At 37.8% G+C, this 115,343-nt stretch carries 110 protein-coding genes, 5 pseudogenes and 1 riboswitch (2 of these 116 only partly in view); of the genes and pseudogenes, 78 read left to right on the forward strand and 37 right to left on the reverse strand.

Features of this window, described 5'->3' with window-relative positions; translation table 11 throughout:
- The 6 genes from B6D67_RS02230 to B6D67_RS02255 all read left to right on the forward strand — a co-directional run.
- Positions 1-655, forward strand: the 3' portion of a protein-coding gene (locus B6D67_RS02230) for a multidrug efflux MFS transporter (RefSeq protein ID WP_011285425.1). It extends 539 nt beyond the left edge of the window; the window shows 655 of its 1,194 coding nt (coding positions 540-1,194); its start codon lies off the left edge, out of view; its stop codon occupies positions 653-655.
- A complete protein-coding gene (gene rpmG, locus B6D67_RS02235; RefSeq protein WP_002990729.1) occupies positions 652-798 on the forward strand; it encodes a 50S ribosomal protein L33 in 147 nt (48 codons plus the stop codon). Before B6D67_RS02230 ends, rpmG begins: the two co-directional genes overlap by 4 nt.
- A 45-nt stretch (positions 799-843) precedes the next feature.
- The gene (gene secG / locus B6D67_RS02240; RefSeq protein ID WP_002985700.1) at positions 844-1,080 is read left to right on the forward strand and encodes a preprotein translocase subunit SecG; all 237 of its coding nucleotides are present in this window, start codon (positions 844-846) and stop codon (positions 1,078-1,080) included.
- A 93-nt stretch (positions 1,081-1,173) separates the two neighbouring features.
- The gene (rnr, locus tag B6D67_RS02245; RefSeq protein WP_010921980.1) at positions 1,174-3,507 is read left to right on the forward strand and encodes a ribonuclease R; all 2,334 of its coding nucleotides are present in this window, start codon (positions 1,174-1,176) and stop codon (positions 3,505-3,507) included.
- A gap of 2 nt (positions 3,508-3,509) precedes the next feature.
- Positions 3,510-3,977, forward strand: a complete 468-nt coding sequence (gene smpB / locus B6D67_RS02250; RefSeq protein ID WP_002994152.1) for an SsrA-binding protein SmpB — start codon at positions 3,510-3,512, stop codon at positions 3,975-3,977.
- Positions 3,978-3,982: 5 nt separating this feature from the next.
- The gene (locus B6D67_RS02255) at positions 3,983-4,702 is read left to right on the forward strand and encodes a glutaminyl-peptide cyclotransferase (RefSeq protein ID WP_010921981.1); all 720 of its coding nucleotides are present in this window, start codon (positions 3,983-3,985) and stop codon (positions 4,700-4,702) included.
- A gap of 115 nt (positions 4,703-4,817) precedes the next feature.
- On the opposite strand, the gene pcp is transcribed toward B6D67_RS02255, so the two are convergent.
- The 7 genes from pcp to B6D67_RS02290 form a co-directional block, all read right to left on the reverse strand.
- Complete coding sequence (pcp, locus tag B6D67_RS02260; RefSeq protein WP_002994169.1) at positions 4,818-5,465, reverse strand: pyroglutamyl-peptidase I; 648 nt, start codon at positions 5,463-5,465, stop codon at positions 4,818-4,820.
- A 49-nt stretch (positions 5,466-5,514) separates the two neighbouring features.
- Positions 5,515-6,441, reverse strand: coding sequence for a DUF979 domain-containing protein (locus B6D67_RS02265; RefSeq protein WP_002985692.1), 927 nt, complete (start codon positions 6,439-6,441; stop codon positions 5,515-5,517).
- Positions 6,441-7,124, reverse strand: a complete 684-nt coding sequence (locus tag B6D67_RS02270) for a DUF969 domain-containing protein (protein WP_002990714.1) — start codon at positions 7,122-7,124, stop codon at positions 6,441-6,443. Before B6D67_RS02270 ends, B6D67_RS02265 begins: the two co-directional genes overlap by 1 nt.
- A 210-nt stretch (positions 7,125-7,334) precedes the next feature.
- Complete coding sequence (locus B6D67_RS02275) at positions 7,335-8,261, reverse strand: glycosyltransferase family 2 protein (protein WP_002994177.1); 927 nt, start codon at positions 8,259-8,261, stop codon at positions 7,335-7,337.
- A gap of 144 nt (positions 8,262-8,405) precedes the next feature.
- Entirely contained in the window at positions 8,406-8,783 is a 378-nt protein-coding gene (gloA, locus tag B6D67_RS02280) for a lactoylglutathione lyase (protein WP_002985686.1), read from the reverse strand.
- Positions 8,784-8,793: 10 nt separating this feature from the next.
- Positions 8,794-9,459, reverse strand: coding sequence for an NAD(P)H-dependent oxidoreductase (locus B6D67_RS02285; RefSeq protein WP_010921982.1), 666 nt, complete (start codon positions 9,457-9,459; stop codon positions 8,794-8,796).
- 48 nt (positions 9,460-9,507) lie between these two features.
- A complete protein-coding gene (locus tag B6D67_RS02290) occupies positions 9,508-10,593 on the reverse strand; it encodes an aminopeptidase P family protein (RefSeq protein ID WP_002985682.1) in 1,086 nt (361 codons plus the stop codon).
- Positions 10,594-10,766: 173 nt separating this feature from the next.
- On the opposite strand from B6D67_RS02290, the gene ccpA reads away from it, so the two are divergent.
- The 16 genes and pseudogenes from ccpA to smc all read left to right on the forward strand — a co-directional run bounded on the left by ccpA (position 10,767) and on the right by smc (position 30,801).
- On the forward strand, positions 10,767-11,768 hold the full coding sequence (gene ccpA, locus B6D67_RS02295; RefSeq protein WP_002985680.1) for a catabolite control protein A: 1,002 nt from the start codon (positions 10,767-10,769) through the stop codon (positions 11,766-11,768).
- A 130-nt stretch (positions 11,769-11,898) separates the two neighbouring features.
- On the forward strand, positions 11,899-12,897 hold the full coding sequence (locus B6D67_RS02300) for an LTA glycolipid anchor biosynthesis glycosyltransferase, IagA/BgsA family (RefSeq protein WP_002985678.1): 999 nt from the start codon (positions 11,899-11,901) through the stop codon (positions 12,895-12,897).
- 1 nt (position 12,898) lies between these two features.
- The gene (locus B6D67_RS02305) at positions 12,899-14,233 is read left to right on the forward strand and encodes a glycosyltransferase family 4 protein (RefSeq protein WP_002994187.1); all 1,335 of its coding nucleotides are present in this window, start codon (positions 12,899-12,901) and stop codon (positions 14,231-14,233) included.
- Between the two features lie 421 nt (positions 14,234-14,654).
- On the forward strand, positions 14,655-16,598 hold the full coding sequence (gene thrS / locus B6D67_RS02310) for a threonine--tRNA ligase (RefSeq protein ID WP_010921984.1): 1,944 nt from the start codon (positions 14,655-14,657) through the stop codon (positions 16,596-16,598).
- Positions 16,599-16,738: 140 nt separating this feature from the next.
- Positions 16,739-17,731 carry an ABC transporter ATP-binding protein gene (locus B6D67_RS02315; RefSeq protein WP_029714027.1) on the forward strand — a complete coding sequence of 331 codons (993 nt, stop codon included), beginning with the start codon at positions 16,739-16,741 and terminating at the stop codon, positions 17,729-17,731.
- Positions 17,732-17,834: 103 nt separating this feature from the next.
- A pseudogene (locus B6D67_RS10305) lies at positions 17,835-18,221 on the forward strand (ABC-2 family transporter protein); the annotation flags it as partial.
- Positions 18,222-18,305: 84 nt separating this feature from the next.
- Positions 18,306-18,908 (forward strand): annotated as a pseudogene (locus B6D67_RS10310) (ABC transporter permease); the annotation flags it as partial.
- A gap of 200 nt (positions 18,909-19,108) precedes the next feature.
- Positions 19,109-19,258, forward strand: a complete 150-nt coding sequence (locus tag B6D67_RS02325; protein ID WP_011285429.1) for a hypothetical protein — start codon at positions 19,109-19,111, stop codon at positions 19,256-19,258.
- 394 nt (positions 19,259-19,652) lie between these two features.
- Entirely contained in the window at positions 19,653-20,801 is a 1,149-nt protein-coding gene (locus B6D67_RS02330) for an acetyl-CoA C-acyltransferase (protein WP_010921988.1), read from the forward strand.
- Positions 20,758-22,005: an AMP-binding protein gene (locus tag B6D67_RS02335; RefSeq protein ID WP_010921989.1), complete on the forward strand. Its 1,248-nt coding sequence runs from the start codon at positions 20,758-20,760 to the stop codon at positions 22,003-22,005. Before B6D67_RS02330 ends, B6D67_RS02335 begins: the two co-directional genes overlap by 44 nt.
- A 55-nt stretch (positions 22,006-22,060) precedes the next feature.
- On the forward strand, positions 22,061-23,095 hold the full coding sequence (locus B6D67_RS02340; RefSeq protein WP_011285430.1) for a DUF3114 domain-containing protein: 1,035 nt from the start codon (positions 22,061-22,063) through the stop codon (positions 23,093-23,095).
- A gap of 161 nt (positions 23,096-23,256) precedes the next feature.
- Complete coding sequence (yycF, locus tag B6D67_RS02345) at positions 23,257-23,967, forward strand: response regulator YycF (RefSeq protein WP_002985645.1); 711 nt, start codon at positions 23,257-23,259, stop codon at positions 23,965-23,967.
- Positions 23,960-25,312, forward strand: coding sequence for a cell wall metabolism sensor histidine kinase VicK (gene vicK, locus B6D67_RS02350; RefSeq protein WP_002995609.1), 1,353 nt, complete (start codon positions 23,960-23,962; stop codon positions 25,310-25,312). Before yycF ends, vicK begins: the two co-directional genes overlap by 8 nt.
- Before the next feature lie 3 nt (positions 25,313-25,315).
- Entirely contained in the window at positions 25,316-26,125 is an 810-nt protein-coding gene (locus tag B6D67_RS02355; RefSeq protein WP_002985641.1) for an MBL fold metallo-hydrolase, read from the forward strand.
- Positions 26,126-26,568: 443 nt separating this feature from the next.
- The gene (rnc, locus tag B6D67_RS02360; protein ID WP_002990670.1) at positions 26,569-27,261 is read left to right on the forward strand and encodes a ribonuclease III; all 693 of its coding nucleotides are present in this window, start codon (positions 26,569-26,571) and stop codon (positions 27,259-27,261) included.
- The gene (gene smc, locus B6D67_RS02365) at positions 27,262-30,801 is read left to right on the forward strand and encodes a chromosome segregation protein SMC (protein WP_010921991.1); all 3,540 of its coding nucleotides are present in this window, start codon (positions 27,262-27,264) and stop codon (positions 30,799-30,801) included. It begins immediately after the preceding gene.
- Between the two features lie 252 nt (positions 30,802-31,053).
- Here smc and rgg3 read toward each other — a convergent pair whose 3' ends face one another.
- Entirely contained in the window at positions 31,054-31,905 is an 852-nt protein-coding gene (gene rgg3, locus B6D67_RS02370; RefSeq protein WP_002985634.1) for a quorum-sensing system transcriptional regulator Rgg3, read from the reverse strand.
- Positions 31,906-31,984: 79 nt separating this feature from the next.
- On the opposite strand from rgg3, the gene shp3 reads away from it, so the two are divergent.
- The 10 genes from shp3 to B6D67_RS02420 all read left to right on the forward strand — a co-directional run bounded on the left by shp3 (position 31,985) and on the right by B6D67_RS02420 (position 41,947).
- Positions 31,985-32,056: a peptide pheromone SHP3 gene (shp3, locus tag B6D67_RS10085; RefSeq protein WP_128650800.1), complete on the forward strand. Its 72-nt coding sequence runs from the start codon at positions 31,985-31,987 to the stop codon at positions 32,054-32,056.
- A 68-nt stretch (positions 32,057-32,124) separates the two neighbouring features.
- Positions 32,125-33,051, forward strand: coding sequence for a shikimate dehydrogenase (locus tag B6D67_RS02375; RefSeq protein WP_020750165.1), 927 nt, complete (start codon positions 32,125-32,127; stop codon positions 33,049-33,051).
- The gene (locus tag B6D67_RS02380; protein WP_002985631.1) at positions 33,048-33,884 is read left to right on the forward strand and encodes a sugar phosphate isomerase/epimerase family protein; all 837 of its coding nucleotides are present in this window, start codon (positions 33,048-33,050) and stop codon (positions 33,882-33,884) included. The genes B6D67_RS02375 and B6D67_RS02380 overlap by 4 nt, the downstream gene beginning before the upstream one ends.
- Before the next feature lies 1 nt (position 33,885).
- Complete coding sequence (gene cofE / locus B6D67_RS02385; RefSeq protein ID WP_010921993.1) at positions 33,886-34,620, forward strand: coenzyme F420-0:L-glutamate ligase; 735 nt, start codon at positions 33,886-33,888, stop codon at positions 34,618-34,620.
- A complete protein-coding gene (locus tag B6D67_RS02390) occupies positions 34,613-35,599 on the forward strand; it encodes a Gfo/Idh/MocA family oxidoreductase (protein WP_010921994.1) in 987 nt (328 codons plus the stop codon). The genes cofE and B6D67_RS02390 overlap by 8 nt, the downstream gene beginning before the upstream one ends.
- Before the next feature lie 9 nt (positions 35,600-35,608).
- Entirely contained in the window at positions 35,609-36,808 is a 1,200-nt protein-coding gene (locus B6D67_RS02395) for a methionine adenosyltransferase (RefSeq protein WP_002985626.1), read from the forward strand.
- Positions 36,792-37,760, forward strand: coding sequence for a phosphoenolpyruvate carboxykinase (ATP) (locus B6D67_RS02400; protein WP_010921995.1), 969 nt, complete (start codon positions 36,792-36,794; stop codon positions 37,758-37,760). The genes B6D67_RS02395 and B6D67_RS02400 overlap by 17 nt, the downstream gene beginning before the upstream one ends.
- 54 nt (positions 37,761-37,814) lie before the next feature.
- Positions 37,815-38,804 carry a glycosyltransferase family 2 protein gene (locus tag B6D67_RS02405; protein ID WP_010921996.1) on the forward strand — a complete coding sequence of 330 codons (990 nt, stop codon included), beginning with the start codon at positions 37,815-37,817 and terminating at the stop codon, positions 38,802-38,804.
- A gap of 692 nt (positions 38,805-39,496) precedes the next feature.
- Positions 39,497-40,654, forward strand: a complete 1,158-nt coding sequence (locus tag B6D67_RS02415) for a nucleotide sugar dehydrogenase (RefSeq protein WP_011285434.1) — start codon at positions 39,497-39,499, stop codon at positions 40,652-40,654.
- An 84-nt stretch (positions 40,655-40,738) separates the two neighbouring features.
- Positions 40,739-41,947 (forward strand): MFS transporter, encoded by a 1,209-nt coding sequence (locus tag B6D67_RS02420; RefSeq protein WP_010921998.1) that lies wholly within the window; start codon positions 40,739-40,741, stop codon positions 41,945-41,947.
- A 102-nt stretch (positions 41,948-42,049) separates the two neighbouring features.
- Here B6D67_RS02420 and B6D67_RS02425 read toward each other — a convergent pair whose 3' ends face one another.
- The 4 genes and pseudogenes from B6D67_RS02425 to B6D67_RS02445 form a co-directional block, all read right to left on the reverse strand.
- Positions 42,050-42,259, reverse strand: a complete 210-nt coding sequence (locus B6D67_RS02425) for a helix-turn-helix domain-containing protein (protein ID WP_002985621.1) — start codon at positions 42,257-42,259, stop codon at positions 42,050-42,052.
- Positions 42,249-43,907 (reverse strand): annotated as a pseudogene (locus B6D67_RS10360) (DUF2326 domain-containing protein). Before B6D67_RS10360 ends, B6D67_RS02425 begins: the two are co-directional and overlap by 11 nt.
- Positions 43,898-44,122, reverse strand: coding sequence for an ABC-three component system middle component 7 (locus tag B6D67_RS02440; RefSeq protein WP_010922001.1), 225 nt, complete (start codon positions 44,120-44,122; stop codon positions 43,898-43,900). The pseudogene B6D67_RS10360 and the gene B6D67_RS02440 overlap by 10 nt, the downstream one beginning before the upstream one ends.
- Entirely contained in the window at positions 44,122-45,015 is an 894-nt protein-coding gene (locus B6D67_RS02445) for an ABC-three component system protein (RefSeq protein ID WP_160338849.1), read from the reverse strand. Before B6D67_RS02445 ends, B6D67_RS02440 begins: the two co-directional genes overlap by 1 nt.
- Before the next feature lie 33 nt (positions 45,016-45,048).
- On the opposite strand from B6D67_RS02445, the gene B6D67_RS10185 reads away from it, so the two are divergent.
- From B6D67_RS10185 to B6D67_RS10370, 12 genes and pseudogenes are all read left to right on the forward strand, one after another.
- Positions 45,049-45,207, forward strand: coding sequence for a terminase (locus tag B6D67_RS10185; protein ID WP_227868691.1), 159 nt, complete (start codon positions 45,049-45,051; stop codon positions 45,205-45,207).
- Between the two features lie 54 nt (positions 45,208-45,261).
- Positions 45,262-45,564 carry a type II toxin-antitoxin system RelB/DinJ family antitoxin gene (locus B6D67_RS02450; protein ID WP_002991611.1) on the forward strand — a complete coding sequence of 101 codons (303 nt, stop codon included), beginning with the start codon at positions 45,262-45,264 and terminating at the stop codon, positions 45,562-45,564.
- Complete coding sequence (locus tag B6D67_RS02455; RefSeq protein WP_011285435.1) at positions 45,564-45,869, forward strand: type II toxin-antitoxin system RelE/ParE family toxin; 306 nt, start codon at positions 45,564-45,566, stop codon at positions 45,867-45,869. Before B6D67_RS02450 ends, B6D67_RS02455 begins: the two co-directional genes overlap by 1 nt.
- A gap of 18 nt (positions 45,870-45,887) precedes the next feature.
- Positions 45,888-46,160 carry a hypothetical protein gene (locus tag B6D67_RS02460; RefSeq protein WP_010922005.1) on the forward strand — a complete coding sequence of 91 codons (273 nt, stop codon included), beginning with the start codon at positions 45,888-45,890 and terminating at the stop codon, positions 46,158-46,160.
- Positions 46,161-46,264: 104 nt separating this feature from the next.
- A pseudogene (locus B6D67_RS02465) lies at positions 46,265-46,672 on the forward strand (phage portal protein); the annotation flags it as partial.
- A gap of 110 nt (positions 46,673-46,782) precedes the next feature.
- A complete protein-coding gene (locus B6D67_RS10540; protein ID WP_011285436.1) occupies positions 46,783-47,097 on the forward strand; it encodes a hypothetical protein in 315 nt (104 codons plus the stop codon).
- A gap of 416 nt (positions 47,098-47,513) precedes the next feature.
- Positions 47,514-47,852, forward strand: a complete 339-nt coding sequence (locus tag B6D67_RS02475) for a Fic family protein (RefSeq protein WP_011285437.1) — start codon at positions 47,514-47,516, stop codon at positions 47,850-47,852.
- A 23-nt stretch (positions 47,853-47,875) separates the two neighbouring features.
- Complete coding sequence (locus tag B6D67_RS02480; RefSeq protein ID WP_029714029.1) at positions 47,876-48,700, forward strand: asparagine synthetase A; 825 nt, start codon at positions 47,876-47,878, stop codon at positions 48,698-48,700.
- A gap of 13 nt (positions 48,701-48,713) precedes the next feature.
- Complete coding sequence (locus B6D67_RS02485) at positions 48,714-49,961, forward strand: ATP-grasp domain-containing protein (RefSeq protein WP_011285438.1); 1,248 nt, start codon at positions 48,714-48,716, stop codon at positions 49,959-49,961.
- A 29-nt stretch (positions 49,962-49,990) separates the two neighbouring features.
- Positions 49,991-50,905 (forward strand): S66 family peptidase, encoded by a 915-nt coding sequence (locus tag B6D67_RS02490; protein ID WP_227868530.1) that lies wholly within the window; start codon positions 49,991-49,993, stop codon positions 50,903-50,905.
- Between the two features lie 12 nt (positions 50,906-50,917).
- Positions 50,918-51,118, forward strand: coding sequence for a hypothetical protein (locus tag B6D67_RS02495; RefSeq protein ID WP_011017514.1), 201 nt, complete (start codon positions 50,918-50,920; stop codon positions 51,116-51,118).
- A gap of 119 nt (positions 51,119-51,237) precedes the next feature.
- Complete coding sequence (locus tag B6D67_RS10370; protein WP_011285440.1) at positions 51,238-52,137, forward strand: class-II aminoacyl-tRNA synthetase family protein; 900 nt, start codon at positions 51,238-51,240, stop codon at positions 52,135-52,137.
- 370 nt (positions 52,138-52,507) lie between these two features.
- On the opposite strand, the pseudogene B6D67_RS02505 reads toward B6D67_RS10370, so the two are convergent.
- Positions 52,508-53,626 (reverse strand): annotated as a pseudogene (locus tag B6D67_RS02505) (IS3 family transposase).
- A 304-nt stretch (positions 53,627-53,930) separates the two neighbouring features.
- Between B6D67_RS02505 and B6D67_RS02510 the strand changes: the two are divergent.
- Genes B6D67_RS02510 through ftsY form a run of 3 tightly spaced genes read left to right on the forward strand, consistent with a single transcriptional unit; the run spans position 53,931 to position 57,106 of the window.
- A complete protein-coding gene (locus B6D67_RS02510; RefSeq protein ID WP_010922011.1) occupies positions 53,931-54,728 on the forward strand; it encodes a Cof-type HAD-IIB family hydrolase in 798 nt (265 codons plus the stop codon).
- A 3-nt stretch (positions 54,729-54,731) separates the two neighbouring features.
- Positions 54,732-55,556, forward strand: coding sequence for a Cof-type HAD-IIB family hydrolase (locus tag B6D67_RS02515; RefSeq protein WP_010922012.1), 825 nt, complete (start codon positions 54,732-54,734; stop codon positions 55,554-55,556).
- Positions 55,556-57,106: a signal recognition particle-docking protein FtsY gene (gene ftsY / locus B6D67_RS02520; RefSeq protein WP_010922013.1), complete on the forward strand. Its 1,551-nt coding sequence runs from the start codon at positions 55,556-55,558 to the stop codon at positions 57,104-57,106. Before B6D67_RS02515 ends, ftsY begins: the two co-directional genes overlap by 1 nt.
- Positions 57,107-57,159: 53 nt before the next feature.
- Here the strand turns inward: ftsY and B6D67_RS02525 are convergent, their stop codons facing one another.
- Positions 57,160-58,527, reverse strand: coding sequence for an MFS transporter (locus B6D67_RS02525; protein ID WP_010922014.1), 1,368 nt, complete (start codon positions 58,525-58,527; stop codon positions 57,160-57,162).
- Between the two features lie 327 nt (positions 58,528-58,854).
- Here B6D67_RS02525 and licT point away from each other — a divergent pair, with 327 nt between their 5' ends.
- From licT to B6D67_RS02540, 3 genes are read left to right on the forward strand one after another with little or no spacing between them, the layout of a single operon-like run.
- Positions 58,855-59,697 carry a BglG family transcription antiterminator LicT gene (licT, locus tag B6D67_RS02530; protein WP_011285444.1) on the forward strand — a complete coding sequence of 281 codons (843 nt, stop codon included), beginning with the start codon at positions 58,855-58,857 and terminating at the stop codon, positions 59,695-59,697.
- Between the two features lies 1 nt (position 59,698).
- Positions 59,699-61,561, forward strand: coding sequence for a PTS beta-glucoside transporter subunit IIBCA (locus B6D67_RS02535; protein ID WP_010922016.1), 1,863 nt, complete (start codon positions 59,699-59,701; stop codon positions 61,559-61,561).
- 18 nt (positions 61,562-61,579) lie between these two features.
- Positions 61,580-63,004: a glycoside hydrolase family 1 protein gene (locus B6D67_RS02540; RefSeq protein WP_010922017.1), complete on the forward strand. Its 1,425-nt coding sequence runs from the start codon at positions 61,580-61,582 to the stop codon at positions 63,002-63,004.
- A gap of 98 nt (positions 63,005-63,102) precedes the next feature.
- Here B6D67_RS02540 and B6D67_RS02545 read toward each other — a convergent pair whose 3' ends face one another.
- The 3 genes from B6D67_RS02545 to B6D67_RS02555 form a co-directional block, all read right to left on the reverse strand.
- On the reverse strand, positions 63,103-63,918 hold the full coding sequence (locus B6D67_RS02545; RefSeq protein WP_010922018.1) for a TIGR03943 family putative permease subunit: 816 nt from the start codon (positions 63,916-63,918) through the stop codon (positions 63,103-63,105).
- Positions 63,918-64,820, reverse strand: a complete 903-nt coding sequence (locus B6D67_RS02550) for a permease (RefSeq protein WP_002990594.1) — start codon at positions 64,818-64,820, stop codon at positions 63,918-63,920. The genes B6D67_RS02545 and B6D67_RS02550 overlap by 1 nt, the downstream gene beginning before the upstream one ends.
- Before the next feature lie 147 nt (positions 64,821-64,967).
- Positions 64,968-65,123: an SPJ_0845 family protein gene (locus tag B6D67_RS02555; protein ID WP_002985576.1), complete on the reverse strand. Its 156-nt coding sequence runs from the start codon at positions 65,121-65,123 to the stop codon at positions 64,968-64,970.
- A 233-nt stretch (positions 65,124-65,356) separates the two neighbouring features.
- Between B6D67_RS02555 and B6D67_RS02560 the strand changes: the two genes are divergently transcribed.
- From B6D67_RS02560 to B6D67_RS02590, 7 genes are all read left to right on the forward strand, one after another.
- Positions 65,357-67,489, forward strand: coding sequence for a Tex family protein (locus B6D67_RS02560; protein ID WP_002991935.1), 2,133 nt, complete (start codon positions 65,357-65,359; stop codon positions 67,487-67,489).
- Positions 67,476-67,913: a SprT family protein gene (locus B6D67_RS02565; RefSeq protein ID WP_010922020.1), complete on the forward strand. Its 438-nt coding sequence runs from the start codon at positions 67,476-67,478 to the stop codon at positions 67,911-67,913. The genes B6D67_RS02560 and B6D67_RS02565 overlap by 14 nt, the downstream gene beginning before the upstream one ends.
- Before the next feature lie 63 nt (positions 67,914-67,976).
- Positions 67,977-68,249, forward strand: a complete 273-nt coding sequence (locus B6D67_RS02570; RefSeq protein WP_002985568.1) for a PspC domain-containing protein — start codon at positions 67,977-67,979, stop codon at positions 68,247-68,249.
- A 364-nt stretch (positions 68,250-68,613) separates the two neighbouring features.
- Positions 68,614-69,546 (forward strand): HPr(Ser) kinase/phosphatase, encoded by a 933-nt coding sequence (hprK, locus tag B6D67_RS02575; RefSeq protein ID WP_002990580.1) that lies wholly within the window; start codon positions 68,614-68,616, stop codon positions 69,544-69,546.
- The gene (gene lgt, locus B6D67_RS02580) at positions 69,543-70,322 is read left to right on the forward strand and encodes a prolipoprotein diacylglyceryl transferase (RefSeq protein WP_002990577.1); all 780 of its coding nucleotides are present in this window, start codon (positions 69,543-69,545) and stop codon (positions 70,320-70,322) included. Before hprK ends, lgt begins: the two co-directional genes overlap by 4 nt.
- 21 nt (positions 70,323-70,343) lie before the next feature.
- Positions 70,344-70,751, forward strand: a complete 408-nt coding sequence (locus B6D67_RS02585; RefSeq protein ID WP_002985561.1) for a DUF948 domain-containing protein — start codon at positions 70,344-70,346, stop codon at positions 70,749-70,751.
- Positions 70,744-71,172, forward strand: a complete 429-nt coding sequence (locus B6D67_RS02590; RefSeq protein ID WP_002990572.1) for a YtxH domain-containing protein — start codon at positions 70,744-70,746, stop codon at positions 71,170-71,172. Before B6D67_RS02585 ends, B6D67_RS02590 begins: the two co-directional genes overlap by 8 nt.
- Before the next feature lie 159 nt (positions 71,173-71,331).
- Here the strand turns inward: B6D67_RS02590 and B6D67_RS02595 are convergent, their stop codons facing one another.
- Entirely contained in the window at positions 71,332-71,616 is a 285-nt protein-coding gene (locus tag B6D67_RS02595) for a DUF3270 domain-containing protein (RefSeq protein WP_010922021.1), read from the reverse strand.
- Positions 71,617-71,814: 198 nt separating this feature from the next.
- Between B6D67_RS02595 and B6D67_RS02600 the strand changes: the two genes are divergently transcribed.
- The 3 genes from B6D67_RS02600 to B6D67_RS02610 all read left to right on the forward strand — a co-directional run bounded on the left by B6D67_RS02600 (position 71,815) and on the right by B6D67_RS02610 (position 74,540).
- On the forward strand, positions 71,815-72,741 hold the full coding sequence (locus B6D67_RS02600; protein WP_002990568.1) for a peptidase U32 family protein: 927 nt from the start codon (positions 71,815-71,817) through the stop codon (positions 72,739-72,741).
- A 90-nt stretch (positions 72,742-72,831) separates the two neighbouring features.
- Complete coding sequence (locus B6D67_RS02605) at positions 72,832-74,118, forward strand: peptidase U32 family protein (RefSeq protein WP_002990566.1); 1,287 nt, start codon at positions 72,832-72,834, stop codon at positions 74,116-74,118.
- A gap of 209 nt (positions 74,119-74,327) precedes the next feature.
- Positions 74,328-74,540, forward strand: a complete 213-nt coding sequence (locus B6D67_RS02610; protein WP_002985548.1) for a YdbC family protein — start codon at positions 74,328-74,330, stop codon at positions 74,538-74,540.
- Positions 74,541-74,636: 96 nt separating this feature from the next.
- Here B6D67_RS02610 and B6D67_RS10190 read toward each other — a convergent pair whose 3' ends face one another.
- Complete coding sequence (locus tag B6D67_RS10190) at positions 74,637-74,777, reverse strand: hypothetical protein (protein ID WP_011284615.1); 141 nt, start codon at positions 74,775-74,777, stop codon at positions 74,637-74,639.
- Positions 74,778-74,912: 135 nt separating this feature from the next.
- The gene (gene lysS, locus B6D67_RS02615) at positions 74,913-76,406 is read right to left on the reverse strand and encodes a lysine--tRNA ligase (RefSeq protein WP_029714033.1); all 1,494 of its coding nucleotides are present in this window, start codon (positions 76,404-76,406) and stop codon (positions 74,913-74,915) included.
- A 173-nt stretch (positions 76,407-76,579) separates the two neighbouring features.
- On the opposite strand from lysS, the gene B6D67_RS02620 reads away from it, so the two are divergent.
- Entirely contained in the window at positions 76,580-77,482 is a 903-nt protein-coding gene (locus tag B6D67_RS02620; protein WP_011284617.1) for an HAD family hydrolase, read from the forward strand.
- A gap of 107 nt (positions 77,483-77,589) precedes the next feature.
- On the opposite strand, the gene B6D67_RS02625 is transcribed toward B6D67_RS02620, so the two are convergent.
- From B6D67_RS02625 to B6D67_RS02640, 4 genes are all read right to left on the reverse strand, one after another.
- A complete protein-coding gene (locus B6D67_RS02625; protein WP_009880881.1) occupies positions 77,590-78,213 on the reverse strand; it encodes a histidine phosphatase family protein in 624 nt (207 codons plus the stop codon).
- A 340-nt stretch (positions 78,214-78,553) separates the two neighbouring features.
- A complete protein-coding gene (locus B6D67_RS02630) occupies positions 78,554-79,033 on the reverse strand; it encodes an aminoacyl-tRNA deacylase (protein ID WP_002990557.1) in 480 nt (159 codons plus the stop codon).
- 90 nt (positions 79,034-79,123) lie between these two features.
- On the reverse strand, positions 79,124-79,687 hold the full coding sequence (thiT, locus tag B6D67_RS02635; RefSeq protein ID WP_002990555.1) for an energy-coupled thiamine transporter ThiT: 564 nt from the start codon (positions 79,685-79,687) through the stop codon (positions 79,124-79,126).
- A 44-nt stretch (positions 79,688-79,731) separates the two neighbouring features.
- Positions 79,732-79,828, reverse strand: a riboswitch (TPP riboswitch).
- Between the two features lie 127 nt (positions 79,829-79,955).
- On the reverse strand, positions 79,956-80,804 hold the full coding sequence (locus B6D67_RS02640) for a glycoside hydrolase family 25 protein (protein ID WP_029714036.1): 849 nt from the start codon (positions 80,802-80,804) through the stop codon (positions 79,956-79,958).
- 324 nt (positions 80,805-81,128) lie between these two features.
- Here B6D67_RS02640 and B6D67_RS02645 point away from each other — a divergent pair, with 324 nt between their 5' ends.
- Both B6D67_RS02645 and B6D67_RS02650 read left to right on the forward strand, forming a co-directional pair.
- On the forward strand, positions 81,129-81,632 hold the full coding sequence (locus B6D67_RS02645) for an ECF transporter S component (RefSeq protein WP_010922026.1): 504 nt from the start codon (positions 81,129-81,131) through the stop codon (positions 81,630-81,632).
- Positions 81,616-82,002, forward strand: coding sequence for a DUF4430 domain-containing protein (locus tag B6D67_RS02650; protein WP_010922027.1), 387 nt, complete (start codon positions 81,616-81,618; stop codon positions 82,000-82,002). Before B6D67_RS02645 ends, B6D67_RS02650 begins: the two co-directional genes overlap by 17 nt.
- Positions 82,003-82,047: 45 nt before the next feature.
- Here B6D67_RS02650 and B6D67_RS02655 read toward each other — a convergent pair whose 3' ends face one another.
- Positions 82,048-82,527, reverse strand: a complete 480-nt coding sequence (locus tag B6D67_RS02655; protein ID WP_010922028.1) for a glutathione peroxidase — start codon at positions 82,525-82,527, stop codon at positions 82,048-82,050.
- Positions 82,520-84,319, reverse strand: a complete 1,800-nt coding sequence (gene pepF, locus B6D67_RS02660) for an oligoendopeptidase F (RefSeq protein WP_010922029.1) — start codon at positions 84,317-84,319, stop codon at positions 82,520-82,522. Before pepF ends, B6D67_RS02655 begins: the two co-directional genes overlap by 8 nt.
- A 194-nt stretch (positions 84,320-84,513) precedes the next feature.
- Here pepF and ppc point away from each other — a divergent pair, with 194 nt between their 5' ends.
- From ppc to tpiA, 4 genes are all read left to right on the forward strand, one after another.
- Positions 84,514-87,276, forward strand: coding sequence for a phosphoenolpyruvate carboxylase (gene ppc, locus B6D67_RS02665; protein ID WP_029714039.1), 2,763 nt, complete (start codon positions 84,514-84,516; stop codon positions 87,274-87,276).
- A 169-nt stretch (positions 87,277-87,445) separates the two neighbouring features.
- Positions 87,446-88,720: a cell division peptidoglycan polymerase FtsW gene (gene ftsW / locus B6D67_RS02670; RefSeq protein ID WP_002990545.1), complete on the forward strand. Its 1,275-nt coding sequence runs from the start codon at positions 87,446-87,448 to the stop codon at positions 88,718-88,720.
- 353 nt (positions 88,721-89,073) lie between these two features.
- Positions 89,074-90,270 carry an elongation factor Tu gene (gene tuf, locus B6D67_RS02675; RefSeq protein ID WP_010922031.1) on the forward strand — a complete coding sequence of 399 codons (1,197 nt, stop codon included), beginning with the start codon at positions 89,074-89,076 and terminating at the stop codon, positions 90,268-90,270.
- A gap of 240 nt (positions 90,271-90,510) precedes the next feature.
- Positions 90,511-91,269, forward strand: coding sequence for a triose-phosphate isomerase (gene tpiA / locus B6D67_RS02680; RefSeq protein ID WP_002990539.1), 759 nt, complete (start codon positions 90,511-90,513; stop codon positions 91,267-91,269).
- 98 nt (positions 91,270-91,367) lie between these two features.
- Here the strand turns inward: tpiA and B6D67_RS02685 are convergent, their stop codons facing one another.
- The 4 genes from B6D67_RS02685 to B6D67_RS02705 all read right to left on the reverse strand — a co-directional run bounded on the left by B6D67_RS02685 (position 91,368) and on the right by B6D67_RS02705 (position 96,382).
- Positions 91,368-92,603, reverse strand: a complete 1,236-nt coding sequence (locus B6D67_RS02685) for an aminoacyltransferase (protein ID WP_010922032.1) — start codon at positions 92,601-92,603, stop codon at positions 91,368-91,370.
- Positions 92,590-93,816, reverse strand: coding sequence for an aminoacyltransferase (locus tag B6D67_RS02690; protein WP_010922033.1), 1,227 nt, complete (start codon positions 93,814-93,816; stop codon positions 92,590-92,592). Before B6D67_RS02690 ends, B6D67_RS02685 begins: the two co-directional genes overlap by 14 nt.
- On the reverse strand, positions 93,816-94,625 hold the full coding sequence (yidA, locus tag B6D67_RS02695) for a sugar-phosphatase (RefSeq protein ID WP_002985513.1): 810 nt from the start codon (positions 94,623-94,625) through the stop codon (positions 93,816-93,818). Before yidA ends, B6D67_RS02690 begins: the two co-directional genes overlap by 1 nt.
- A gap of 455 nt (positions 94,626-95,080) precedes the next feature.
- Positions 95,081-96,382, reverse strand: coding sequence for an HD domain-containing protein (locus tag B6D67_RS02705; protein ID WP_002985509.1), 1,302 nt, complete (start codon positions 96,380-96,382; stop codon positions 95,081-95,083).
- Positions 96,383-96,463: 81 nt separating this feature from the next.
- Between B6D67_RS02705 and B6D67_RS02710 the strand changes: the two genes are divergently transcribed.
- Positions 96,464-96,850, forward strand: a complete 387-nt coding sequence (locus B6D67_RS02710) for a YwiB family protein (protein ID WP_002985505.1) — start codon at positions 96,464-96,466, stop codon at positions 96,848-96,850.
- Positions 96,851-97,080: 230 nt separating this feature from the next.
- Positions 97,081-99,762 (forward strand): cation-translocating P-type ATPase, encoded by a 2,682-nt coding sequence (locus tag B6D67_RS02715; RefSeq protein WP_010922034.1) that lies wholly within the window; start codon positions 97,081-97,083, stop codon positions 99,760-99,762.
- 83 nt (positions 99,763-99,845) lie between these two features.
- Here the strand turns inward: B6D67_RS02715 and B6D67_RS02720 are convergent, their stop codons facing one another.
- From B6D67_RS02720 to B6D67_RS02750, 7 genes are all read right to left on the reverse strand, one after another.
- Positions 99,846-100,841: a LacI family DNA-binding transcriptional regulator gene (locus B6D67_RS02720; RefSeq protein ID WP_010922035.1), complete on the reverse strand. Its 996-nt coding sequence runs from the start codon at positions 100,839-100,841 to the stop codon at positions 99,846-99,848.
- A 63-nt stretch (positions 100,842-100,904) separates the two neighbouring features.
- Positions 100,905-102,812 carry a heparinase II/III domain-containing protein gene (locus tag B6D67_RS02725; RefSeq protein ID WP_010922036.1) on the reverse strand — a complete coding sequence of 636 codons (1,908 nt, stop codon included), beginning with the start codon at positions 102,810-102,812 and terminating at the stop codon, positions 100,905-100,907.
- Positions 102,813-102,898: 86 nt separating this feature from the next.
- Positions 102,899-103,720 (reverse strand): PTS system mannose/fructose/sorbose family transporter subunit IID, encoded by an 822-nt coding sequence (locus tag B6D67_RS02730; protein WP_011285454.1) that lies wholly within the window; start codon positions 103,718-103,720, stop codon positions 102,899-102,901.
- The gene (locus B6D67_RS02735) at positions 103,707-104,489 is read right to left on the reverse strand and encodes a PTS mannose/fructose/sorbose/N-acetylgalactosamine transporter subunit IIC (RefSeq protein WP_010922038.1); all 783 of its coding nucleotides are present in this window, start codon (positions 104,487-104,489) and stop codon (positions 103,707-103,709) included. Before B6D67_RS02735 ends, B6D67_RS02730 begins: the two co-directional genes overlap by 14 nt.
- 18 nt (positions 104,490-104,507) lie before the next feature.
- Positions 104,508-104,996 (reverse strand): PTS sugar transporter subunit IIB, encoded by a 489-nt coding sequence (locus B6D67_RS02740; protein WP_010922039.1) that lies wholly within the window; start codon positions 104,994-104,996, stop codon positions 104,508-104,510.
- A 35-nt stretch (positions 104,997-105,031) separates the two neighbouring features.
- Complete coding sequence (locus B6D67_RS02745; RefSeq protein ID WP_010922040.1) at positions 105,032-106,231, reverse strand: glycoside hydrolase family 88 protein; 1,200 nt, start codon at positions 106,229-106,231, stop codon at positions 105,032-105,034.
- Positions 106,231-106,668, reverse strand: a complete 438-nt coding sequence (locus B6D67_RS02750; RefSeq protein WP_010922041.1) for a PTS sugar transporter subunit IIA — start codon at positions 106,666-106,668, stop codon at positions 106,231-106,233. Before B6D67_RS02750 ends, B6D67_RS02745 begins: the two co-directional genes overlap by 1 nt.
- A 336-nt stretch (positions 106,669-107,004) precedes the next feature.
- On the opposite strand from B6D67_RS02750, the gene B6D67_RS02755 reads away from it, so the two are divergent.
- The 9 genes from B6D67_RS02755 to ftsX form a co-directional block, all read left to right on the forward strand.
- Complete coding sequence (locus B6D67_RS02755) at positions 107,005-107,799, forward strand: gluconate 5-dehydrogenase (protein WP_010922042.1); 795 nt, start codon at positions 107,005-107,007, stop codon at positions 107,797-107,799.
- A gap of 24 nt (positions 107,800-107,823) precedes the next feature.
- Complete coding sequence (locus tag B6D67_RS02760; RefSeq protein ID WP_010922043.1) at positions 107,824-108,465, forward strand: RpiB/LacA/LacB family sugar-phosphate isomerase; 642 nt, start codon at positions 107,824-107,826, stop codon at positions 108,463-108,465.
- Positions 108,466-108,493: 28 nt separating this feature from the next.
- Positions 108,494-109,495: a sugar kinase gene (locus B6D67_RS02765; protein WP_010922044.1), complete on the forward strand. Its 1,002-nt coding sequence runs from the start codon at positions 108,494-108,496 to the stop codon at positions 109,493-109,495.
- Between the two features lie 4 nt (positions 109,496-109,499).
- Entirely contained in the window at positions 109,500-110,135 is a 636-nt protein-coding gene (locus tag B6D67_RS02770) for a bifunctional 4-hydroxy-2-oxoglutarate aldolase/2-dehydro-3-deoxy-phosphogluconate aldolase (protein ID WP_010922045.1), read from the forward strand.
- A 295-nt stretch (positions 110,136-110,430) separates the two neighbouring features.
- A complete protein-coding gene (locus B6D67_RS02775) occupies positions 110,431-111,081 on the forward strand; it encodes an HAD family hydrolase (protein ID WP_011285456.1) in 651 nt (216 codons plus the stop codon).
- 691 nt (positions 111,082-111,772) lie between these two features.
- On the forward strand, positions 111,773-112,897 hold the full coding sequence (queG, locus tag B6D67_RS02780) for a tRNA epoxyqueuosine(34) reductase QueG (protein WP_015055933.1): 1,125 nt from the start codon (positions 111,773-111,775) through the stop codon (positions 112,895-112,897).
- Between the two features lie 68 nt (positions 112,898-112,965).
- A protein-coding gene (gene prfB, locus B6D67_RS02785; RefSeq protein ID WP_101485534.1) for a peptide chain release factor 2 occupies positions 112,966-114,064 on the forward strand; the annotation gives its coding sequence in 2 pieces (ribosomal slippage) (positions 112,966-113,037 and positions 113,039-114,064; 1,098 coding nt in all).
- Positions 114,065-114,082: 18 nt separating this feature from the next.
- Entirely contained in the window at positions 114,083-114,775 is a 693-nt protein-coding gene (gene ftsE, locus B6D67_RS02790; RefSeq protein WP_002985455.1) for a cell division ATP-binding protein FtsE, read from the forward strand.
- A protein-coding gene (ftsX, locus tag B6D67_RS02795) for a permease-like cell division protein FtsX (protein ID WP_002990498.1) crosses the window boundary here: on the forward strand, positions 114,768-115,343 show its 5' portion. The gene runs 354 nt beyond the window's last position; only the first 576 of its 930 coding nucleotides appear in the window; its start codon is at positions 114,768-114,770; its stop codon lies off the right edge, out of view. Before ftsE ends, ftsX begins: the two co-directional genes overlap by 8 nt.

Genomic DNA, 115,343 nt, shown 5'->3' on the forward strand with positions numbered 1-115,343 from the left:
TGTTTATGTTAAAGAAGAGTTTAAGCCGGTTAGGCGCTTTGAGATGATACCTACAAAAGTCATTTTAAAACAGGTAAAAAGTCCCCAGATTATGCTTGGTTTATTTGTGACTAGTATGATTATTCAAATTTCAGCTCAATCAGTGGCCCCCATTTTATCATTGTATATTCGTCATCTTGGTCAAACTCACAACTTAATGTTTACTTCAGGCCTGGTAGTTTCGGCCATGGGGTTTTCTAGCTTATTTAGCAGTTCTTACTTAGGAAAATTAGGAGATCGATTTGGCAATCATCGGTTATTGTTAGCCGCTTTGTGTTATAGCTTTATCATGTATTTTAGCAGTGCCTTAGCGCAGACCAGTTTTCAATTAGGAGTACTACGCTTTGCTTATGGGTTTGGTGTGGGCGCTTTGATGCCAAGTATTAACTCTTTACTAACTAAGTTAACACCAAAAGAAGGTATTTCTAGAGTATTTGCCTATAATCAAATGTTTAGTAACCTTGGTCAAGTCATTGGCCCTTTTATTGGATCAAATGTGGCTGTAGTGTTAGGCTACCGTTCTGTTTTTTATGTGACTAGTTTGATTGTGTTTGTTAATTTAATATGGAGTTTGATTATATTTCGAAAATATATTAAAGTTAAGGATATTGTGTGAGAGTAAAAATTAATTTAGAATGTAGTGAGTGTGGCAGTAACAATTATCTAACCAGTAAAAATAAAAGCAGTCATCCGGAAAAAATAAAAGTTCCCAAATACTGCCCCAAGGAGAGAAAAGTGACCCTGCATGTTGAAACTTGATAAGAATTGTGTTAGAATGGTCATGACAATAGTGGAGGAAATAACATGTACAACTTACTACTTACGATATTGCTAGTACTGTCGGTATTGCTTGTGATTGCTATTTTTATGCAACCTCAAAAAAACCCAAGTAGCAATGTTTTTGATAGCAGCGGTTCAGAAGCCTTGTTTGAACGTACAAAAGCTCGTGGCTTTGAAGCATTCATGCAACGATTCACAGCAGTTCTAGTATTTTTTTGGCTAGCGATTGCACTTGTGCTTGCCATTTTATCAAGTAAATAAGGAGTGAGCTTGACAGAGTTAGTCTAGCTCATTTTTTTATCAGCGAAACGGATTGATATCCTCCAACAAACAAAACAGAAATAGAAATTAGGTATGATGAAAGAAAGAATTATGACTTACCTCAAGGAGCATGGCAAGTCCAATGTGAACGACTTGGCTGCGGCCTTGGAGATGGCTGGAGCTAAGCATTTTCCCAGCCTTATTAAAACCATTTCCAAAATGGAAAGTCAGAGCCTGTTACGGTTTTCAGATGATGGCAGTCTGGCTCTTAGAAAAGAGCGTGAAAAGAAAAAAGAACCTACTGTTCAGGGTGTTTTTCGTGCCAATAAAGCAGGCTTTGGTTTCTTACATGTGGATGAGAATGAAGATGACATGTTTATCGGTCGTAATGATGTTGGGTATGCTATTGATGGTGATACTGTCGAAGTAGTGGTTAAAAAGCCAGCAGACCGTCTCAAAGGCACAGCGGCTGAAGCTAAGGTCGTTGCTATTGTTGACCGTTCTTTAAAAACAGCTGTTGGAACCTTTATTTTAGATGATGACAAACCAAAATATGCTGGTTATATCAGGTCCAAAAACCAAAAGATTCAACAAAAAATCTATATCAAAAAAGAACCTGTTGTGCTTAAAGGCACTGAAATCATCAAGGTTGATATTGATAAATACCCGATACGCGGGCACGATTATTTTGTAGCCAGTGTGCGTGATATCGTAGGCCATCAAGGAGACGTTGGAATTGATGTCCTAGAAGTCCTTGAATCGATGGATATCGTGTCAGAATTTCCAGCAGAAGTTTTAGCTGAGGCCAATGCTATTTCAGAAGCACCAACTGCTAAAGATTTAATAGGCCGTGTGGATTTGCGTCAAGAAACCACCATTACTATTGATGGTGCGGACGCCAAAGACTTAGATGATGCTATCCATATTAAGCTATTGGATAACGGGAATTATGAACTTGGGGTACATATTGCGGATGTCTCATATTATGTGACAGAAGGATCTGCCCTTGATAAGGAAGCTATCGCCCGTGGCACTTCTGTCTATGTCACCGATCGTGTGGTTCCGATGTTACCAGAGCGTTTGTCAAATGGCATCTGCTCTTTGAACCCTAACATTGATCGTTTGACCCAGTCAGCCTTGATGGAAATTAATTCTCAAGGGCATGTGGTCAATTATCAAATCTGTCAATCAGTGATTAAGACAACTTACCGAATGACGTATAGTACGGTCAATGACATGATTGCAGGAGATGAAGAAGCGCTCCAAGAATTCGCTAGCATTGCTGATGATGTGACCCTCATGGTGGCTTTGCATAGGATTTTGGAAGCTATGCGGTCAAAACGAGGCGCCTTGAATTTTGATACGCAAGAAGCAAAAATTATTGTTAATGACAAAGGAATGCCGGTTGATGTGGTGCTTCGTCAAAGGGGCATTGCGGAGCGGATGATTGAATCCTTTATGCTAGCAGCCAATGAGTGTGTTGCGGAGCATTTTGCAAAAGCTAAGTTACCGTTTATCTACCGTATTCACGAAGAACCAAAGGCCGAAAAACTTCAACAATTTATTGATTACGCTAGCACCTTTGGTATTCACATTCAAGGAACAGCCAACAAGATTTCTCAGGAAGCCTTGCAAGCCTTTATGGCAAAAGTCGAAGGTCAACCAGGAGCAGAAGTGCTCAACATGATGCTTCTACGTTCCATGCAACAAGCGAGGTATTCTGAACATAATCATGGCCATTACGGTTTGGCCGCAGAATATTACACTCACTTTACCAGTCCGATTCGTCGTTACCCTGACTTATTGGTTCACCGCATGGTTCGTGAGTACAATCAACCTAGTCAAGAAAAGCGCGACCATTTTGCTCAGATCATTCCAGAATTAGCAACATCTTCTTCACAGTTAGAGCGTCGTGCTATTGATGCTGAACGCGTGGTTGAAGCCATGAAAAAAGCTGAGTATATGGCAGAGTATGTCGGCGAAGAATTTGACGGTATCGTTTCCAGTGTCGTTAAATTTGGTTTTTTTGTAGAATTGCCAAATACGATTGAAGGTTTGGTTCATATCACTAGCTTACCGGAATACTATCACTTTAATGAAAGAACGCTAAGCCTTCAAGGTGAAAAATCAGGTAAGGTCTTTAAGGTCGGTCAACCTATTCGTGTGAAATTGGTTAAGGCTGACAAGGAAACTGGTGACATTGACTTTGAGTATTTACCTAGCGACTTTGATGTGGTTGAAAAAATCAAGATGTCGGATAAAGCTAGTCGACGAGATCGCCGTAAATCCTCAAAATCATCTAAAGGGACAAAGAAAAAAGAACCTAAAGAAGTAGCCAAGGCAAAAACCAAGGGTAAAACTAAAAAAGGGTCTAAAAAACCATTTTACAAAGAACAAGCAAAAAAGAAGAGTCGTAAAAGGAGTTAACTATGGCAAAAGGTGAAGGTCATATACTGGCGCAAAATAAAAAGGCTAGACATGATTATCACATTGTTGAAACCGTTGAAGCAGGGATTGTCTTAACGGGAACTGAGATTAAAAGTGTTCGTGCAGCTCGTATTCAACTGAAAGATGGCTTTGCCCAAATTAAGAATGGGGAAGCGTGGTTGGTCAACGTGCATATTGCACCTTTTGAACAAGGTAATATTTGGAACGCTGATCCTGAACGAACCCGCAAACTGCTGCTCAAAAAACGTGAGATTACGCATCTAGCAAATGAACTTAAAGGATCTGGCATGACCTTAGTTCCTCTCAAAGTTTACCTCAAGGATGGCTTTGCTAAAGTTCTGATTGGTCTAGCTAAAGGGAAACACGAGTATGACAAACGCGAAACCATTAAACGCCGTGATCAGGAAAGAGATATTAAAAAACAAATGAAACACTACAATGCAAGGTAAGGTGAATGAGTATTATGATAACTAAAGGACAAGTTCGTTTGTTACGAACTTATTCTTATGATAGCAACTTATACACGCAGGGATTAGAACAACTCAACAACAATCATATATTACTTAGTGCCGGTCGTTATGGTTTCTCAAAAGTAGGGGTGTATGACCTTACTCAAGAGATCTTTTCAGAAAAAATAGCTTTTCCAGATACAGTTTTTGCAGAAGGGCTAACAGTTGTTGAGGATTATTTTTGGTTACTAACCTATAAAGAGGGTGTAGCCTACAAGTTTGATAAGGCTACCTGCAATTGTTTAGGGGCCTATCCATTTGAAGGAGATGGCTGGGGATTAGCCTATGATAAGGAAAACCAGTGTCTTTGGATGACTAGTGGAAATGCTTTTTTGCAAAAGCGAGACCCCAAAGATTTTGCTTTATTGGATACCGTACTAGTTGCTATAGAAAGTGTCCCCATCTCAATGCTTAACGAATTAGAGTATGTAGATGGTTATCTCTATGCCAATATTTGGCAAACCAATACTATTGTCAAACTCCAACCTGATTCTGGAAAGGTGGTAGCCACCTATGATATTAGTCCTTTGTTAAAAGCCTTAAATCTTGATAAGTCCCATTACCCTGACCTTAATGTTTTGAATGGGATTGCTCATTTAGATCAACAACGTTTCTTAATTACTGGCAAACTATACCCGCTGATGTTAGAAGTAGTATTAGATTAAGATGACAATTGAGAAAGACCGATGAAAAGTTTCCCTAGGTCTTTCATTTTTAGCACAAAAAAACAGAGTTAGTTCATATCTCTGTTTTTTTAAAATAGGTTTAGTAGCGTCACAGTCAGTGAGTAGCGCCCCCTACACGTTTTAAATCGGAACGATCTTTGAAATCGACAATGGCAAAAATAGCAGCCTCAATTCCTCTTGTAATATCATCGAGGTTCATGGCAGCTGTATTAGGTTTATCAACAACCTGTTCCATCATAAAGGGAATATGCATAAACCCAGCTTTGGCATTTGGACAATATTTATCCACTAAGTAAAGGGCTTGATACATCAAATGATTGCAAACAAAGGTACCAGCTGTATTAGAAACAGAAGCAGGAAGTCCAGCCTGATGAATGGCAGCAACCATCGCTTTGATTGGCAAGGTTGAAAAATAAGCTGCTTTACCATCTGCACGAATAGGTGTATCAATAGGCTGATTCCCTTCGTTATCAGGAATGCGAGCATCGTCTTGATTAATGGCAACGCGTTCTGGCGTTAGTCCAGTCCGGCCACCAGCTTGCCCAATACAAAGGACTGCATCAGGTTGAAAGCTTTCGATATGCTGCTGGAGCACATCGGCAGATTTTTGAAAAACCGTTGGAACTTCAATACATTTGATTTCTGCTCCATGAATGGTTGCTGGCAATTTCTTGATAGCTTCAAGGGCAGGATTAATAGCTTCGCCGCCAAAGGGATCAAAGCCTGTTACAAGAATTTTCATAATAATGTCCTTTCAATGAATAACTGACGCTACTAACTTAGCAAAAAAGTTAATAATAAGCAAGTAAATACATTAAGGCAATGTGACTAATAATTAAAACAAGGGCGATAGGAGCTTGCTTTTTGATAACTGCATTTCGATCTTTGATCTCCATCAAAGCAACAGGCAAGGCATTAAAGTTTGCTGCCATTGGTGTTAATAAGGTACCACAAAAACCAGCAGTCATAGCTAAAGCACCGGCAATAATAGGGTCAGCTCCTAAAGCAAAAACAAAAGGAACACCGATACCGGTTGTAATAACGGTAAAGGCAGCAAAAGCGTTTCCCATAATCATAGTAAAAATAACCATGCCAAGCACATAAGCGAGAACGCCAAAGAAGCGGCTATCAGCAGGTACAATCTCCCGAATGAGAGAAGCAATCACATCACCAACACCAGCAGCTGCAAAAATAGCTCCTAAAGCTCCTAAGAGCTGTGGCAAAATACCGCTTGTGGACACTTGTTGGTTCATCCGATTATTTTCAGCTAAAAGAGCAGATGGTTTTTGCTTAGTGATTATTAAAATAGCAATAGTGGCTAAGATACCAGCAATCCCAATGGCACTTTTACTGAAATCAGGAAGGATCAAGGCAAGAAGTAGAGAAATCATAGCCATTAACATAACTGGTAAGAAAATCCAGTTACCAATGCGGTGAGCACTTTCTTCAGCTTTTTGTTCATTAAAGGCTGGTAATGTTCCAATACGAACTTGCTTAAACAAGGTTAAAAGAGCTAGGACAATCACGATAAAACCGATAACTTTATTAGGCAAAAAGGCACCGCCAACGAAGGTAACACCCAGCAATCCCCAGAACAGAGCTGTCCCAAAATAGACAGGGTTGGTTTTATCTTTAAAGGTGCAGTAGGCTGTGTGAAACAGTTGCAAGCCGATAAGGATATATATCGTTTCTAAAACAAGGTTTGCAATGTTAGCCATTAGTTATCTCCTTTCTGATGTTGACGTTCCATTTTTTTCTCAAAGAGGTAATTGTAAATAGCAACTATAATAATAGAGATAATAGCAATTAAAATAGAAGAAAATGCAATTTTAGCTTGGTTACCATCATAGCCAAGCTGTTCTAAAGTTCCAGCGATAAGTAGGACACCTCCTGCGCCAACAAAGGTATTTTGGGCAAAGAAATTGCCAAAGTTTTCATTGGCAGCTGCCATAGCTTTGATGTCATCTTTTTCTGCATCGGTCAACTCTTCTCCAATGTTGGCTTTAGCAGCAGCTTCTCCCATAGGTTGAATCAAGGGTCGAACGAACTGTGGATGTCCCCCTAGTCGAATCGAAAAGAGACCTGCTAATTCTCGAATAATAAGGTAGAGAGTCAATAAACGGCCGACGGTAAGGGCTTGAACACGTTGAATCAACTGAGTAGCTCGGTGTTTCAGCCCATAAGTTTCTGACAAGCCGATAAGCGGTAAAGTGATGAAGAAAATGGTTAGCAAACGTTGATTGGTAAATTCTTTTCCTAAAATATCTAGAAAATCAATAAACGAAATTCCTGAAACCAGCGCGGTAACAAGTCCTGCAACAACTACGGTAGCGATAGCATCACATTTTAAAATAAACCCTAATACGATAATCACAATACCGATTAATTTAATCCACTCCATAAAGAACTCCTTTTTCAATAGTATGACGATTATAACATTAGTCGCTAGGATTTGCAAAAAGGCTCAACCTAATAGTTCCTTTTCTACTTAAAGTGTTAAGGAGGGTGATACTATTTTGGAAAGGTCATTATCATTTGGTATAACGGGCTTAAAAAGAAAGCTTCGCGCACAGAAGGAGTAGGAAACGATTGATGAGAAAAATGTTTTAATTTAATGTTTTTCTTTGATAATATAGAGAGGCCTTTTTTTAGTTTCAAGGAATATTTTTGAAATATATTTTCCAATAATACCCATGCAAAAGAGCTGAATGCCTCCCATGAATAAAATAATAGAGACAGTGCTGGCCCAACCAGAGACAGGATCACCAAAGAGTATCTTTCTGATAATGATAAATAAGATGGCGAAAATAGAAATCAAAAAGCTGAAAGTCCCTGTCCAGGTAGCAATGGTTAACGGCATTTCTGAAAAGTTGATAAAGCCATCTAAAGAATATCGGAGCAACTCCCAAAAATGCCAACGACTTTTTCCATATTTGCGTTTTTGGTTTTCAAAACTAAGATAGGTGATACGATAACCAACCCACGAAAAGATCCCTTTTGAAAAACGATTAACCTCTCCCAACTCAAGAATGCTATCAACGACTTGTCTGGTCATTAACCGATAATCCCGAACTCCATTGACCATTTCAGTATCTGATAAGTGTTTGATCAGTCCATAAAATAGATTCGAACACATTGAACGAATTAGTGGTTCTCCTTGTCTATTTTGGCGCCTGGTGCCAACGATGTCATAACCTTCTTTTAGCTTAGCGTACATAATTGGCAAAAGTTCGGGTGGATCTTGCAGATCCACATCCATCACAGTAATGTAATTGCCTTTGGCTTCTTTTAGTCCAGCTAAGAGCCCAGCTTCCTTGCCAAAATGGCGTGAAAAAGACAGATAATGCACATTTGGAAAGCGAGCAGCTAGCTCACGCAAAATACCCAAGGTGTTATCCTTAGAACCATCATCAATAAAAATGTATTCAAAAGCAAGTTGGTTGGTCATGGACGTTTCTAGTTGATGCATTTCTTCAAAATAAGGGAGAATGTTTGCTTCTTCATTAAAGCAGGGGACAATGATAGATAGTAGTGTCATAGACTTTTCTTTCAAATGGAATTTTAGGGCAATTGTAACACAAAAGCTGAGATATTTCAAAACTCTGTTAATAATGAGATTGTCCCAATCGTCAGGTTAAAAAATAAAACAACAGAAGCTTTAAAGCTTCTGTTGTTAATAGTATTAGTTGTTTAAATCAATGACTTCAATTTTGTAGCCATCTGGATCCTGAATGAAATAATAGCGGGCAGATTTGTCAGCCAGTTCTTTGATATCGGTAACTGGAAAACCTGCTTGTCGATGTTTTTTATGGTCTGCTTCAAAATGTTCAGAGCCAAGGGCAATATGACCATAGCCATTTCCTAAGTCGTAGTCGCCATGACCATAATTGTAGGTTAATTCTAATTCATAACTTTCTCCTTCTAAAGCCAGATAAACAAGAGTAAATTGACTATCTGGAAAATCTTTACGATAGTTTTCCTTAAAAGGGAAGGCACTTGTGTAAAAAGCAACCGACTGGTCAAGGTCTTTGACGCGGATACAGGTATGTAATGCTTTCATTTTAATCTCCTTATTTAACGACTGAAATCACTTCTTCTTTAGGCTTACGAACTTGAGCATGTTTGGGATCTCGCAAACGATAGCCTAGGGATAACATGCTAGCAATGCCTTCTTTTTCTAAATCAATCACATTATGCTTAGCTAGGATATGATTGACCTTATCATAATGAAAGCCTTCAATAGGGCAAGTATCAATGCCCAAAAGAGCAGCTGTCATCATCATATTACCAAGAGCGATATAGGTTTGTTTAGCTGTCCAATCAAAGAGTGCCCGAGGATTATCTGCCATATCCATGTCCTCTTTTTGGAAAGATTCATAGAGTTTTAGGCGGCTGTTGAGACCATCACCTTCTTTGATACCACGCCGTAAAAGGCTATTTTTGATAGCAGGGCTATCGTATCTTGCATGTTTTTCGGCTATTAAAAGAATAAAGTGACTAGCTGTTTCCAGTTGATACTGGGCTCCCCAGGCAAAGGGCTTGATTTCTTCTTTAATAGGCTTGTTGTCTAAAACGACAAAGCGCCAGCCTTCTAAGCCAATAGAAGAAGGGCTTAACCAAGCAGCATCAAGGATAAGGGCTAAATCCTCATCAGAAATCTTTTCTTCCTTATAAACACGAACGGCTGTTCTAAAGTGTAGTGCTTGCTGTATTTGGTGATGAATGGTTTGATCCATACGAATACCTTCCTTTCGCGAGGGTTTGTTTAACCAGATGGTAGAGGCTTAGCCTTCAAAATAAAGCAACTCTTTTGGAGTATGGGTAAAGACTTCAAAGCCATTTTTAGTGACATGGCCACAGTCTTCGATGCGCACACCGACCTTTCCTGGAATGTAAATACCAGGTTCAACAGAGAAGCACATACCTTCTTCAAGGACCAAGTCATTGCCAGCCATAATGGAGGGAAATTCGTGGACATCCATGCCGATACCATGTCCCAAGCGGTGGTTGAAGTACTCACCATATCCAGCCTTTTCAATCACTTGACGAGCAGCAGCATCTACTTGAGCAGCTGTTACACCTGGTTTGATAAAGTCAATAGCCGCTAGTTGTGCCTCTAGGCAGAGATTGTAGATATCGATTTTAAATTGGTCTGGCTGACCAACAGCCACAGTTCTGGTCATATCACTGGTGTAGCCTAAGGTCTCAACACCTAAGTCAAAGAGAAGTAGGGCATTGTTTTCAATGTTATTTGTTCCAGGAATGCCATGGGGATTGGCTGCATTATTTCCAGTTAAGACCATAGTGTCAAAGCTCATTTTATGAATGCCTTGTTTTTTCATTTCAAACTCAATTTGAGCGATGACGTCTGTTTCGGTAGCATCTAAGGAAATATTGTCAAAACCAACTTGAACAGCCTTATCAGCGAACTGCCCGGCAATCATCATTTTATTGATTTCATCAGCTGATTTGACGAGGCGCATGCCTTGGACATAAGGGGTTAGATTGTTAAATTGTCCTGAAAAGATAGTCTGCAAGCCATGGAACTTATTGACGTTAAGGTGGTCAAATTCAGCATAAATGGTTTTGGCTGCTGTATTTGGTAAAACGGCCTTGATCTTTTCCCAAGGATTTTCAGAGTCAACATAACCAAACACAGGAAATGATATGGCCTGGCTAGCTCTGGCCACCTCAAGGGCAGGTACAAAAAGCACAGGAGCTAAATCATGGTAGACAAACAAGAACAGTTGTCTTTCATGTGGGTCACAGAAGAATCCAGTTAAATAGTTAATCGTAACAGGATCTGAGAAAATCGCCAATTCAGCTCCCTTTTGGTCAAGATACAAACGTATTTGGTCTAATTTTGTCATAGGCTAACCTTCTTTCTACTTACTATTTTTTCAAAAAAAGCTTAAAAAATCAAGCTTCGAGTTAATTTTTGAAAACTTTTTCAAAAATTAACCTATAACACTTGAAAGTGGTTACAAATCATGCTAAAATACTTTTTGAAAGCGTCATTTTCAAATAGAAAGGAAGATAAAAAATGAATACAGATGATACCATTACAATTTATGATGTTGCCCGTGAAGCTGGTGTTTCAATGGCAACCGTTAGTCGTGTTGTTAATGGCAATAAAAATGTTAAGGAAAATACACGTAAGAAAGTTTTAGAAGTTATTGATCGCCTTGACTATCGTCCCAATGCTGTCGCGCGTGGTCTCGCCAGCAAAAAGACAACAACCGTTGGCGTTGTGATTCCAAATATTGCAAATAGTTATTTTTCTATCTTAGCTAAGGGTATTGACGATATCGCCGCTATGTACAAATATAATATTGTGCTTGCCTCCAGTGATGAAGATGATGACAAGGAGGTTAATGTTGTCAATACCCTTTTTGCCAAGCAAGTGGATGGTATTATTTTTATGGGGCATCACTTGACAGAAAAAATCCGGGCCGAGTTTTCACGCTCTCGTACTCCAGTTGTTTTGGCAGGAACTGTAGATCTTGATCATCAATTACCAAGCGTCAACATTGACTATAGAGCTGCGGTGTCAAACGTTGTTGATATTTTAGCTGAAAATCATAAGTGTATCGCTTTTGTGTCAGGACCACTCATTGATGATATCAATGGTAAAGTGCGCTTAGCAGGTTACAAAGAAGGGTTGAAGCACAATAAGCTTGACTTCAAAGAAGGCCTTGTTTTTGAAGCGAACTATTCTTATAAAGAAGGATTTGAATTGGCGCAGCGCGTCATTAACTCAGGAGCAACAGCGGCTTATGTGGCTGAAGATGAATTGGCAGCGGGCCTTTTAAACGGCTTGTTTGAAGCAGGTAAACGCGTACCAGAGGACTTTGAAATCATCACCAGCAACGATTCACCAGTGGTTCAATACACTCGTCCCAATTTGAGTTCTATCAGTCAACCTGTTTATGACTTAGGTGCTGTTAGCATGCGGATGTTGACTAAAATCATGAACAAAGAAGAGTTGGAAGAAAAAGAAATTCTTTTGAATCATGGTATTAAAAAACGTGGGACAACTAAGTAACTGTGAATTATGAGCACCATCTAACAAAAAGTATCACAATAGACTGTTTCTTCAATACTAAAATCAGCCTTAGGGCTGATTTTTGCATGTCTTAGTGAAAAATACTATAAAATGAGCTATAATAGAACTTATGAAAGTCTTATTGTATTTAGAAGCAGAAAATTATCTAAGAAAATCAGGAATTGGTCGAGCGATTAAGCATCAGGCTAAAGCCTTGTCACTTGTTGGTCAACATTTTACGACTAATCCAAGAGAAACTTATGATTTGGTTCATCTCAATACCTATGGTTTAAAAAGTTGGCTGCTGATGATAAAAGCACAAAAAGCTGGTAAGAAGGTTATCATGCATGGGCATTCTACAGAAGAAGATTTTAGAAATTCTTTTATTTTTTCAAATCTATTATCTCCTTGGTTTAAAAAATACCTTTGTCACTTTTACAATAAGGCAGATGCTATCATTACCCCTACCCTATATTCTAAGTCTTTGATTGAGAGTTATGGAGTGAAGTCACCTATTTTTGCAGTGTCAAATGGGATTGATTTGGAGCAGTACGGAGCAGATCCTAAAAAGGAAGCAGCTTTTCGTCGCTACTTTGACATTAAAGAGGGTGAAAAAGTGGTTATGGGAGCAGGATTATTTTTTCTGAGGAAAGGAATTGATGACTTTGTCAAAGTTGCCCAAGCTATGCCAGATGTTCGTTTTATCTGGTTTGGCGAGACCAACAAATGGGTCATTCCTGCTCAAGTTCGCCAAATGGTCAATGGTAACCACCCGAAAAATCTTATTTTCCCAGGATACATTAAAGGGGATGTTTATGAAGGTGCCATGACTGGTGCAGATGCCTTTTTCTTTCCAAGTCGTGAAGAAACAGAAGGCATTGTTGTCTTAGAAGCCTTGGCCAGTCGCCAGCACCTTGTTTTACGTGATATACCAGTTTACTACGGATGGGTTGATCAAAGTAGTGCGGAATTAGCAACCGATATACCAGGTTTTATAGAAGCTCTGAAAAAAGTCTTTTCTGGTGCCAGCAACAAAGTTGAAGCTGGTTACAAGGTTGCCCAGAGTCGTCGCCTAGAAACGGTTGGCCATGCCTTAGTAGATGTCTATAAAAAAGTAATGGAGTTATAAGATGCGTATAGGTCTATTCACAGATACCTATTTTCCACAAGTTTCAGGAGTCGCTACTAGTATTCGTACGTTAAAAGAAGAGCTAGAAAAAGAAGGTCACGAAGTTTATATTTTCACCACTACTGATAGAGATGTCAAACGCTTTGAAGACCCGACCATTATTCGACTGCCAAGTGTTCCTTTTGTGTCATTTACGGATAGACGTGTGGTTTATCGTGGCCTCATTTCGTCATACAAAATTGCAAAACACTATAATCTTGATATTATTCATACGCAAACTGAGTTTAGCTTAGGCTTATTAGGGAAAATGATAGGCAAAGCTTTGCGAATTCCTGTTGTCCATACTTACCATACCCAATATGAGGACTACGTGAGTTATATTGCCAACGGAAAAATCATTCGACCAAGTATGGTCAAACCTCTTCTTAGGGGCTATTTGAAGGATTTGGATGGGGTTATCTGCCCAAGTAGGATTGTCCTCAATCTTCTAGAAGGTTACGAAGTTACTATCCCTAAGCGGGTTATCCCAACAGGCATTCCTTTGGAAAAATATATTCGTGATGACATCACAGCAGAAGAAGTAACCAACTTAAAAGCAGAATTGGGCATTGCTGGTGATGAAACCATGTTATTGAGTTTGTCACGGATTTCTTATGAAAAAAATATTCAAGCTATCATCAATCAGATGCCAGCTATTTTGGCTGAAAATGCCAAGATAAAGCTTATTATTGTAGGAAATGGCCCCTATTTGCAAGATTTGAAACACTTGGCGATGCAGTTAGAGGTTGACAAACACGTGACCTTTACAGGCATGGTGCCTCATGATAAGGTTGCTCTGTACTATAAGGCTTGTGATTTCTTTATCTCAGCATCAACTAGTGAGACTCAGGGCTTGACCTATATTGAAAGTTTGGCTAGTGGCACTCCTATTATTGCTCATGGCAATCCTTATTTAGATGATGTGGTGACTGATAAAATGTTTGGCACTCTTTATTACGCTGAAACAGATTTAACTGATGCTATTATTGATGCCATACTAAAAACACCAGTTATGGATAAACGGTTATTAGCAAAAAAACGTTATGAAATCTCAGCACAGCACTTTGGAAAATCTATTTACACGTTCTATTTAGATACGTTAATTGCTAGAAATAGCAAAGAAGCTCAAAAGCTGAGTCTTTATCTTAATCATTCTGGTAAAAGTAGTTCTCTAAAATTAGTGCAAGGTGCTATTCACTTGCCTAAACGTGCTGCTAAGGTCACAGCTATCACCTCAGTAAAAGTAGTCAAGGCTCCTATCAAGCTGGTCCATGCTATCAAAGATTTTCTGGATTAAGACTTGTAAATTTTTGAAAACTTGCTATAATTATCTTGAAGACAAGTTAGATTGGACAGAATCTTTTAAGCGAGTGCTGGTTGGTGGAAAGAGCACAAGGATAGCTAATCTGATACTCCTTCCTGGTTTTTATGCAAACATAAAAGGGTGGCCCCCTTATCGCCACTAGAGGTGCAAGGCATGTTTTTTGTCCTGCATAAATTAAGGTGGAACCACGCTGATTGCGTCCTTTGGGATGCGGTCAGTTTTTTTGTTTTGGAGGGGATTAGCCTTGTTTTTAAGGACTAGGGAGGGTAGATTCGTGAATAAGGTATTGTTCTTCTACGTGGTGGTATTGAGCTATTCACTAACCTCTTGTCCCTAATTTGTCTTACTATCCATGTTTTAGTGGAAATCTTAACTGACTTAAAGGAGAAAGCAAATGATTAAGATTACTTTTCCAGATGGCGCCGTGCGTGAATTTGAATCTGGCGTAACAACGTTTGACATTGCTGAGTCCATCAGCAAATCATTGGCTAAAAAAGCTTTAGCTGGTAAGTTCAATGATCAACTCATTGACACCACTCGTGCCATTGAAGAAGATGGCAGTATTGAAATCGTGACACCTGACCACAAAGATGCTTATGAGGTGCTTCGCCACTCTGCAGCCCATTTATTTGCCCAAGCTGCAAAACGCTTGTTCCCAAATCTTCATTTGGGTGTGGGCCCTGCCATTGCAGAAGGCTTTTACTATGATACAGATAATGCTGAAGGCCAAATTTCAAACGAAGATTTGCCACGTATCGAAGCTGAAATGCAAAAAATCGTGACAGAAAATTACCCATGTATCCGTGAAGAAGTGACCAAAGAAGAAGCTTTGGAATTGTTCAAAGATGATCCTTACAAGGTAGAATTGATTAATGAGCATGCTGGTGCTGGCTTGACGGTTTACCGTCAAGGTGAATTTGTGGATCTTTGCCGTGGCCCTCATGTGCCATCAACAGGCCGTATCCAAGTCTTCCACTTGCTCAATGTGGCGGGTGCTTACTGGCGTGGTAACAGCGACAATAACATGATGCAACGTATCTATGGAACAGCTTGGTTTGATAAAAAAGACCTCAAAGCTTACTTGACTCGTCTAGAAGAAGCTAAAGAACGTGATCACCGTAAGCTTGGTAAAGAGCTTGACTTGTTCATGATTAGCCAAGAAGTTGGCCAAGGCTTGCCATTTTGGTTACCAGATGGAGCGACTATTCGTCGTACACTTGAGCGCTACATCACAGATAAAGAATTAGCATCAGGCTACCAACACGTTTACACACCACCACTTGCTTCTGTAGAATTGTACAAGACATCAGGTCATTGGGATCATTATCAAGAAGATATGTTCCCTGTAATGGATATGGGAGATGGTGAGGAGTTTGTTCTTCGTCCAATGAACTGCCCACACCACATTCAAGTGTATAAAAATCATGTGCGTTCTTATCGTGAATTGCCTATTCGTATTGCCGAGCTTGGCATGATGCACCGTTACGAAAAATCAGGTGCCCTATCAGGACTTCAACGGGTACGTGAAATGACCTTGAATGATGGTCACATTTTCGTAACACCAGAGCAAATCCAGGAAGAATTTCAACGTGCCCTTCAATTAATCATTGATGTTTATGCTGACTTCAACTTGACTGATTATCGTTTTCGTTTGTCATACCGAGACCCTAACGATACTCATAAATATTATGACAATGATGAGATGTGGGAAAATGCTCAAAGTATGCTTAAAGCTGCACTTGATGAGATGGGTGTAGATTACTTTGAAGCAGAAGGTGAAGCAGCTTTTTATGGGCCTAAGCTTGATATTCAGGTGAAAACAGCTCTTGGTAACGAAGAAACCCTATCAACCATTCAGTTGGACTTCTTGTTGCCAGAACGCTTTGATCTCAAATACATTGGTGCTGATGGCGAAGAACACCGCCCAGTCATGATTCACCGTGGTGTTATCTCAACTATGGAACGTTTCACTGCTATCCTTATTGAAACTTACAAGGGTGCTTTCCCAACTTGGTTGGCACCTCACCAAGTAACCGTGATTCCAATTTCAAATGAAGCCCACATTGACTATGCTTGGGAAGTAGCAAAAACCCTTCGTGACCGTGGTGTTCGTGCAGATGTCGATGACCGCAATGAAAAAATGCAGTACAAGATTCGTGCGTCTCAAACCAGCAAAATTCCTTACCAATTAATTGTTGGGGACAAAGAAATGGAAGACAAATCAGTCAATGTTCGCCGCTATGGTAGCAAGACGACTCACACCGAATCTGTGGAAGAATTTGTGGAAAACATCTTGGCAGACATTGCTCGCAAGTCACGTCCAGATGCACAAGCTTAATCAATGGCAAAAAGAGGTCCTTATGGGCTTCTTTTTCTTTCTTAAAAAATTAAGCAAACGGTTGCACCGTCTTTTTTATGGTGTTATAATAAATTGTTTAGTAACGGTGATAAGACGATAACAGAAACGAGGAATGGTAAATGGTCATGATAGAAGTGTCCCACCTTCAAAAAATTTTTTCCAAAACCATTAAAGAGCCAGGATTAAAGGGAGCCTTGAAGTCGTTTGTTCATCCCCAAAGAGAAATCTTTGAGGCGGTTAAGGACTTATCTTTTGAGGTACCCAAAGGGCAAATTTTAGGTTTTATTGGCGCCAATGGTGCAGGAAAATCAACAACGATTAAGATGTTAACAGGTATTTTAAAGCCTACATCAGGTTACTGTCGCATTAACGGAAAGATTCCACAAGATAATCGTCAATATTATGTGAGAGACATTGGAGCTGTTTTTGGTCAACGAACACAACTATGGTGGGATTTGGCCTTGCAAGAGACCTATGTCGTTTTAAAAGAAATTTACGATGTACCTGAAAAAGCCTTTCGCAAGCGCATGGATTTTTTAAATGAGGTTTTGGACCTGAATGAGTTTATTAAGGATCCTGTCCGGACCTTATCACTCGGTCAGCGGATGCGAGCTGATATTGCTGCCTCCTTGTTGCATAATCCTAAAGTATTGTTTTTAGATGAACCAACGATTGGACTTGATGTTTCTGTGAAGGACAACATTCGGCGTGCCATTACTCAAATTAATCAAGAAGAAGAGACAACTATTTTACTGACGACCCATGATTTGAGTGATATTGAACAGCTCTGTGATCGGATTATCATGATTGATAAAGGGCAAGAAATCTTTGATGGAACGGTGACCCAATTAAAGCAAAGCTTTGGAAAAATGAAGAGTCTGTCTTTTGAGTTGAAGCCAGGGCAGGAGCAGGTGGTCTCACAGTTTATGGGCTTACCTGACATCACAGTGGAACGGCATGAGCTTAGTTTAGACATTCAATATGACAGTTCGCGCTATCAAACTGCGGACATTATTCAAAAAACCATGGCTGATTTTGCGGTCAGGGATGTGAAGATGACTGATGTAGATATTGAGGATATTGTTCGTCGTTTCTACCGAAAGGAGCTTTAAGATGTGGTCATTTTGGAAACGTTATAGACCCTTTCTCAGTGCAGGAATTCAGGAATTAATAACCTATCGCGTTAATTTCTTTTTGTATCGTATTGGAGATGTCATGGGGGCTTTTGTGGCTTATTACCTCTGGAAGGCTGTTTTTGATTCGTCTAAGCAATCCTTAATCAATGGTTTTACTCTGTCTGACATGACCTTTTACATTATCATGAGTTTTGTGACCACTTTACTGACCAAATCAGACAGCTCCTTTATGATTGGCGAAGAAGTGAAAGATGGTTCTATCATCATGCGCCTGCTTCGACCAGTTCATTTTGCAGCCTCTTACCTCTTTATGGAAATTGGTTTTCGCTGGATTGTGCTAATGAGTGTCGGCTTTCCTTTTTTAATGGTCTTATCTGGTATTAAAGTCATGGCGGGGCTGTCTATCTTGCAAGTCCTAGCCAGCAGTTGTCTGTATTTAGTTAGCCTTTTATTAGCTTTTTTAATCAATTTTTATTTCAACATTTGTTTTGGCTCTTCAGCATTTGTCTTTAAAAACCTTTGGGGGTCTAATTTATTGAAAAATGCCTTGGTTGCCTTTATTTATGGCTTTTGTTTGATTCCAAAGGGAATTGATCACCTCTTTTTTGACAATCTTTGGGCTTTAGGGCAACGGCTTGTCCGCAAAGGAGAATTTGACAAGTACCTCACCAGACCAATTAGTCCTTTGTTTCATGTTTTAGTTGAGACCTTTCAAGTGGATGCCCTGGGTGAATTATTGGTTGGGGTTATCTTATTAGTGACCACGGCTGGTAGTATCGTATGGACTCTTCCTAAGGTGCTTTTGTTTATTTTGGTTATTCCTTTTGCGACCTTGATTTACACCTCTTTAAAAATTGCGACCGCCAGCATTTCTTTTTGGACCAAGCAGTCTGGGGCAGTTATCTATATTTTTTACATGTTCAATGACTTTTCTAAGTACCCTATGTCCATTTACCATTCCTTTTTGCGGTGGTTAATCAGTTTTATCATTCCCTTTGCTTTTACAGCTTATTACCCTGCTTCTTATTTTTTAACAGGTCAACACCTGCTCTTTAATATTGGAGGCTTGGTAGTGGTGTCGTTACTGGTTTTGGCCTTGTCGCTTAAGCTTTGGAAATGGGGCCTGGATGCTTATGAAAGTGCAGGTTCCTAGAGAGACTCTTAAACAAATTGAAAATCGTTTAGGTCAGAATATGAAAACCTAGATAATGAAGGAAGGCAGCTGTTGTAAAAACGGCTGCCTTTTTTTGTGATGGTTTACCAAGCGTAGGCATTGGTTGGAACCATCATCAGCAGATTGGTCTAAATTAAGGGCGGTAAAATAACATAAGCAGATATGTTTCAAGTGGTTGCATGCAATTGCTAGATAACGTTTATGGAACTTTGAGATCTTTTGCCTTTATGAGACCTGCCAAATCTAGTAACGATACCAGCTTAGCAGATGCCTTGCAGGCTGGTACAGACATGGCTTTTATTTTAGTTAGAGGCATTAACTATCAATAAATAGTAAAGACAAGGTTTGTCAATACCATAAAAAAGTTAAGTGTCACAGCTTAGCTTTTTTATGGTGTCTAATTCTTTATTCTATATAAGATTTTCTTTTCTTAGGAATGGTTTTCCAGTATAATAAAGTCACCCTGTATCAAAAACAAAGGTTACAGTTTGAATGTTAAAGCAACAAAGTAAGTGACTTCTACGACAATAGTTGTGGGACTTGACATTTCAATGACGTTAGAGAATTTTATAGATTTTATTGATAGCACACTAGCGAGACTAAAGAGATTCTCTAAATTAATTTAGGTGTATTTTTAGCAGTTATTAGTTCAAAAAAGAAAACCATCAGAAATAATTATACAATAACCATTTAAGGACATCGAAAATAAAGGAGGTCAATATAATGACGGATGTTTATATTGCTGCAGGCCTTAGAACCCCTATCGGTTTAGTAGGGAAACAATTTGCTAAAGAACAACCAGAAATCCTTGGAGCAAAGCTCATCAACGCTTTACAAAATAAGTATCCAGTTCCCATTGACCAAGTGATTTGTGGCAATACCGTCGGAACGGGTGGTAATATTGGGCGCTTGATGACCCTGTATTCTCATTTAGGAGAATCTGTCTCTGCTTTGACGGTTGATATGCAGTGTGCATCAGCTGGTGCAGCTCTTTCCGTGGGTTATGCTAAAATCAAGGCAGGTATGGCAAGCAACCTTTTAGTGGGAGGGATTGAAAGCAGCTCCTTACAACCTGAATCGGTATATGCTTCAGCTGATTGGCGCCAAGGAGCCTACAAGGTAGCTCAGTTTTCTCCAGATAGTATCAGCCCTTTTGCGATGATTGAAGGGGCAGAACGAGTGGCAAGAGAGCATGGCTTTACAAAGGAGTATTTGAATCACTGGACATTGAGAAGTCATCAAAAGGCTAGTTATTGCCAGGAGCAAGCCCTGTTAGCTGATCTTATTCTAGACCTGTCAGGAGCCAGTGATCAAGGTATTCGACCGCGCTTGTCAAGTAAGGTGTTGTCAAAGGTACCCCCTATCTTAGGAGAAGGTCACGTGATTAGTGCAGCCAATGCCTGCCTAACCCATGATGCTGCTGCCTTTTTACAGCTAAGTAGTCAGCCTTCAGCTTTTAAACTGATTGATGTGGTAGAAGTAGCAGGAGACCCACAGCGTAGCCCTTTAATGGTGATTAAGGCTAGTCAAGTCCTTTTGGAAAAACATGGTCTAGGGATGGCAGATATGACAGCGATTGAATGGAACGAAGCCTTTGCCGTTATTGATGGTCTATTTGAAACCCATTATCCAGATTTATTGGACCGCTATAATATATTTGGTGGTGCATTAGCTTATGGTCATCCCTATGGTGCCTCAGCAGCCATTATAATATTGCACTTAATGAGGGCTTTAGAGATTAAAAATGGACGCTATGGAATAGCTGCTATAGCAGCAGCTGGTGGCCAAGGGTTTGCTGTTTTACTAAAATATCATAAGGAGTTTAGTCATGCTGACAAAGCTAGAATATTGGGCAAAGCAATGCCCAAATAAAAAAGCTATCGTAGCCGATCAGATAAGCTTGACTTATCAAGAGCTATGGCAAGCGGTTTTAATAAAGGATCAGACAATAAAAGACAGTGTACCATATATCATCAGTCATAGTCGCTATCTTAATCAGTTACTCTCTTTTTTACGAGGATTAAAAGAAGGCAGTTGTCCTATCATTTTACACCCTAATATCTCAGGTACATTTCAGCAGCAAATAAAACACGTCGATGGTGAGCTTCTTAAAAAAGCTGATTTTGCTGTTTTGAGTTCGGGAACAACTGGCAAAGCAAAATTATTTTGGCGTCGTCTATCAACTTGGACGAGACTTTTTGATTATCAAAATAAGGTGTTTGGTATGACTGGTAATAGTTGTCTATTCTTACATGGTAGTTTTAGTTTTACTGGCAATCTTAACTTAGCATTAGCTCAACTATGGGCCGGGGGATGTCTGGTTTTAAGCCAAAAGCTGTCTTTGAAAACGTGGTTAAGCTTATGGCAAGCAAAAAAGGTGAGTCACCTTTACCTTTTACCGACCTACCTAAATCGCTTGCTACCTTATTTGACTAAGAACAACATGACTGCGACTCACTTATTGACCTCTTCGCAAATGATATCACAAGAATTACTAAGACATTATTACAAAAAATTTCCTCAGCTTGAAATTGTCATTTTCTACGGGGCTAGTGAATTATCTTTTATAACGTGGTGTAATGGCAGAGCTGCTGTCAAAATTAATGGTTTGGTAGGACAGCCCTTTCCTGATGTGTCTATCAGTTTCAAAGATAAGGAAATTTTTGTAGAGACTCCTTATAGTGTAGAAGGAATGTCACAACCATACAGTGTTTCAGACTTAGGAAAAATGAGCCCAGCGGGTTTAATTTTAGAAGGGCGACAAGATGACTGGGTTAATCAACGAGGAGTGAAATGCCACCTGCCTAGCCTAGTTGAACTCGCTCACCAAGCGCCAAACGTCAAAGAAGCGCACGCTTTAAAGATAGGAAAAGGAGAAAACGAAACCCTAATATTAGTATTAGTTTTGACTAAGAAGGATTGCCTAGCACCTATTAAAGACTTTTTAGCTCTTTATTTAAACTCTGGACAACTTCCCAAGTACTATCTTGTGATTGATTGTTTGCCTTTAAAAGATAATGGTAAAATTAATCGAGAAGTTCTTTTAAATAAAATACCCAAACAGTGGCTTAGTTAACCACTTCAGGTTTCGTTTTGCTTATAGTGAGATACAAGTGACGATTCAGCTTTAGATGTGTTATAATATGGTCAAAAAAGATGAGGAGAAGGCCATGAAACAAGCTATCTTAGATCGCTATCAGGCCTTGAAATGCTATCAAAACGCAGGTTTATCAAACCAAGCATTTCGTGCTATAGCTAAAGAGCCTATCATTGATAATCGACTTGGTTCTCCAACTTTCTGGGTAATATGGCCTATTGAAAAAGAAAACCAATCAGCTAAGCAGTTACTAACGTTTCTTCTTGATTTGGTAGAGATGCCATTTGAGCTAAGTGGTCAGTTGCATGAAACTCAAACGCTACTCACCCGATTCCATCCATCTCTATTGCCAGATCATATGTTTTGGAAAGAGTTGGCTAGCTTAGTTGATCAAGCTTTTCCTGGCAAAACACTAAGCCAAGCAGGTGAGCTTGAAAAGCGTTTGCATCAATTTCGTTATGTCATCTCTAGTCAACAAGCTCAATCTATCAGAAACCATTATAAAATGATTGAGATGACAGACGCCCAAGCTCTGGCCCTTTTTTTGAGGTCTAAAAAAGGGCCTTGTTTGTGGCGGCAAGCACCAGATTATACCTTGATGGATTCTGCCAGGTTACATAATAAACTAAGATTTGAAGATAATAAAGTCATTTTTCCAAGTCAAGAAGTTTCCTATAATATAAAAGTACTTCTTTGGTTTCATACCGAATTTACTCTAGATAGCACAGGCTTTTTTCTTAATGAAGTTGATGCAGAAGTAGTGACCGAAAAAGGAATTGTCAATGGTGCATCTTTTAACTATGGCACAGATGGTCCTAGACATTGGGATTTAGATGTTGATCCGATTAGCCATCACGATCCTCAGTTTAGAAGAGACACCCTTAAAGGATTTCGATCGCCAAAAAGAGTATTTCGCCAGTGGTTTAGAGCTCAAAAAGATGACTTTATGTTCTCTTATTTTAATGCCAAAGGACTTTTTGCTTACCACAACAAGAGTAGTTTTGCCAGAGTCAAAAAATCAGCTAAGCAATTCAAACGTCAAATTCATCCTATAAAGGGTTGGTTTTAGAAAGTACTCTATTTGTAACGGTAGTCGTCATTGTCAATTAGGCTGAATTTTTGGTATAATCAGGTAGAAATAATTTAGAAAAATATAGTTTTGTGATTTTTTATTAACCACAAAAATCACAAATTGTAATATCAATTACAAGAACTTTCTGAGGTATAGACATGAAAAAAATACTTATTGTGGATGATGAAAAACCGATTTCTGACATTATTAAGTTTAATTTGACAAAAGAAGGTTATGACATTGTTACAGCTTTTGATGGACGCGAAGCGGTAACAATTTTTGAAGAAGAAAAGCCAGATTTAATTATTCTTGATTTGATGCTCCCTGAGTTGGACGGTCTTGAAGTAGCCAAGGAAATTCGTAAAACCAGTCATGTCCCGATTATTATGTTGTCGGCTAAAGATAGTGAGTTTGACAAGGTTATTGGACTTGAAATTGGGGCTGATGATTACGTGACCAAGCCCTTTTCTAATCGGGAATTGCTGGCGCGTGTCAAGGCTCATCTGCGTCGTACCGAAACTATTGAAACGGCTGTTGCAGAAGAAAATGCTTCTTCAGGTACACAGGAACTGACCATTGGTAATTTACAGATTTTACCAGATGCGTTTGTTGCTAAAAAACATGGTCAAGAGGTAGAGTTGACCCATCGTGAATTTGAACTATTGCATCATCTAGCTAACCATATGGGGCAGGTGATGACACGAGAACACTTATTGGAAATTGTTTGGGGATATGATTATTTTGGCGATGTGCGCACGGTTGATGTGACTGTTCGTCGCCTCCGTGAAAAAATTGAAGACACACCAAGTCGTCCTGAGTATATTTTAACAAGACGTGGTGTTGGGTACTACATGAAATCTTATGACTAGAGATATCATTGGAAACTTATCCACATTTGAATTAGCGATCCTTATCTTACTTGTTTTTGTTGCTTTTTACTTTATCCATCTTGCGGTGCGTGATTACCGAAATGCACGTATTATTCGGATGATGAGCCATAAAATCCGAGACTTGATTAATGGTCGCTATACTGATATAATCGACGAAAAAGCAGACATTGAGTTAATGGAGCTTTCAGACCAGTTAAATGACCTGTCAGATGTTTTTCGCTTGACGCATGAAAATCTTGCCCAAGAAAAAAATCGCTTGGCAAGTATTTTGGCTTATATGTCAGATGGTGTACTTGCTACAGACCGGTCTGGTAAAATCATCATGATTAACGAGACAGCTCGCAAGCAATTAAATTTAAGTAAAGAAGAGGCACTAAAGAAAAACATTACAGATTTGTTAGAAGGTGATACTTCATATACCTACCGTGATTTGGTATCCAAAACACCAGTGGTAACTGTTAATAGCCGAAATGATATGGGTGAGTTTGTCTCATTACGCTTGCGCTTTGCGTTGAATAGGAGAGAGAGTGGTTTTATTTCGGGCTTGGTTGTGGTGCTCCATGACACCACAGAACAGGAAAAAGAAGAACGTGAACGCCGTCTTTTTGTCTCTAATGTAAGTCATGAATTAAGGACCCCTTTAACTTCGGTTAAATCCTACTTGGAGGCTCTTGATGAAGGTGCACTTAAAGAAGATATTGCTCCAAGTTTCATAAAAGTTTCTCTTGATGAAACTAATCGGATGATGCGTATGATTTCAGATCTTTTAAACCTGTCTCGGATTGATAATCAAGTAACCCAATTAGCAGTAGAGATGACTAATTTTACTGCTTTTATAACTTCTATTTTAAACAGATTTGATTTGGTTAAAAATCAGCATACAGGTACAGGAAAAGTCTATGAAATTGTAAGAGATTACCCTATTACCTCTGTCTGGATTGAAATTGATAATGATAAAATGACACAGGTTATCGAGAATATTTTGAACAATGCCATTAAGTATTCTCCAGATGGTGGAAAAATTACAGTCCGTATGAAAACAACAGATACCCAATTAATTATTTCCATTTCAGACCAAGGACTAGGTATCCCTAAAACAGATTTGCCTCTTATTTTTGATCGGTTCTATCGTGTAGACAAGGCAAGAAGTCGTGCCCAAGGAGGGACCGGTCTAGGCCTTGCCATTGCTAAAGAAATCATCAAGCAGCACCATGGCTTTATCTGGGCTAAGAGTGACTATGGTAAAGGATCGACCTTTACTATTGTCTTGCCTTATGAAAAAGATGCAGCCATCTATGAAGAATGGGAGGAAGATGTAGACTAATTAATGAATGAGAGTGGTTTTAAATACAGTATTTTAGCATCTGGGTCCACAGGAAATTGTTTTTATTTAGAAACACCTAAAAAACGCTTATTGATTGATGCAGGGCTTACTGGTAAGAAAATTACCAGTCTTCTTGCTGAAATTGACCGCAAACCTGAGGATTTGGATGCTATTTTGATTACCCATGAGCACTCTGACCATATTAAGGGTGTAGGCGTTATGGCCCGCAAATACCATTTGGATATCTATGCTAATGAAAAAACATGGCAGCTGATGGATGAGTGCAATATGCTAGGTAAGCTTGATGCCTCACAAAAACATATTTTCCAAAGGGATAAAGTTTTGACCTTTGGAGATGTTGATATCGAAAGTTTTGGAGTCAGCCATGACGCTATTGATCCTCAATTTTATCGGATTATGAAAGATAATAAGTCTTTTGTGATGTTGACAGATACAGGATATGTCAGTGATAGGATGACAGGTATTATTGAAAATGCAGATGGCTACTTGATTGAATCCAATCATGATATTGAAATTTTGAGATCAGGCTCTTATCCTTGGAGCTTAAAGCAGCGTATTTTATCTGATTTAGGACATTTATCAAATGAAGATGGAGCGGGAGCCATGATTAGAAGCCTGGGGTACAATACCAAAAAAATATACCTAGGTCATCTGAGTAAAGAAAATAACATCAAAGAGTTAGCGCATATGACGATGGTCAATCAACTGGCTATGGCAGATTTAGCAGTAGGTACAGACTTTACGGTCCATGATACCTCTCCAGATACTGCTTGTCCATTAACTGATATTTGAGATAAGAAACTAAAAGAGAATATGCAAAGTAGCGCTGATTGGTGATATACCAGTCAGGGCTATTTTTTGATGTCTTAAAGCGTATTGTCTTCTGAGTTCAACGAACTCTCATTGGTCATCCTTTAGAGCATCAATAGACTTAAATTAGCCTGTAGTTTTGGCTTGTCTGATCTATTTATCAAAGGTGTTGAGGATTATAAAGATGAGGTAGTTTTTTAGTTGTTCAGACTAAAAACAAAAATAGCTCTATACTATCTGTAGTGGGACTGTAGTGGGAAATTCCCCTCAGATAGTGTAGAGTCTTTTGATTGTATGAGAAAGTTTCCTTTGACGGGTATTTAAGATGTTTAATAAATCACGAAAAATCCACTTAGAGTCGGTTTTCTAGGTGGATTTTTGGTATACTAAATAAGGTCTACTGACAAATATGAAAGGGATTTTTTATGAAACAGCTTGAAGAGTTACTCTCAACATCTTTTGATATTCAATTTAATGATTTGACTTTACTAGAAACAGCTTTTACCCACACCTCTTACGCTAACGAGCATCGTCTCCTAAACGTTTCACATAATGAACGCTTGGAATTTTTAGGAGACGCTGTTCTACAATTGATTATTTCAGAGTATTTATTTGCAAAGTATCCTAAAAAGACAGAAGGAGATATGTCTAAGTTACGTTCCATGATTGTACGTGAGGAAAGCTTGGCAGGTTTTTCACGATTTTGTTCTTTTGACGCTTATATCAAACTAGGAAAAGGTGAGGAAAAGTCAGGTGGTCGCCGTCGTGATACTATTTTAGGAGACTTATTTGAAGCCTTTTTAGGTGCTCTTTTATTAGATAAGGGGATTGATGCAGTACGTCGCTTCTTGAAACAAGTCATGATTCCTCAGGTGGAAAAAGGGAATTTTGAAAGGGTTAAAGACTATAAAACTTGTCTTCAAGAGTTTTTGCAAACAAAAGGTGATGTGGCTATTGATTATCAAGTCATTAGTGAGAAAGGACCTGCCCATGCTAAACAATTTGAGGTATCGATAGTTGTTAATGGTGCTGTCCTTAGTAAAGGTTTAGGTAAGTCTAAAAAATTAGCGGAGCAAGATGCTGCTAAAAATGCCCTTGCCCAACTTAGTGAGGTTTAGATGTTTTTAAAAGAAATTGAGTTGGAAGGGTTCAAGTCCTTTGCGGACAAGACTAAAATTGAATTTGATAAGGGAGTAACTGCAGTCGTAGGACCAAATGGTTCAGGTAAAAGTAATATTACAGAAAGTTTACGTTGGGCTTTAGGAGAATCAAGTGCTAAAAATCTGCGTGGGGGCAAGATGCCAGATGTCATTTTTGCTGGGACACAAAACCGTAATCCTCTAAACTATGCTAAGGTAGCGGTTGTTCTTGATAATTCCGATCATTTTATAAAAACTGCCAAGAAAGAAATCCGTGTCGAAAGGCATATTTACCGAAATGGAGATAGTGACTATCTGATTGATGGTCGCAAGGTAAGGCTCCGTGATATTCATGATTTGTTTATGGATACAGGGCTTGGTCGTGATTCTTTCTCCATTATTTCTCAAGGTCGCGTAGAGGAAATTTTCAATAGTAAACCTGAAGAAAGGCGCGCCATTTTTGAAGAAGCAGCTGGTGTTTTAAAATATAAAACACGTAAAAAAGAAACTCAGATTAAATTAAATCAAACTCAAGATAATTTAGACCGTCTAGAGGATATTATTTATGAGCTAGACACGCAGTTGGCACCACTTGAAAAGCAAGCTAAAGTAGCTAAACAATTTTTAGAACTTGATGCCAATCGTAAGCAACTACAACTAGATATTCTAGTCAAAGATATTGATATAGCTCAAGAAAGACAGACTAAAGATACTGAAGCTTTAGCTGCTTTACAACAAGACTTAGCATCTTATTACGCTAAGCGTCAATCTATGGAAGAAGATTACCAAAAATTCAAGCAAAAAAAGCAGGTTCTTAGTCAAGAGTCAGATCAAACCCAAACAACATTATTAGAATTAACCAAGCTAATAGCTGACTTGGAAAAGCAAATTGAATTGGTTAAGCTAGAAAGTGGCCAAGAAGCAGAGAAAAAGGCAGAAGCCAAAAAACATCTCGAACAGTTACAAGAACAATTGGATGGTTTTCAAGCAGAAGAAAAGCAGTGTACAGAACAATTATTGCATATTGATCAACAACTTTGTGATGTCAAACAACAGTTAAACGAATTGAGCAATGCATTAGAGCGTTTTTCAAGTGATCCCGACCAATTAATGGAAACTCTAAGAGAAGAGTTTGTATTATTGATGCAAAAAGAGGCGGCCTTATCAAATCAGCTGACAGCTTTAAAAGCCCATTTAGACAAAGAAAAACAGGCTCGTCAACATAAGGCTCAAGAATATCAGCTACTTGTTACTAAGCTTGATCAACTTAATGACGAGTCTCAAAAAGCTCAAGCTCATTATAAAGCTCAAAAAGAGCAAGTCGAAATGTTGCTCCAAAATTATCAAGAAGGTGATAAACGCGTTCAGGAATTAGAAAGAGATTACCAACTGAATCAAGAAAGACTATTTGACTTGTTGGATCAAAAAAAAGGAAAAGAAGCTCGTAAGGCTAGCTTAGAATCTATTCAAAAAAGTCATAGTCAATTCTATGCGGGAGTACGAGCTGTCCTTCAATCACAAAAAAAGCTTGGAGGGATCATAGGTGCAGTCAGTGAACACCTTTCTTTTGATTCTGATTACCAAACAGCTCTTGAAGTTGCATTAGGTGCTAATAGTCAGCATATTATTGTAACAGACGAAGCTGCAGCAAAAAGAGCAATTGCTTATTTGAAAAAAAATCGCCAAGGACGAGCAACTTTTTTACCTTTAACTACTATAAAGGCTAGATCATTATCAGAACACTATCATCGTCAATTGGCGACTTGTGAAGGTTATCTGGGAACTGCAGAATCATTGATTCGCTATGATGATAGTCTTTCAGCTATTATCCAAAATCTTTTATCTAGTACTGCTATCTTTGAAACTATTGATCAAGCTAATATTGCAGCGCGCTTATTAGGATATAAGGTAAGAATTGTTACTCTTGATGGAACAGAATTACGACCAGGTGGTTCTTTTTCAGGAGGAGCTAATAGACAAAGCAATACAACTTTTATCAAACCAGAGTTAGAACAAATCAGTGAGGAATTAACGCGATTAGTTGAGCAATTAAAAATAACTGAAAAAGAAGTAGCTGCCTTGCAAAGCGATTTGATAGCAAAAAAAGAAGAACTGACACAATTGAAATTAGCCGGTGACCAGGCACGCTTAGCTGAACAAAGAGCTCAAATGGCTTATCAGCAATTGCAAGAAAAACAAGAAGATTCAAAGGCTTTGTTAGCTGCCCTTGATCAAAGTCAGACGACTCATTCTGATGAATCTTTATTGGCAGAACAAGCTCGTATTGAAGAAGCATTAACAGCTATTGCTAAGAAAAAAAATGCCTTAACTTGTGATATTGATGATATCAAAGAAAACAAAGATTTGATTAGGCAAAAAACACAAAACATTCACCAAGCTTTATCTCAAGCTCGTTTGCAAGAAAGAGATTTACTTAATGAAAAGAAATTTGAGCAAGCTAATCAATCTCGTCTAAGAACTCAGCTGAAGCAATGCCAGCAAAATATTCTCAAACTTGAAAGCATACTAAACAATAACGTAAGTCAAGACAGCATTCAAAGACTACCCCAGTGGCAAAAACAGTTACAAGATGCCACAGAGCATAAGTCTGGTGCTCAAAAACGTTTAGTCCAATTAAGATTTGAAATAGAGGACTATGAGGCCCGCTTAGAAGAAACAGCAGAAAAAATAACCAAAGAAAGCGAAAAAAATGACACATTTATTCGTCGTCAAACCAAGTTAGAGACACATTTAGAGCAAGTGGCTAATCGCTTACGAGCCTATGCTAAAAGTTTATCAGAAGATTTTCAAATGACACTAGCAGACGCAAAGGAGGTAACAAATAGTATTGATCACTTAGAAAGTGCCAAAGAAAAATTACACCATTTACAAAAGACTATTCGTGCACTAGGACCAATTAATAGTGATGCTATTAATCAGTATGAGGAAGTGCATGAGCGTTTGACTTTTTTAACAAGTCAAAAGACAGATCTGACAAAAGCTAAAAATCTTTTGCTAGAGACTATTAATAGTATGGATAGCGAAGTGAAGGCTCGTTTCAAAGTGACTTTTGAGGCAATTCAAAAAAGTTTTAAAGAAACCTTTACTCAGATGTTTGGTGGGGGTTCTGCTGATTTGGTTTTAACGGAAACAGACCTCTTGTCTGCTGGTATAGAGATTTCTGTGCAGCCTCCTGGTAAGAAAATTCAATCTCTTAACTTGATGTCAGGCGGAGAAAAAGCTTTGTCAGCACTGGCTTTATTGTTTGCTATTATACGTGTTAAAACGATTCCGTTTGTGATTTTAGATGAGGTAGAAGCGGCTCTTGATGAAGCAAATGTTAAGCGCTTTGGGGATTTCCTCAATCGCTTTGACAAAGATAGTCAATTTATTGTCGTGACCCATCGTAAAGGAACAATGGCTGCAGCAGATAGTATTTATGGAATTACCATGCAGGAATCGGGGGTCTCTAAAATTGTATCTGTAAAATTAAAAGAAGCTCAAGAGATGACCAATTAAAAAACAGAAGGGAGTTCCTTCTGTTTTTTTGGATGTTCGGCCATAAGTTAGGAGATTTCATGATTAAACTAATAGCAACAGAAATCGGAATAAGCTAATTGATACAATAGAGTACAAAGAAAGCCTTGGAAATAGCAGTTTCCAAGGCTTTTTAGCTGTCGATAGGTAAAAGAGAAAAGTTGTCAGAGTAGATGATTTTTTATTGAGACACCCTTGATTGGCGTTTCGTTAAAAGGTAAAGAATGATTTTACTTAATCTTTGTTGACTAGTTTATCAAAATGGTCAGCGTAATGTAATTTTAACTTGTCTTCATTTAAAATATCAAGAACTTGTATGGCTTGTTTCATCTTTTCAACTCCAGTTTCTAATTGGCGCTTAAATTCAAAGTAACCTGTTGCATAGAGAAAAACTGTCTGTTCATAGAAGTTTAATTCATTATCTAACAAGGTTTTTATCTCATCAATTAAATAGGAGCAATTAGAAAATTCCTCCTTATTGATACTAAGAATGAAACAATTTATAGCAAGCTGAGTGACAATTCGTTTATTAGTTTTGTTCCGTGAAGAGTAAATGTAATTATTTAACATCTCCTTTGTCAATAGGAAGTAGGAGTTGTAGTTAATTGTTCGTACACAGTTACCCAACAAAAGGATTTCATAGTAGCCCCATTTTTCAACTTTAAAGAGATAATCTGTTAGTTGAAGTAATTCATCATCTGATGGAATGATGCTTGAATCCATTGTGTGTAAAATGGACTTTACCATTGTTTTCTCAAAAGAATTCAGAGTGTAATCAGAAGTGTCGGAAAGTAAACATGCTATATTATTGATATTTTGTGATGAATATTGCTTACGAATATACTGTACCAGGTTAGCAAATGTTTCGGAATTGGTATAGTCTTCATCATGTAAAATAAGAAACTCATCCAAAGTAATGTGTAATTTGTCTAGAATATTGATCAGTCGGATACACGATATCTCTGACTCCCCGCGCTCAAAACGAGAGATTTGTGATTTTGAAAGGTGTTCATCTGCCACGAAGCACAGACTAATTTGCTTTCCTTTTCGAACTTTTCTAAGTGTGGCACCAAGTTTTGATTTCATATTTTCCCACTTTCCCAACAAAAATCAATTCCGTTTTTTTTTATTGTACAATAAATAAAAACTGAAAGGAAGTCCGCTTATGAAGAAAATTTCAAAATTTTTGCCGATTTTAATTTTAGCAATGGATATTATCATTATTGTTGGTGGGTAAGTTACTTAGGTGTACACTTAAGTCTTTAGAGTATCTAAAGACTTATAGGTAATGGTTAGCTCTGTGTAATGCTTGTACTTTATGTTAGTAGTAAACTAATTAAACGTAGGAGGATGAAATTTATGTATTCTGCATTGCTTGGTAATCCAGTTGAACATTCTATATCAGATGAATTATTTGAATATCTAAATCACAACATAGGAGTTCTGGATGAATATAAACATAAAAAAATTTTGGTAGACTCAGTGTGTTTAGAAGATAAAATCAAACATCTGATAAATGATCCAAAATGTATTGGATTAAATATAACTTTACCTTATAAAAGAGAGGTAATGAGGTATATTGACAATTTAGACAGAGTAGCAGAGATAACTGGATCTGTTAACAATATTTATAAATCTGGAAATATAATTACAGGAACTAATACTGATTGGAAAGGTATTTATAATACATTAGTTTTCTTTAATATTAGCCATATAACAAAATGTTGTGTTTTAGGTACTGGCGGTACTGCTAGAGCTGCTATTTTCACTTTACAAAAACTACAAATCTCACCAACAGTTGTATACAGGGAGCCAATTAGTGAGAATACAAGAAGTTTGATAAAGAGTTTCCCTGATTTAAAGTATATTACATATAAGGAATTGGCTGATCAACAAATTTTAAATGATATGGAAATCATAATAAATACTACACCAGTTGGTATGATAAATTATGAAGAAAGTTTACCTATAAATTTTGATCATTTGGACAATGTTAATTATAAAGATAAATACTTTATGGATGTAGTTTTCAATCCTTTACATACGAAACTTCATGAATATTTTGGTAAAAAAGGAGCAAAAATAATTGATGGTTTATGGGTTTTGATTTTTCAGGGAATTGAAGCATTTTCATTGTGGAGTGATAAAATTAATGATGGTAAATATTTTTTTTCAAAAGATGATGTTGTCCTAATTCATACATTTCTAGAAGGGAAGATAAAAGGAAAATGACTTTTCACATTACAGTAAATCTTGATGAAATATCAGACAAACTAGATGATTCATTGAAATTTTTAAATAGATTATCAATTAAAAGTTGTGAATTACGAATGATAAACACTAAAAATATTATACAACTTAGTGATGCAGAGTTAATTAATTTAAAAGAACGGTTACAAAAGTATAATATCACTCCAATTTCAATTGCAAGCCCACTTTTTAAATGGAATATAGAAGAAAATCATTTAGAGAGTAATCTTGATTTATACGGTATTTCAGCTAATGTTACGTTAAATGAACAATGGCTTTATGTAAGGAAAATTATTTTTATTGCAAAATTTTTAAATATCAAATATGTAAGAATATTTGGTGGGATTGGGTGCTCAGTAGATGACTTCTTGAATAATGAACTATTTTTGAATTTGTTAAAAGAGACTGAAATTATCTTTTTAATTGAGAACGAGTTAGGAACTTCAGTGAGCACTGCAGACGATTTGTTAAAAATAGGACATTTTATAGATGAAAAATCTATAAAAAATCTAAAAATCTGGTTTGATATTGCAAATTATTACATAGTTGAACCTCAGGTAGACAAGGTTATTCCAAAATTGAAAAAATATATTTACTATATTCACTGTAAGAACTATGTTAACAATGATTTAGGAATACATTATGTAGAACTAGGTAAAGGAATTATCGATTATAAAACAATCATTCATGAAATCCATGAACATTTTATAGACTTAATTTTTAGTTTAGAAGTACATGAAAAAGAAATAGACAAAAAGGCAGAAGTAGTGAGGAAGTCTTATCTGACACTAAATGAGTATATTAATGGAGGCTAAAATGAATTTGAGTATATTTGGTTTAAAGAATATTCCTTATTTGAAAGAAGGGGATAGTATAGAAAAGCTTATTGAAGAAAGCATTAAAACTTCAGAATTTTTTATCGAAGACAATGATGTGCTTTGCATAGCTTCTAAAGTTGTATCTATCGCAGAAGGCCAGGTGATGTCTTTAAACGAGATACAAGTGAGTGATGTAGCAAAAGAAATCCACAGGAATATTCCTCGTAAAGATCCTAGAATAATTGAAATTATGCTAAATTTAGTCAATAGAGATCTGTCACGTTTAGATATCAAAAAAAATTACATTGGTTGTCGCTTGGAAAATGGTTTAAAGTTGACAAGTGGTGGAATCGATAGAAAATCAGTAGATGAAGTATTTCTTTTACCTAATAATCCGGATGCTTCTGCAAAAAGAATTTCGGAATATCTTAAAAAATCACTTGGAAAAAATGTTGCAGTTGTTATAACAGATAGTGATGGTAGAGAGGATAAAAGAGGTGCTACTCAAGTAGCAATTGGTATTTATGGTATTCATCCTTTGAGAAAAACAGAAGTAATAGATTCACAAGGAGAGACAATAAAATTCCAAGAAGAGACTTTGTGTGATATGATTGCAGCTTGTGCTGGCTTAGTAATGGGGCAACGTGGAACTGGAATTCCAGCTGTCCTCATTAGGGGCTTGGATTATAAATGGTCTGAAAATACTAGTATTAAGGAAGCATTAAATGAGTAGAAATCAGGACTGTAAGAATATTCTAATCATTGGTTTTGGAAAAATTGGGAAAATTAAAGCGTACAAGTGGCTATCACGCGGATATGAGGTATATGTCAAAGATTTGAAATTCTCCAGCATGAAATACCTTAATACAAATAGTGATGTGTTGGATGATTTATCACGACAATATTTTACTATTGAGATTTGTACTCCGACAAATCACCACCTTACGCTATTGAAAACCGTTATAACAAGGTATGTCTATTCTTATATTAGCATTGAAAAACCACTGTGTAATAGGTTAGAAGATTTAGAAGAAATGAAGTCGCTAGTAGAAAGTCACCCACATCTAGCAAAAAAAATTTTTGCCAGTGAACAATACTTCTTTTCGAAAATTTTGGAAAAACTGTTACAAGTAGATTGTTTCTCTCTAGATAAAATCAAGGAAATAACAGTTGATTTTTCTAAAGATAGGATTGAGGATAACGAGAATGGGAGATTTTTAGATAAAGAGATATTGGGCTATGGAATAGAGATTCCTCATATCATTGCTGTCATTTCTTATTTAGGAATTTCATTAGAAGAATTCAAAAAAGGAATCTTTGTGAATGCTATTTATATAAAAGACTTAGAGAAACACGATTATTCAATAGAAATCTTATCTTGTATTAATCAAACAGTGATTAAAATTATTAGTAATTTGGGAAGTTTTGCAATAAGAGAGGGCAAGATTGAAGGAGGTGATGCTAAAACAGTAAGAAGAGTTACCATTGATGACAAAACAATACTATTTGATCCACATCCTAAACTCGAGAGGTATAAGAGTGAATTGGTAACTGGGACAAATACGTTTCAAATACACGATGATATGATGGACACGTATATCAGTTTGTTAGAAGGAAATGCTATTCCTGAAGATTGCTATATCAATAATGCAATTGAGATAACAAAATTATTAATTAACTTATATTCAGAATGTGAAAAAATTTATTTATGAGGTGTAACTATGGATTTAAAAATTACAAACGGCTTTTATGACCCAAGTCATTTATCATACGAAGTAGTAGAACGCAAAGGCTTAGGTCACCCTGATACCTTAGCAGATGGAATTGCTGAGCAAATTGAAATTGATTACTCACTTTATTGTTTGGACAAGTTTGGTGTTATTCCACATCATAATTTTGATAAGATTATTATCCGAGGGGGACATTCAGTTCAGGATTTTGGTGGAAGTGACTTTATTGAACCAATTAAAATTATTTTTCTAGGTAGGGCGAGCAAAAAATGTTTTAATAGTTCAATTCCACTTTTTAAAATTCAGAAAAAGGCTGCAACTAAATATTTAAATAGAATTTTACCTAATTTAGATGTTGAAAATTATGTAGAATTTGAGACATTGACCTCAGATTTTACTACAAAAACTAATTGGTTCTCGCCTGAAGCAATAGAAGATTTACCGGAGTATCTAGATGTACCAAAGGCAAATGATACAGCTACAATGATAAGTTATTGGCCATTAACAATTTCTGAAGAATTAGCATTAATGATTGAAGGGTATTTTTATAAATTAGATAAGAATGAATTACCAACGCCAAGATTTACTAAAATGGGTGGTGATATTAAAGTAATGGTCGTAAGGAACGATTTAGAATATTCTATTAGAATAAATTTTCCTTTAATAAGTAAATTTTTTAACAATGATATTGAAAGTCAGTTGTATGTTGATAAACACGTAGAAAAAATTAAGAAATATATTGAACAAAAGTATAAAAACATAAGCTTTTCTATTGATTACCATTATTATTTAACTACTACAGGTTCTTGTATTGATTTTGGAGAAGAAGGTGCAGTTGGTCGAGGTAATAAAACTCATGGTATCATATCAAGTTTTAGGCCAAATACTATGGAAGCACCAGCTGGAAAAAATTGTACTTATTTTGTAGGAAAGGTTTGGGGATTTTTGTCTGATACTATTGCCAAAGAAATTTATGAAGCATTCAATACTCCCTGTCAAATCATTATGCAATTAAATATTGGATCAAAATTGTATAGACCAACCCATTTATTTATTCAGACAGAAGAAAGTGTTGATCAAGAAAGAGTATTAGAAATTGTTAACAGGCATTTAAATAATGGTAAACAAAATACTAATTTAATCTTGTCAACTCAACATTTTATTCCTAAAACCAATGTCTATGATGGATAAAACTGTTTTATATTTTGGGTTGGTTGAAATTTCTTTTGATGTGCCTGACTTTATATTTCAAAAAATAAAAGAGCAGAATAATAAAATTAGATATTATAGCAAATCAATAAATATATTAGGTAGTGTAAAATTTATTAACAGCAATCAGCAATTTATAGAATATGATGGCAATGGAAATATTTTAGTTTATGGAAGATTAAAGTATTTTAAAGAAGGAATTTCATTATACTACATTGGAGAGTACTTAGCTGAATGTCTCTTGATTGAACATAGTGACACCTTATTAATTCATGCAGCAGCAGTTTATAATCCTTTATCTGGCCATTCAATTTTACTATTAGGAGATAAAGGTGCTGGAAAAACTACGGTTGCAATAAGGCTTTGTATAGAACATGGGTATCACCTTATTGGTAATGACCAAGTAATATTTGGTTCGAACTCTGGAATACTACTAACTTATGCAGGGACATCTTTCTTTAAAATAAGAAGGACAGCTGTTTTGTCGGACAATTTACTGTTTAAATTATTTAGCAAATTTTTTAATCGTTCATTACAATTTAATAAGGCAAGTTGGGATGATAAAATTTCAATTTTCCCAAAGGAGTTGGGAATACGAACTTGTAATTTTTCTACTGAAATCTCAAAAATTTATTATATAAAGACAGACAAGAAAGAAAAGCAAATTTATCATTCAATTTGGAGTGATAGTTTAGCAAGTCTATATCTAAATGAGCTATTGGGAAGGCATATTTCTGGACAGGTTGCATGTTTTCAATCAGATAATGGAAAATATTTTTCTACAATGCCTTTGATAAATTATGAAAAAAATAATCGGGTACGAGAACAGATAGTGAAGGGTATTTTCGCTAAACAAAAATTATTTAAAATTACAGCAGCTACGCCAGCTAAGATTGCAGAAGCGATTATAGAAAATGTTAAGAAAAACTCATAGTGTGGGTGAATTTGGGGATTAATATGAAGTATTGAAAAAGGAGTAAGAGTAATTATGTTTGTGATAGGCATTCCAACTTTAAATGAGGCAGATAATATCAGTAGATTAGTTAAACAAATTGATGAGTATGCTGTAAATTTAGGGAAAGAAATTATTATTATTAATTCGGATAGTAAAAGTACAGATGGAACTCCGCAGATTTTTTTAGAAACCAAAACTTATAACACCAAAGTTTCGATAGTATCAGAAGCTAAAGGAAAAGGTTATAATGTGAGAAATATTTTCGAATATGCAATAAATCATGTGCCGAATTTCTCCGGTTTAATTTTGATTGATGGAGACGTTGTCTCAATGAAAAAAATGTGGTTAGAAAAGATGTTTATAGCAATTGAATCTGGAAATGATCTTATAATCCCAAATTATGCTAGAAAATCTTTTGAAGGAAATGCGACAAACCATTTTATTTATCCCATGTTAGTGAAAATTTTCAAACGTGATATGCCTTATCAATGCATCTCTGGTGATTTTGGATTTTCAAGAGGATTGATAAAAGATTTAACTTTGAAATGTAATTGGCACAAATATACATTAGGTTACGGGATAGATATTTTTTTAACCTTAACAGCTATATTAAAGTCATACAAAATTAAGGAAATCGATTTACAATCAAAGATTCATAAAAAAAGCTTTGAGAAAATTGAAAAAATTTTTTTAGAAGTTTCACAAAGTTTCTTCGAAACTATTAATGATAATTCTTTGAATCAAGATAAGTTACGTTTAAATATAAATTTTGAAAGTCATTCAAGACAGTTTATTAAGTCCAGTGATATCCTATCCAGCAATGATATCGAGAATTTAAAGTTAAGAGCGTTGTTTTTATTACAGGAAGAAAAACAGTATCTACATGGGCTGTCAGAGGTAGAATGGGACGGAATTTTGTCTAATACAATTAACAATATTTATAGATATAGTAGTGAGGAACATTCGTTATATTTATTACCACTTTATTTATTGAGAGTATACAATTATCTAAAGTACAACTAAGTTTTCAATTTTTATTAATCTTGAGAAGGAGTGTGATTGGTGGAATATGTTTCAATATGTTTAGCTTATCTAAATAATAAATACAGTATGTAAGTAAATTTATTTATAATATTTTTGATACTTTGAGTAGTAACGATAATATTTAATTTTTTGATGGATTATTTTAATTGACTTTAGTGGGTTAGATGCCAGTTTGGATTTTTGATATTTGTGTTGAGTTTAAAAGATAAAAACACTTAATGAAAATCTGTTTTTTCTTAGAAAGGGGACCAGTATGATTGAGACGCTAATGAGTACGTTGGAAATGGTTAGAAAAAAATCCTAGTAGGACTGCAATCGAAGATGACTTTGAGGAATATAAAAAGAGAAATCTACCAATCTTTGTCAGTGAAGATGATAGTGTGATCTATTATAGACCAGGGTTCATTTTTAATGAATTCTATCCCAATATTTCAGGCTGGAGACAAGAACTAAAGACTAAGCTTACTAGTATTTCTTTAATTTCTTTACATTTTATTGGTGTTGTTGACGAACAAAAAAAGGGGGGAATATCTAGGTTCTTTTTCTGATACATCTGAATTCTTAAGTAGACATCCAAAAATTTATATCATCTCATTTAGGTATAAAAATCAATTTTATATTCTTTCTAACAAAAAAATTGATTTATAAAAAGTTTTAGAATAGAGGTTAACATGAAAATTACAGTTGTAGGCATTGGATACGTTGGATTATCGATAGGGCTCCTACTTGCAAAGGAACACGACGTCACCTTTTTTGATATTGATAATAAAAAAATTGATTTAATAAATAAAAGGCAATCCCCTCTTAAAGAAGCAGCTATAAACAAACTTTTATGTAAGGCAAAAAATATTAATGCAACTTCTTCTGAAGAATTAGCATATAAGGATGCGACTTTCATAATCTTGTCTTTGCCAACCAACCTAAAATTTAATAAGCTTGATACTTCCATTATCGAAATTTCTGTAAGTAATATTTTAAAGATAAACAAAAAGGCTACAATTGTAATAAAGTCGACAGTTCCAATTGGTTTTACAGAATATTTAAGGAATCGATTTCACTACAACGATATCATTTTTTCACCTGAGTTCCTTAGGGAAGGATCAACTATTCATGATCAATTGTATCCTTCGAGAACTATAGTTGGAAATGAATCTAGAAATTCTCAATTATTCTTAGACATACTAACAGATATATCGGTTGAAAAAGACTCGCCATCTTTATTAGTTGGCTCTTCTGAAGCAGAAGCGATAAAGTTATTTTCGAATGCATACTTGGCACAAAAAATTGCTTTTTTTAATGAGTTGGATACGTTTGCTGAAATGCAAAATTTGGACTCAAAAAAAATTATTGAGGCTATGGGATATGACCAGAGAATAGGAAATTCGCACAATAATCCTTCTTTCGGTTTTGGTGGGTACTGTCTTCCTAAGGATATTAAGCAATTAGAGTATCATTTTAAAGAAATTCCAGCACCAATTATTACCAGTATAAGTGAATCTAATTTATTAAGAAAAATTCATATAGCAAAAATGATTTTGAACAGCTCAGCTAAAACAATAGGAATTTATAGAATTAATTCCAAAAAAGATTCGGATAATTGTAGGGAATCTTCTACAATTGATGTTGCTAAACTTCTAAAAAGCAGTGGTAAGGATGTTATCATCTTTGAGCCCTTAATTAACCAAAAAAAGTTTTTGGGGTGCCCTTTAATTAATGATTTTAATGAATTTATTAAATATTCGGATATTATAGTTGCCAATAGAATAGATGATGCTCTGAGAAAATGTAATTCAAAAGTTTTTACACGTGATATTTTTCAGTATGATTAACAAAAACATTTTTGCGAAAAAATATTTTTAAGTAATAAATTCAGTTAAAAGTTATTATATCTGAAAATTTTAAAGGTCTTTAAAATGAACAATAGGAAAAAAAATATTCAATATTTAGTGTATAGTAAAGTTATATATCGAATTGGCGATGTTATGTTTGATTTTGCTAACAATACTTTTCTTGCTGGGCTTAATCCAGCGTCTCTATCATTAGTTGCAGTATATCAGTCTCTAGAAAGTGTCATAGGTGTTCTATTTAATTTATTTGGTGGAGTCATTGCAGACAGTTTCAAGCGGAAAAAAATTATTATTACTACAAATATCTTATGTGGCACAGCTTGCTTAGTACTCTCGTTCCTAACAAAAGAGCAATGGTTGGTTTATGCCATTGTACTAACTAATGTTATCTTGGCATTTATGAGTGCTTTTTCTAGTCCATCCTATAAAGCATTTACAAAAGAAATTGTTAAAAAAGATAGTATATCACAACTTAATTCATTGCTAGAGACAACAAGTACTGTAATCAAAGTAACAGTTCCTATGGTAGCAATTTTCTTATATAAGCTACTTGGTATACACGGTGTATTACTATTGGATGGACTATCATTTCTAATAGCTGCTTTACTAATTTCCTTTATTTTACCTGTTAATGACGAAGTGGTGATAAAGGAGAAGGTGACAATCAGAGAAATATTTAACGATTTAAAAATAGGATTTAAATATGTTTACAGCCATAAGTCCATCTTTATTATTACCGTTCTTTCTGCACTTGTTAATTTTTTTCTAGCCGCTTATAATTTATTGTTGCCCTATAGTAATCAAATGTTTGGAGAAATTTCAACTGGACTTTATGGCACTTTTTTAACAGCAGAAGCAATTGGTGGATTTATTGGGGCAATATTAAGTGGTTTTGTGAATAAAGAATTATCAAGTATGAGATTGATATTGTTTCTATCTTTATCAGGACTGATGTTAATGTTAGCTCCCCCATTTTATATTATGTTTCATAATGCAATTATTTTAGCTTTGTCACCAGCTTTATTCAGTTTATTTCTTTCCATCTTTAATATTCAATTTTTTTCTCTTGTCCAGAAAGATGTTGATAACGATTTTTTAGGGAGAGTGTTTGGTATTATCTTTACAATAACTATTCTTTTTATGCCTATTGGGACTGGCTTTTTCTCGGTGGCATTAAATCCTAACAATAGCTTTAATCTTTTTATTATTGGTTCGTGCATTACTACATTGTCATTAGTATTTAGAATATTATTTAAAAAGTATAATATTCGTTAACAGTTAGTACTAAGTATTATTGAGAAAATTATTTTTTTTCAAAGTAAAGGCACTAAGTTGATCTGACTTACACATCTTATCAACTTAGTGCTTTTTTTATTTCTAGATATTATTATCTACAATTTCTACTATATCTTCAATCTTACAATCAAGTGCAATACAAATTTCCAATAAAATATCAGTAGTGATATTTTCCCCTTTTCCCAATTTTGCGATCGTGGAAGAACTAATCCCAGCTTCTTGCCTGAGCTTTGTTTTGGTCCAACCTTTATCAATAAGAAGTTTCCATAATTTATTGTAACTAAATCTCATCTGAGTTTTCTCCTTTGTTCCATGAAATACCGTAGAGTTCATTTCCGTTACTAGAGAGTCTCAATACCGTATTTTCTGACAAGAGTTGATTAGCATCTGGAGAATAAGAGCTGGCTTTATCGAAGACTAAAAAGACTTGTTTGTTCAATGACCTTGACTGGTCATATAGCTTCAAAAGTGCTTCAGTCGCTTGGTAGCTAACATTACTCAAGAGTAATGAATCGTGTGCGAGTGCTGGCAGATTAGTAAGGTAGAGCATTACTAAGTCGAATACAATCATCCCTTTAAACTTAGTTCCTGTACCATCATCATCTGGTGTATAGAAGGAGTAGCTATTGTGAGCATTTAGGTTAATTTGAGGAGCTTTGCGAATATCTGGATATAGAATGTTATTGACTTCACGCATCTTACTGTTGATTTTTACTTCTAGATCTAGAAGGATATCTTCTGTACTGCGTTTCAAGTCAGCGTCCGTTTCTGATTTTTCTTTGGATAGACCAGACTCCTTTAAGTAGGCCTCGTTTTGTTCTTTTAGTGCATTGATTGTAGCTGTTAGTTTAGAGTAGTTTTCTAAGTACTCACTTGAAAGATTTGGGATGTTTCCTAGTTCTTGAAGTTCTTGGTTTAGAGTTGTTAATTGACTCTCTAATTCGTCGATCTCAGCTATTAGGGATTCACGTTCAGTTGAGAATTCGGAATCTAAAATAGTTTCCAATTTTTTGTGGTAAGCTTCAACTTCATATAATTTTTTGAGATTAGTATCTGGGAAGTATTGTTGAAGCTCTGTTAAGTCAGATTCAGTAGGATATAAGCCAAATTCGATACTGATGTCCAATAGCTTAAGACGTCTTTGCTTGTCCCGAAGACTGCTTTCTAACTCCAGCTTAGTATTTCTAAGTTGGAGTTTTTGTTGATTTTTTTAAATATCATCAGAGTCAATTTTATCTTGATGAGTATCTTGGAGATGTGCTAAATCATATTCCAATCTTTTTATTTCTGAGACATTTGCTTCAAATTGCTTTTTACCGCCAACCAGGTTGGAGATGAAGGCATACCTGCGAGCATTACGAAAAGTTGTTAACTGGTCGCTCTTATCTTTCAGACGTTCTTTGTATCGTGCAATGTTATCATACAAATTAAACAGTTGGATGAGAGTAGTAATAGATTCAGAAGATTTTTGGCTCGAATAAACTTGTAAGGGGAAATCGGTATTTTGATTACTTTTTCCTGCAATCCTAAAGAAGCCACTCATAGCTAATCGGAATGATAGCTCTGGAGAATCTAAATGATATCGTTTCTTAAGTTTGTTAAGAAAAATTCCTAGGTCCATTGTTTCACCGGTTGGAGAGTAGCTCTTGTCACACACTAGAATGATATCTGGGTTGGCCGTATCTCTTGAAAAATAAAACTTTTTCTCAAATTGAAAGCAGAAGTAGATAGGATGATCACCTAATTTTTTAACCGCAATTGATTTTAGATAGCTATTACCTCCAAAGATGAAATCAATGGCTAATAGTGAGGAGGATTTGCCGATAGAGTTATCAGCTAAATCCATCCCCATAATCACGTTTAACCCATGGTGGAAGCAGATTGGTTCCCGAATTTCTCCGTGTTTCTTAAATACTGGAGACCACATTTCTATAAGCATAATTTTACTTCTCCTTCATTAGACATTTCAATAGCGTTCAATGCATACAAGCAATCCATTATGGATAGAAAATCTGTAGGATCATCCAACTCTTCTGAGATAGCGTGAAAGATATCTTTGACGTTTGAGTTTCTACTTTTGATTTCATTTAGCACTCTAGGCAAATAAGCAAGGGTGCTTTTTTGATAGGAGTAAAGTTTATTTGGTAATTGCATTATTCAAGTACCTCGCATTTTTGGATAAAGTAAGAGACAATCATCTGACAGAAGTAGATGTCCTGTAGTGTAGCCAGATGGAGTTTTTCCGAAATAGTATTGAAAATAGCCAGATTATTATGCTTGGCTGCTTTTAACTTTTTATACATCGATCGCGTTTGATATTGGATTTTCTCGTAATCAATTTTTCCTTGTTTGTCCAAATTTACGATGATTTTTTGAATGGTTAAGTAGTTATCAATAACTTGGTTTTTAACCAATTGATAAAGCGTACGATTGTTCTCAGGTGATATCTTATCAGTCAATTGCTTCGAGTCATAGGAGATATTATATTCATCACATTTTAGTTTATTGAGACTAGTCAAAACTGAAACAATTCCACTGTCTAACTTCATATCAGAAATCGCTTGTTGGCTGTTATGTGCAGAGACTAGAATCTTTTTAACATTTTTTAGAGTTGTTACAATTTTTTTGCGCCTATCTGCTTGATAGGTTAAAAAACCATCTGGGCAGAGGGCTATCAGATTCAGTGCTTCAGCGTCCTTATCTTTTTCAATGGCTGAAACCTCGTAATTTTCTGCTGCTAAGTTGCCACTGGTTAGAATGAGTGGTCTATCACAGCCTGGGCATGCACAACAGTTATTAGATTCTGTTAACAAGAACTGCCCGTATTGTTTTTTGAGTTGATTCGACTGGGTAGTGAACGCTGTATTTTGCACAGTGGTTAATTTTACAATCCCTGTCTTCTCTCTGATGGTTACCAGAAGATACCTTGGAATTGCGGTGTCGACTTGACCATGGTGCCTTTTGGGCAGGGCTATAAGGATATGAGTCCACCGTCCAAGGAACTCTATAAACTCATGATGGTAGGGAAAATCTAACATGTTGGTCATCCAGTCCTTAAATGGATGGGACAAAACGTGGTGATGCGACAAGCCCCTGGAGGCAACATCAAGCCAGATAAGGAAAAATCTGTTGAGAAGATTGACGGTATTGTAGGTCTTATCCTGGGGCTTGACCGTTGCATTTGCCGCCAAGGTGATGAAGCTAGCGTCTATGATGAGCGAGGGATATTGAGTTTTTAGTTGAGTCAACTCTAAAAACGTGATACAATGTCGTTACAAAAAAGGAGGATAACCATGGCTAAAACGGGAACTTTGAATTTACGAGTTGATGATTCAGTAAAAAGTGCGGCAGATGATATTTTGAAACGCTTAGGTATTCCTATGTCAACTGCGATTGATATGTTTTTGAATCAGATTATTTTGACTGGGGGTATCCCATTTGATGTTTCTCTACCTGAAGCGCCTCAACGAGTTAATGTTGATTACATGAGTCAGGAGAAGTTTTATGATAAGCTTATCACCAGCTTTGAAGATGCGAAAACTGGCAACCGTCAGGATGTCAGAGAATTTCTATTTCAATTGAAGGAAAATGCTTAATGAAAGAATATCAGGTCACCATGTCGGATGATGCTAAAGCAGATTTGCTGAGCATCTATCACTATGTTCGTGATGAACTCTGTGCACCACAGGCAGCGGATGATCTTCTTGAGAGGTTATCCCAAGGAATGTTATCACTATCCATTTTTCCTGAACGTTGTGCCATCATTGAGGATCTGATTGGAAAAGGCTATACCTTCAGACAACTGATTGTCAAAAAATATCGCATTGTATATCATGTTCTGGAAGATGAAGTTATAATTGTTGCGGTCGTCTATGGATCACGTCATATGAATAATTGGTAAAGTAAGGGAGAGTGATGTATGGAACTCGTAAAGACGATACAAATTGGTGATGACATCTATCCTCCGATACCTGACCTATTTGGCATTCAAGAGAATCAGGAGTTTAACCTTTATAAATCAACTGATGGAACTTTGGTGTTAAGTCCATCTGATAGCAAACTATCAGCGGATCACCAAAGTATAAGCAGTGATGAGCAGATGACAACAGCTGTTGAACAAGCAAGGTTAGATGAGATTGCGACTTCAGTATTATCACGACATCTTGACGCATTTAAGGAATTGACAGAATGAGAATACTAGGTTTTGTAAGAAAGACTGTTGATTACTTTGAAAGAAATATACCGAAAGCACTTCAAAGGAGGTGCTTTTTTTGTACCCCAAAATAAGGAGGGCTTATGGGACTACTTGATTTAATTGGAAGAAAAAGGGCTAGAGATAAGCCCCAAAACAGTTATGAAGGTCAGGACTTTTCCTACCTCTTTGGTCGCACGACTAGTGGCGAGAATGTGGATGAGTTTAAGACTATGCAGACGACGGCAGTCTATGCCTGTGTGCGTGTTCTTGCTGAAGCGGTGGCGTCACTTCCTATTCACATCTATGAACGGACAGAAAATGGGAAGGAGAAAAAGCTGGACCACCCACTGTACTTTCTTCTTCATGATGAACCCAATCCAGAGATGTCCTCCTTTATCTTTCGAGAGACAATCATGAGCCATCTTTTGATATGGGGAAATGCCTATGTACAGATTATACGAGATAAAAGTGGTATGGTATCGCTACTGCTAAAGCAGAAGGCGAGCGTTCTGATAAGAAAGCTGCTCTTGATTATCTGGCAACGGATGCCTTAGAAGCACGAATTGCAGCACTTCACAAAGCTAAGATTGATGAGTTGACCGTCTCTAGTTCAGCATGGATGCCAAGGCTTATCTCCCAACAGATTCTATCAGAGTATGTGAAGAGCCTAGAAGTTGAAGCTGATAAGGTCGTTATTCCAGGACAGAATACTCCAGTCTTTAGTTGGGATAGGGATGGGAATGGGAATCTTTCCATTGACACACCGCTCCTAAAGGTGAGAGGGGAAAGTCTAGCGACACAAGCTGACCTTACAACCATCTCTTTAACTCCTGGTCCAAAGGGAGAACTCTGGCAGACAAGTGTTGAAAGGTTGGATATAAAAGTAGACAAGCACATCAGCCTAACCTTCAAAAATGGCGTACGGATTGATTGATAAAAGGCAAGGGCGTATCAATTCGGCACGTCCTTTTTTAGTTTATCTGTGGTATAATGAAAGAAGTTATATTGGGAGTTGAGATGCACGATTCATTTGAATTTTGCACTCCCTAAAAAGGGTAAAGGTTAGATTGTATGATAAAACTAATAGCAACAGAAATAGGAATAAAGTGGATAATACAATAAAAGTTCTAAATAGCTTGAAACAAAGGGACTAGGAGTTTGAGTGGGAATTTTAATACTCTAGGGTAATTTTATGTAGAGTGTTTGAAAATAATAACGTTAAAAAGTTAGTAATCGTTAAAGAATTTAAAATAAATTGTAATAGTTTATCGCTTGTTTTATCGCTTGAAGAACGAGCGATAAATTTATTTTTATGGTATAAATAAGAAAAAAGATTGTAAGGAGAAAATGATGAAACCACCTTTTACAGTTACGAATACCATGTTAAATAAGGTAGTAGAGATTTCTAAAATTATTGGTAATTTAGAATTACAAGTACAGAAAGATTTAAAATTAAGAAAAGAAAATCGTATTCAGTCTATTCACTCATCACTCGCTATTGAACAAAATTCTTTAACAGTAGAACAAATAACAGCCATTATTGATGGGAAAAGAGTGTTAGGGAACCCCCGTGAGATAAGAGAAGTAAAAAACGCTTATGAAGCTTATGAAGAAATTTTAACGCTAACTCCCTATGATGAATCACATTTTTTTAAAATGAAGAAATTTCAACAGTACATTTACCGATAACAACATCGTCAATCACAAGTCCTATGGGGTTGGGGAGTGATTCGCTACCTGTAAAAATTTCCTTATTTGATGTTGATACCTATCTTGCAGATTCGATGCAGTTTCACTTAGAGTATATACTTAGACTTTTTCCAAAGTCAGGAGTTCATTACTTAATGCCTACTTTTAGAGGAGAAGCAGTAGATCATCGACATTTATCGCAATTTTATCATAGTGAGTGTGAGATAGAGGGAGATTTACACTATGTGATGAATTTAGTGGATAGATATATTAAGTTTCTGGTTAGTGAAATTCTTAGAGAGTGTCGAGATAGTATTTTTGCTATAACAAAAGATGTAAGTCATTTGGAAAGTTTTATTGATCGAAAGATACCAATTATTACGTTTGAAGAGGCTTGTACTATATTGGAAAATGAAATAGATTCATTGGAATATAATGATGAACATCATTTTTATGTGTTAACAGATGTTGGGGAAAAGAAATTAATGGAACATTTTGAGGGAGTAGTTTGGGTAAAAAATTATCCCTGTAAAAGTGTCCTTTTTTATCAAAGGTTCTCAACAGATCATCTATTTGCCTATAATGCAGATTTGTTGTTAGGAATAGGCGAAACTGTAGGTTGTGGAGAAAGATGCGAAACATATGAAGAAGTTGTAGAAAATATGAATTATTTACAAGTAGATGCTTCTGAATATAGTTGGTATTTAGAAATGAAAAAAACAAGACCTATGAAATCTTCAGGATTTGGTTTAGGAGTAGAGCGTTTAATAGCGTGGATATTGAAGTGCGATGATGTTCGAAAAGTTCAATTAATCAGTAGAGAAAATGGGATTGATTATTTACCATAAAGGAGGAAGAAAAATGAAAAAGAATATTTTAATTGTAGGTGGAGGTCCAGAGATAACTATATGTTATGATTTAATTAACAATAGTACGGAGTATAATTTCTTTTCAGTATCAGAAATTCCTACGATGTATCCAGAGTTGTTTGTAGAAACAATTGAAACCAGCTTTAGAAATTTTGGAAAGACGATTGAACAAATTAAAGAGCTCAAATATTCTATTGATGCTGTTGCTTGTTGGGATGAAGCTTTAACGCATATAGCTGATGATATTTCAAAAGAATTAGGATTGAACCCTATTTCATCGCTAGATTCTCAATCATTCAGGTTTAAAGATCGAATGAGAATGGTATGTGAAGCTGGTGGACTAAAAATGCCCAAATATAAAATTATCAATCAATTTTCAGATACAAATAAAATAATCAATTGGAAATATCCATTAATAGTGAAACCAACCTCTTTTTTAGCAAGTATAGGAGTGAAAAAAGTTTATAATTTTTCAGAATTACAACAAGCAGTTTCTCAAATGCTTAATGTAAAATTTCCGGTTTACATAGCTTCAGGGGTATATGAATTGGGGGAATTATATAATTTAGAACCTAGAGTTTTGGTGGAAGAGTTTATTGATGGAGAAGAATATAGCTTAGAGAGCGTGGTAAGAAATGGAATCTATACACCTCTAGGGATAACTAAAAAAATAGTGGATGAAAAATTATTTATGGATGAAATAGGCCATATTTTCCCTTCAAATTTAAACAAAGAAGAAAAAAGTAGAGTATATTCTTGGGCAGAAAAATTACATCAAATTTTGCAATTAAATCATATTACGACTCATACAGAATTTAGAATTGGAAGAAATGGAGATATTATTTTAATAGAAATTGGAGCAAGAATCGGTGGAGATTGTATTCCAAACTTAATGAAAAACAGCTTTATAGTCAAGGGATTTGATTTTTATAATACTTATTTAAAAGCTAGACTAGGTTTACAAGAAGAGTTAAATACAGACACTAATAAGTTTTCAGGAATTGTATTTTTCAGACTCAATCCAGAGAATTACGGAAAAATATTTAATGGAGTGAGTTACGATGCACCTAAAACTTCACTAATATTTGAAGAAAAGATATATAAAAAGGAAGGAACTGTATTGCCAAATCCGATTAATTGGAGTAATGAGAGAGTAGGATATGTCTGTTTGGAAAACAAGGAATACGCTGTGCTAGAAAAGGAGATGAAAGAAATATTAAAATCATTGTCAATAGAGTAAATAGTGAAAGAAACATCAAATCTATAGGTATTTGTTCACCCTCCTATCCGGGGACATTTCATTATCAGAAACGATATAAGAGAGGAGTAGAATTTTTACAAAATAAAGGATTTACTATAGTAGAGGGAAATTTAACAGGAAAAGAAGGTTATAGAGGGGAAATTTCAGGAGGAGTTCAAGACAGAGCTGAAGAATTAAATCAACTTATTCCGCGTGTGGATGTCATCATGACTTCCATAGGTGGCTACAATTCTAATTCTGTATTAAAGTATATAGACTACGATCTATTTAAACAGAAATCTCCTATCTTTATTGGATATTCTGACACAACAGCTCTTGCTTTAGCCTTATATAAAAAGACTGGATGTATAACTTACCTGTCTCAGAGCGTTATCTCTAATTTTGGAGAGTTTGAACCGTTTAATGAATTAAATTATTTCTATTTTGACTTCATGCTTCAGAGTAAGTGCGAAACCTTAATGGTACAAATACCAGATGTTTGGACGGATGAGTGGATAAATTGGGAAACCTATGAAAGAACCAAAAAAACAAATAAAAATGAGTGGATTATTTTTAACAAAGGTGAATTTAATGGTACTTTGATCGGAGGAAATCTCGATACCATTGTAGGAATAATAGGAACTGAGTATATGCCAAAAATAACAGAGGATACCATACTCTTGTTAGAAGATGTATATACGGATCTAGGAAGACTATATAGGAATTTCACAACGCTTGCCTTACATGGTATTTTTGATAAAATAGGAGGACTTATTATTTCAAAATTTGAAACAATAGGGGAAAATAGCGATGTTATTAATGATATCATTAATGAATTTGTAGGGCATAGAAAGATTCCTATTTTATTGAATTTTGATTGTGGTCATACCCATCCTAGCTGTTTAATGCCTATTGGTGGTAAAATTACGTTGAGTTTAAGCTAAAAGAGGTGGTATATGAACAATAGAGAAAGTAAATTAACGGGTTTCTATGATGTTTTTGAGGAAGAAGTAGAAAAAATAAATCATATTCATAATGTTTTTGTAGAGGAGTCAGAAAAATTTGGCTTTCAACAGATGAAGATTGCTATGGTAGAGCATAGAAAAAAATACTTAGATGCAACCGATGTTCATTATACAAAATACAAAAATATTTGAAGTTCATAGAGTAAAAGAAGAGTCAGTATACGCCCTCCAATCAGATTTGGCACTTAGTATGTCGCCGTTGTATAGCTAACTTACCACAACAAATACCTGTAAAGTGGATTCAAGACAGAGTGTTATTTAGAGATAGAATTCCTACATATAAAGGTTATAGAAGACAATTTAATCAAATATTATTAGGTGCATGGGGAATAGAATCAGCTTATGTGGATGCAGAAATAATAGTTGCAACTTGGCGAGGCTTGCAACGATTTAAAGGAATTAAAGTAGAATTTATTCAACTGTCTAACAAAAATATATTTGATGTTTTGGAGAAAGATTTATCTAAAAAGTTAAGATTTGAAGATATTTCAATTGAAGCAATATTGGGTAAATATTTGTGTAATAATGACATAGAAATCATAAAATGTCTTTATGAAAAAGATAAAATAAATATGGAACTCTTAATTAGTCTTATTTCAAAAATAAGTAACAAACTGGTGAAACAGGAATTTATAAAAGTTTTAGTCTTGTATGAGTATGTAAAAAACTTTTTACCAGTAGATTGCATTTACTTTTCATTATCTAATTTATATGGAACAGGACATTATTCAAGTATGAACTATAAAATCTTCATACGAACTAAGTCAGGTGACATATTTGATATTGCTGATGGTGGTAGAATTGATGATATGGTTTCTAAATTTAATAAAGTAAACGTATTAGGAGTTTGCATGGGAATAGGAACCACTGTTTTATCACAAGAGATTGAGTATGAAATTGAAGATAGAATAATGATATTAGTTGAAAAAATAGATGTGAAAATCTATAAGAATTGTCTTGAATTAGCAAATAAATTAAGTGGGTATCATTGTTCCGTTTTTGAGTTTCCTTATAAAAAAATCAAAAAGTTTTTTAAACATGAATTATATTCGAGACATCATTATATTATTGTTCGATTAGATGGAAGTATGGAATACAGATTTTCATCTGTAGCTTTAAAAAATAAAATTAAAAGCATACTTGATAGTTGATGTATACTGTCATTTAGAATAATAATCACATATTGTTGTCAACGAAACCCACCATAGTCTATAATGAAAGCCTAGTAGGGATGAGCTATATACCAACTATCTATCAATCCAGACGTCTCTACTAAAAAATACTCCGTCTTCTATGAAACTAGAAACGGAGTATTTCTGTTTGTCTATACCACTAAATGAACAGTTATATAGAAAGGTGATTGGATGTTTGGAATAAACATCCTGAAAAAAATTTGAGACCTTCTTATATCCTAAACTAGAACGAATGTCTAGTGAAATAAAAAAAGCGACACCATTAGGATGTATTTTGGACTAATGTCAAATAAGTAGACAGAAAACCGTGTTATTTTATTACGTTAAACTAATTTTCTTCTTTCTGATTAGGGGTTAGTCCTAGATTAGCCGTATGTGGGTTGTAATTGTTATAAAAATTCTCAATGTATTCAAAGCAGTCTAATTGAACCTGTTTGATACTTTTTTTGGTTGATTTGTCTATGCTTTAAATACTTGAAAAATGCTTCAGTTACGGCATTATCATAAGGATATCCAGGTTTAGAAAAAGAATGCATGATAGTGTTGTCATCAATTATTTTTCTCAATTCCCTGGCCTTAAATTGTGACCCTTGGTCGGAATGAAAGAGAAGTGTTCCTTCAATCTTTCTTTTATTAAGAGCTAATTCTAGAGTGTCACATGCTAACTTTGCATCCATACGGTGACTCAGTTTCCAAGCAATACATTTTCTAGAATAGAGATCAAGTATTGCGCAGAGATAGACATATTTCTTATATCCAATAGAAATATAGGTGAAGTCAGTAGACCATACTTGATTAGGTTTGTCAGGATTAAATTTCTGGTTGAGTAAGTTTTGAGGATACGTTTTTTGAGTCCTTTTAAGAGCTGTTTTTGGCTTAACGGTAGCCATTTTAGGGAGCGCCATATTCTTCATTAGACGGTAAATTCTTCCTTCAGAGATTTTTGTGTCGTAGTCTCTTTGAAGAATGACTTTGATAGACTTCACACCAAGTCTTTTGTTTGCTTTGGTATAAATCTCAAGTATTTGTTTTCTATAAATTTGATTATCCAATTCTCTTTTTGAGGGCTTATGTTTTAGAAATTTATAGTAAGTGGAGCGATTGACACGTAAAACACGATACAAGGTTGTTGTGACGTGTTCAAAGCGTAACCGATAAACAGCGAGGAGTCTTACTTTAAGTTTTGCATGAATATGGCACTTGCTTTTTTTAGGATAAGGTTCTCCTCTTCAAGCTGCGCATTACGTTTTTGTAGCTCTTGTATTTGCTTGGCAGTAAGTACAGAATTATCTTCGAGTTTGACTTGGGAATACTGTTTGATCCATTTTGCAAGCGCAGAAGCGGATACCCCATAGTCTTTACAGAGTTCAGACCGAGTTTTTCCAGTTTGATAAAGGTTAACAAGAGATTGTTTGAATTCTTCATCATAGCGTTTAACTGTTGACATAGGCTGTCCTTTCGTTTTTGTGTCTTTTAAAACAGATTGTAACACACAAAGTTTTGTCTACTTTTATAGTATACATCCAGTGGTCATTTATAAAAATAAAAAAAGTAGCAGTTCACTTCAAAAACGGTCAGGTTATCGAAATATAATCTGGCTGTTTTTTACGAATGGAATGAAAGCTGCTTTTTATGATATAATAAGAAAAATTGAACAGAATGCAGAAATGATGGGGCTTATTTAAATCGTTAAAAAGTGCACACCCTAAATGGCGTTTGCACCCCCCTAGAGTAAAAAAAGGAGACATTGTATGATAAAACTAATAGCAACAGATATGGATGGTACTTTCCTAGCTGAAGATGGTACTTATAATCAAGAGCAACTAGCTGCGCTCTTGCCAAAGTTAGCCGAAAAAGGCATTTTATTTGCGGTTTCGAGTGGCCGCTCGCTCTTAGCCATTGATCAGCTCTTTGAGCCCTTTTTGGATCAGATTGCTGTTATTGCAGAAAATGGTTCCGTGGTTCAATACCGTGGTGAGATTCTATTTGCAGATATGATGACCAAAGAGCAGTATACCGAAGTTGCAAAAAAGATTTTAGCCAATCCTCACTATGTAGAAACAGGTATGGTTTTTTCTGGGCAAAAGGCAGCCTATATTTTAAAAGGCGCATCAGAAGAGTACATTCAAAAAACAAAACATTACTATGCTAATGTTAAGGTTATTAATGGTTTTGAAGATATGGAGAATGACGCCATTTTTAAAGTTTCTACCAACTTCACAGGCCATACCGTCTTAGAAGGAAGCGATTGGTTGAATCAAGCCCTCCCTTATGCCACTGCAGTGACCACCGGCTTTGATTCCATTGATATTATCTTAAAAGAGGTGAATAAGGGCTTTGGTATGGAGCATCTTTGTCAAGCCTTGGGCATTAAGAAAGCAGAAACGATTGCTTTTGGGGATAATTTTAATGATTACCAGATGTTGGAGTTTGCTGGTAGGGCTATTGCTACGGAAAATGCAAGACCTGAAATCAAAGTGATTTCAGACCAAGTCATTGGCCACTGTAATGACGGAGCAGTACTAACGTATTTAAAAGGACTAGTGTAACTCATGAATATTAGAATTTTGGCGCTTGATTTAGACGGTACCCTCTACAACACTGAAAAAATTGTCACAGATGCCAATAAAAAAGCCTTAGCAGCGGCTAGAGAAAAAGGGGTTAAGGTGGTTATTACCACAGGTCGCCCTCTAAAGGCCATCGGTAACTTGCTAGAAGAGTTGGACTTGCTTGACCACGATGACTACAGTATTACCTTTAATGGGGGGTTGGTTCAGCGAAATACAGGGGAGGTTTTGGATAAGAGTTCTCTCAGTTTTGACCAGGTTTGCCAGATTCAGCAAGCTTTAGAGGCGGTTGGCTTACCAACAGATATTATCAGTGGTGGGGATGTGTATAGCATTCCAAGTAAGGACGGTAGGCATTCGCAGTACCATCTAGCTAACCCACTGTTGACCTTTATTGAGGTGACATCTGTAGCGGAACTACCAAAAGACATTACCTATAACAAAATTGTGACAGTCACCGATCCAGACTTTTTGGATCAGCAGATTATAAAGCTATCCCCAAGCTTATTTGAGGATTTTGAAGCCTTTAAATCACGAGATATTATTTTTGAAATCATGCCAAAAGGCATTGATAAAGCTTTTGGATTAAACTTGCTTTGTCAGCACCTTGGCCTTGACGCTAGACATGTCATGGCTATGGGAGACGAAGCTAACGACTTTGCGATGTTAGAATGGGCAGGACTTGGAGTAGCTATGGCTAATGGTGTTTCAGGAGCTAAAGCCGATGCCGATGCCGTGACCACCTTGACCAATGATGAGTCTGGAGTTGCAGAAGCTGTGAAGACATTTATTTTAGAAGAGGAGAGTTAATGGGATTATTTGATCGTTTATTTGGGAAAAAAGAAACCCCGAAGGTAGCTGAGGAAAAGTTAGAAGAAAATCTTTTGACAGAAACAACTCAGAAAGAGGAGCTTTCTGAAAAAGCCAATGAGCAAGACAAGATTGAGGCGGTTCAACAAGAGGACGTTTCTTCAGAGGGCGCAGGTTCGGTGGAAAATGGTCCCGAAGCAGCTTCAGTAAACGCACTGGTTGAGGAAGAAACAGGTGACAATAGTAATCATCCATCAGAAGATACCAATGAGTTTGCTGCCGACAAAACAGACCTTAAGGTAAGTGAACTTAGTCAATCTACGGCATCAGAACCAAAAGACCTTGTTGACCAGCCAGTTGTGGAACAGTTTCCAACAAAACAAGCCCAAGCTGATGCCTCAAATGATTCGGCGAATGAAGAAGCAGTAGACACTTCAAAAGAGCAATCCAGTAGCCAACAGGTTATGGAAGACTACTACCGTCGTAAGGCTGCTCTTGAAAAAAGCCTTCAAGAAAAAGCAGCGGCAACGGTTCCAGTGATGCCAGAAGAAGTTCCACAAGAAAATCAGGCCTCTACCTCAGCAGAAGCTTCTCAAAACAAGGCAACCCACGATACCATTCCTGAGACAGATCAAGAAAAATACAAGCGTAGCTTGAAAAAAACGCGGACTGGCTTCTCAGCTCGTCTGAACAGTTTCTTTGCCAATTTCAGGCGAGTGGATGAAGAATTCTTTGAAGACTTGGAAGAAATGCTGATCTTATCAGATGTCGGTGTACATGTGGCGACAACTTTGACAGAGGAGTTGCGTTATGAAGCCAAACTGGAAAATGCGAAAAAACCAGATGCCTTGAAACGTGTGATTGTGGAAAAATTGGTAGATATCTATGAAAAAGATGGGCGTTATAATGAAGCCATTAATTATCAAGATGGCTTGACGGTTATGCTTTTTGTAGGTGTTAACGGGGTTGGTAAAACGACTTCAATCGGGAAGCTGGCTTACCGTTACAAACAAGAAGGTAAAAAAGTCATGTTGGTGGCAGCAGATACCTTCCGAGCAGGGGCTGTGGCTCAGCTAGTCGAATGGGGACGCCGAGTAGATGTGCCAGTCATTACTGGCCCTGAAAAGGCTGATCCAGCGTCTGTTGTTTTTGACGGGATGGAAAAAGCTGTGGCAAAAGGTGTAGATATTCTCCTGATTGACACGGCTGGTCGCCTGCAAAACAAAGAAAATCTCATGGCAGAGCTGGAAAAAATGGGTCGTATCATTAAGCGCGTGCTACCAGATGCCCCTCATGAAACGCTTTTGGCCTTAGATGCGTCAACAGGACAAAATGCGCTTAGCCAAGCCAAGGAATTTTCAAAAATAACACCATTAACAGGTTTGATTTTAACGAAAATTGATGGCACGGCCAAAGGTGGTGTAGTCCTAGCCATCCGTCAAGAATTAGACATTCCAGTCAAGTTTATCGGATTTGGTGAAAAAGTGGATGATATTGGAGAATTCCACTCAGAAGACTTTATGAAAGGCCTTTTGGAAGGTATCTTATAACAGCAAAAACCAGTCTCGTTTTATTGAACGAGACTGGTTTTTAGTATGTCATCTTAGGCTAATCCTTTTTTCCCTAAATGGTAAAACATAGCAAAGAAAAAGATAAAATCAAGTAGAGCAAAAATAGTAAAGAGAAGGTAGACAGACTGGACACCGCTTGTGAATTCTGCTTGACTATTTGCTATCAGTGATGCCATAGCAGTTCCTAGAGCGCCAGCAAATTGCTGCATCATCTGAAAAATGGCCGTGGCATCGGCATTTTTCTCGGCAGGCAATTCTCGAATAGCCGTGGCTAAGCTATTATTAAAGCCCATGTTACGCCCAAACGTGAATAAAATATATAAAAGAGTGAATGGTAAAAGCATAAAATGTCTTGTTTGAAGTGTCATAATAATCAATGATAAACTAAATAAGGCATTTCCTAAATAAAGCGAAAGTCTTGCTCCTTTTTGATCATAAAGTTTACCAAAAGCAGGTGCTAGTAGAGCTCCGAGTAAGGTACCAGGTAGTAACACCATACCAGCTTGAGAACTATTAGCAATCTTTTCCATGACAATAAAGTTTGGCGTTAGAAAATTTATGCCTAAATTAATCAGCTGGAAGACAAAAAAGGGAATCAGGCCAAAGGTTAGAGAGGGAATTTTGAGAATGCGAATATCAAGAAAGGGTTGCTTAGCTGTGAGATTCTTGTAGAGGAAGAGGATAAAGCTGAGAATAAAAAGCCCTAAGTAATACAAATTAACACTGCCGTTTTCTAGACTAGTAATAGCTAATAAGGCAGAAGTTAAGCTAATCGATAGTGCAATAAATGCCAACCAGTCAAAGGGTACTTTTTCGCTTACTGGAGAATCTTCGAGGTAATAATAAGCTAGAATACCTGCAATCAGTGGTACAGGGAGTATACAGATAAAAATCCATTGCCAACTAAAATGGCTAATCATAAAGCCCCCATAAGTAGGCCCAAAAGCAGGTGCTAAGCTAATAATAAGACCAGCAAATCCCATAAATAGACCTACCTTATGCATTGGGACACGCTCTAAAATAATATTAAACATCTGAGGCATTACCAGACCAGTACCAATGCCTTGAAAAATGCGGGCTAGCAACATGATCGCAAAGGACTGGGTCAGAACGGCCAAGATGGTGCCAAATGTAAAAAGACCTGTGGCCATAAAAAAGAGGGGTCTTTCCCGCACATTTTTTTTCAGTGTAGCCGAAGTGGTCATCATAATCGCCACTGCTAGTAAATAAATGGTCGTCATCCATTGCAAGCTATTTAAGGGTAACTGATAGACTGACATCAGTGTCGGGAAGGTGACATTCATACTGGTTTCAGACAAAATTCCTGAAAAACCAATGAGTGCTATGGCGATAATCGCCATAATTGTTTGTTTTGAAACGGTTTGTTGATGATGTGACATGATAACTCCTTTATCTAATCGATTGTTATTGTATCATATAATCTTAAAATTGTCAGAAACTCTTTTTTGCTAAATCAATAGATACGAATAACAATAGTTGCTCTTTCAGAGAATTTTTTGAAAACGCTTGACAGAATCTTAAAGAGATGATAACATTAAAGCGTTCTCAGATGTGATTACTTCAGGTAAGCAGGCTAGAGACATAACAATCAGAATATTAAAGGATGTTATCACAGTTTTGTGAGCAGGGACCTATTTGAAAAGTGCTTTTTAGCGAGCTTTTGGATAGGTCATTTTTTATTGTGATACTAAAGGACTAGGACTTTTATGTTGATTAAACGCGTTTTAAACCATAATGCGGCGATTTCGACCAACCATCAAGGATTAGATATTTTATTGATGGGAAAAGGGATTGCCTTTGGAAAAAAAGTTGGAGATAGTATTGAGCTTAATGCTATCGAAACATCATTTGTTTTAAAAAATAGTGACAATATGAATCGCTTCACAGAGTTATTTATTACGGTGCCACAAGAAGTTGTTGCTTGCTCAGAGAGAATTATCAATCTAGGTAAAATTAAATTAGGCAAAACCTTAGATGAAATTCTCTATATTAATTTAACGGATCATATTCACTCTGCTATTGAAAGGCATGAGCAAGGAATGTTGATTCATAACCCACTACGGTGGGAAATTCAACGCTATTATCCTGATGAATATAGTCTAGGGGTAAAAGCCTTAGAGCTAATTGAGCGTAATCTAGGAGTCACTCTAGCTATTGATGAAGCAGCTTTTATTGCCATGCATTTTGTCAATGCTAGTTTGGACACTCCTTTTAAGGAGCCACATCGCCTGACGGAGATTGTTTCTTATATTGAGCAAAAAATCAAAACAGACTTCAAAACAGAATTGGATGACACATCCATCGATTATTACCGCTTTATGACCCATATTAAATTATTTGCTCAACGTGTGTTATCACAGATGTCTTACGATGATGATGATGCGGAACTGCTTTTAGTGGTGAAAACGAAATACCCTAAAGAATATCGGTGCGTCTTAGATATTAGTGAGGAGATAAAAAAGCGGTACAACTACCACCTTAATTCAAGCGAACTTTTGTATTTGACGGTTCATGTTAAACGTTTAGTGAAACATTTAAAGGAGACTTAATATGACGTATCAAGAAACTGCCAAGGCTATTTTAGCGGCGGTTGGTGGCAAAACAAATATTCAACGTGTGACACACTGTGTAACACGTCTACGCTTAGTACTGAAAAATGATGAGAAAGTTAAAGATCAGCAAGTCAAAGCCATTTCAAATGTGATTGGCGTGATGCGCAAAAACGGCCAGTACCAAATTATCTTGGGCAATGATGTCAATAATTATTACCAAGCCTTTTTAAGCCTAGGGCATTTTGACAATCAAGATGAAGATCATTCTTCAAAAGCGAAAGGAAGTATCCTTGAGCGCTTGATTGAAACCATTGCTGGCGTGATTACACCGCTGATTCCAGCCCTTCTTGGTGGTGGAATGCTCAAAGTGGTGGGAATCTTGCTTCCTATGCTTGGCTTAGCGAGTGCGGACTCTCAAACCGTTGCCTTTATTAACTTCTTTGGCGATGCGGCTTATTATTTTATGCCTGTCATGATTGCCTATTCAGCAGCGGCGCGCTTTAAGGTGACACCTGTTTTAGCAGCGACGATCGCAGGGATTTTATTGCATCCTGCCTTTGTTGCAATGGTAGCAGAAGGTAAACCATTGACTTTATTTGGAGCACCAGTCACTCCTGCTAGCTATGGCTCATCTGTTATTCCCATTTTGATGATGGTTTACTTGATGCAATACATTGAAAAATGGGTCAATCGCTTGGTGCCAAGCGTGATGAAAAGCTTCTTACAGCCAACCTTAATCATTTTGATTTCTGGCTTTTTGGCTTTAGTGGTTGTAGGTCCTCTTGGTGTGATTATTGGTCAAGGGTTATCTAATACCATGCTCGCTATTTATCATGTGGCTCCGTGGCTAGCACTTGCTATTTTGGGAGCGATTATGCCGCTTGTTGTCATGACGGGGATGCACTGGGCTTTTGCACCAATCTTTTTGGCCGCTTCGGTCGCAACACCAGATGTCTTGATTTTACCAGCAATGTTGGCTTCTAATTTGGCTCAAGGAGCCGCATCTTTGGCTGTTGCCTTTAAAACAAAGCAGAAACAAACACGTCAAGTTGCCCTTGCCGCGGGGATTTCAGCTTTGCTGGCAGGTATCACGGAACCGGCACTTTATGGGGTCACACTGAAATTTAAAAAGCCACTCTATGCAGCCATGATTTCAGGTGGTCTGGTTGGAGCCTTTATTGGTTTTGTCAATATTGCTTCTTATACCTTTGTCGTACCTTCTATTATTGGTTTACCACAGTACATCAACCCATCAGGCGGAGCTAATTTTACAAATGCTTTGATTGCCGGAACTGCGACGATTGTGTTAGCCTTCAGTTTGACTTGGTTCATGGGAATTGATGAAGAGTCCCCAAAGCAAGTGAGTGTTGCAGCAGATATGTCACAAGTTAAGAGCGGCTTGTCAACCAAACAAACGTTGTATGCTCCAATGACAGGTGAGATGCTTTTTCTATCAGAAGTTCCTGATGAAACCTTTTCTTCCAAGTTATTAGGAGAAGGATTTGCCATATTACCAAGCGAAGGTGAGGTCTATGCCCCCTTTGATGGTGAAGTCATCACTTTCTTTCCAACCAAGCATGCTGTTGCCTTAAAAAACACACGTGGTGTGGAAGTCTTGATTCATGTCGGTATTGATACGGTTGAGTTAAAAGGGCAAGGTTTCGAGCAGTTAGTGTCTGTTGGCGATGTCGTGAAACGAGGCCAGGCACTTCTAAAAATGGATATTGATTTCATTACTTCAAAAGGCTATTCACTCATCAGTCCTGTGGTCGTGACCAATTCGGCTGAGCAGTTGGAGATTATTATTCAAGATGACAAAAAAATGGTGACTAAAGAGGACGCTTTGTTAGTCATTTTATAACCTAAAAGGAGAGGGAGAATGGGAATTTTTCCAAAAGATTTCTTATGGGGCGGCGCAGTAGCTGCCAACCAAGTGGAAGGAGCATTTGAGGCAGACGCAAAAGGTTTGTCCGTACAAGATGTTCTACCAAATGGTGGACTAGGAGAATGGACAGATAGTCCTACCAGCGATAATTTAACTTTAGAGGCGATTGATTTTTACCACCGCTACAAAGAAGACATTGCTCTTTTTGCCGAGATGGGCTTTAAAGTCTTTCGAACGTCTATTGCTTGGTCTCGTATTTTTCCAAATGGTGACGATGACCAGCCCAATGAAGCAGGTTTGCAATTTTATGATGACTTATTCGATGAATTGTTGAACTATGGCATCGAACCCTTAGTGACCTTGTCGCATTATGAGACACCTCTGCATTTGGCCAAAGCCTATAATGGTTGGACAGATAGACGTCTGATTGGCTTTTTTGAGCGCTTTGCTCAGACAGTCATGGAACGCTATAAGGACAAAGTCAAATACTGGTTGACCTTTAACGAAGTCAACTCGATTTTACACATGCCCTTTACCAGTGGTGGCATCATGACAGAAAAAGAAAAGCTGAGCCTGCAAGATTTATACCAAGCTATTCATCATGAATTGGTAGCATCTGCTAGTGTCACAAAGCTAGCGCATGAAATCAATCCTGATGTTAAAGTTGGGTGTATGATTTTGGCGATGCCTGCTTACCCAATGACCTCTGATCCTCGTGATATACTTGCTGCGCATGCATTTGAAAATCTTAATCTCTTATTTTCAGATATTCATGTGAGAGGCAAGTATCCTTCATATATTAAGTCGTATTTTAAAGAAAATGGGATTGAGATTGTTTTTGAAGACGGAGACAAGGAATTATTAGCGGAACATACGGTTGATTTTCTATCCTTTAGCTATTACATGAGTGTCACACAAGCCCACAATCCTGAAGCTTACACATCTGGTCAGGGAAATATTCTAGGTGGTTTGTCCAATCCATATTTAGAATCTTCGGAGTGGGGTTGGCAGATAGACCCAATTGGTCTGCGATTGGTCTTGAATCAGTACTATGACCGCTACCAGATTCCTTTGTTTATTGTTGAAAATGGCTTAGGTGCAAAGGATCAGCTGGTGCAAACCGCAGATGGCAGCATGACGGTTCACGATGATTATCGCATTGACTACATGAGTCAGCATCTCGTACAAGTTGCCAAAGCGATTGAAGATGGCGTTGAGGTCATGGGTTACACTTCTTGGGGCTGTATTGATTGTGTCTCTATGTCAACAGCCCAATTAAGTAAACGCTACGGTTTTATTTATGTTGACCGAAATGATGATGGTACTGGTCAACTCACACGCTATAAGAAAAAATCATTTGATTGGTACCGACAAGTCATTCAAACCAATGGACGTTACCTTGAGGATAATTTTTCCTAAATAGGTCTTGTTTAAGATGGTGACTCTGTTCCTATGCTAACTGATAAAACTCAAAAAGCATTTGTTTTGATAAAAAACAAGTGCTTTTTTATTAGTCTTTAAAAAACGCGGTAAACATAAGGATTATTAGGTTCTTTGGTTTGATGAACCTCAGCAAGTTGAAGGACAGGTAGATGTTGTTCTAAGTTTTTATCATATTCCATATGAAGGCGACCTTTAACTGTTAGCCATGTGTTGTTAGGGTAGCTGGTTTGATTACCTGTGGTCAAAAGTCCGTACACTCCTGAGTCGGCAATACAGTGAATAATGCCGAAGCGGAAAAGGAATTGGTAGTTGTCATGGCCCGGTTCGTTATAAACAAAGCCAGTGTATTGGATGTCACGATCAAGAAACTCATCTGGGTAGAGATAGATCAATTCCATCACTTCCATATAATTTTCAGTGGTAATGGTGACCGGTTTCTTGCCTTTATATTTATGGAGTTCTTGACGCATCTCCTTTTGGTAGGCAGACTTTGTAAAGTAAAGGCTGGTATCAGGTTTGAGGTATTGAATGGTGGTACCGTCATCACTGACTCCCGTTTTAGAGGCTCCCGCAGCCAATGGGAAAGTATAGCCTTTAGCAGAAACCGTGGTGGAATCTAAGGTCACGGTCGGCACAAGGAGACCAATCAAAACAGGAAAGACCAAGATAAAAGGACTCGTCAGCCTTGCGATTTTTCCTGTTAAATGGCTATGTACCTTAATGTTTTTCATCCAGGTATAGAGTTGAACAAGAGCTAAAATGAAAGATAAAATCATGGAAATATAAGCAAGGTAAGAATACCGAACATTGATGTACTGATCCAGTTTGCCAGACAGCTGGAGATACATGGTTAGTTCAAAATAGCCAGCTAAAATTAAAAAGCGAATCATTAGAGCACCCCCACAAGTAAACAATAAACGGCAATCATAAGAACGGATACGCCGATAAATTGGACAATGAAGCGTCCTTTAAAAGCCTTTACCATCATCATAAGGTTTTTAATATCCACCATAGGACCAATTAAAAGAAAGGCAAGAACTGGAGCCACTCCAAAGGTGGATAATAAGGAAGCTCCGATAAAGGCATCGGCTTCACTACATAATGATAGAATGAAAGCCATCAGCATCATGATCAAAATGGCTGTCAAGGGATTGTGCCCAATCGTTGTCAACACACGAGTTGGGACATATATTTGCATGGCAGAGGCAATCAAGGTTCCAAATACGAGATACCTACCGGTGTCGAAGAATTCATCAATAGCATGTACCAGTGCTAGATAAATGCGTTTTGGCAAGCTTTCATGAGAATAATCATGAAAATGCACGGGTTGAGCATTATCCTTGAGAATGTTATCATCTACAATAAAAGCTAACATTACCCCAAGTGTAATGGCTACTAGTGCAGCACCGACCAAGCGAAGTATCAGAAAGCGCAAAGAATTCCCAAAAGCAGAATAAGTAGCGAACAAAACAATAGGATTAATGATAGGCGCTGTTGCCAGAAAAGGGACGGCCGTATAACTAGGCACCTTTTTTTCCAAAAAGCGGTTGATGATGGGAATAATCCCGCATTCACAAGAAGGAAAAACAAATCCAACAAAGGTTCCAAACAGAATGCGCAAGCATTTTTGCTTAGGTAGGTATTTTTGAACCAATTCTGGCGTTACAAAGACTTCAATACAACCAGATAAAATAGTTCCTAGGAGCACAAAAGGAAGAGCTTCAATGATAATGGACATAAAAATCGCAAACCATTGCAAGACACTGGGAGGAAGGTTGGAAAAGAGTGACATTCACCATATCCTTTCTAGATGATAAAAGAGGAGGCTGAAACACGAATGTTCAGCCTCGACTGATACGTTTTGTTAGCCTGATCGCTAAAAATCTCTCAACTCAGTTTAAACGAATGGACGATATGTTAAGAGAATGAGACAAACTAGCTATGGTTTGCTTGGTTTTGTTTGTTCTGTCGTTTTTTCTTTGGTCGCTAGTTTACCATCAGTATTGACTTCCAAAGGCTTATCAAAACTAGGGATTGATGCAAAGCCTGCTAGCATTTTTTCAAGTTCATCATTTTTTTTATGGGTAATTGCCATATCTATGACCTTCTTTCATTCAAGATAAGTCTATTATACTATCATTTGAGAACAATGCCAAAGCGGAAGTGTTGTTTACTTCTTTCTTTTTTAAAATTAGGTATTGTTATTTAGGGTTTCGTCAGTTATTTACTAAAAGTAGCTTTTTTTGATTCTTTACGCAACTTTATATTAGGACAATGTTTCGCTATCATTTTTTGCATTAACATGGTTTGTGTTATAATAGCAATATTATGGAAAATAACAATAATCACAACATTGCAGAGGCTTTGTCAGTTAGTCTCCATCAAATTGAACAGGTGCTTGCCCTAACAGCACAAGGCAATACCATTCCCTTTATTGCACGTTACCGTAAAGAAGTAACAGGAAATCTAGATGAAGTGGTGATTAAGTCCATTATTGATATGGATAAGTCTCTCACTACCCTGAATGAGCGCAAAGCAACCATTCTCGCTAAAATTGAGGAACAGGGAAAACTGACAGATCAGTTACGAACGAGTATTGAAGCAACCGAGAAACTCGCTGATTTGGAAGAGTTGTACCTGCCTTATAAGGAAAAACGCCGTACAAAAGCGACGATTGCGCGTGAAGCAGGCTTGTTCCCATTAGCACGTTTGATTTTACAAAATGCGCAAAACCTTGAAACAGCAGCAGAACCCTTTGTCACAGAAGGATTTGCCAGCCCACAAGAAGCTCTAGCAGGAGCTGTGGACATCCTTGTGGAGGCCATGTCAGAAGATGCTAAATTACGCTCTTGGACCTACAATGAGATTTGGCAGTACAGCCGCTTAGTATCAACGCTTAAAGATGAGCAGTTGGATGAGAAAAAGGTTTTCCAAATCTATTACGATTTTTCTGACCAAGTGTCTAACATGCAAGGATATCGTACTTTAGCCCTTAACCGTGGCGAAAAGTTAGGCATCTTAAAAGTGTCTTTTGAGCATAACTTGGAGAAAATGCAACGCTTTTTCAGTGTGCGGTTCAAAGAAACCAACCCTTATATTGAAGAGGTCATCAATCAGACCATCAAAAAGAAAATTGTTCCAGCTATGGAAAGACGGGTTCGTTCAGAACTCAGTGATGCCGCAGAAGATGGGGCTATCCACCTCTTTTCTGAAAATCTCCGTCATCTTTTGTTAGTGTCTCCTTTAAAAGGGAAAATGGTTCTTGGGTTTGACCCTGCCTTTCGAACAGGTGCAAAATTGGCTATCGTTGATCAGACTGGAAAATTGTTGACTACTCAGGTTATTTATCCCGTAGCACCAGCTAGCCAAACGAAGATTCAAGCAGCTAAAGAAACACTGACTCAGCTCATTGAGACTTACCAGATTGATATTATTGCCATTGGAAACGGAACAGCCAGTCGGGAAAGTGAAGCCTTTGTAGCAGACGTTTTGAAAGATTTCCCAAATACGTCCTATGTCATCGTTAACGAAAGCGGTGCTTCTGTTTATTCAGCGTCAGAGTTAGCCCGCCATGAGTTTCCAGACCTCACAGTGGAGAAGCGCTCTGCTATTTCTATTGCTCGTCGCTTGCAAGACCCACTCGCAGAATTGGTTAAAATTGATCCTAAATCTATTGGCGTCGGTCAGTACCAGCACGATGTGAGTCAGAAAAAGTTGAGTGAGAATCTTGGTTTTGTTGTGGATACTGTGGTTAACCAAGTCGGTGTTAATGTGAACACGGCTAGTCCATCTTTATTAGCACATGTGTCAGGTTTGAACAAAACGATTTCAGAAAATATTGTCAAATACCGCGAAGAAAATGGAGCACTGACATCACGCGCTGACATCAAAAAAGTGCCGCGTTTAGGAGCCAAGGCGTTTGAGCAAGCAGCAGGTTTTCTCAGAATTCCAGGAGCCAAAAATATTTTAGACAACACAGGAGTTCACCCCGAGTCCTACCCAGCAGTCAAAGAACTCTTTAAGGTACTTGGTATTCAGGACTTGGACGACGCTGCCAAGGCAACTTTAGCAGCAGTTCAAGTTCCCCAAATGGCAGAAACATTGGCTATTGGGCAGGAAACCCTTAAAGATATCATTGCTGATCTCCTTAAACCGGGTCGTGACCTTCGTGATGACTTTGAAGCACCAATCTTACGTCAAGATATCCTTGATTTGAAAGATTTGGAAATTGGCCAGAAGCTTGAAGGAACTGTGAGAAACGTCGTTGACTTTGGTGCTTTTGTAGACATTGGTGTTCATGAAGATGGGCTTATTCACATTTCTGAAATGAGCAAAACCTTTGTCAACCACCCTAGTCAAGTTGTTTCAGTGGGTGACTTGGTAACTGTTTGGGTCTCTAAGATTGACTTGGACCGCCACAAGGTCAATCTCAGCCTATTGCCACCGCGTGACACTCACTAATTATGTCCAAGAAGTTTCCCTGGCTGATTTTGGCAAACCACTTCACCACAAGGCTTATTGGAACAAGCGCCTAAAAACAACTGGCGGTCGCTTTTTTCCAAAAGATGGTCATTTGGATTTTAACCCTAGGATGCTTGAGGAGCACGGTGAGCTTATTTTTCGGAAAATTGTTCGCCATGAGCTCTGCCATTACCATCTTTATTTTGAAGGAAGAGGGTACCATCATAAAGATAGGGATTTCAAAGATCTGCTAGCTCAAGTAAACGGGCTTCGTTATGTCCCAACTAGCTCTAAATCAAAGACTAATCATCATTATAGTTGCCAAACCTGTGGGCAGGTTTATCAACGAAAAAGGCGTATCAATCTGGCTAAATATGTTTGTGGAAATTGCCACGGGAAACTTATGGAAAAAAATCAGTCGTAAGACTGGTTTTATTTTGCGAAAAACAATGTAAACTAGTATCATAGAATGAGGAGGTAAAGAAACGTGGAAACTAAATTCTATAAACAGCGAAAAAATCGCTTGGTTGCAGGTGTTATTGCTGGTTTAGCAGATAAGTATGGTTGGGATCTTGCTCTAGCGCGTGTCTTAGCGGCTCTTCTTATTTACGGAACTGGTTTTGGAGTTTTGCTTTATATTTTGTTGGCCATCTTCTTACCTTACAAGGAAGACTTGCTTGAAGAACGTTATGGCCGAGGTCCTCGTCGTCGTAAAGACGCTGATGTCTTAAATGAAGAAGAAGATGGTTGGTTCTGGTAAATAATCAGTTAAAATGATAATTCATCACGTAAGAGCAACCATGTGATTAACTGATGATAATAAAATGTTTTGATATGTAAGTAAGCGAAGGGTCTTATCAACTATGATGAGGCTTTTTGCTTTTTGACTTAGTAAGATGATACCTTTTTAAACACCATAATAAGCACTAATTGCTCAATGATACTAGTAAAGTATTTGTTTGCCATTGTCTTATTTTTGACTCATATCTCTAAATGATAAAACCTAGTTTTTAATAGAGCTAAGACCATTTTTGGTGTCGTTGTTCTCATTTAGTAGTGAAAAAATGAGTATTTGCAAGGGTCTAACGGTCGATTTGTGTTATAATATTGAAAAAGGAGAAATTATGACCGTTACTGTAAAGATGCTAGTGCAAAAAGTTAAACTTGATGTGGTTTATGCTACAGATAACTTGCTGTCAAAAGAGATAACAACATCAGATATTTCACGTCCAGGTCTTGAAATGACTGGTTATTTTGATTATTATGCTCCAGAAAGGTTGCAGCTATTTGGAATGAAAGAGTGGTCTTATCTTACACAGATGACTTCTCACAACCGTTATTCTGTTTTAAAAGAGATGTTCAAAAAGGACACTCCTGCAGTGGTTGTCTCTAGAAATTTAGCCATTCCAAAAGAAATGGTTCAAGCTGCAAAAGAAGAAGGTATTTCACTTTTAAGTAGCCGTGTTTCAACTAGCCGCTTAGCTGGAGAAATGTCTTATTTTCTTGACGCTTCTTTAGCTGAACGTACTAGTGTTCACGGCGTTTTAATGGATATTTATGGTATGGGGGTTCTTATCCAAGGGGATTCTGGAATTGGTAAAAGTGAGACTGGTTTAGAATTAGTTAAGCGAGGGCATCGTTTGGTTGCAGATGACCGTGTGGATGTCTATGCCAAAGATGAAGAAACCCTTTGGGGAGAGCCAGCAGAGATCTTGCGCCACTTGCTTGAAATTCGTGGGGTAGGTATTATTGATGTGATGTCGCTTTATGGAGCTAGTGCTGTGAAGGACTCATCACAAGTTCAATTGGCCATTTACCTTGAAAACTTTGAGGCTGGTAAAGTTTTTGATCGTCTCGGAAACGGTAATGAGGAGATAACTTTCTCAGGAGTGAGAATCCCTCGTATTCGTATTCCGGTAAAAACAGGTCGAAATGTTTCAGTGGTTATTGAAGCCGCTGCGATGAATCATCGGGCTAAAGAAATGGGCTTTGATGCTACAAAAACTTTTGAAGATCGTTTAACTCAACTAATCACCAAAAATGAGGTGAGTCAATGATCAATCCCATTGCCTTAAAATGTGGTCCACTAGCCATCCACTGGTATGCTCTATGTATCTTGTCAGGACTTGTTTTGGCGGTTTACTTAGCATCAAAAGAAGCACCCAAAAAAGGAATATCATCTGATGCTATTTTCGATTTTATTCTGATTGCTTTTCCACTTGCTATTGTTGGTGCAAGAATTTACTATGTTATTTTTGAATGGTCTTATTATGTCAAGCATTTAGATGAAATCATAGCCATTTGGAATGGCGGTATTGCTATTTATGGCGGTCTCATTACAGGAGCTCTTGTACTTTTGGCTTACTGTTATAACAAGGTGCTCAATCCCATTCATTTTTTAGATATTGCCGCACCAAGTGTCATGGTCGCTCAAGCTATCGGTCGCTGGGGAAATTTTATCAACCAAGAAGCCTATGGTAAAGCTGTGAGCCAGTTAAATTACTTACCAAGCTTTATTCAAAAGCAAATGTTTATAGAGGGAAGTTACCGCATTCCGACCTTTCTCTATGAATCACTTTGGAATCTTTTGGGCTTTGTCATTATTATGATGTGGCGTCGTAAGCCAAAAAGTCTATTAGATGGAGAAATCTTTGCATTTTACTTAATTTGGTATGGTAGTGGAAGACTAGTCATTGAAGGTATGCGAACAGATAGTCTTATGTTTTTAGGTATTCGCATCTCCCAATATGTGTCTGCCTTATTAATTATTATTGGCTTAATCTTTGTTATAAAAAGACGTCGTCAAAAAGGAATTTCTTATTATCAAGAATAAGGATAGAAAAAGGAGAAACTTATGGACTTAGTTGGAATCTCACTGATGATTATTGCACTCGCATTTGTTGCTTTGGTGATTTTCTTGATTATTGTATTAAAGAAAGTCTCAGAAACAATTGATGAAGCCAAAAAAACGATTTCTGTATTGACAAGTGATGTTAATGTGACACTTCATCAAACTAATGATATTTTAGCAAAAGCTAATATCCTTGTTGAAGATGTTAATGGTAAAGTAGCAACCATCGATCCACTGTTTGTTGCTATTGCTGATTTGTCAGAAAGTCTTTCAGATTTAAATAGTCAAGCAAGGCATTTTGGGCAAAAAGCAACTAATGCTACAGGTAATGTTTCAAAAGCTGGAAAATTAGCATTAGTTGGTAAAGTAGCCTCAAAAGTATTTGGAAAAAAAGGAGAAAAGCATGAATAAAAGTTTCAAAAACTTAGTGATTGGAGCTGTTTCAGGAGTAGCGGCAGCTTACTTCTTATCAACAGAAAAAGGCAAGGCTTTGAAAAATCGTGCTGAAAAAGCTTATCAAGCCTACAAAGAAAGTCCAGATGATTACCACCAATTTGCTAAAGAAAAAGGTAGTGAATACAGCCATTTAGCACGTGACACTTTCTATGATGTGAAAGATAAGTTGGCTTCTGGTGACTTAACTAAAGAGGACATGTTAGACTTGCTCAAAGATAAAACAACAGCTTTCGTGCAAAAAACAAAAGAAACCCTTGCCGAAGTTGAAGCGAAAGAAAAGCAAGATGATGTTATCATTGATTTAAATGAAGAAGACATCATCATTGACTATACTGAACAAGATGAGCCTGTTAGTGATACACTAGATAAACACTAACTAAAACGACCTAAAACATAGAAGAAGAAAAGATTGAAGGATCTGATCACTAGTCCCGATGGTTAGTTTTAGGCTAACTGAAGAAGGGGGGGATTGTGGCTTCAATCTTTTTTTGTTTTTGACACAAAAAAAAGAGTCACGTAAAACGGACTCTGGAAGTTACATCAGTAATGATTTGATAACCTTGGCGAATAAGGAAGTAATGCCTAAGCTGATGATGCTTGCAAATAAGAAAGCAAACATTGGCGCTAAATTCATTACGAGCAGGACAAATGCAAATAAAACGGTAATAAGGCTGAAACTAGCGATACGAGCAAAGAAGACTAATTCTTTTAGCTTTGCACTTTGGCCATTGAACTCTTGAAAATCTCGAAATTTACTTTGAGATTCTTGGTAAGAATCATCCTGTTCAACCGAATTATGCTTCTTTAACGGTGCAGGCATAGTCCTCTCCTTTCCTTAACATACTAAGTAATTCTATCATAAAAGTCTCTTCTTGTCATCTTTTTTTAAAAGATTTGAAAAGATTTACTAATGACAAGTGACTTATCATGCTATAACAGTAAGGGGACTAGCTTAACGTTTGGGCTTTTGCAAGAAATATGCTTAAGGTCTTAAAATTTTTGGTATAATAAAGCTTATATGGAAAAAATAATTATTACAGCCACAGCTGAAAGCATTGAGCAAGTCAAAGCTTTATTAGCTGCTGGTGTTGATCGTATTTATGTTGGTGAAGCCAATTACGGGTTACGTCTTCCCCATAATTTTTCTTATGATGAATTGAGACAAATTGCCAAACTAGTGCATGATGCAGGCAAAGAGTTGACAGTAGCTTGCAATGCTTTGATGCATCAAGATATGATGGATCAGATCAAACCCTTTTTAGACTTAATGATAGAGATTGCTGTTGATTATCTTGTGGTTGGTGATGCAGGTGTGTTTTATGTCAATAAAAGGGATGGCTATAACTTTAAACTGATTTATGATACCTCTGTTTTTGTGACTTCTAGCCGTCAGGTAAATTTCTGGGGGCAACATGGTGCTGTTGAAAGTGTTTTAGCAAGGGAAATCCCATCAGCAGAGTTATTCACCTTAGCTGAAAATTTGGAATTTCCAGCAGAGGTGCTAGTTTACGGCGCCTCGGTGATTCATCACTCGAAACGTCCCTTGCTAGAAAATTATTACCATTTTACAAAGATTGATGATGAGGTTAGTCGTGAACGAGGACTTTTCTTGGCAGAACCAGGAGATGCTAGCAGCCATTACTCCATTTATGAAGACAATCATGGCACTCATATTTTCATTAATAACGATATCGACATGATGTCTAAATTGGGTGAGCTGTATGCGCATGGCTTAACTCATTGGAAGCTAGATGGCATTTACTGTCCAGGTGATGATTTTGTCGCTATTACTAAATTGTTTATTCAGGCTAAAACCTTATTAGAAGCTGGGCAATTTACCCAAGAAGAAGCTGAAAAGCTTGATCAAGCAGTGCATGCCCATCATCCAGCTGGCCGTGGATTAGATACTGGCTTTTATGAGTTCGATCCAAAAACCGTTAAATAAGTAATCCTTGTCTTGAGTGAGTGGGCAAGACAGGGTTATGACACCATTACACAGGTAATCTACCTATCTTGAAAATAGAAAGAATATCACATGTCACATATGAAAAAACGTCCCGAGGTCTTATCACCTGCTGGAACACTTGAAAAATTAAAAGTTGCGATTGACTATGGCGCAGATGCTGTTTTTGTTGGAGGGCAGGCCTATGGCCTAAGAAGCCGCGCTGGTAACTTCTCTATGGAAGAATTGCAAGAAGGCATTGATTATGCACATGCGCGTGGAGCTAAGGTCTATGTTGCTGCTAACATGGTTACCCACGAAGGGAACGAAATTGGTGCGGGCGAGTGGTTTCGTCAACTGCGTGATATGGGGCTTGATGCGGTCATTGTTTCAGATCCAGCCTTGATTGTTATTTGTTCAACAGAAGCCCCAGGTTTGGAAATTCATTTGTCAACGCAAGCTTCATCTACCAATTACGAGACCTTTGAATTTTGGAAAGCCATGGGCTTGACCCGAGTTGTTTTAGCTCGCGAGGTTAATATGGCCGAGTTAGCAGAAATCCGCAAGCGGACAGATGTGGAAATTGAAGCCTTTGTCCATGGAGCCATGTGTATCTCTTATTCAGGCCGCTGTGTTTTGTCAAACCACATGAGTCACCGTGATGCCAACAGGGGCGGCTGCTCACAGTCTTGCCGCTGGAAGTATGATTTGTATGACATGCCATTTGGAGGAGAGCGCCGCTCCTTAAAAGGGGAAATTCCAGAAGACTATTCTATGTCCTCTGTTGACATGTGTATGATTGACCATATTCCTGACCTGATTGAAAATGGGGTTGATAGCTTAAAAATTGAAGGCCGAATGAAATCTATCCACTACGTCTCAACCGTAACCAACTGTTACAAGGCGGCTGTAGATGCTTACATGGAAAGCCCAGAAGCTTTTTATGCTATCAAAGAGGAATTGATTGACGAGTTGTGGAAGGTTGCCCAGCGCGAGTTGGCTACAGGTTTTTACTATGGTATCCCAACTGAAAATGAACAATTATTTGGTGCTCGCCGCAAAATTCCACAATATAAATTTGTCGGAGAAGTAGTTGCCTTTGACTCAGCTAGCATGACAGCGACCATTCGTCAGCGTAATGTCATCATGGAAGGCGATCGGATTGAATGTTATGGACCAGGTTTCCGTCATTTTGAAACGGTTGTTAAGGACTTACATGATGCGGATGGCCAAAAGATTGACCGTGCCCCAAATCCAATGGAACTCTTAACCATCTCTTTACCGAGAGAAGTTAAGCCAGGGGATATGATTAGGGCTTGCAAGGAAGGTCTGGTTAACCTCTATCAAAAAGATGGCACCAGTAAAACTGTTAGAACATAGTAACAAGAAATACTAGAGGCCCTCTTTTTCCAAATGGTATACGACCATAGTTGGGAAAAGAGAGCCTGTTTTTTTTGAAAATTGGATATCACAATAGCTTATTTTCTCAAAACTTGATAGAATAATAGGAGAATGAGTCATAAAAAAAGTGAAAAAAAGATGATTTTTTCCACTTTAATTTCGAATAGTATAGATGAGGAGGAAAACTAATGGCAGAATTTACATTCAACATTGAGGAACATTTACTCACCTTATCAGAAAATGATAAAGGTTGGACGAAAGAATTGAACCGCGTCAGCTTTAATGGCGCAGAAGCGAAATGGGATATCCGCACGTGGAGTCCAGACCATACGAAAATGGGGAAAGGCATTACTCTTACTAATGAAGAATTTAAAACCATCTTAGACGCTTTTCGTAAGTAATGTTACCTTAATCGAAACATAATCCCTCGTTCGCCCCTGTCCTTTTAACCTGGTGATGACATCGCTAGGTTAAAAGGACAGGGGCGAATAGAAGGATTATTTTTTTGAATTGAGGCGATCAGCAAGGCCGACAAGTACCAAAATTAAGCCTAGCCCAAGAAAAATCCATTTGGCAGCTAAAAGGCCATAAAGCAAGAAGATAGCAGCACTAATGTAGGAGATATATTCTTTGGTCATCTTGTTAAGTCACTTTCTATAAGCTACTGTTAATAAACCAGTCTTCATGGTAATGAAGACTGGTTAGAGATAATAAAACGTTATGTTATATTGCCACTTATCGGTTTTAAGATATGAATACAAATCTTAAAAAAGTTAAGGTTTCATCGTTGGGAATAAAAGCACATCTCTGATTGTTGTTGTGTTTGTTAATAACATGCAAAGACGATCAATCCCGATTCCGAGTCCACCGGTTGGCGGCATACCATATTCAAGAGCTTCAACGAAGTCGTAGTCAATGCCAGTTGCTTCGTCATCACCAAGTTCTTTAGCTTGTGCTTGTGCTTCAAAACGAGATAATTGGTCAATGGGATCATTCAACTCTGTGAAAGCATTGGCGTATTCTTTGGTCATGATGAAAAGTTCGAAGCGGTCGGTGAAGCGGGTATCTTCTGGATTCTTCTTAGCCAAAGGCGATACTTCAACAGGATGACCAAACACAAAGGTTGGTTGGACCAAGGTTTCTTCAACAAATTCCTCGAAGAAAGCGTTGATGATATGTCCGACACTTGTGAAGTGTTTTTCGAGTGGGACCTGTTTTTCTTTGGCAAGTGCAATAGCTTCTTCGACAGTCATTTCAGGCCAGAAATCAGCACCTGTCACTTCCTTGATAGCATCTACCATGTGAACACGTTTGAAAGGTTCATTGATACGGATTTCAGTTCCTTGATAATCAATAGGGCCATCACCTCTAACAGCTTTAGCAGCATGTTGGATAATGCCTTCTGTCAGGTTCATGATATCAAGATAGTCTGCATAGGCTTGGTAAACCTCAATAGAAGTGAACTCAGGATTATGAGTAGCATCCATTCCCTCGTTACGGAAGATACGACCAATTTCATAGACACGTTCCATACCACCAACAATCAAACGTTTCAAATGAAGTTCTGTTGCGATACGAAGCACCATATCAATGTTTTGAGCATTATGGTGAGTAACGAAAGGACGAGCAGCAGCACCACCAGCCTCGTTATGAAGCACAGGCGTTTCTACTTCTAGGAAATCAAGACCGTCTAAATAACGACGGATTTCTGAAATCATTTTGGAACGGGTCACGAAGCGGTCAAAGCTTTCACGATTTGAAATTAAATCAAGGTGACGCTTACGGTAAATGGTTTCAATATCAGTTAATCCGTGGAATTTTTCAGGAAGAGGACGAAGTGATTTAGAAAGGTGAGTCAACTTGGTTGCCTTGATTGACAACTCGCCCATGTCTGTACGCATGACTTCGCCTTCAACGCCGATAAAGTCGCCTAAATCGGCTTTTTTGAAGATTTCATAGTTGTCTTCGCCAACAGAGTCCTTGCGAACATAAAGTTGGATTTGGCCTTCACGGTCTTGAAGATGAGCAAAACCAACCTTACCTTTGCCACGTTTTGTCATCAAGCGGCCAGCAACAATAGCTGTTTCGTTTAACTCATGTAATTCTTCTTTTGTTTTATCAGCATACTTTTCTTTTAATTCAGCAGAATTGGCTGTGCGGTCAAAGCGTTTACCGAAAGGATCAATTCCTTGTTCAGCCAGCGCCGTCATTTTTTCACGACGGACAATCTGTTGGTCATTTAATTCTTCGATGTGTTGATTAGACATATTTTCCTCCAATACGATTTCCTTTCCATTGTATCATAAAAGGGGCTAGAATACACCTATATTTCGTTGGAAAATGCGACTGCAGCGGGGCATTTTTTTGAAAATGAAATTGAAAAGCCTAATGGAAAATAGTATAATGATTGGGATATTAAACTAGAAAAGAAAAGAGACTCATGATTACTGCTATTGTTTTTGATGTGGATGACACAATTTACGACCAGCAAGCGCCTTATCGAATCGCCATGGAAAAGTGCTTCCCAGATTTTGATATGTCAGTAATGAATCAAGCTTATATTCGCTTTCGTCACTATTCAGATGTTGGATTCCCAAGAGTAATGGCAGGGGAGTGGACCACAGAATATTTCCGATTCTGGCGTTGCAAGGAAACACTGCTTGAGTTTGGCTATCGAGAAATCGACGAAGCTGCGGGAGTACATTTTCAAGAAGTCTATGAGCACGAACTTGAGAACATTACCATGTTAGATGAGATGCGCATGACCCTTGACTTTTTAAAATCAAAGAATGTTCCTATGGGGATTATTACCAATGGGCCAACAGAACATCAGCTGAAAAAAGTTCGTAAATTAGGGCTTTATGATTATATTGATCCTAAGCGTGTCATTGTGAGCCAAGCAACAGGCTTTCAAAAACCAGAAAAAGAAATTTTTAACCTGGCAGCAGAACAATTTGACATGAACCCACAAACCACACTATATGTTGGGGACTCTTATGACAATGATATCATGGGTGCCTTTAATGGTGGTTGGCATTCCATGTGGTTTAATCATAGAGGTCGTCAGCTAAAACCAGGCACTAAGCCTGTTTATGATGTGGCTATTGATAACTTTGAACAGCTCTTTGGTGCCGTTAAAGTACTCTTTGATTTACCTGATAATAAATTTATTTTTGATGTCAATGACAAGAAAAATCCAATTTTACAGATGGGAATCAATAATGGCTTGATGATGGCAGCAGAGCGTTTACTTGAAAGCAACATGAGCATTGACAAGGTGGTTATCTTGCTTCGGTTAACCAAGCAACAAGAAAAAGTTTTGCGCTTAAAATATGCCAGATAGATGAAACCATAATAGCCCACTAGATAATAATAAAAAAAGCTAGCAAAGTGAGTGTCTTGTCAGTAAGAGATCAATGTGTTAGCTTTTTTTATTATTTTCTAGTGGTTTTACACCTCTAGAAAAGATTTATCATTCCAAATTAAACAGTCATAAGTTAAATAATCTTTAGTTTCAAGAATAGTAAGACTGGCATTATCTAAGCCACCTTTAGCGAGTAAAAGAGCAGGTTCAAAACCTAATAATGAGCGAATAGTTGCTGTTAAGTTAGCGCCGTGTCCTACAATAAGAACGTTTTGATAATGTTTATCTTTAAACGATTGGATAAGATGGCAGACACGTTGAGTCGTTTGGTAAATTGATTCAGCCTCGAACTGATCTGGTTTGAACTGGGCTAGATTCTCTCGAAAAGCCAGCATTTGTTGGGGATATATAGCTGCCATTGTTGCTATTTTAGCCCCTTCCAATTTACCTAATCTCCACTCCCGAAGCTGGTCGGTGTGGTAAAGTTTTGGCTGTTGGTCAAAAGCATCTAAGATAATAGCTGCTGTTGCCATAGCTCTTTGAAGGTCGCTAGTATAAACGGCATCAAAAGCCACCTTAGCTAACTCTTTGCCAAGTAAGTGAATTTCGTCTTTTGCCTCTTCAAGTAATGGCGAATCGCCCCCAGCGCCTTGAAAGCGACCTTCTAAATTCCAAAGGGTTTTCCCATGTCTTACAAAATATAATTTCATTTAAGCCTCCTTTTAGAGATAACTGATGCGAGCGCTAAAAATAAAAAAGTAACCAGAAAAAGTTTAGGCATCACCAAGCAAAAATAATACCTATAGTGAAAAGATAAAGTAAAAAAGCGTAGTATAAGTGTATAATAGCTAGGTTCTGATTAAAGTGTAAAGCCCATATTAGATCTAAGACAAATCGACCTGAATTTGTCGTGATATCAAGTCTCTACAAAAGAAAAAGATTAACAGGATCAATGTTAAAGCAGTTGAGATCAAAATAATACTAAACAAAGACTAGCTTAATCAAGGCGAAAAACTTAAAAAAGAAACCAGATAAAGTTGGCAGTAGTGTTCATTTTCTCTTCTTTAAATCAGCAAAGCTTGCGCCAACGAAATCAGCTAGAGCCTGGCTAGAAATCTTTATAGAACGCCCAACTTCACCAGCTGAAACGATTATTTGACCTTTTTCCAGTGCAGTTTGGTCAATAAAAATAGGATATGAATGTTTTTGACGAATCCCAACAGGATTATTGGCACCGTGAATATAGCCTGTTGTCTTTTGCAAGTCTTTTTGAGGAACCATGGACACTTTTTTGTTACCTGATACTTTTGCCAATTGTTTTTCTGATAAGTGTTCTGTTAATGGAATAATGCCAATTAGAGGACCTGTTTGATCACCAGTCAGAGCAAGTGTCTTGTAAATATCTGATGGTTGAAGATCATCTGGAAAGTCGCCTTCTAAAGCATTAAGCTTGAGTCCTTGATGAGCAATATTAGCCTTATCGAGGATTTGTTCTACTAAGGTTTTTTTGAGTTTTGTTTTTTTAGCCATATCAAGTCCTTACCTTTATCTAAACATAAAAAAATGGTATAACAACATTATTATACCATTTTTTTAATGTAAGATTCAAATGACTAAAAATTAGTCTTTGGGATCAAATAATTGAGGATGAATTGGTAAAGCAATCATTAACGCTAAACATGTTATTAAAAAAGTTAGGACACCAGCTGTACCATTAACGCTAAAAGAATACCAGACAGCGGACATGCCTTTAGGGGCGTAACTGCCCCAGAAAATGATTCCTGCAAGGAAGTGCCACAAGTAACGTACTGTAACGGCTAGTAAACTAGCCATTATTGCAAGAAAAACGGCAAAAAAGGTTTGTTGTCTTCTTAAAGTTTTAATCAAACTATCAGAGAAACTACCGGCTAATCCCATAGAGGTAAAGGCTAAGATATATTCAATAAAGACTTGGGACATGCTGAGATAGTAAACTTTTCCAAGTACAAAGTGAAGTAGCCCCCAAATGAGACCCGCCAACATGCCGTACTTTAACCCACGGCGCAAAGAGAAAATAACCAGTGCAATAGCACCATAAGAAGGACTAAACCAGCCAGCAAAATCTGGAATAAATGAAAGGGTCATCGCCAATGCAGCAAAAATAGCAGCTTCGATAAGGTATTTGACATTGGTGTTTGGTGACATAAAAAACTCCTTTTGTGCACAAAAAGAGTATCGCTTTCCAATCATTGATTATTGGTCACAATCCCTACGCTTGTACTAACAAGATCAGGTCCTCAGGATTTCGCAATTGCGATCTCAGCCAAAGCACTCCTTTGTGAAATATTATAGTGCTTTCATTATATGATGAGATAATCTCCTTGTCAAGGATAAGGGGTTTTAAATTATTGACCTAGAGTTTTTCCTGGTAAGATGTAAACTATAAAAAAAGATTAGCCATGATGCTAACCTCTTAATTGTTGGAGTTGCCAAATAACTTCTCAAACGTTTTTTTAGTGTCTTTTGTTACGGCAATTTGATTTAAATCTAAAGCATTGTTAAAACCACTGAGATAACCTTGTGAGGTGTATTGGTGTAAATCGTAATCTAAGGTTGTATTAGGAGCAGCCTCATAATAGCCAGAATCACTACCATAAGTCGGAATCCATACAGAATCGAAACCTTTTGTTGAAATATCTTGTTCTGCCATAAAATAAGTTCCAATATAGAGACCAACATTTTCAGCACCAAGTTTTTTAAGCTCTTCTCGGAAGGCTGTTACGCCTTTATTCATATCTTTCATAGTGGCTTCTTCGACATCAATCCAGTAGTAAGTTGGATTATAGGGAGCAGCGTTTTTGTAGAAAGCTCGGGCCTCTTCTTTCATCTCTTTAGTACTACGACCAAGTGCGTAACTGTAAACAGCTACAGGAACATTTCGTTTTTGAAATTCTTTGATATGCGTTTTAAAAGATTTGTCAATTCCAGTTGTAAAAGCAGCGTTGTTATGAGCTGTAATTTGCGATCCTCCATAGACACGTACAATTGCGCCAGAGATGTGACGTGACAATGTGTCATAATCAATTTCTTCAGGGAGTTGCCAGCCGGAAACATCAACAATAGGATTTAAAATAAAGTCTTCGGTTTCAGAAGTGCTAGTTTTTGCTTTACTAGGATTACTGGTTGCAATAGGAATATGACTCTTAGCGTCTTCAACTTCTTTTTGTTTCGCATGATTAGCTTGTCTTTTTCCGATAATCAATACCATTGCCAGTAAAATAAAGAAGACTAGCACAACAATAGGTTTTATTTTTCTTCTCATTAACTGTTATTGTACCCTAATTACTAAAAAAAATCAAAATATCCTAACTGTTTTCTTATATTATCTTGCATTTTAAGGTATTCTCTTTGAGAAGTTACAAATGAGATCCTCTCTAACTATGTCAAGTTTATGTCACTATCTCTTATAGTTGGTAGCTATATTCTTTACAATATTAGTTTAGTCTTTGACTATATCATGACAGTCAGCAAGTACTGTTTTGTTATTTAATTCTCATGTTATTATCATTTGATAAATAAGTGAGCTCCAAACTGGTAAACGCTCTGTAAATCTGTCATAATAGAGAAAAAAACGAGGAAGAAGTTTATGTCAGCTAAGCTTATGAGTCGCATTGCTATCATGTCAGCCCTATGTGTTGTGTTGAGAATGGTTTTTAGCAGCCTGCCTAACGTGCAGCCTGTGACGGCATTTTTACTCAGTTATCTTCTTTACTTTGGGTTAGCCGAGGCTGTATTAGTTATGATGTTGTGCTTGTTTTTATCAGCCTTTTTGCTGGGATTTGGCCCTTGGGTCTTTTGGCAAGTTACTTGTTTTGTGCTTGTTCTTTTATTATGGCGTTTTGTCTTGTACCCTTTGTCTCAGCAATTCCCCAAATATCAGCTTGGCTGTCAGGCTTTCTTGGTCGCCTTATGTGGCCTCCTTTATGGGGTGTTGATAGATACTTGTTTTGCGTATTTGTATAGTATGCCTTGGTGGAGCTATGTTCTAGCTGGGATGCCTTTTAATATAGCGCATGCTTTATCAACTCTCGTCTTTTTTCCAGTTGTGATGATGTTATTTAGGAGGTTAATCGGTGAACAAAAGATTTAAAACAGGATTTCTAGCGCTTGTTGCTATGCTACTTGTTGCTTGCTCGCAAGGAACAAAACAAATACAGACGACTCCAAGCGTTCCAAAAGCAGACCATCACGTTCGCTTAGTTGTCAAAGAAGATACCAATACTGTTGACGAAAAAGTTTCTTTTGGAAAAGGAGATACGGTGCTTGAGGTTCTCAAAGATAATTATGAGGTTAAAGAAAAAGATGGTTTTATCACAGCAATTGATGGTATCGAGCAAGACACGAAAGCTAACAAATACTGGCTTTTTAAGGTGAATGGAAAGATGGCAGATAAGGGTGCCGATCAAATTACCGTTAAAGATGGTGATAGCATTGAATTTTATCAAGAAGTTTTTAATTAGTAACTATAATATAAAATAGACTTGGCACGCCAAGTCTATTTTATATTAACCAAGAAGTGCTTTAAGGTCTTCTTCAATTAGTTTAGGATCTGTCTTTGAGGAATAGCGTTTAATGACTTGACCATTTTGGTCAATGAGAAATTTAGTGAAATTCCATTCGATGCGTTTCCCAAGGGGACCACTTTTTTCTTCTTTTAACCAGGTGAACAAAGGATCAGCGTCTTTACCATTCACTTTGATTTTTGCAAAGCGAGGGAAAGTAGTGTGATAGGTCAGACTGCAAAAGTGATTAATCTCCTCAGCATCTCCTGGAGCTTGATTTAAAAATTGGTTGCAAGGAAAATCTAAGACCTCAAATCCCTTGTCATGGTATGTGTCATATAGTGCTTGCAAGGCCTGGTATTGTGGGGTTAGCCCACATTTGGTAGCTGTATTCACGACCAAAACCACTTTTTCTTTGTAGTCAACTAGTGAGATGTCACTGCCGTCCTGAGCCTTAACCGTAAAATCATAGAGATTAGGCATGTGACATATCCTCGGTGTAACTGATAATTTGGTCAACGGTATCACTCAAGAATTGAATGGTATCTCGAAGAGGCTTTTCAGTGGCAATGTCTGCCCCAATGAGCATTGCAGTATCAAGAGGCGTACGGCTGCCACCTGATTTTAGGAAGTCAAGCCACTCCTTGGCACCATTTGGATTATGTTTAAGGTTGAGGTAACCAGCTGTTGAAATAACAAGCCCAGCAGAATAGGTATAACTATATAAGCCCATGTAGTAATGTGCTTGGCGCATCCAGGTAAGAGCTGCGTCATCGTCAATGTCAACGGCATCTCCCCAGAAGTCTGTTAAGACCTCTTTCATCATCGCATTTAATTGGTCAGCTCCAAAGGTACCGCCTTCTTCAATAAGGGTGTAAACCTTACGTTGGAAAGCCGCTTCCAATAGGTGAGTGATGAAGTTATGAAAGTAAGTATCTGTTAAACGGTGAGCAAGGGCAAAACGTTTTTGACGAGGGTCATCAAACTGATGTTCCAAGTAATCACTAAGCATCAATTCATTAAAGGTCGATGGCGCTTCGACGTAATAAGTTGACATATGGGTGTTGAAGTAACTTTGGTGATTATCTGAAAAAATGAATTGGCCAGAGTGACCGATTTCATGAATAAGGGTATAAACATCAGACATTCTTCCAGTCCAACTCATTAAGACATACGGATGAACCTTGTAGGGATCAGCGGCATAACCACCAGAATCCTTATTGGCGTTAGCAGCAAAGTCAACCCAGCGTTCTGTCTGATAACGTTCGATTTCTTTCGTGTATTCTTGCCCTAATGGGGCTAGAGATTTCATCACGAGGTCATAGGCACCATCAATGCTGACCTCTGGATTGAGATCATTGTCAATATCTAGCTTCCAGTCAGCAAAAGTCATTTTCTCAAGACCATTGACTTGGGCGACATGTTTTAAGAATTTCTGAGCAACCGGTCCAAATTCAGTCATGATGAGGTCAATTTGGCGGTCGAACAAGCTACGATCCACTTCCTGTTCAGCTAGGAGGTAATCAAAGACAGAAGCGTAGCCTTTCATATCCGCTAACAATTTTTCAGATTTAACCTTGGCTAAGTAAGCCGCTGCAGCTGTATTTTGGTGTTTACGGAGACCTTTTGAAAAAGAGCGGAAGGCTTTTTCACGAATCTCAGCATTTTCGTGATTTTGATAGAAATTTTCGTAAGAAACAAAGCTATTTTTATAGGTTTTACCATCCACCTCAAAATCATCCATGTCAAAGTCACCAGCCCGCATTTTGGTGTAAATATCATAGGGCGCATTGATAACCTCGCGTAAGTTAGCCAAAGCTTTTTCCACATCAGGACTTAAGAGGTGTTCTTTTTGAATTTTTGCCATGCGAATAGCTGCGCTGAAATAAGGGTTCTTTTCTAATGTATCTAACACGTCAAGGTCGGCATTGGCTAAGGCGGTGTCAAAGAAGCTAAGGGCAACGCTAGCTTTAGTCATGAAATCATCGCCAGCCTGAGCAATTTGAGCAAAACTTTCATCTGAAAAGTCAGTGGTTTGAGGCATAAAGGCATAAGTGCCAATATGACTCATTTGAATATAAATATGCTCAATTTCTATTAAGGCCTGAGTGAAATCGTCCACCGACGTTAAGCGGCCTTCATAATTGCGCTTAAACAGGTCAATATCTTGTAAGGCTTTTTCAATAGCGAGTAAAAAATCTTGGCGGTCTTTGTAGAGCGCTGTTAGATCCCAAAGTTCATTTTCAGGGAATTCTGAACGTTTTTTCAATTCCATAGTTGTCTCCTTAACAATATAGTCAAGACTAGTATAACAGAATTTTAGTGGAATATGGAGACTAAACCTATCCAAACATTCTTTAAAATAAAGCGCTTACTTTTGTTAAAAAACAAACGTTATGAACATGATCACTTTTATTTTTGGTAAAAAGTGGTATGATAGAAGAAACTAGCAAAGAAGGAGATGGTCATTTGCCACTTAAAAAGTTAGAGAGTAGTAACAATCAAGATATCATTGCTGAAGAAGTTGCTCTTTTGAAAGAAATGTTGGAAAATATCACACGACGGATGATTGGAGATGATGCGTTTACAGTTATCGAGTCTATTATGGTGTTATCTGAAAAACAAGATTACATAGAATTAGAAAAAGTTGTCGCCAATATTTCAAATCAAGAAATGGAAGTGATTTCCAGGTATTTTTCTATTTTACCCTTGCTAATCAATATTTCAGAAGATGTCGATTTAGCCTATGAAATCAATTATCAAAATAATACGGATACTGATTATTTAGGAAAATTAGCCCTAACCATCAAGGATCTTGCTGGAAAAGATAATGGTAAAGACATTTTGGAGCAGGTTAATGTGGTTCCTGTTTTAACAGCACATCCGACGCAAGTACAACGTAAAACGATTCTGGAATTGACAACTCACATTCATAAACTTCTGCGCAAATACCGTGATGCTAAGGCTGGTGTGATTAATCTTGAGAAATGGCGTCAGGAGCTATATCGTTATATTGAAATGATCATGCAGACAGATATTATTCGCGAGAAAAAGCTTCAGGTGAAAAACGAGATAAAAAATGTCATGCAGTATTACGATGGTTCTCTCATTCAAGCAGTGACCAAGTTGACAACAGAGTACAAAAACTTAGCCCAAAAACACGGTCTAGAGTTAGACAATCCCAAACCCATTACCATGGGGATGTGGATTGGTGGGGACCGTGATGGGAACCCCTTTGTCACAGCTGAAACCTTGTGCTTGTCAGCTACGGTTCAAAGTGAGGTTATCCTCAATTACTACATTGACGAATTAGCAGCCCTTTACCGAACATTTTCACTGTCGTCAACCTTGGTACAACCCAACTCGGAAGTGGAACGTTTAGCCAGTTTGTCTCAGGACCAATCGATTTACCGTGGAAATGAACCTTATCGCAGAGCTTTTCATTATATTCAATCGCGTCTTAAACAAACACAAATTCAACTAACTAATCAGCCAGCAGCTCGTATGAGTAGTAGTGTGGGACTAAACACATCTGCTTGGTCCTCACCAGCTAGTTTAGAAAATCCCATCTTAGCCTATGACTCTCCTGTTGATTTTAAAGCTGATTTAAAGGCTATTGAGCAGTCGCTACTTGATAATGGCAACTCCGCTTTGATTGAGGGGGATTTGCGAGAAGTCATGCAAGCTGTTGATATTTTTGGCTTCTTCTTAGCAAGCATTGACATGAGGCAAGACTCCAGTGTCCAAGAAGCTTGTGTGGCAGAGTTATTAAAAGGAGCCAATATTGTTGACGATTATAGCTCTCTTTCAGAAACTGAAAAATGCGATGTTCTCTTACAACAATTAATGGAGGAGCCAAGGACTTTATCCTCAGCGGCAGTTGCTAAATCAGACCTATTGGAAAAAGAACTGGCTATCTATACTACGGCACGAGAATTGAAAGATAAGCTTGGAGAAGAGGTTATTAAACAACATATTATTTCACATACAGAAAGTGTCTCTGATATGTTTGAGTTGGCCATCATGCTTAAAGAAGTGGGATTGGTTGACCAGCAGCGGGCTCGTGTGCAAATTGTTCCCCTCTTTGAAACCATTGAGGATTTAGATAATGCCCGTGACATCATGGCAGCCTATTTAAGCCATGACATTGTCAAATCTTGGATTGCAACGAATCGTAATTACCAAGAAATCATGTTAGGTTATTCTGACAGTAATAAAGATGGTGGCTACTTGGCATCGGGTTGGACTCTTTATAAAGCTCAGAATGAATTAACGGCTATTGGTGAGGAACATGGAGTGAAGATCACCTTCTTCCATGGTCGTGGAGGAGCAGTTGGTCGAGGAGGTGGCCCTTCTTATGATGCCATTACTTCACAACCTTTTGGTTCCATCAAAGATCGGATTCGTCTGACAGAGCAAGGGGAAATTATTGAAAACAAATACGGCAATAAAGATGTGGCTTATTACCATTTAGAAATGTTGATTTCAGCTTCTATCAATCGTATGGTGACTCAAATGATAACAGATCCTAATGAGATTGATAGTTTTCGAGAAATCATGGATAGCATTGTTGCTGATAGCAATATCATTTATCGAAAATTGGTTTTTGACAATCCCCATTTCTATGATTATTTCTTTGAGGCAAGTCCGATTAAGGAAGTTTCCAGTCTCAACATTGGGTCAAGACCAGCGGCCCGTAAAACGATTACGGAAATTACAGGCTTGCGTGCCATTCCTTGGGTCTTTTCATGGTCACAAAATCGCATCATGTTTCCAGGTTGGTATGGGGTAGGTTCAGCCTTTAAACGTTATATTGACCGAGCACAAGGTAACCTTGAACGCCTCCAACATATGTATCAGACGTGGCCTTTTTTCCATTCCTTGTTATCAAATGTTGATATGGTATTATCTAAATCAAACATGAATATTGCCTTTCAGTATGCACAACTAGCTGAAAGGCAGGATGTTCGAGATGTTTTTTATGAGATTTTGGATGAGTGGCAATTGACAAAAAATGTTATTCTTGCTATCCAAGACCATGATGATCTATTGGAGGATAATCCTTCCCTTAAGCATAGCTTGAAATCACGCTTGCCGTATTTTAATGTGTTGAACTATATTCAAATTGAATTGATTAAACGTTGGCGTAATAATCAACTTGACGAAAATGATGAAAAATTGATCCATACAACTATCAATGGCATAGCGACTGGTTTACGTAATTCAGGCTAATGCTCTTGAGTATTAATTGGTATTTATAGAAGTTTTCAAGTGACTAATCAGAATTTTAAAGGTTAGCCCTTGGAGCTTCTTTTTTTGAGGATTCTTGACTTTTTCTTTTGTTTGATATAGAAAGATGTTATAATGCTAAATGATTATCTCAAGAAGTAGAGGGAAAACTATGAAGATTGATAAAAGGCACCTCTTAAATTATTCTATATTATTGCCTTATTTAATTTTATCGGTGATAGGCTTAATAATGGTTTACTCAACCACAAGTGTCAGCTTGATTCAAGCACATGCTAATCCATTTAAATCGGTGATTAACCAGGGAGTTTTTTGGATAATAAGTCTAGTGGCTATTACATTTATCTATAAATTAAAATTAAATTTTTTAACGAATACAAGGGTATTAACTGTGGTTATGTTAGGAGAGGCCTTTCTTTTAATCATTGCCCGCTTCTTTACAACTGCTATCAAAGGAGCGCATGGTTGGATTGTGATCGGACCAGTCAGCTTTCAGCCTGCTGAGTATTTAAAGATCATTATGGTATGGTATTTGGCATTGACCTTTGCTAAGATCCAAAAAAACATTAGCCTTTATGATTATCAAGCACTAACTCGTCGAAAATGGTGGCCAACACAATGGAACGATTTACGGGACTGGCGTGTTTATTCTTTGTTGATGGTACTTTTGGTTGCTGCTCAGCCTGACTTGGGAAATGCTTCCATTATTGTATTGACAGCCATTATTATGTTTTCTATCAGTGGCATTGGTTACCGATGGTTTTCGGCTATCCTAGTCATGATTACCGGTCTATCCACGGTCTTTCTTGGGACTATTGCCGTTATTGGGGTAGAAAGAGTTGCTAAGATTCCTGTTTTTGGCTATGTCGCTAAACGTTTTAGTGCCTTTTTTAATCCTTTTCATGACTTGACCGATTCAGGTCACCAATTAGCCAATTCTTACTATGCTATGAGTAATGGTGGGTGGTTTGGCCAAGGGTTAGGAAATTCCATTGAAAAGCGTGGCTATTTGCCCGAAGCACAGACAGACTTTGTCTTTTCAGTTGTCATTGAAGAGTTAGGTCTAATAGGAGCAGGGTTTATTTTGGCACTTGTTTTCTTCTTAATTTTACGTATTATGAATGTTGGTATTAAAGCAAAAAATCCTTTTAATGCCATGATGGCTTTAGGAGTAGGCGGTATGATGCTCATGCAAGTCTTTGTTAATATTGGTGGTATCTCAGGCTTAATTCCATCTACTGGTGTTACCTTCCCTTTTTTGTCTCAAGGTGGAAATAGCTTACTTGTCTTATCTGTTGCAGTGGGTTTTGTACTAAATATTGATGCTAGCGAAAAGCGAGATGATATATTTAAAGAAGCTGAATTATCTTATCGAAAGGACACTCGAAAAGAAAATAGTAAAGTTGTAAATATCAAGCAATTTCAATAATATTCTAAAATCTCCTTTAAGGAGATTTTAGAATATAGACAATCCCAGTTTGATGCTCAAAAAACTTGAACTGCTCTGCTGATTTCTTATTTTTGCGTGTGACATGAGCCCAAACAGCTGCTTTTTGCTGTGGCAAAAATAAAGCGTGGAATTCCAAAGGAAGTCGCTGCTATAAGCACCACCTAAGGAGAGTATCAAAAAAGACTTTTTCATCTATTTAAAAAATAAAGAAATGGCAAAAAACATAAAATACTTGCATTTTCATTGTAATTTGCTACAATAGTAAGGTAAAGTTAGACTGTATGGCCTACCGTCTATCTATAAAATATATTTTATTGGAGGCTTTTCCTAAAATGGCAAAAGAAAAATACGATCGTAGTAAACCCCACGTTAACATTGGTACAATCGGACACGTTGACCATGGTAAAACTACTTTAACAGCTGCAATCACAACTGTATTGGCACGTCGCTTGCCTTCATCAGTTAACCAACCAAAAGATTACGCTTCTATCGATGCTGCTCCAGAAGAACGCGAACGCGGAATCACTATCAACACTGCACACGTTGAGTACGAAACTGCAACTCGTCACTATGCGCACATCGACGCTCCAGGACACGCGGACTACGTTAAAAACATGATCACTGGTGCCGCTCAAATGGACGGAGCTATCCTTGTAGTTGCTTCAACTGATGGACCAATGCCACAAACTCGTGAGCACATCCTTCTTTCACGTCAGGTTGGTGTTAAACACCTTATCGTGTTCATGAACAAAGTTGACCTTGTTGATGACGAAGAGTTGCTTGAATTAGTTGAGATGGAAATTCGTGACCTTCTTTCAGAATACGATTTCCCAGGTGATGACCTTCCAGTTATCCAAGGTTCAGCTCTTAAAGCTCTTGAAGGCGACACTAAATTTGAAGACATCATCATGGAATTGATGGATACTGTTGATTCATACATTCCAGAACCAGAACGCGACACTGACAAACCATTGCTTCTTCCAGTCGAAGACGTATTCTCAATTACAGGTCGTGGTACAGTTGCTTCAGGACGTATCGACCGTGGTACTGTTCGTGTCAACGACGAAATCGAAATCGTTGGTATCAAAGAAGAAACTAAAAAAGCTGTTGTTACTGGTGTTGAAATGTTCCGTAAACAACTTGACGAAGGTCTTGCAGGAGACAACGTAGGTATCCTTCTTCGTGGTGTTCAACGTGACGAAATCGAACGTGGTCAAGTTATTGCTAAACCAAGTTCAATCAACCCACACACTAAATTCAAAGGTGAAGTATATATCCTTTCTAAAGACGAAGGTGGACGTCACACTCCATTCTTCAACAACTACCGTCCACAATTCTACTTCCGTACAACTGACGTAACAGGTTCAATCGAACTTCCAGCAGGTACAGAAATGGTTATGCCTGGTGATAACGTGACAATCAACGTTGAGTTGATCCACCCAATCGCCGTAGAACAAGGTACTACTTTCTCAATCCGTGAAGGTGGACGTACTGTTGGTTCAGGTATCGTTTCAGAAATCGAAGCTTAATTTTAATTAAGTTCCCAGAATAGCAATTTAAGTCAGACAACTTAAGTTTGAAGAAGCCCCCAATTCGGGGGCTTTTTGCTATCTTAAACTCCATAAAATGCTGATAAATAAGAATGAAAAGCTTTCAGAAAAAGGGTTTTTATTTGTGAAAATATTCCTAAAATATAAGCAATTCCTTTTAATCGTCGGTCATTTGTGCTAAAATAGAAGATATAAATAAAAAAAGAAGAGGTATGTGATATGTCACGTAAACCAATTATTGCTGGTAACTGGAAAATGAACAAAAACCCTCAAGAAGCAAAAGCATTCGTTGAGGCTGTAGCAAGCAAATTACCTTCAACTGACCTTGTTGATGTTGCCGTAGCAGCCCCAGCTGTTGATTTGGTAACCACTATTGAAGCTGCTAAAGATTCAGTTCTTAAAGTTGCTGCACAAAACTGCTACTTTGAAAACACAGGGGCATTCACTGGTGAAACATCACCAAAAGTGCTTGCTGAAATGGGAGCTGACTATGTTGTGATTGGTCACTCAGAACGCCGTGATTACTTCCATGAAACAGATGAAGACATTAATAAAAAAGCCAAAGCAATCTTTGCTAACGGTTTAACTCCAATTGTTTGTTGTGGTGAGTCTCTTGAAACTTATGAAGCTGGTAAAGCCGTTGAGTTTGTAGGTGCACAAGTTTCAGCAGCACTTGCAGGTCTTTCAGCAGAGCAAGTAGCTTCACTTGTTTTAGCTTATGAGCCAATCTGGGCTATCGGTACTGGTAAATCAGCTACTCAAGATGATGCTCAAAACATGTGTAAAGCTGTTCGTGATGTGGTAGCAGCAGACTTTGGGCAAGAAGTTGCTGATAAAGTTCGCGTTCAATACGGTGGTTCTGTAAAACCTGAAAACGTTAAAGATTACATGGCTTGTCCAGATGTTGACGGTGCCCTTGTAGGTGGTGCATCACTTGAAGCTGATAGCTTCCTTGCTTTGCTTGATTTCCTTAACTAAGTCATCTAAAAAAGAAAAGGTTAAATCCTTTTCTTTTTTAGATGACTTAACTCTTACTATAAGAGAATAAAGGTGATTCTACAGGCAAATGCATTAGCCTAATAGCGGTTTAATAGCTTTTTTGCCAATCTAATGAAATGATATTTGATTGGAAATGGATAACATCTAAATGTCCCTGGTTTTTGCAAAATAAAGCCATTGAAATTCTGTTTAAAGCGCAAGACACCGTCTGAACCATCAAACTTTCCAGTAATACCAAGAAAATTATATTGTTTGATGCCCTTGTGAATTGCCTTGAGCATAGCATGCTCTTGTAATAGAGCTGGGCTATAAAATTTATTAAATTTGGGGTAAGATCCTGAAAAGAGGTAGACGGCCTCTTGTTCGGTATAGATAAAAAGACTTCCCGCAAGGAACACATCTTTAGTTCCATACTCTTCAAGAAAATGGAGAGCTTCAGAAATTCTTACCTGAAAGGTTTCGAACTGGCTGGATAGTTCTTTTAATCTATTTTGCTTTTTTTCAGAATGAGGATTTTTGCCAAGGTCTCCTTTAACTTTGTTGATGCTGGTTGCTAGTTGTAGTTGTCTTTGTTTAAGGTTATTAAGGTAATCTTCAAAATTAAGAGTCGCAACCATAAATTCACAAGAGTCTCCAAAACTATCATAAAAGTCCTGATAGTAAGATAATGATTTGTCAAGGTAATCTCTACGATCAGAGGTTGCTTCAGTAATTTCTTTGAAATGGTGTAACTCATCTCGTTTCAGTTGACGTAATTTAATACCAAAAGTATTAGCTTTTTTTATTAAAGCTTTTCCTTTTTTGCTGAAGGAACGGGTTAAACGTGAGGAATCAATTCCTTCTAACTTTTTAACGTAATGCCAAACAGGTTCACCCTCAGGATAGCCTGTTTTTAAACCGTCATGTTTATATCCTAACGCCGTTAAAAGGCTAATAAGGTCAGTGTTTGGACGAGAAATAGGGATGCCATCAGTATCAAATGACTGATAATTGTCGTAAGGTTTTAAAATGAGTTCGATAACGTCTTTTTGTTTGGCATAGTCTTTAAGTTGAGTGTAAAAATGTTCTAATTCTTCGGGATGATTGGTATTAGGGCCTGCATTGAGTTCCATACGCCAACCTCCAGCCACTTTTTGGCTAAAGACCATAGCAGCAACCTTTAGTTCACCATCTTTTTCAAGTCCAAGAAATTGTGGTTTTGCCCCTCTTTTAGCCATCAAGCTGGCCATTTCTGAGGTTTGGATAAAGGAATGATGGACGAGACTGTGGCAGTAATGGTCAAATTGTTCTTGTGAAATTTCAATTAGTGCCATTAGTTGTGCTCCTTAATTTTTTTCTTAAGTTATAGGTTAAGATGGCTAAGCTTGAAACAAGGCCGACAGGAATGTTGAATTCACCTGCAAATTCTTCGATAGTGGGGTTGAGTCTAGCTTTGAAATGATAGAGTCCACCATCTTGTTGATTTTCCACACCTCCTAAATTATGCCAGCGGCAGCCTCTTTTAAAAGCTTCTTTAGCCGTTTCATACCAGGTTAAAAGAGGAGCTTGATAATTGCGATAATCATCGTCCATTCCCGCATAAAGATTTTCAGAAGTCTCGCCATAAATCAAGGTTAGGGTGGCGGCTAATGGGATGCGGGTTTGGCCTGTAGCGAGCTGCTCGCTTAAAATGGTTAAATCTTTTTGTAGCCGTGCAATGGTTTTTTGATTTTCTGCTACTTTGCTAGGTTTACTCTTATCTGTTAATCGTGCTTGTTCTGCTAAGGCCTTGTCCAACTGTTGGATCAAGAGTTTTTTTTGTTCAGGTAAGTCTAAACTAGCCATAGTAATGTAGGACTGACCAGCATAAATACCTAGTAATTTTTGATAATAGGATTTGCCTCGAAGGATAATGCCTTTTCGATTCTCGGTTTTTTTCATCAAGGCTGAAAAGTCGTCTAGCAATTCACTGCCACCAATCGTGACATTAACACCTTTATTGGTAGCGGTACGAATGGATTGCTTGGCTTTTTTGGGCAGGCTGTCAAAGTCAAAATCCTTGGCGTAGATGTTGGCTTGTATTCTTGGTTGAATAGTGTCTTCGAGTTCTTTTGTTCTGCCAGACCATTCGACACCGAGTTTTTTTAGAAAAGCAATAATAGAGAGTGTCACATCATTTTCTTTGCTCTCTTTTCCTTCTAAAGTTTGTTTGATGACTAAACTTGGATCAATTTTGATAAAAAGCGCTCGTTTGCTTTTTCCGAAAGTTTTGAGCGTTTTAATGACGAAATCAAGGAGTTCAAAATTGGCGTAGTCCATGATTGGCCCACGTGGGATATAAATCATAGTGAAACCAAGAGGAAGTTTTCTGATTAAACAAGCAGCAGCAGCAACTTGTACCCCATTTTCATAAAAGCTGATGCGTTCGTGTTTCCAGTTATCTTTGACTTTTCCCCACTTTGAACTTTGAAGTAAGCCAGCTTGTGGCTGTGCTAAGACAAACTGATCATGTTCTTCAGGAGATATTCCGATTTTATATGTATACATTAGTTTAATACCCACTTGCGAATAGCATGTGCCACACCACTGTCATTGTTGGATTTGGTGATGTATTTGGCTATTTTTTTCAATTCAGGAACCCCATTTTCCATGACAACAGGGTTGGCAACGACTTCTAACATAGCACGATCATTTTCAGCATCCCCGATGGCCATGGTTTGTGACATATCTAGCCCGAGTTTTTTAGCTAAGTGTTTGATGGCATTACCCTTGCTGACGGTTTTTGGCATGAACTCTAAATAAAAAGGGGTTGACTTGACGATGGTGTACTTATCAAAGAAATGTTGAGGAATTTGCTTGATGGCCGCGTCCAAAAGGTCAGGTTCATCAATCATCATCATTTTGATGATTTCTTTATTGGTCATTTCTTCGGGAGTGCGATAGAAAATAGGCATGTTTACCAAAGTCGATTCATGAACTGTGTATTTTCCAATATTCCGATTGGCAGTGTAAATACCTTCTTTGGTAATGGCATGCATGTGAACTCCTAATTTTCGGCTCAAAAATTCCGTTTCCAGATAATCGTCGTAAGTCATCAATTCTTTAACAATTTCTTCGCCGGTCTCGGCATCTTGCACCAAGCCACCATTAAAAGTGATAACGTGGTTTCCTTTGTGGTTGAGTTCTAATTGTTCGAGTAATGAAATCACTCCGGCAATAGGTCTGCCAGTAGCAATCACCACATGAACCCCTTGGGCTTTAGCCTCTTGGACAGCTTGAAAAACATCATCTGTAATTCGACGGTCATCAGTGAGTAATGTGCCATCAATATCGACAGCAACCAGTTTGATAGACATGGCATCCTCCTTGTTTTTTTGTGGTTTATCTTAAAAATGTTCTCCCTCCTATCTTACTAAAAATAGGTGCTTTTGTCATGGGATGGGAAAGGAAACTTAAGGAAAAACGAGAGAAAACGTTTTAGTTTAGCTCAATCGCCTCTGTAGTAACTAAAAAGATTGAAGAAAGTACTCTTTCTTCAATCTTAGAATGGAGACAAACCCAGTTTGATGCTCAAAAAGCATGAACTGCTCTGCTGATTTGACAACTGATTTCTTATTTCTGCGTGTGACGTGAGCCAAAACAGCTGCTTTTTGCTGTGGCAAAAGTGGTGTCAATACTGGCAGTGACGTTACGCGGAATTTTTGAGACCCTAGGCTCAAAAATAAAGCATAGAATTCCAAAGGAAGTCGCTGCCATAAGCATCACCTAAGAAAAGTATCAAAAAAGACTTTTTCTGCAATCTTAAAGGGCTTTACTGACTAAAGTGAAAATGCCCATTGGAAATATAACTCATAAAAGTTTCCTTGCTAGGAGCAAAGAGGTCATCGAGCTCTAACATTTCCTTTGGAAAATAAAAGCGACGGTCTCCGTAGGTTGTCCCTGTTAATGCTTTGACAATAGGAGATAACTGAGATAATTCAGCAAGGCTCCCGTCTTTTTGCATCATTTCAATCTGAGTTCTTGGATTTTCGAGCTCTGGTCGATAAATATCATAAGGCAGGTCGAAGTTGATATGGATACCGGTGTAATAATCTGGATCAAAGCCAACTGATTCGACCAATTGGCGCAAGCGTTCTAACTCTCCTTGGGAATCTTGGTCAAAGGTAACAGACTTCAGAATTTTTCGATTAATAAAGCGACTGGCCAAATCTGATAAGATATGGTCTTCGCTTGCCATCCAGACTTGGAAGTAAGTATTCATGACTCCGTCATCTAGGGCTATATAATCTGCTAAATTAGCCTTCTTTTCAAAGAAGGGGATGAGTCCAGGAGCTGTTTTTTGGAAATAAGCCTGTTGCTCAGGATATAAGTGTTGGGCTCTTTTGAGGAGATTTTGTAAGATGAGCTCAACAGCACGGCTGGCGGGATGAAAATAGACCTGCATGTACATTTGAAAACGACTGACAATATAGTCCTCGACAGCATGCATACCACTATGTTCAAAGACAATGCCATCTTCAACAGGTCGAATCACACGTAGGATGCGCATTAAATCAAACTGACCGTAATTGGCAGCAGAAAAATAAGAATCTCTTAAAAGGTAATCCATACGGTCGCAGTCAATCTGGCTGGAAATCAGTTGCACAACTTGCTTGTTAGGATAAGTATGATTAATCACGCTGGCAACTTTGTCTGGAAAATCAGGAGCATGACGCACCAAAATGGCATTGATTTCTGTCTCAGGATTGGTAATTATCTCCTGAGTAAAGGCCTCGTGATCCGTATGAAAAAGAACCTCAAAGGTATGAGAATAGGCTCCATGACCAATGTCATGTAAGAGGGCAGCCGTCATAGTGACCAGACTTTCATCTTTATTCCAGATATCAGCGTATTTCTCTTCAAAAATAGCTGTCACCCGACGGGCAATTTCGTAAACACCTAGGCAGTGAGAAAAACGGCTATGTTCTGCGCCGTGGAAGGTGAAAGCTGTTGTAGGGACTTGTTTGATGCGTCGTAAGCGTTGGAATTCTTTGGTATTGATAAGGTCATAAATTAATGGATTATCAATGTGGATATAGTTGTGAACAGGGTCACGAAATACTTTTTCATTCATAATTTTTATTATATCAAAAATTGATAAAATAAGGAGAAATTGATAGAATAAACAGACGAGCTTAGAATAGAAAGAAGAGTTATGAAATTACAGTTAACCAACCATATTCGCTTTGGAGATGAGACAGAGATTATTCAAGAAATTCATGATTGTGAGTGGCGAGAAAAAGGGGGCTATCAGTACCTCATCTATCAAAACACTGACAAGGAAAAGGTTGTCATCAAGTACAATGAGACAGAACTGACCATGAGCCGTTTTTCCAACCCTCAGTCAATCATGAAATTTTTTGCGGGCAAGAAGGTCCTGATTGCTCTACCTACGCCGATGGGGGTTCAACAATTTTTGACAGATACCAGTCATTACCACTTAGATTGTTCTTGTCAAAAATTGGACCTTCATTATCATTTGCTTCAAGCTCAAACAGAAATGCTATTTGCAAGCTATCATCTTGAGCTGAGTTGGGATTAACTAAAAAGATAGCAGTAAATCATCTGATTAGGGATTATTCTTGTTTTTTAGTCAGGTTTTTACTATAATGGTTATTATATCAAGGGAGTAGCAGACGGCTAGCCGTGATTGTATCGTCAATACGGAATTTCGGTTTCCGGTACAATCTTAAACAGCGAGACTTGTTTAAGAAAAATAAACAGGTCTTTTTATTTGAACAACTAAAATAAAAAGACCAAGGAGGTACTAATTTGTCTAAAGAACAAAGACATGAAGCATTTTACACGCAAAGTGAAGAGACCGTACTGGCTCAATTAGAGACCAGTCGCGAAGGTCTTACGTCTGCCCAAGCAAAAGAGCGCTTAGCAGAGTATGGTCGTAATGAGCTTGATGAAGGCGAAAAACGAAGTTTATTTATGAAATTCCTTGATCAATTTAAGGATTTGATGATTATTATTTTGATTGTGGCAGCCCTTCTTTCAGTTCTTACAGAGGGGATGGAAGGTTTGACAGACGCCATTATTATCTTGGCTGTTGTTATCCTAAATGCTGCTTTTGGTGTTTACCAAGAAGGACAAGCTGAAGCTGCTATTGAAGCCTTGAAATCAATGTCAAGTCCACTGGCTCGTATTCGCCGCGATGGGCATGTGACTGAGATAGACTCTAAAGAATTGGTCCCTGGAGATATTGTCTTGCTAGAAGCGGGAGATGTTGTCCCTGCTGATCTGCGTCTTTTGGAAGCTAACTCCTTAAAAATCGAAGAAGCAGCGCTTACTGGAGAATCTGTACCGGTTGAAAAAGACTTGTCAACGGCTGTTTCAGAAGATGCCGGTATTGGTGATCGCGTCAATATGGGATATCAAAACTCAAATGTGACATATGGTCGTGGGATTGGGGTTATCACTAACACTGGCATGTACACCGAGGTTGGGCATATTGCTGGTATGCTTGCTAATGCTGATGAGACAGATACACCATTGAAGCAAAACCTTGACAACCTTTCTAAGATTTTGACTTATGCGATCCTTGTGATTGCAGCGGTGACTTTTGCTGTTGGAGTCTTCTTGCGTGGTCAACACCCGCTTGAAGGCTTGATGACTTCAGTAGCGCTTGCTGTTGCAGCTATTCCAGAGGGACTTCCTGCGATTGTTACTGTTGTGCTTTCTCTTGGAACTCAAGTACTTGCTAAACGTAACGCCATTATCCGTAAATTACCAGCTGTTGAAACGCTAGGATCAACTGAAATCATTGCTTCTGATAAAACGGGTACCTTGACAATGAATCAAATGACCGTTGAAAAAGTTTATACCAACGGGACACTCCAAAGTTCATCAGCTGATATTGCTTTTGACAATACGACACTTCGTGTAATGAACTTTGCTAATGATACTAAAGTTGATCCTTCAGGGAAGTTAATTGGTGACCCAACAGAAACAGCTTTGGTAGAGTTTGGGTTAGACCACAATTTTGACGTACGTGAGGCTATGGTGGCAGAACCTCGTGTGGCAGAACTGCCATTTGATTCTGACCGTAAGTTGATGTCAACCATTCATAAACAAGCTGATGGCAAATATTTCATCGCTGTTAAAGGTGCACCAGATCAGTTATTGAAACGTGTCACACAGATTGAAGAAAATGGACAAATTCGTCCTATTACGGATGCTGATAAAAAAACCATTCTTGATACCAATAAGAGTCTTGCCAAACAAGCTCTTCGTGTCTTGATGATGGCTTACAAATATTCTGATGCCCTTCCAACACTGGAAACAGAAATTGTTGAGGCTAATCTTGTCTTCTCTGGTTTGGTAGGGATGATTGACCCTGAACGTCCTGAAGCAGCACAGGCTGTTAAAGTAGCTAAGGAAGCTGGCATTCGTCCAATCATGATTACTGGTGACCACCAAGATACAGCAAAAGCTATTGCGAAACGTCTTGGTATTATCGAAGAAGATGGCGTTGATCATGTCTTTACAGGTGCTGAACTCAACGAATTATCAGATGAAGAGTTCCAAAAAGTCTTTAAACAATACTCCGTGTATGCCCGTGTATCTCCTGAGCATAAAGTTCGTATCGTTAAGGCTTGGCAAAATGAAGGCAAAGTTGTTGCCATGACTGGCGATGGGGTTAACGATGCACCATCTCTTAAAACGGCAGATATTGGTATTGGTATGGGAATTACAGGTACAGAGGTTTCTAAGGGAGCTTCTGACATGGTTCTTGCCGATGATAACTTTGCAACCATTATCGTTGCGGTTGAAGAAGGACGTAAGGTCTTCTCAAACATTCAAAAAACAATTCAATACTTACTTTCTGCTAACATGGCAGAAGTCTTTACCATCTTCCTTGCAACCTTGTTTGGTTGGGATGTGCTTCAACCAGTTCACTTGCTTTGGATTAACTTGGTAACTGATACCCTACCAGCTATTGCTCTTGGTGTTGAACCTGCTGAGCCTGGTGTGATGAAACACAAACCTCGTGGACGTAAGTCAAGCTTCTTTGATGGTGGGGTGAAGGAAGCCATTCTTTACCAAGGTGCCTTCCAAACCATTTTGGTGCTTGGGGTTTATGGTTTTGCCTTGATGTTCCCAGAACACACAAGCTATCATGATGTCCATGCAGATGCTTTGACCATGGCTTATGTGACCCTCGGTTTGATTCAGTTGGTACATGCCTACAACGTGAAATCTGTTTACCAATCCATCTTTACTGTTGGATTGTTCAAAAACAAATTGTTCAACTATTCTATTCCAGTGGCCTTTGTAGCATTAATGGCAACAGTTGTTGTTCCTGGATTTAATCAATTCTTTCATGTGACACACTTGACGATCACACAATGGTTAGTGGTTATTATCGGAAGTCTCTTGATGGTTGTTCTTGTTGAATTGGTGAAAGCTGTTCAACGATCACTTGGTCAAGATGAAAAAGCAATTTAATAGACGCTAAAAGGTTTGAGACAATTGTCTCAAACCTTTTTTTATAATCGTTACAATGATAAGGACTATTGGTATGCCTGACATTAAAAAGTTGATTCTTGCCAATTGACTTGACAGTCAAAAATTTGTTGTTTGGCTTCTTGACTGTGACCTTCAATATCATCGATTAAAATCTTAGTAGCCTGTTCGCCTTCTTCATAGGCGGGTTGGATAATAGTTGTTAGTGTTGGTGAAGAAAATTTTGTCCACTCAATGTTATCAAATCCTACTAGTCCAATCTCTGGTATATTAAATTTAAGAGACTTCATAGCTGTAAATACTTTTGGAAGAGCCCAACAATTGGGGACAAAAACCAAACTCTTTTTAGTCAGTGATCCTTGCAAAAACTGAGCAATTGCCTCTGAAGAAGTCTGATTTTCATCAATAATCATTTCTTGATGAGTAAGATGATTAGCTTCTAACACATCAATGAAGCCTGAAGCGCGTTCAATACGAGTGCTAAGTAAATTGGGGTTACCCGTGATCATGATAAAATGTTCATAACCTTTATCGATACATTGTTGAATGGTATCATAAACAGCATCATAATTATTAGTTTTGACCCAGTTTGTGCGATGTTCGTAAAGTTGGCTATCAAAAAAGACAACCTTCTTTTTTTTAATATCGATAATACGTGAATATTTTCTAAAGTTAGAAGTTGGTTGAATAATAAAACCATCAACACCAAGATTGAGCATCTTTTCAATGAGTTCATCTTCGCGAGAAGGGTCGTAGTTGCTGTTTCCGATGATAATTTGGTAACCAAATTCCTGGGCTTTGCTTTCAATTCCTTTGACAATTTGGTTTGAAAAACTGTTTGTGATGTCACCTATAACAACACCAATGAGTTTAGTTGATTTTGCATTGAGACTTCTAGCAGCAATGCTCGGTTTATAATTAGTAGCTTTGATACTCTCGCTGATGCGGTTTTTAGTTTCTTCAGACATCTTGTCAAACCTGCCATTTAAGTAGAAAGAAACTGTTGTTTTTGAAGTTTTCGCTAATTCAGCAATATCTTTGATGGTTACTTTGCGCTGCATTGCATACACTCCTTTAAAATAGTAATGGTTAGTCATATTATAACATAAGGACTCGTAAAAGATTTAGTGTTTCAATCGAATAATCTCATTCGTGATATGGTTGATAACAACCACCTTTCCTCTGATTTTATGACTATTTAGGAGAACTAGTTTTTCTCCTTTAATTAAATCCTCTTGGAGAACACAGATACTGTAGTCAAACTGCTTTCCTTTTAAATGCCAGGAAAGGGCAGTCTCAATTGGGTTGCGTTTGCCTGTTTGAAGTGGTGTTAAGGGAGTAACTTTGGTATCGTCAGGGACTAATAGGGTACTGGTGCAACCCTTGTCTTTAAAGGGTTTTCGTTTGATGAGTTTGTGACTAGTCAGGTATTGGTTGTATTTTTTTGACAAAATCGTTTCTTCGATAGTGAAAGGGCAGTCACTGATTAGTCTGAGGTCACTAAGGTGATCTGTCTTTACGTCTAAGTGATTATCAAGAATAAATTGACTGACAAGACAGTGGTTGCCTTGAGCCTGTATCGTATCAATGATAAGAAAAATTCCTGGTGGTAAGATGAGAATTTGTCGGTCATGTTGGTAGTTGTTCCTATCAGAGAATTGCGTCTGGTAGCTACCTTCAATAAAGTAAACGTGTCCATTTTGTCGAAGGTGACAATAATTGGATTTGGGGTAAGAAAGGTAAGCCCAGGAGCTATCAATCTGCTCAGGTAATTGTTCTTCTAAGAAGGCGGTAGAATGATGGCTAGCGCTTTTTAGGGCATAGCGTAATGGTTCTTCTTTGTAAGTGTATCGCCCAGCATCACAGAAAAGTGGTTGTCCTTTATAATAGAGACAGAGACTATTTTGGTCGCTATGGGTATGGGAACTACCGATGGGCCCATTTTTGAAAAAAAGATAATAATTTTCTTGATTGATGGTAATGTGCCCGGAATGTTCAAAGTGATGCGCAAAAGTTGGTAAGGTTTGGACGGGTAACTGTTCAAAAGTGTGGACACCTTTTTCTCCTAGAAGGAGAAGACTATCGATATCAAGTGTGGGAAAAGCAGCAGCTTTTAAGTGTGGTTCTTCAAGGATAGTGGCTGCAAGCGTTAGAATATCTCTGGTATCTGTAACATCGCTATCACCAAGAGGGATTTGTTTATGATCTGGACCAGTCATTTTGAGGAGATAATCACTCATGGCAAGCAAAGTAGGTCTAAGCTGTGGAAGATAATCAGGGACTAGAGCAGTTAATTCCAGAAGGGCTTTGAGTACTTCCACATGATACATGGTTGATTGTTCAAATTGACTGCCGTCTTCGAGAATTTGTAGTGCGATTTGTTGCGTCAATTCTTTTCTAGCGAAAGCTGTTGCTGCAGCAATATCAAGGTCAGAACCAAAGTAGGCATCAGCTAATAAAATCGCAGTGGTTTGCAAGATTCCCCAATTGCTGAGGCTGTATTTATCAAGGTAGTTGGCATGGAGAAATTGAAGTTGTTTTTCCAGGGAAGCTAGGATGAGGCTTTCCTCTTGCTTGGTTAAGGCGTTAAAAAGATTAAGGTAAATCAAACATTTGACCCAAGCAAAACAACGGATGCCAGTATCTAAGGTTCTAGTAGCTAACCCCTTAGGGTCTAAAGGAATAGCTGATTCAATCCAATTGAGGATGAAACCTTTAGCTGTTAAGAGATACCGTTCATCTCTTTCAACAAGGTAGACGAGGATTAATTTTTGGAGATAGGTCTGTCGATTTAACATAAAGTTCCACTCAGGATCATCTATGACAGCCTCTTGCCAAGTAATGGGATCTAAGTGGTAAGGGATGTGGCAGGGCTCCATATCCCAATTATCTTCAAATAAAAAGGTATTGGTTAAGAGTAGGTCAGCTATTCTTTTTTGATCAGCATAGCTGTCAGTCTGATAGTCTAGCAGGTAATTCCTGCAAAAGTCTGGATTGACTGTTTCTTTAAAGCGTGCGAAGGCAAAAAACATAGGACATTTCCTTTCCAAAAGAAAAGAGACCTCATCATGTGCTTAGGAACTATTTCCCTATGCTCATAACAGGTCTCTATGAACCATTAAGCTAAAATACCCAACCAACTGCCAATAACACCAATGATAACAGTTAAAATGACCAATTTGTAGGTTGTCCATTTTTTGTTTTTAATAAGGTAATACATGAGTAAGGTAAAGAGAGCTGGTAAAAGTGCAGGGGCAATCTTATCAAGCATTCCTTGAATAGTCACAAATTTTTGTGCTGTATTGGCCGCATCCACCTTGCCAGCGGCAAAAGTAATGGGAACAGTAATTTTAACAGAAGTAGCTGCTAGTCCAGCGATAACGGTAACGCCGACAATATTTGCCATGCGCGACACAACCGCCATTTGTTCACTTAATTTATCAATAAAGCTTGTGCCGACCTTGTAGCCATAGAGTCCAGAACCAATTTTAATAGCGGTTAGGATAATATTCATGGCTAGGAAGAAGAGGATTGGTCCCAAAACCAGACCATCACTAGCTAAGGAAGCTGCAATCGTTGAAAAGAGTGGCGCCAAGCAAAATTGTGATAAGGAGTCACCGATACCAGCTAAAGGCCCCATAAGTGCCATTTTGATGTTTCGGGTTTCTTCTTCAGGGCGATTATTTTCTAACATGACCAAGTGCAGACTGGTGATGAAAGGAAGGAAGTGAGGATTAGTATTGTAAAACTCACAGTTATCTTCTAAAGCTTGATATAAGCCCTTTTTATCACTGCCAAAATGTTTTTTCAAGGCAGGATAGATGACATTGGCGTATCCGATACCTTGGTAATTATTGTAATTAAACCCATTTTGTAGGAAGAAAGCTCTCAGAGCTGTTTTGAGGTAATCTTTCTTGGTTAATTTATTAGATCCAGTCATCTTGTTGGCCTCCTTGGACAGTTGTTGCATCGACTTGTTTAGGTTTGTTGTAAAATTCATTCAAGGCGAAAATGATACCAATAATGGCGATACCAATGGTTGGAATTTGGAGGTAGGCTGCACAAACATAACCAATTAGTACAAAAGGAATCAATTCTTTCTTGGCCATAACAGATAAGATCATGGCAAATCCGATAGCAGGTAACATTTTACCAGCGACAGTCAATCCATTGAGCAAGACAGGTGGGATATAATCAACCAAGTGAAGGAGAGTATCCATTGACAAGGCACCTAATAAACCAAGGCCTAATCCGATAAAAGCGAAAGCCCAGATAGTGCCGTTGGCAGCGAATTTGAAGCCTCTAATATTGCCTTTTTGCAATTGTTTTTTAGCGGTTTCGGGAGCGCCAGCAAAAGCTGTATAGGCGAATGTTTGAAGGAATTGGATGGCAACTGCGATTGGTGTTGATAAGGCTAGTGCCGCTTCTGGGGTGACTTTACCAGCACTGGTAATAGCCATCAAGGTACCAAAGATACCAGGGCCGATAGGATTAGGAGGAACGGTACCACCGGCACCCACTCCAAATCCCATATAAGCTAATTCGGAGATAGCTCCCATGCTAAGTGCAGTTGGCAAGTCACCTAAGATAATCCCTACACCAAAAGACAGAATAATACAACGGTTGGTGTAGATGCCAAGTAACATTCCGCTGAAACAAAAGGCTGTCCAAAGACCAATTAAAAGTGCCTGTAACAAATTGATATCCATATCAATCTCCTTTATTCATTAAATATAATCTAAGATGTCAACGTCAGAGGCGCTATTGCCAGCTGGAGTTGTTTTGGTGTTAAAAACCACGTGGTGGTCATGGGCTAAGCAACGAATAGCAGACTTGTCTGTTTCTCCCAGCGAAATAAACTGGGTAATCGCAACCTTATCATCAGTTTTATGAATATTACCGATATTGATTTCTGTGATGGGAACACCCCCTTCAACTAGGAGTTTGGCATCTTGCAAATCTTTGACCACGATGAAGATACTTTGAGCAGGACTTGCTTTATGAATGATGTCAATCACTTTTTGAATGGAGAAAAAACGAATGGCAATACTGGATGGAATAACTGTTTTCATGAGGGATTGTTGAATCTTATCTTCAGAAACCGCATCGTTAGCGACGATAACGGTGTTGCAGTTGAGGAATTTGACCCATAATTGCCCCTGTCCGTGAATCAAACGCTCATCAACTCGCGTCATGATAATGTTTGGTTGTGTCATAAAATCTCCTTTTTAAATGTAGGTATCGGTGTTTGTTACCAGTAAGGGTTCCAGTCTTTGTAGAAACGAAGCAGAGCTTCAAGATAGTAATAGTCTCCCCAGATATTTCCCTCGTCAACCCCTTTTCCAGAGTGCCAAGAATAGACTCCGTGAAGCAGTAGAGGAGCACCAGGCTTGAGATCTTTGTTAGCATAATCCTTAATCAAGGCTCTTAGCATGCTGTGCATGGCAGCTTCATATGTTTTTTTATCAGGATCATGATCTGGTAAGGTTTTTAACATTTCATGAATACCACACACAGCAATGGCGGTTGCTGAACTATCACGAGACTGCTCGCTACCATCTCCAAAAATTAAATCCCAGTAGGACACCTGGTCTTTAGGAAGACGGTTCAAGAAATAATGGGTCATGCCCTTGAAGAGTTGAATGAGTTCAGGTTCTTTTAGGAAACGATAGGTCAAAGGAATACCATAAATGCCCCAAGCTTGCCCTCTGGCCCAAGCAGAATCATCGCTATAACCTTGTCGGGTGACCCCTTTAACAGGATCACCTGTTTCTGGATCAAAGTAGAAGGTGTGGTAAGCAGAGGCGTCATCTCGGATGACATGATTGGCTGAGGCGTAGAAATGATTGATCGCCATGTCACGGTAACGGTTGTCTCCAGTTTCTTGGCTAGCAAAAAAGAGTAATTGGATGTTTAGGAGACAATCAATGATTAAACGGTAATCTTCTTTTTTACCCAGTTCTCCCCAGGCCTGAATAAAGCCGCCTTTGTCTTGATAGCGTTGGACTAATTTGTCGGCTGCTTTCAAAGCAGCTTCTCTAGACTCAGGTGTTTTTAAAAGTTTCCACTCAGCCATGCAAGAAGGGGTGTAAAGAAAGCCCAAATCATGGTGATCTAGCTCAATGTCTCTTGTTACTCGATCTAGGAAAGAAAGGTCATTTGCTTGAGCCAGAGCTTTAATAGCATCATCCCCACTGTATTCGTAAGCTAACCAAAGGCAACCTGTCCAAAAGGCATTGGTCCATTCTGTATTATCCATAATGGCATATTGGTTATCTTTGGTAGCTGGCGTTGGAAAGTCTTCTTTAAAATAGTCCATATTAAGCCGAACTTGTTTGAGGGCTAAGTCAAGGGCCTGAGTAATGTCTTCTTGGCTTAGGAAATCTTCTTTGGTAAATCGTTCAGGCTGCTTGATAGGTTCAAGAGCAATGGTTTTTAAAGGTCGTGCCATTAAATGCCTCCTAACTCATCGTCTGTCGCACCGTCTTCTTGCTGAGAAAGAGTTTTCCAGTCAACAATGCCTTCTTTAGAACATGTTATAAGTCCTGATACTAAGTCGTCAAAAGAAGCTGCTGTTTGTCTTGCAAAACTAGCTTCAATCAGCATGGCTAAGTTAAGGCCAGAAAGAACATTACACGTCGTGTTTGGAAGAGATTCCATTAAGGTTGCAGCGACTTTAAAAGGGGTACCTCCTAGAAGGTCACAAAGAACTAAGGTTTCCTCTTCTGGGATTAAAGCACGAGATAATTGGTCCTGCACATCAGCGGCGGTCATCTCAGTAGTAAAATCAATTGCAGTTACCTTTTCTTGTTTGCCTGCGATCAATTCTAAGGCTGAAACAATACCACTCGCAAAATGTCCATGTCCCATAACGATAATAGCAATCATAAATAAATCTCCTTCGGTTTACCGGTTTACTCAAAAAATATTGTAGCGCTTTCAAAATTCTTTGTCAATACTTTTTTAAAAAGATTTTTGAAAAAGAAAAAGTGAACGGTTGTGCTAAAAAAGAATCAAAAATGGTCTTTTTTTGTCACTATTTAATGTAGAAAAGTCTTAATGGCTATTAAGTATAGGAGAAGACTAAACAAGAATGGCAGTTTGGATAAGAGCACTCTTTTAAATTTTGAACCGTTTTCATTAAAATGATTGACAAAACTAGTTTACTTTGTTATAGTCTTGGTAAACAGGTTTACTTAATTTAATAACAAAAAGGAGAATCCTATGGAAAATATGTTTTCGTTACAAGGTAAGATTGCCTTGATTACCGGAGCATCTTACGGTATTGGTTTTGAAATTGCCAAAGCCTATGCTCAAGCGGGTGCAACTATTGTGTTTAATGACATCAAACAAGAGTTAGTTGATAAGGGGTTGGCTGCCTATCGAGAGTTAGGGATAGAAGCGCATGGCTATGTTTGTGACGTGACTGATGAAGCTGGTATCCAACAGATGGTTAGTCAAATTGAAGATGAAGTAGGTGCTATTGATATTTTGGTCAACAATGCAGGTATTATTAGGCGTACGCCGATGCTTGAAATGGCCGCAGAAGATTTTCGTCAAGTTATTGATATTGATTTAAATGCTCCTTTTATTGTGTCAAAAGCTGTATTACCATCAATGATTGCAAAGGGACATGGTAAAATTATAAATATCTGTTCTATGATGAGCGAATTGGGGCGTGAAACAGTTAGTGCCTACGCGGCGGCTAAAGGTGGCTTGAAAATGTTAACCAAAAATATAGCCTCTGAGTTTGGAGAAGCCAACATTCAATGTAATGGGATTGGTCCTGGCTACATTGCGACGCCCCAAACAGCTCCGTTGAGAGAGCGACAAGCAGATGGTAGTCGTCATCCTTTTGATCAATTTATCATTGCTAAAACACCAGCAGCACGTTGGGGGACAACAGAAGACTTAGCTGGTCCAGCTGTTTTTCTAGCTAGCGATGCCAGTAATTTTGTCAACGGCCATATTCTTTATGTCGACGGTGGCATTTTAGCTTATATTGGAAAACAACCTTAATCACACACTAGAAAGAGATTTTATATGAAAATTGCATTAATTAATGAAAATAGCCAAGCGGCTAAAAATGGTATCATTTACGATGCCCTTACCACAGTGACAGATAAACACGGCTACCAAGTCTTTAACTATGGTATGTATGGCACAGAAGGTGAAAGCCAGTTGACCTATGTTCAAAATGGACTCTTAGCTTCTATTTTATTGACCACTAAGGCGGCTGATTTTGTGGTGACTGGTTGTGGGACAGGTGTTGGAGCTATGTTGGCCTTGAACAGCTTCCCAGGTGTTACCTGTGGTTTTGCGAGTGAGCCAACAGAAGCTTATCTCTTTTCTCAAATCAATGGTGGTAATGCCTTGTCCATTCCTTTTGCCAAAGGTTTTGGTTGGGGAGCAGAGTTGAATTTGACCTTAATATTTGAACGCCTCTTTGCAGAACCAATGGGTGGTGGTTACCCTAAAGAGCGAGCTATTCCTGAACAGCGGAATGCACGTATTTTAAGTGATCTGAAAAAAATTACTTACAGAGATTTGTTGGCAATTGTCAAAGACATCGACCAAGATTTCCTCAAAGAAACGATTTCTGGCGCTCATTTCCAAGAGTACTTCTTTGCCAATGCGGAGCCGTCAGAATTAGTCACTTATTTGAAATCAGTACTTGAACAGTAATTCCATTTTGACGAGGAAAGGAGGTCACATGTCTAAGTTATTATTGGTTGGTGAACCGCTGATTCGCGTTAGCCCCAATCAGTTTCAGCCTTTGACCAATGCCTGCGAGGCTCAGCTTTTTTTCGGCGGTTCAGAAGTTAATATTGCAAGAACTCTAGGCGGTTTTGGCTTAGAAGCAAGGCTATTTACGGCCCTACCAGATAATCCTGTTGGTCACGCTTTTCATCAGTTTTTGAAGCAAAGCGGCGTGGATATGTCCTTGACGGCTTGGCAAGGTCATCGCGTTGGGCTATATTACCTTGAAAATGGCTTTGGCTGTCGGGCTAGTCAGGTTTATTATGACCGCTGTGGCTCTAGCTTTTCGGCCTTAGATAAGGATAGTCTTGATTTAGCTGCCATTTTTGAAGGCATTAGTCACTTTCATTTTAGTGGGATCAGTTTGGCGTTGGGCAAAAAAACTCAGGACCTGATTGAGGTACTTGTGAGAGAAGCTAAGAAAAGGGATATTTGTATTTCCTTTGACCTTAACTTTAGATCTAGTATGATTGCCGTAGCTGATGCTAAACGACTCTTTTCTCACTTTGCTCAATACGCGGATATTATTTTTGGCATGGAACCTTTGCTGTTAGACAGTGACGATTTTGACATGTTTGATAGAAAAAAGGCAGATACTACGACGATTAGAGAACGTCTGGCAGGACTTTATCAGCGCTATCAGTTACAAGCTATTTACCATACGGAGCGTTCAAATGATGCCCAAGGCAGTAATCATTTCAAAGCTTATGCCTATGATAGGCAGTTTTACGAATCCTGTGAAGTGACGACCCCAGTCTTGCAACGGGTTGGAAGTGGAGATGCTTTTGTGGCGGGTTTACTTTATCAGTTGTTAGAAGGTAACGAAAAGCAGCGCAACCTTGATTTTGCTGTGGCAACAGCTAGCCTAAAATGTACAGTAGCTGAAGATCAGCTCTATCACAGTGTCCAACAAGTAGAAGCAGTCTTAGCTAATCAACGAGATATCCAGAGGTGATGATATGGGAAAAATAGAAATCTTAACCAAACTTAAGGCTAATCGGCTTGTCCTAGTTGTACGAGGAGAGTCTAGTGAGGAAGCTTTAGCTTGCAGCCTGGCCAGTATTGAAGGTGGCATTAAGACAATTGAAGTCACCTATACTAACCCCTTTGCTAGTGAGGTTATCGGTCAATTAGCTGAACGCTTCAAAGAAGATCCTGAGGTATTGATAGGTGCTGGGACAGTTTTGGATGATGTCACTGCCCGCCAAGCTATTTTAGCAGGAGCACAGTTTATTGTTGGTCCTAATTTCAATCGAGCAGTGGCTTTGATTTGTCATCGTTATAGCATACCTTATTTACCAGGTTGTATGACGGTTAATGAAGTGGTTACAGCATTAGAATCAGGGGTTGATATGGTCAAAATTTTTCCTGGTTCTACTGTAGGGATATCCTTTATTCGGGCAATCAAATCTCCTTTGCCACAAGTAGAGGTTATGGTTACAGGCGGAGTTTCTTCAGATAATCTCAAAGACTGGCTAGCTGCTGGAGTAGATGTTCTAGGCATAGGAGGCGAGTTTAATCAGTTAGCGAGCCAAAAACAATATAACCTAATCACTAAGAAAGCCGCTCATTATATCAAAAGTTTGCGACAATAATCTAAAAAACGTTTTTACCTTGGCTTTAGTGCTAGTAAAAACGTTTTTTTATCATTCATTCAATTAATATGCTTCTGCTCATGTTTTTCCAGATAGTATAGATATAAGAGCAGCTAATTTAACAAGATGAGCCTGTCGTTTGATATATAGGATATAAACTTTTTATGATCAAACAAAAGTAATACCTTTTGAATTCGTTAGTATTGATCTGATCTAAAGTGATATCACTTAGAATGGACTAGCTGTACAGCTTTTACAGCAACTTATGCTAAAATAGAAAAAAGGAGAAATGTTGATGATTAAAGGAATTATTTTTGATATGGACGGTGTTTTATTTGATACAGAACCTTTTTATCTGAGGCGACGAGAAGATTTTTTTAAGACAAAGGGAATTCCCATTGATCATTTGAACTCTAAAGATTTTATTGGGGGCAATCTTCAAGAATTATGGAAAGAGTTGTTAGGTAAAAATAGGGATGATGCTATCGTTAAGGCAATTACAACTGACTATGACGCTTACAAACAAGCGCATAAGCCTCCTTATCAAAAACTGTTGATTACAGAAGTGAACTCTTGTCTTGAACAGTTGGAAAAACAAGGTATTAAACTGGCTGTGGCATCAAACTCGAAGCGTCAGGATGTTTTGTTGGCGTTGGAGACAACGCAAATAAAAGATTATTTTGAAATAATCCTAGCGCGTGAAGATGTTTCTAGAGGCAAACCTTATCCAGATATTTATAATAAAGCAGTACAAAAACTAGGATTACAAAAAAAACAACTGCTTGTAGTAGAGGACAGCCAAAAAGGCATTGCTGCCGCCAAAGCAGCCAATCTGACAGTTTTTGCCATTACCGACTACCGATATGGCATTGATCAGAGTCAAGCTGATCACAAGATAGATCATTTAGGACAACTGTGTGTAAAAATCGGTTGTTTTGGATCGTGAAGTAACGCAACTAACTGATCATGATACTTCAAGACAGTTAAGAATACGTCTAGGACTTTCTACAGACCAATAACAAGAATATGTTTATGTGTTTTTACTGTTTTTTAGCTACCTATTTACAATATGACACTGAAAAGAGTACTATGTTTAAGTTATTATCAAAAAAAACGTCGCATAAGATCACCTAGAAAAGGATTATGATTTTTGTGATTTGGATGCGATCATTAGTCGTCGACCATCTTCATTTGGCAGGAGGTATGTTTAACCGTGGTCATTATTTGGATTTGTTTTTAGATTGGCTAGTGAGTAAATATAGAAGGATCATAATACTGCTTTGACAAAGGCAGTATCTGAGTCCATGAGTTGCACGGGTAATGTGACTCGGTTTTGGTTAGGTATAATAATATTTGGAAGTGTTATGCTGCTTGTCTTCGTAGGTCCATTGATTATAGTCAGACTTACTTTAGAGCTGAGCTGACTGTCTAGACAAGACGTGATGGAGATGTGATTTCTGACCAAGTAGAGGTAACCAGAAAAGGGACTTTTACGATGGAATTGAATTTACTTGTTGCATTCTTGTGCATGTTAAGAGAGAAAACCCAGATAAATCAGGAAGTAAAATGGTTATGTTTGATTAGAATTGTCCTTCTTTTTCCTTGAAGTCTTAACTTATTTTGATTATGATAGTAGTATGACTATTAAGGCAGAAATTAAGGCGCTCGCCAAAGAAATTGGTATCTCTAAAATTGGTTTTACGACGGCAGATAACTTTGATTATTTGGAAAAGTCATTGCGTGCTTCTGTGGAAGAGGGGCGCAATTCAGGATTTGAACATAAAGTCATAGAGGATCGTATCTACACTGAAAGGCTTTTAGAATCGGCTAAAACGATTATTTCAATTGGCGTTGCTTATCCTCACAAACTTCCTCAGCAACCTCAAAAAACACCTTATAAACGTGGAAAAATTACACCTAGTTCGTGGGGGCTTGATTATCATTATGTGGTCGGCGAAAAGTTAGACAGACTATCAAAAGGCATTGAAGAGCTGTGTCGAGATTTTCCTTTGCAACAAAAAGCAATGGTCGATACTGGAGCTTTAGTTGATACTGCAGTTGCCCAAAGAGCGGGTATTGGTTTTATAGGAAAAAATGGTCTAGTTATTTCTAAAGAATATGGCTCTTATATGTTTTTGGGAGAATTAATTACCAATTTAGAGATCGAGCCAGACAAGCCTGTCGATTATGATTGTGGTGACTGTCGTCGTTGTCTAGATGCCTGTCCAACTTCTTGTTTAATTGGTGATGGCTCAATGAATGCCAAGCGTTGTCTATCATTTCAAACCCAAGATAAGGGAATGATGGACATAGAGTTTCGAAAAAAGATTAAAACAGTTATCTATGGTTGTGATATTTGCCAAATTTGCTGTCCTTATAACAAGGGTATAAACAATTCACCAGCTACAGAGATTGATCCTGAGTTGGCTCAACCAGAATTAATACCATTTTTGAGTTTATCAAATGGAAAATTTAAAGAAAAATTTGGTATGATTGCTGGAAGTTGGCGAGGTAAAAATATTTTACAGCGTAATGCCATTATTGCGCTAGCAAATGCTCATGATAAAACTGCAGTGGTCAAATTAATAGAGATTATTGATAAAAATAATAACCCTATTCATACTGCAACAGCTATATGGGCATTGGGAGAAATTGTCAAAAAACCAAACGATGAGATACTGGCGTTTATGAGTCATTTAACCTTAAAAGATGAAGATAGCCGAAAAGAGTTGGAATTAATCCGTCATAAATGGCAATTTTAAGCCTTTTATGGTATTTTTAAGAACCTTATGATAAAATAAAACAGATTAACAAAGATTGGAGAAATCTCATGGAAGTGGCTGAAATTCGCCAAAAAATAGTAGAAAATAAAGAGAAGTTGACTAGCTTCAGGAGGTCTCTTTGACTTAGATCGTTTGGAAGAGGAGATTGCTCTTCTTGAAAATCACATGACTGAGCCAGACTTTTGGAATGACAATATTGCAGCGCAAAAGACATCTCAAGAACTAAATGAGTTAAAAGGTAAGTATGATACTTTCCATAATATGCAAGAATTATCTGACGAAACAGAACTCTTACTTGAGATGCTTGACGAAGATGATTCTTTGAAAGAAGAATTAGAAGAAAATCTAATGCAGCTAGATAAGATAATGGGTGCTTATGAAATGACGCTTCTCTTATCTGAACCCTATGACCACAATAATGCTATCTTAGAAATCCATCCTGGTTCAGGAGGAACTGAAGCGCAAGATTGGGGAGATTTACTCTTACGAATGTATACCCGTTTTGGCAATGCTAATGGTTTCAAAATAGAAGTATTGGATTATCAAGCAGGAGATGAAGCTGGTATTAAATCGGTTACCCTCTCTTTTGAAGGCCCCAATGCTTATGGTTTGTTGAAATCAGAAATGGGAGTTCATCGCCTCGTTCGTATATCACCTTTTGATTCGGCTAAACGTCGTCATACCTCATTTGCTTCAGTTGAAGTGATGCCAGAGTTAGATGATACGATTGAAGTAGAAGTACGTGATGATGACATTAAAATGGATACTTTCCGTTCCGGAGGAGCTGGTGGTCAGAATGTCAATAAAGTATCAACAGGTGTTCGTTTGACGCATATTCCAACTGGAATTGTGGTATCGTCTACCGTTGACCGTACTCAATATGGAAACCGCGATCGCGCTATGAAGATGTTGCAGGCTAAGCTATATCAGTTAGAACAAGAAAAGAAAGCACAAGAAGTAGATGCTCTCAAGGGTGATAAAAAAGAAATCACTTGGGGAAGTCAGATTCGTTCTTATGTTTTCACCCCTTATACGATGGTGAAGGATCATCGTACTAACTTTGAGCTTGCTCAGGTAGATAAGGTTATGGATGGAGAGATCAATGGCTTTATTGATGCCTACCTTAAGTGGCGCATTGAAGACTAAAAATAATAAAGGAGAAACATGGCACTAATAGAAATGTCTGGTGTTACTAAAAAATACCGCCGCTCAACGACCGCCCTCAGAGACGTCAATGTTTCTGTTAACCAAGGTGAGTTTGTTTATCTCGTAGGCCCATCAGGTGCTGGTAAATCAACTTTTATCAAACTCCTTTACCGTGAAGAACAACTGACAACTGGTAAGCTATATGTGGGTGAATTCAATTTAACTAAGCTAAAAGCACGTGATGTTCCGATTCTTCGTCGTCACATCGGAGTAGTTTTTCAAGATTACAAACTGCTACCAAGAAAAACAGTCTTTGAAAATGTAGCTTACGCCATGGAAGTTATTGGTGAAAAGCGCCGCCACATTAAAAAACGCGTGCCAGAGGTACTCGATTTAGTTGGCTTGAAACATAAGATGCGTTCTTTTCCAAGTCAGCTATCAGGAGGGGAGCAGCAACGTGTGGCCATTGCGCGTGCGATTGTTAACAACCCTAAATTATTGATTGCAGATGAACCGACAGGGAATTTAGATCCTGAGATTTCATGGGAAATTATGCAGTTACTTGAACGTATTAATGTTCAGGGAACAACTATCTTAATGGCGACACACAACAGTCATATTGTGAATACATTCCGTCATCGTGTTGTTGCTATTGAAGATGGTCGCATAGTACGTGATGAAGAAAAAGGAGATTATGGTTACGATGATTAGATACTTTTTCCGTCATATTTGGGAATCCATTAAAAATCTTAAACGCAACTTTTGGATGACATTTGCTTCAGTTAGTATGGTGGCTGTTACATTGACTTTAGTTGGTGTTTTTGCGGCGACATTGTTGAATATACAGCGTGTTGCTTCGGGTGTTGAAAATAATGTCCATATCAATACCTACTTACAAGTTGATTCAACTGATGCTGCAAAAGTTATTCAAAATACTGCCGGTGAACCTGTTAATAACGATAACTACCACAGTGTTTACGACAAAATTGCTCAGATAAAAGGTGTCAAAAAGATTACATTTTCTAGCAAGGATGAACAATTGAAAAAATTGCAAGAAACCTTAGGTGATGTTTGGAATATGTATGACCAAGACACTAATCCGCTCCAAGATATCTATCTTATTGAGACCCAGACGCCTAAACAAGTTAAGGCGATCACTAAAAAGATCAGAACGATTGAAGGCGTAGAAGCCGCAGATTATGGAGGGATTAACTCCGATAAACTATTTAAGTTTTCAACATTAATTCAAACTTGGGGGCTGATCGGAACAGCAATGCTA

Source organism: Streptococcus pyogenes, from assembly GCF_002055535.1.
GTDB classification, from domain to species: Bacteria; Bacillota; Bacilli; order Lactobacillales; family Streptococcaceae; genus Streptococcus; species Streptococcus pyogenes.

Coding starts and splice junctions, on each gene's coding strand:
- secG (WP_002985700.1), top strand. CDS start 844: ATGTACAACTTACTACTTACGATATTGCTAGTACTGTCGGTATTGCTT.
- rnr (WP_010921980.1), top strand. CDS start 1,174: ATGATGAAAGAAAGAATTATGACTTACCTCAAGGAGCATGGCAAGTCC.
- smpB (WP_002994152.1), top strand. CDS start 3,510: ATGGCAAAAGGTGAAGGTCATATACTGGCGCAAAATAAAAAGGCTAGA.
- B6D67_RS02255 (WP_010921981.1), top strand. CDS start 3,983: ATGAGTATTATGATAACTAAAGGACAAGTTCGTTTGTTACGAACTTAT.
- pcp (WP_002994169.1), bottom strand. CDS start 5,465: ATGAAAATTCTTGTAACAGGCTTTGATCCCTTTGGCGGCGAAGCTATT.
- B6D67_RS02265 (WP_002985692.1), bottom strand. CDS start 6,441: ATGGCTAACATTGCAAACCTTGTTTTAGAAACGATATATATCCTTATC.
- B6D67_RS02270 (WP_002990714.1), bottom strand. CDS start 7,124: ATGGAGTGGATTAAATTAATCGGTATTGTGATTATCGTATTAGGGTTT.
- B6D67_RS02275 (WP_002994177.1), bottom strand. CDS start 8,261: ATGACACTACTATCTATCATTGTCCCCTGCTTTAATGAAGAAGCAAAC.
- gloA (WP_002985686.1), bottom strand. CDS start 8,783: ATGAAAGCATTACATACCTGTATCCGCGTCAAAGACCTTGACCAGTCG.
- B6D67_RS02285 (WP_010921982.1), bottom strand. CDS start 9,459: ATGGATCAAACCATTCATCACCAAATACAGCAAGCACTACACTTTAGA.
- B6D67_RS02290 (WP_002985682.1), bottom strand. CDS start 10,593: ATGACAAAATTAGACCAAATACGTTTGTATCTTGACCAAAAGGGAGCT.
- ccpA (WP_002985680.1), top strand. CDS start 10,767: ATGAATACAGATGATACCATTACAATTTATGATGTTGCCCGTGAAGCT.
- B6D67_RS02300 (WP_002985678.1), top strand. CDS start 11,899: ATGAAAGTCTTATTGTATTTAGAAGCAGAAAATTATCTAAGAAAATCA.
- B6D67_RS02305 (WP_002994187.1), top strand. CDS start 12,899: ATGCGTATAGGTCTATTCACAGATACCTATTTTCCACAAGTTTCAGGA.
- thrS (WP_010921984.1), top strand. CDS start 14,655: ATGATTAAGATTACTTTTCCAGATGGCGCCGTGCGTGAATTTGAATCT.
- B6D67_RS02315 (WP_029714027.1), top strand. CDS start 16,739: ATGGTCATGATAGAAGTGTCCCACCTTCAAAAAATTTTTTCCAAAACC.
- B6D67_RS02325 (WP_011285429.1), top strand. CDS start 19,109: ATGCAATTGCTAGATAACGTTTATGGAACTTTGAGATCTTTTGCCTTT.
- B6D67_RS02330 (WP_010921988.1), top strand. CDS start 19,653: ATGACGGATGTTTATATTGCTGCAGGCCTTAGAACCCCTATCGGTTTA.
- B6D67_RS02335 (WP_010921989.1), top strand. CDS start 20,758: ATGCTGACAAAGCTAGAATATTGGGCAAAGCAATGCCCAAATAAAAAA.
- B6D67_RS02340 (WP_011285430.1), top strand. CDS start 22,061: ATGTGTTATAATATGGTCAAAAAAGATGAGGAGAAGGCCATGAAACAA.
- yycF (WP_002985645.1), top strand. CDS start 23,257: ATGAAAAAAATACTTATTGTGGATGATGAAAAACCGATTTCTGACATT.
- vicK (WP_002995609.1), top strand. CDS start 23,960: ATGACTAGAGATATCATTGGAAACTTATCCACATTTGAATTAGCGATC.
- B6D67_RS02355 (WP_002985641.1), top strand. CDS start 25,316: ATGAATGAGAGTGGTTTTAAATACAGTATTTTAGCATCTGGGTCCACA.
- rnc (WP_002990670.1), top strand. CDS start 26,569: ATGAAACAGCTTGAAGAGTTACTCTCAACATCTTTTGATATTCAATTT.
- smc (WP_010921991.1), top strand. CDS start 27,262: ATGTTTTTAAAAGAAATTGAGTTGGAAGGGTTCAAGTCCTTTGCGGAC.
- rgg3 (WP_002985634.1), bottom strand. CDS start 31,905: ATGAAATCAAAACTTGGTGCCACACTTAGAAAAGTTCGAAAAGGAAAG.
- B6D67_RS02375 (WP_020750165.1), top strand. CDS start 32,125: ATGCTTGTACTTTATGTTAGTAGTAAACTAATTAAACGTAGGAGGATG.
- B6D67_RS02380 (WP_002985631.1), top strand. CDS start 33,048: ATGACTTTTCACATTACAGTAAATCTTGATGAAATATCAGACAAACTA.
- cofE (WP_010921993.1), top strand. CDS start 33,886: ATGAATTTGAGTATATTTGGTTTAAAGAATATTCCTTATTTGAAAGAA.
- B6D67_RS02390 (WP_010921994.1), top strand. CDS start 34,613: ATGAGTAGAAATCAGGACTGTAAGAATATTCTAATCATTGGTTTTGGA.
- B6D67_RS02395 (WP_002985626.1), top strand. CDS start 35,609: ATGGATTTAAAAATTACAAACGGCTTTTATGACCCAAGTCATTTATCA.
- B6D67_RS02400 (WP_010921995.1), top strand. CDS start 36,792: ATGTCTATGATGGATAAAACTGTTTTATATTTTGGGTTGGTTGAAATT.
- B6D67_RS02405 (WP_010921996.1), top strand. CDS start 37,815: ATGTTTGTGATAGGCATTCCAACTTTAAATGAGGCAGATAATATCAGT.
- B6D67_RS02415 (WP_011285434.1), top strand. CDS start 39,497: ATGAAAATTACAGTTGTAGGCATTGGATACGTTGGATTATCGATAGGG.
- B6D67_RS02420 (WP_010921998.1), top strand. CDS start 40,739: ATGAACAATAGGAAAAAAAATATTCAATATTTAGTGTATAGTAAAGTT.
- B6D67_RS02425 (WP_002985621.1), bottom strand. CDS start 42,259: ATGAGATTTAGTTACAATAAATTATGGAAACTTCTTATTGATAAAGGT.
- B6D67_RS02440 (WP_010922001.1), bottom strand. CDS start 44,122: ATGCAATTACCAAATAAACTTTACTCCTATCAAAAAAGCACCCTTGCT.
- B6D67_RS02445 (WP_160338849.1), bottom strand. CDS start 45,015: ATGACCAACATGTTAGATTTTCCCTACCATCATGAGTTTATAGAGTTC.
- B6D67_RS10185 (WP_227868691.1), top strand. CDS start 45,049: ATGCGACAAGCCCCTGGAGGCAACATCAAGCCAGATAAGGAAAAATCT.
- B6D67_RS02450 (WP_002991611.1), top strand. CDS start 45,262: ATGGCTAAAACGGGAACTTTGAATTTACGAGTTGATGATTCAGTAAAA.
- B6D67_RS02455 (WP_011285435.1), top strand. CDS start 45,564: ATGAAAGAATATCAGGTCACCATGTCGGATGATGCTAAAGCAGATTTG.
- B6D67_RS02460 (WP_010922005.1), top strand. CDS start 45,888: ATGGAACTCGTAAAGACGATACAAATTGGTGATGACATCTATCCTCCG.
- B6D67_RS10540 (WP_011285436.1), top strand. CDS start 46,783: ATGCCAAGGCTTATCTCCCAACAGATTCTATCAGAGTATGTGAAGAGC.
- B6D67_RS02475 (WP_011285437.1), top strand. CDS start 47,514: ATGAAACCACCTTTTACAGTTACGAATACCATGTTAAATAAGGTAGTA.
- B6D67_RS02480 (WP_029714029.1), top strand. CDS start 47,876: ATGGGGTTGGGGAGTGATTCGCTACCTGTAAAAATTTCCTTATTTGAT.
- B6D67_RS02485 (WP_011285438.1), top strand. CDS start 48,714: ATGAAAAAGAATATTTTAATTGTAGGTGGAGGTCCAGAGATAACTATA.
- B6D67_RS02495 (WP_011017514.1), top strand. CDS start 50,918: ATGAACAATAGAGAAAGTAAATTAACGGGTTTCTATGATGTTTTTGAG.
- B6D67_RS02510 (WP_010922011.1), top strand. CDS start 53,931: ATGATAAAACTAATAGCAACAGATATGGATGGTACTTTCCTAGCTGAA.
- B6D67_RS02515 (WP_010922012.1), top strand. CDS start 54,732: ATGAATATTAGAATTTTGGCGCTTGATTTAGACGGTACCCTCTACAAC.
- ftsY (WP_010922013.1), top strand. CDS start 55,556: ATGGGATTATTTGATCGTTTATTTGGGAAAAAAGAAACCCCGAAGGTA.
- B6D67_RS02525 (WP_010922014.1), bottom strand. CDS start 58,527: ATGTCACATCATCAACAAACCGTTTCAAAACAAACAATTATGGCGATT.
- licT (WP_011285444.1), top strand. CDS start 58,855: ATGTTGATTAAACGCGTTTTAAACCATAATGCGGCGATTTCGACCAAC.
- B6D67_RS02535 (WP_010922016.1), top strand. CDS start 59,699: ATGACGTATCAAGAAACTGCCAAGGCTATTTTAGCGGCGGTTGGTGGC.
- B6D67_RS02540 (WP_010922017.1), top strand. CDS start 61,580: ATGGGAATTTTTCCAAAAGATTTCTTATGGGGCGGCGCAGTAGCTGCC.
- B6D67_RS02545 (WP_010922018.1), bottom strand. CDS start 63,918: ATGATTCGCTTTTTAATTTTAGCTGGCTATTTTGAACTAACCATGTAT.
- B6D67_RS02550 (WP_002990594.1), bottom strand. CDS start 64,820: ATGTCACTCTTTTCCAACCTTCCTCCCAGTGTCTTGCAATGGTTTGCG.
- B6D67_RS02555 (WP_002985576.1), bottom strand. CDS start 65,123: ATGGCAATTACCCATAAAAAAAATGATGAACTTGAAAAAATGCTAGCA.
- B6D67_RS02560 (WP_002991935.1), top strand. CDS start 65,357: ATGGAAAATAACAATAATCACAACATTGCAGAGGCTTTGTCAGTTAGT.
- hprK (WP_002990580.1), top strand. CDS start 68,614: ATGACCGTTACTGTAAAGATGCTAGTGCAAAAAGTTAAACTTGATGTG.
- lgt (WP_002990577.1), top strand. CDS start 69,543: ATGATCAATCCCATTGCCTTAAAATGTGGTCCACTAGCCATCCACTGG.
- B6D67_RS02585 (WP_002985561.1), top strand. CDS start 70,344: ATGGACTTAGTTGGAATCTCACTGATGATTATTGCACTCGCATTTGTT.
- B6D67_RS02590 (WP_002990572.1), top strand. CDS start 70,744: ATGAATAAAAGTTTCAAAAACTTAGTGATTGGAGCTGTTTCAGGAGTA.
- B6D67_RS02595 (WP_010922021.1), bottom strand. CDS start 71,616: ATGCCTGCACCGTTAAAGAAGCATAATTCGGTTGAACAGGATGATTCT.
- B6D67_RS02600 (WP_002990568.1), top strand. CDS start 71,815: ATGGAAAAAATAATTATTACAGCCACAGCTGAAAGCATTGAGCAAGTC.
- B6D67_RS02605 (WP_002990566.1), top strand. CDS start 72,832: ATGTCACATATGAAAAAACGTCCCGAGGTCTTATCACCTGCTGGAACA.
- B6D67_RS02610 (WP_002985548.1), top strand. CDS start 74,328: ATGGCAGAATTTACATTCAACATTGAGGAACATTTACTCACCTTATCA.
- B6D67_RS10190 (WP_011284615.1), bottom strand. CDS start 74,777: ATGACCAAAGAATATATCTCCTACATTAGTGCTGCTATCTTCTTGCTT.
- lysS (WP_029714033.1), bottom strand. CDS start 76,406: ATGTCTAATCAACACATCGAAGAATTAAATGACCAACAGATTGTCCGT.
- B6D67_RS02620 (WP_011284617.1), top strand. CDS start 76,580: ATGATTACTGCTATTGTTTTTGATGTGGATGACACAATTTACGACCAG.
- B6D67_RS02625 (WP_009880881.1), bottom strand. CDS start 78,213: ATGAAATTATATTTTGTAAGACATGGGAAAACCCTTTGGAATTTAGAA.
- B6D67_RS02630 (WP_002990557.1), bottom strand. CDS start 79,033: ATGGCTAAAAAAACAAAACTCAAAAAAACCTTAGTAGAACAAATCCTC.
- thiT (WP_002990555.1), bottom strand. CDS start 79,687: ATGTCACCAAACACCAATGTCAAATACCTTATCGAAGCTGCTATTTTT.
- B6D67_RS02640 (WP_029714036.1), bottom strand. CDS start 80,804: ATGAGAAGAAAAATAAAACCTATTGTTGTGCTAGTCTTCTTTATTTTA.
- B6D67_RS02645 (WP_010922026.1), top strand. CDS start 81,129: ATGTCAGCTAAGCTTATGAGTCGCATTGCTATCATGTCAGCCCTATGT.
- B6D67_RS02655 (WP_010922028.1), bottom strand. CDS start 82,527: ATGCCTAATCTCTATGATTTTACGGTTAAGGCTCAGGACGGCAGTGAC.
- pepF (WP_010922029.1), bottom strand. CDS start 84,319: ATGGAATTGAAAAAACGTTCAGAATTCCCTGAAAATGAACTTTGGGAT.
- ftsW (WP_002990545.1), top strand. CDS start 87,446: ATGAAGATTGATAAAAGGCACCTCTTAAATTATTCTATATTATTGCCT.
- tuf (WP_010922031.1), top strand. CDS start 89,074: ATGGCAAAAGAAAAATACGATCGTAGTAAACCCCACGTTAACATTGGT.
- tpiA (WP_002990539.1), top strand. CDS start 90,511: ATGTCACGTAAACCAATTATTGCTGGTAACTGGAAAATGAACAAAAAC.
- B6D67_RS02685 (WP_010922032.1), bottom strand. CDS start 92,603: ATGGCACTAATTGAAATTTCACAAGAACAATTTGACCATTACTGCCAC.
- B6D67_RS02690 (WP_010922033.1), bottom strand. CDS start 93,816: ATGTATACATATAAAATCGGAATATCTCCTGAAGAACATGATCAGTTT.
- yidA (WP_002985513.1), bottom strand. CDS start 94,625: ATGTCTATCAAACTGGTTGCTGTCGATATTGATGGCACATTACTCACT.
- B6D67_RS02705 (WP_002985509.1), bottom strand. CDS start 96,382: ATGAATGAAAAAGTATTTCGTGACCCTGTTCACAACTATATCCACATT.
- B6D67_RS02710 (WP_002985505.1), top strand. CDS start 96,464: ATGAAATTACAGTTAACCAACCATATTCGCTTTGGAGATGAGACAGAG.
- B6D67_RS02720 (WP_010922035.1), bottom strand. CDS start 100,841: ATGCAGCGCAAAGTAACCATCAAAGATATTGCTGAATTAGCGAAAACT.
- B6D67_RS02725 (WP_010922036.1), bottom strand. CDS start 102,812: ATGTTTTTTGCCTTCGCACGCTTTAAAGAAACAGTCAATCCAGACTTT.
- B6D67_RS02730 (WP_011285454.1), bottom strand. CDS start 103,720: ATGACTGGATCTAATAAATTAACCAAGAAAGATTACCTCAAAACAGCT.
- B6D67_RS02735 (WP_010922038.1), bottom strand. CDS start 104,489: ATGGATATCAATTTGTTACAGGCACTTTTAATTGGTCTTTGGACAGCC.
- B6D67_RS02740 (WP_010922039.1), bottom strand. CDS start 104,996: ATGACACAACCAAACATTATCATGACGCGAGTTGATGAGCGTTTGATT.
- B6D67_RS02745 (WP_010922040.1), bottom strand. CDS start 106,231: ATGGCACGACCTTTAAAAACCATTGCTCTTGAACCTATCAAGCAGCCT.
- B6D67_RS02750 (WP_010922041.1), bottom strand. CDS start 106,668: ATGATTGCTATTATCGTTATGGGACATGGACATTTTGCGAGTGGTATT.
- B6D67_RS02755 (WP_010922042.1), top strand. CDS start 107,005: ATGGAAAATATGTTTTCGTTACAAGGTAAGATTGCCTTGATTACCGGA.
- B6D67_RS02760 (WP_010922043.1), top strand. CDS start 107,824: ATGAAAATTGCATTAATTAATGAAAATAGCCAAGCGGCTAAAAATGGT.
- B6D67_RS02765 (WP_010922044.1), top strand. CDS start 108,494: ATGTCTAAGTTATTATTGGTTGGTGAACCGCTGATTCGCGTTAGCCCC.
- B6D67_RS02770 (WP_010922045.1), top strand. CDS start 109,500: ATGGGAAAAATAGAAATCTTAACCAAACTTAAGGCTAATCGGCTTGTC.
- B6D67_RS02775 (WP_011285456.1), top strand. CDS start 110,431: ATGATTAAAGGAATTATTTTTGATATGGACGGTGTTTTATTTGATACA.
- queG (WP_015055933.1), top strand. CDS start 111,773: ATGACTATTAAGGCAGAAATTAAGGCGCTCGCCAAAGAAATTGGTATC.
- ftsE (WP_002985455.1), top strand. CDS start 114,083: ATGGCACTAATAGAAATGTCTGGTGTTACTAAAAAATACCGCCGCTCA.